The sequence below is a fragment of the Streptomyces ferrugineus genome (assembly GCF_015160855.1).
Taxonomy (GTDB): Bacteria; Actinomycetota; Actinomycetes; order Streptomycetales; family Streptomycetaceae; genus Streptomyces; species Streptomyces ferrugineus.
The window spans coordinates 2,899,040-3,012,174 of sequence record NZ_CP063373.1; the positions used below are offsets into that span (position 1 = coordinate 2,899,040).

Here is a 113,135-nt window from a genome sequence, read left to right on the forward strand (position 1 = left end):
CGGTCACGAAGGTCGACGGCAGAGACGGCGCATTCTCGCGCCCCGCGTTGGCGATCACCACGGCGATGTACGGCAGAAGCGCCCCGAGCACCAACGCCACGATCGCGACGTGCCGTTCGACGTTCCACAGCGAGAGCGCGAGGATCACCGACAGGGTACGGACCGACATCGAGATGACGTACCGTCGCTGCCGGCCGTGCACATCCTCCTGGAGACCCGCCCGGGCCCCGGTGATCCGGAACACCTCGGAGTGGCCGCTCGAGTGCAGCTTCCGCATCACATTCCACCATCCGCCCGCATCGGACTCTCCCCCTGCCCCTACCCGTCCGCCCCCGGTCGGGGACCCGGGCCAGGACACCCTCCACGTTACGCCTCGCCTCCGCCGTCTACGAGACCGGGGCCCCTGCCACCTGGGGGAACGCGATGGGCCGTAACGCGTACGGCGGCACCCGGCATGCGGCGTACCGGGGCCGCGCCAAGACTGGGCGTACTGCTCATCCCGAGCCGTACGAGGAGGCAGCCATGGGCTGGTTGTGGGCGATCATCGTGGGATTCGTGCTGGGCCTGCTCGCGAAGGCGCTCATCCCGGGCAAGCAGCACAGCCCTCTCTGGCTGACCACCATCTTCGGCATGCTCGGCGCCATCGTCGGCAACTCCGTCGCCCGCGCGTTCGGCGTCGATTCGACCCGCGGCATCGACTGGAGCAGGCACGCCTTTCAGATCGTGGCCGCGGTGATCATCGTGTACGTGGGGGACATGCTGTACATGGCGACGCTGGGCAGGCGAAAGCAACGAACGTGAGGGAACGCGCCCCAAGGGGCGCGGGGAACTGCGCGACCAGCCACGACGCAGCGGCTGTTCCGCAGATCACCGCACCCCTACGGCGAAACCCGAAAAACGCTACGCGCCGGTGACCTCAACAGCGGCCAGGTTCCTCTTCCCCCGCCGCAGCACCAGCCACCGCCCGTGCAGCAGGTCCTCCTTCGCCGGCACGGCGTCCTCCCCGGCGACCTTCACGTTGTTCACGTAGGCCCCGCCCTCCTTCACGGTGCGCCGCGCGGCGGACTTGCTGGCCACCAGGCCGACCTCGGCGAAGAGGTCGACGACCGGGCCGAGCTGCTCGACCCGGATGTGCGGCACCTCGGAGAGGGCCGCCGTCAACGTCCGGTCGTCCAGCTCCGCCAGCTCGCCCTGCCCGAAGAGGGCGCGGGACGCGGCGATCACCGCGGCGGTCTGGTCGGCGCCGTGCACCAGCGTCGTCAGCTCCTCGGCCAGCGCACGCTGCGCGGCACGCGCCTGAGGACGCTCCTCCGTCTGCTTCTCCAGCTCCTCCAGCTCCGCACGGGACTTGAAGGACAGGATCCGCATGTACGTCGAGATGTCCCGGTCGTCCGCGTTCAGCCAGAACTGGTAGAACGCGTACGGCGTCGTCATCTCCGGGTGCAGCCAGATGGCGCCACCCTCGGTCTTGCCGAACTTGGTGCCGTCCGCCTTGGTCATCAGCGGCGTCGCCAGGGCGTGCACCTGGGCGTGCGGCTCCAGCTTGTGGATCAGGTCGAGACCGGCCGTGAGGTTGCCCCACTGGTCGCTGCCGCCCTGCTGGAGCGTGCACCCGTGCCGCCGGTACAGCTCCAGGAAGTCCATGCCCTGCAGGAGCTGGTAGCTGAACTCCGTGTAGCTGATGCCCTCTTCGGACTGGAGCCGGCGGGCGACCGAGTCCTTGGTCAGCATCTTGTTGACGCGGAAGTGCTTGCCGATGTCCCGCAGGAACTCGATGGCCGACATGCCGGCCGTCCAGTCCAGGTTGTTGACCATCACCGCGGCGTTGCCGCCCTCGAAGGACAGGAACGGCTCGATCTGCGAACGCAGCCGCCGCACCCAGTCCGCGACCGTCTCCGGGTCGTTCAGCGTGCGCTCGGCCGTCGGGCGCGGGTCGCCGATCTGGCCCGTGGCACCGCCGACCAGCGCCAGCGGCCGCAGGCCCGCCTGCTGCAGGCGGCGCATGGTGAGGACCTGGACCAGGTGGCCGACGTGCAGGCTGGCCGCGGTCGGGTCGAAACCGCAATAGAACGTGACGGGACCGTCCGCGAGCGCCTTGCGCAATGCGTCCTCGTCAGTGGACAGGGCGATCACGCCACGCCACTTCAGCTCGTCGACGATGTCCGTCACGGTTCTCGTGTCTCCTTGATGATCTCGGGCAGTCGGGTGACAGCCGACTACGAGGTTATACGCCCTGACTGACAGAGCTCATGTTGAAATCGGGGACGCGCAGCGTCGGCATCGCCGCCCTGGTGAACCAGTCGCTCCACTCCCTGGGCAGCGTCTTCTCCGTGCGCCCCGCCTCGGTCGCACGCCCGAGCAGATCCACCGGTGACTCGTTGAACCGGAAGTTGTTGACCTCACCGGTCACCTCACCGTTCTCGACGAGGTAGACGCCGTCCCGGGTCAGGCCGGTCAGCAGCAGCGTCGCCGGGTCGACCTCGCGGATGTACCACAGGCAGGTCAGCAGCAGCCCGCGCTCGGTGCCGGCGACCATCTCCTCGATCGAGCGGTCCGCGCCGCCGTCCAGGATCAGGTTGTCGATGCTCGGTGCCACCGGCAGCCCGGTCAGCCCCGCGCTGTGCCGGCTGGTCATGAGGTGCCGCAGCTCGCCCTCGCGCACCCAGTCGGTGGCCGCGAGCGGCAGCCCGTTGTCGAACACGGACTGGTCGCCCCCGGAGGAGTGCGCGACCACGAACGGGGCCGACTCCAGGCCGGGCTCGTTCGGGTCGCTGCGCAGCGTCAGCGGCAGCTCGCTGAGCCGCTCGCCCACGCGCGTGTCGCCGCCGGGCTTGGAGAACACCGTGCGGCCCTCTGCCGCGTCCCGCCCCGACGCCGACCACATCTGGTAGATCAGCAGGTCGGCCACGGCGGTCGGCGGCAGCAGAGTCTCGTACCGGCCGGCCGGCAGCTCCAGACGTCGCTCGGCCCAGCCGAGGCGTACGGCCAGCTCGGCGTCCAGCGCCGTCGGGTCGACGTCCTTGAAGTCCCGCGTGGAGCGCCCGGCCCACGCCGAGCGGGTGCGGTCCGGAGACTTGGCGTTCAGCTCCAGCGTCCCGTTGGGCTGGTCGTGCCGCAGTCGCAGCCCGGTGGACGTGCCCACGTACGTCGACACCAGCTCGTGGTTGGCGAAGCCGTACAGCTCCCGTCCGCCCGCACGCGCGCGTGCGAACGCCTCGCCGAGCGCCGGGGCGAAGTCGGCGAACACGGCGGACGACGTCTCGGCCGGGGCGTCCGTGAAGTCCGGCGCCGCCGGTACGTCCGCCACCAGCGGCTGCGCGTCCTCGGCGGGCCCGGCGCCGCGCGCGGCGGCCTCGGCGGCCCGCACCAGCGGCTCCAGCTCGTCGGCGGTCACCGCGGACCGCGACACGACCCCGGAGGCCGTGCCCTCCTTGCCGTCCACGGTCGCCACGACGGTGAGCGCCCGCCCGCGCGTGACGCCGTTCGTGGTCAGCGCGTTGCCCGCCCAGCGCAGATTGGCGGTCGACTGCTCGTCGGCGATGACGACACAGCCGTCCGCCCGCGACAGCTCCAGGGCCCGCTCGACGATCTCGTGCGGCTTGCTCGTACGGGCGCTCATCGGCCGGCCTCCTGCGTGGTGTTCAGAATGTTGACTCCCTTGAAGAGGGCGGACGGGCACCCGTGCGAGACCGCCGCGACCTGCCCCGGCTGGGCCTTTCCGCAGTTGAAGGCGCCGCCCAGGACATAGGTCTGCGGGCCGCCCACGGCCGCCATCGAGCCCCAGAAGTCGGTGGTCGTCGCCTGGTACGCCACGTCCCGCAGCTGCCCGGTGATCCGGCCGTTCTCGATCTTGAAGAACCGCTGCCCGGTGAACTGGAAGTTGTAGCGCTGCATGTCGATCGACCAGGACCGGTCGCCGACGACGTAGATGCCGCGGTCCACGCTGCCGATCAGATCCTCCGTCGACATCCCGGCCGGATCCGGCTGCAGCGACACGTTGGCCATGCGCTGCACCGGCACATGCCCGGGGGAGTCGGCGAACGCACACCCGTTGGACCGCTCGAACCCGGTCAGCCTCGCGATCCGCCGGTCGAGCTGGTAGCCCACGAGGGTGCCGTTCCGCACCAGGTCCCAGGACTGGCCCTCGACGCCCTCGTCGTCGTACCCGATGGTCGCCAGGCCGTGCTCGGCGGTGCGGTCACCCGTGACGTTCATCAGGTCCGAGCCGTACCGGAGCTTGCCGAGTTGGTCGAAGGTGGCGAAGGAGGTGCCGGCGTAGGCGGCCTCGTAGCCGAGGGCCCGGTCCAGCTCGGTGGCGTGGCCGATGGACTCGTGGATGGTCAGCCACAGGTTGGAGGGGTCGACGACGAGGTCGTACGGCCCCGGCTCGACGCTCGGCGCCCGCATCTTCTCGGCGAGCAGCCCCGGGATCCGCTCCAGCTCGCCCTCCCAGTCCCAGCCGGTGCCCGTGAGGTACTCCCAGCCGCGTCCGACCGGCGGCGCGACGGTGCGCATGGAGTCGAACTCACCGCTCGACTCGTCGACCGACACGGCGGTGAGCTGCGGGTGCAGCCGCACCCGCTGCTGGGTGGTCACGGTCCCGGCGGTGTCGGCGTAGAACTTGTTCTCATGGACGGTCAGCAGCGAGGCGTCCACGTGATTGACGCCGTCGGCCGCCAGCAGCCGCGCGCTCCAGTCCGCCAGCAGCCCCGACTTCTCCTCGTCGGGCACGGTGAACGGATCGATCTCGTACGACGAGATCCACGTCTTCTCGGCGTGCACGGGCTCGTCGGCGAGCTCCACCCGCTCGTCCGCCCCGGCCGCCTTGATGACCTGGGCGGACAGCTTCGCCATCGCCACCGCCTGCGAGGCGACCTTGGCGGCGGCGTCCAGCGTCAGGTCCACGCCCGACGCGAATCCCCACGTACCGCCGTGCACGACCCGCACCGCATATCCGAGATCGGTGGTGTCCGACGACCCGGCGAGCCTGGCGTCCCTGAGCCGCCAGGACGCGCTGCGCACCCGTTCGAGACGGAAGTCCGCGTGCTCTGCGCCCAGCGCACGCGCGCGTGCCAGCGCGGCGTCGGCCAGGGCGCGTAGCGGAAGCGCCGTAAAGGCTTCATCGATCGTATGAGGCACGGAGGTCTCCCTGCTGTCGTGGCCTGTCGGTCCCGATCATCGCGCGCGGGCCGGGCGGTGGACCACACGTTTCCGGCTGGAGTCGGCCGCTTTCTGTAGAGACCCGACAGTGACTCCCGTAAGCCACTGTGGGCGCCCGAATGTCCGTCGCCGGGGCCGGACCGATAGGTTTTCGGGGAAGCCGCCTGTCATCCAGGTGTTCGGGCGGGTGTGTCAGACCCCTATCGAAAGGGTGATCCGTTGAGCCGCTCGGTTCTCGTCACCGGAGGCAACCGGGGCATCGGCCTCGCCATCGCCCGCGCTTTCGCCGACGCCGGCGACAAGGTCGCGATCACATACCGCTCGGGTGAGCCGCCGGCCGGCTTCCTCGCCGTCAAGTGCGACATCACCGACACCGAGCAGGTGGAGCAGGCCTACAAGGAGATCGAGGCCGAGCACGGCCCCGTCGAGGTTCTGATCGCCAACGCCGGCATCACCAAGGACCAGCTCCTGATGCGCATGTCCGAGGAGGACTTCACCTCGGTCGTCGACACCAACCTCACCGGCACCTTCCGCGTGGTCAAGCGCGCCAACCGCGGCATGCTGCGCGCCAAGAAGGGTCGCGTGGTGCTGATCTCGTCGGTCGTCGGGCTGTTCGGCGGCCCCGGCCAGGCGAACTACGCCGCCTCCAAGGCCGCCCTGGTCGGCTTCGCGCGCTCCCTCGCCCGTGAGCTGGGCTCGCGCAACATCACCTTCAACGTCGTCGCGCCCGGCTTCGTCGACACCGACATGACCAAGGTGCTCACCGACGAGCAGCGTGAGGGCATCGTGAAGCAGGTGCCGCTCGGTCGTTACGCGCAGCCGGAGGAGATCGCCGCGACGGTGCGGTTCCTCGCCTCGGACGACGCCTCGTACATCACTGGAGCCGTCATCCCCGTTGACGGCGGACTGGGAATGGGTCACTGACAACCATGAGCGGAATTCTCGAGGGCAAGCGCGTCCTGATCACCGGTGTGCTGATGGAGTCCTCCATCGCCTTCCACGCCGCCAAGCTGGCCCAGGAGCAGGGCGCCGAGATCATCCTGACCGCGTTCCCGCGGCCGACGCTGACCGAGCGCATCGCCAAGAAGCTCCCGAAGCCCACCAAGGTCATCGAGCTCGACGTCACCAACGACGAGCACCTCGGCCGGCTGGCCGACCTGGTCGGAGAGGAGCTCGGCGGCCTCGACGGCGTCGTGCACTCCATCGGCTTCGCGCCGCAGGACGCGCTCGGCGGCAACTTCCTCAACACGCCGTTCGAGTCCGTCGCCACCGCCATGCACGTCTCCGCGTACTCCCTGAAGTCGCTGACCATGGCCTGCCTGCCGCTGATGCAGAACGGCGGCTCGGTCGTCGGCCTCACCTTCGACGCGCAGTACGCCTGGCCGCAGTACGACTGGATGGGCCCGGCCAAGGCCGCCCTGGAGGCCACCAGCCGCTACATGGCGCGCGACCTGGGCAAGCAGAACATCCGTTGCAACCTGGTCTCGGCGGGCCCGATCGGCTCCATGGCCGCCAAGTCCATCCCGGGCTTCAGCGACCTGGCCTCCGTGTGGGACAGCCGCTCCCCGCTGGAGTGGGACCTCAAGGACCCGGAGCCGGCCGGCAAGGGCATCGTCGCGCTGCTGAGCGACTGGTTCCCGAAGACCACGGGCGAGATCATCCACGTGGACGGCGGCCTGCACGCCATCGGCGCCTGATCCGGTACGTCGCCGACGCCCCGTTCTCCCGCCGTGCGGGGGAGCGGGGCGTCACCCGTTCGGCCCATCAGGCGAGGCGGGCCAGGGCCGCGACGGCGCACCCTGGAGTACGCGTTCCATCACGTGAGCCCCTCCCCCGTACGGCCGAGGAGGTCCCGTTGTGCGCTTGTTCCGCCGCCTGGCCTCGACGACCGTCGCCGTCGCCCTGGTGCTGCCCCTGTCGTACGCCGCGAGAGCGGAGGACGGGCAGCCCCGGGAGCCGTTCGGCGCAGCGTGCCGCATCAGCGTCACCGGCTCACAGGTGACCGCCTACTGCCACAACCCCTATCCGGACACGGACCGCGTGAGCCTGCACGTGGAGTGCGCCCGCTGGTGGGACCTCGACAGCGACGGCTCCCCGGTCGACGCCGATCCGGCGCAGACCGTACGGCTGACCGCCCGCTGCTGGAAAGAGGTCGGCTCGGCGTGGGTCAGCCACCGTCGGGAGGGCTGAACCGCCCCGGACGGCACAGGAACGGATAGCTCGCCGCCTCACTCGCGGCGGCCGACGCGTCGCCCGCGCGGATCGCGTCGACCAGCCGCGCGTGGTCCATGTACGACTCCGGCGTCAGCTCCGTGCCGACATCCCCGCGCAGCCAGTCCCGCAGGACCTCGCTCAGGTCCGCGTACATCGCGATCATCACGTCGTTGTGGGAGGCCGCCACCACCGCCAGATGGAAGGTCGCGTCGGCCGCCACGAACGTCTCCGAGTCGCCCGACTCCCAGGCCTCCTCACGCCGCACCAGCAGCGCGTCCAGCTGTTTGAGGTCCTTCTCCGTGCGCCGCTCGGCGGCCAGCTTCGCGGCGCCCGACTCCAGCGTGGAGCGCAGCTCGGCGATGTGCCGGGGGTCGGCGTCGGCGAAGCGGCGGTGCATCACGCCGGCCAGCTCGCTGGTCGCCACCACATAGGTGCCGGAGCCCTGGCGGATGTCCAGCAGGCCGTTGTGCGCCAGCGCGCGGACCGCCTCGCGGACCGTGTTGCGGGCCACGCCGAGCTGCTCGACCAGCTCGGGCTCGGTCGGGATGCGGGATCCGACGGGCCACTCACCGGTGGTGATCTGGTTCCGCAAGGCCGCGATGACCTGCTCGGACAGCGCCGAGCGGCGGGGGTGGCTCAGGGGCATGGCACACCTTCGCACGTCGTGACCGGCGTGGGCCGGCCCGGGAGTGGACAACCAATCATCCCATGATTCTATGATGGCTGTCATGGCAAGCGAGGAAACCCGGACGGTGACGTCCATGCGCATACGCACTCCCGAGGCACGCACCACGGAGCCCGCCACGCGCGCGTGGCCCATGCGGCTGCTCGTACTCGGCATCGTGCTGACCGCGCTCAACCTCCGCCCCGCCATCACCAGCCTCGGCGCCCTCCTCGAAGAGGTCCGCGACGCACTCGGCATGAGCGGCAGCGTGGCCGGGCTGCTCACCTCCGTGCCCCCGCTGTGCTTCGCCGTCTTCGGCGTCGCCGCCCCGCGCCTGGCCCGCCGCTTCGGCCCGGGCGCCGTGGTGTGCGCGGGCATGGTCGCCGTCACCGCGGGCCTGCTCATCCGGCCGTACGCGGGAGGCACGGCCGGATTCCTGGCCGCCACCGCGCTCGCCCTCATGGGCATCGCGGTCAGCAACGTCCTGATGCCGGTCATCGTCAAGCGCTGGTTCCCGGACCGGGTCGGCTCCATGACCGGCCTGTACTCGATGGCCCTCGCCCTCGGCACCGCCTCCGCGGCGGCCGTGACGGTGCCCATGACCGAGATGCTGGGCGGCAGTTGGCAGACCGGGCTCGCCGTGTGGGGGGCGCTCGGGGTGGCGGCCGTACTGCCGTGGATCCCCTTCGTACGGGACCGGGGGACGGCGCCCGCCACGTCCGCCCCGGAGAACCACGCGCGCGTGCAGGCGCCCGCGCCGCGCGTCACCCGCAGCCGCACCGCCTGGTCCCTCGCGGTCTACTTCGGCCTCCAGGCCACCGGCGCCTACATCACGATGGGCTGGATGGCGCAGATCTTCCGGGACGCGGGAGTGCCCGCCGGCACCGCAGGACTGCTGCTCGCCGTGACCATGGTGATGGGCGTGCCGCTGGCCTTCGTCATCCCGCGCCTCGCCACCAGGCTGCCCCACCAGGGCCCGATCGTGCTCGCGCTGGGCGCCTGCGGCCTCGTCGGCTACGCCGGTCTGTACCTGGCCCCGGTCGCCGGAGCCTGGGCCTGGGCCCTGCTGCTCGGCGTGTCCAACTGCTCGTTCCCGCTGGCCCTGACCATGGTCGGCATGCGGGCCCGGACCAGCGCGGGCGTGGCCCAGCTGTCGGGCTTCGCACAGAGCACCGGCTATCTGATCTCCATCCCCGGCCCGCTCCTGGTCGGCGTGCTCTACCAGCACAGCGGCGGCTGGGGGCTGCCCATCGCCCTCATGGCCGGCCTGATGATCCCGCAGATGGCGGTGGGTGTCCTGGCGGGACGCAACCGCACGGTGGAGGACGAGGCGGCCCGCTGACCGCACCCCGGCGGACCGGCGGCGGGCGACGGGTGCGAGACTCTCCGTATGCCAGTGCTCGACCCGAACCCCCAGAACGGCCAGAAGAAGATGCTGCTCGTCTTCGGCGCGTTCTTCGCCATCTTCGTGATCATCGCCGTCGTCGCGACGATCGCCTCCCCCTGACGCACGGCCCCCGACGGACGCCTCCGGCACACCGCGGCAGGCCGATGGTGGGGCTAGCACCCCCATCCCCTAGGGGGTGAGTGTCAGGGTCAACTGGGTGGATCACCGGATGGGTTGAGGGCCGCCGAGTCCGTAACTTCGAAGTGTGCCCGCGAGAGGCGGCCACGGACATTCGAAGACCCACGGAGGCATCATGTCGGCCCGTACGCACACCCCGCCCCACCCGGCGTCCACGGGCCGTGCCGACACCCGGCTGCCCTGGTGGGCCCTCGCCCTGCCGACGCTCGCCTTCATCGCGCTGCTCACGCTGATCCTGAACCCGTCGGACGCGCACGCCGCGACCACCGAGCCCGCGGTCACCCAGCTCTTCGAGCGCATACTGCAGTTGATCACACGCTGAGCACCGCCGAAGCCGCCCGTCAACTCCCTGCGCCCCATGGCCTGTTTCATGCGAAGCTGGATCTCATGAGCGTCGCAGAACCCCGCAGGATTGTCCTCTTCCGGCATGCGAAAGCCGACTGGCCACAGGTGACCGACCACGAGCGGCCGCTCGCCGACCGGGGCCGAATGGACGCGGCAGAGGCCGGACGCAGGCTGGCCGACACCGCCATCCCCTTCGACCTGGCCCTGTGCTCCACCGCGACCCGGACCCGGGAGACCTGGAAGCTCGCCGTCCACGAGTTCGAGCATCGGCCGAAAACCGTCTACGAAGAGCGGGTCTACGAGGCCTCGCCCGGCGAGCTGATCGCCGTGCTCAACGAAACCCCCGATGACGCGCAGAACGTCCTGCTCATCGGCCACAACCCCGGCGTGCAGGGCCTCGCCGAGATCCTCTCCGGCTCCGCCGAGGAGGACGCGCGCGAGCGGATGAGCCGCCGGGGCTTCCCGGCCGCCGCCTTCGCCGTGCTCTCCTTCACCGGCAGCTGGAAGACGCTGGAACCCGGCGTGGGCACGCTGCTCGACTACTGGGCACCGTCCGAGTGACCGACCCGTGCGAGGGGCCCGGCACCACCGCGGTGCCGGGCCCCTCGCACACCCAGGTCGGGCGCGGGCCGGCGTCAGTCCTCGTCGTGCATGTCCGCGGCCTCGACCTCTTCACGGGTGACGCCGAGCAGATACAGGACCGTGTCCAGGAACGGCACGTTCACCGCCGTGTGCGCCGCCTCCCGCACCACCGGCTTGGCGTTGAAGGCGACACCGAGACCCGCCGCATTGAGCATGTCCAGGTCGTTGGCACCGTCACCGATCGCCACCGTCTGGGACAGCGGCACCCCCGCCTCCGCGGCGAACCGGCGCAGCAGCCGCGCCTTGCCCGCCCGGTCCACGATCTCGCCGGTGACCTTGCCCGTCAGCTTCCCGTCGACGATCTCCAGCGTGTTCGCCTGGGCGAAGTCCAGCCCGAGCCGCTCCTTCAGATCATCGGTGACCTGCGTGAACCCACCCGAGACGACCCCCACTTGATAGCCGAGCCGCTTCAGCGTACGGATCAGCGTGCGCGCGCCCGGCGTCAGCCGCACATCGCTGCGCACCTTCTCCACCACCGAGGCGTCCAGCCCCGCCAGCAGCGCCACGCGCGCGTGCAGCGACTGCTCGAAGTCCAGCTCACCGCGCATCGCGGCCGCCGTCACCTCGGCCACCTTGTCCTCGCACCCGGCGTGCGCCGCGAAGAGCTCGATCACCTCGTCCTGGATGAGCGTGGAGTCCACGTCCATGACGACGAGCCGCTGGGCGCGCCGGTGCAGTCCGGCGGCGACGACGGCGACGTCGACACCCAGTGCCGCCGCCTCGGTCACCAGAGCGGTGCGCAGCGGCTCCGTCGCCACGCCGGACACCGCGAACTCCACCGCGGTCACGGGGTACTTGGCGAGCCGGAAGATACGGTCGATGTTGGCGCCGGACTCGGTGATCCGGGCGGCGATGGCGGCCGTCGCCTCCGCGGTCAGCGGATGCCCGAGCACCGTCACCAGCGACCGTCCGAGGCCGCGCGGCCGGTTGTCGCCCCGGCCGGAGATGATCTCCGCCTGCATCTTCATCGACTCCGCCCAGCTGTGGACGGTCGCCCGCAGATCCCCCTCCATACCGGTCGGCGGCTGCGTCACGAGCGCGCACAGCGTGATCCGGCCACGGGTGACGACCTGCTCGATGTCGACCACGTCGACGGAGTAGGCGGCCAGCGTGTCGAAGAGACCGGCGGTGATGCCCGGCCTGTCCTTCCCGAAGATCTTGACGAGAAGAGTGGGGATATCAGCGGAGATATCTGAGGTCTGCGAAGCGCTCATGATGCCTCCACCGTATCCGGCACCCAGTGCCCACTGCCTCTGAGGTCCGTCTAGCGGACACGGAACACTGGGTGTCGGCCGGGTGGCGGGGACCTTACATTCCGGCCACCGCTGGCCCCGTGGCTGTGCACCGGCAGGGGGCCGCCCTCCGGACCGACGGTCAGGAGCGCCCCTTCGGCTTTCGCGGCGGTGGGGGAGGAGGGGGCGGAGGCGGCGGGGGCGGCGGCGGTGGCCCCTCGCCCGTGCCGGACGACGACCGGTTCCCGCGCCGTCGGGGAGGCCGGGGCGACCGAGGGGGCGGTTCGATCGGGCGGGCGACCGTGGGGGCGCCGTACACGTCGTCGCCGCGGGGCGGAGGGGGCTCGTCGGGTGGCGGGTCACCGGGCCGCCGCGCACCCTGGCGCCGCCGGGCCTCGCCGGCGGGCCGGCCGGCCCCGAACAGCCGCCCGCCCCCGGCGCCCTCGCCGTGTGCCACCCCCGGCGGTCGGGCGTCCTCCGGCTCGCCCAGCTCGTCCGGCATCCGCAGATACGGGTTGGTCGCGGGGTTCGGCGGCCGGTACGGCGTGCCAGGGGAGTACGGCCCGGACCGGCTCGCGTACGACGAAGCACCGGCACCCTCCGACGCCCCGCCCGCAGTGCCGGGCCCCGCACCCCGGGCCGGCGGAGCCGCCCGCGCGCCCGCGGCCCCGGTGGCCCGGGCCAGCAGCGCCCCCACGGCACCGGCCCCCGCGCCCCAGGCCGCCCCGAGGACCAGCGCCATGCCGAGGTTCCCCTGCAACCGCACCCCGGCACCGAACGCGTCGAACCCCAGCACCGACAGCGAGGCGTCCACGGACAACTCCGTCAGCCACACGAGCATCGGCAGCGTCAGCGCCGTGGCGACCCCGAGCCGCAGCGCACACCGCCCGGCGAAACGGAGGGCACCCGGATCCCGTACGCCCCGGGAATCCTCGGAGCCACCCACTGCCCCGGCATCCGGGACCACCGGCGTCCGCACCGCCGTGAGCACCCCCGCCAGCAGCATCATCACCGCCGCCGCGACGCCCAGCAGCCACACCCGACCGTCCAGCTCGGCCAGCCGCCCCAGCGTCACGGACTGGTCCGAGCCGCTGTTCAGGAGGTCGTCCAGGGGATCGGGCAGCAGGCCCACCAGCACGCCCGTCGCCCGGCCGTCGAAGGGCACGAAGAGGCCGACCGGGATGCCGAGCCACACGCCGTTGGGGGCGCCCAGCAGCGCCGCGCCCGCGATCCGCTTGGGGTGGTCGTCGCCGATCGCCGCGTACGCCGCCGCCGCGAGCCCGGCCATGACCGCCACCAGCAGCACGGTGACGAGGGCGGACGCGGCGGGCCGTACGACACGGTGCACGGCCTCCCAGCCGCGCGGCAGCGGAGTGCGGCGCGAGGCCAGCAGGGCGATCAGCAGGACGCCGGCGGACCAGCCCAGGCCGCCGAGCAGCGTCGGTGCCGTGTCCACCGTGAAGCCGACCGCCGCCTCGGCGTCGATCAGATCGCCGATCTGGTCGGGCAGCAGCCCGCCGATGTCCCCTATGTCGCCGACACCGGGGATCTCGAGACCGCCGCCGCCTCCGCCGCCTCCCGGCAGGTCGTCGAGTCCCAGCGAACTCCCGTCGATCGTGATGACGTCGTGCCCGGCCCAGGCCAGCCCGCCCAGCATCGCCACGAACAGCGCGACCACCGCGCCCGCGCGCGCGAGGAGTTCGGACGGCGCGATCACAACTCCCGCGCCCCGCAAGGACCGTAAGAAGAACCACGACAGCAGCACCGCGCCGACCAGGCTCACCCCGAGTGGCGCGATCTCGATGGCCGTGGCCGCCTCCGCGCCCGTCAGACCGAAAGCGGACACATCCCCGGACGGCGTGACCGAACCACCCGCCCCAAGGGCCACCACCGCCGCGGTCATCGGGCCCAGGGACCCCGCCGAGTCCGCCTCCAGCAGCCGCAGCCCGAGCGCCGCCGTACCCGCCATCCCGATCAACGCCCAGCTCACGGCGGCGATCGCGGAGAGCAGGATGTCCCCCCAAGGCAGCCTCGGGCCTTTCGAGGTCCCGACGTACGTGGACGCGCTCATGGCAGACCCCCCGATCCGCGTGCGGCCGATCGCCGCGCATGTCCCCCTCGCGTGGATTACCACTCTCCGGGCTGGTTTCAACCCCGTCAACGGAACCAGTCGAAGCGCACGGGCGTGGTCCACACAAGGCCCGGCTTTCGGTCAGAGGGCGGAGCCTGAAATAGTTCCCGACGATGTTCGACATCCCTAGACTCCCTGTGTTGGGGGTAACTCGGGGGACTACTCAGTGGGGCATGGAGTGCCGGAACTCGTACTGGAATTGAATGGACGGACCTGGACGCTCGATGTGTCCAGGCCCTACACCCTCGGACGCGATCCGCAGGGTGACATCGTGCTCGACGACGCCAGGGTGTCCTGGCGGCACGCCACGATCAGCTGGAGCGGCCGCAGTTGGGTCATCGAGGACCAGGGCAGCACCAACGGCACATTCGTGCAGGGCCAGCGGATCCATCACCTGGAGATCGGCCCGGGTACGGCCGTGCACCTGGGCAACGCGACCGACGGACCGTGTCTGAACCTCTCCGGCACCGCGGCCTCCGTCGCCTCGCCGCAGGTGCAGCCGCAGCAGCAGCCGTACGCCGCGCAGGGCGCGCAGGCGGGCTGGGCGCAGCAGGCACCCGCCCAGCAGCAGCCCCAGCAGCAGGCGCACTGGCAGCAGCCGCAGCAGGCCGCCCACATCCCGCAGCAGCAGGGCCCCGGTGGTGGCGCGGGGGCGCCGCCGGTCTACGGCGACCGCAGCCCGACCACGTTCCACCAGTTCTCGATCGGCCGCGTGATGCGCATCGGCCGTGCCCTGGAGAACGAGCTGGTCGTCTCCGACCTGCAGGTCTCCCGGCACCACGCCGAGTTCCACTCGACACCCGACGGCCGCATGGAGATCCGCGACCTCGGCTCCCACAACGGCACGTACGTCAACGGCCAGCCCATCGCCAAGGGCGGCTCGGCGATGCTCGGCCCCACCGACATCGTGGGCGTCGGCCACTCCACGTTCCGCATCGTCGGCGACCGGCTCGAGGAGTTCGTCGACACCGGTGAGGTCTCCTTCTCCGCCCGCCATCTGACGGTCACGGTCGACGGCGGCAAGCAGATCCTCAAGGACGTCTCCTTCGGAGTCCCGGAGAAGTCCCTCGTCGCGGTCATCGGCCCGTCAGGATCCGGCAAGTCGACCCTGCTCAAGGCGCTGACCGGCTACCGCCCGGCCAACCAGGGCGACGTCCTCTACGACAACCGCAACCTCTACAAGCAGTTCGCCGAGCTGCGCCAGCGCATCGGTCTGGTCCCGCAGGACGACATCCTGCACAAGGAGCTGACCGTCAAGAAGGCCCTCAAGTACGCGGCCAAGCTCCGCTTCCCGGCCGACACCACGGCCCGCGAGCGCGAGGAGCGCATCGACGAGGTGCTGCGCGAGCTGAAGCTCGACATCCACAAGGAGAAGAAGGTCACCTCCCTCTCCGGCGGTCAGCGCAAGCGCGTCTCGGTGGCTCTGGAGCTGCTCACCAAGCCGTCCCTGATCTTCCTCGACGAGCCGACCTCCGGTCTCGACCCGGGCATGGACCGCGATGTCATGCAGCTGCTGCGCGGCCTCGCCGACGACGGCCGTACGGTCCTCGTCGTCACCCACTCCGTGGCCGAGCTGGCGCTGTGCGACAAGCTCCTGGTGATGGCGCCGGGCGGCGCGGTCGCCTACTTCGGCCCGCCCGAGGAGGCGCTGAACTTCTTCGGCTACGACACCTGGGCCGACGTCTTCTCCGCCTTCGAGAACTACCGCGACTACGACTGGGCGGGACGCTGGAAGGGCTCGCAGCACTACCAGATGTACGCCGCGGACATCGACGCGATTGCTCCGCAGTCCGTACAGATGCCCCCGATGCAGGCGATGAAGCCGCCGAAGCCACAGGGCTGGGGCTCGCAGCTCATCACCCTTGTCCGGCGGTACGTCTCGGTCATCGCGTCCGACAAGGGCTTCATGGCTCTGATGCTGATCCTGCCCGCCGTACTCGGCGCGGTCAGTCTGCTCATCGACTCCGGCAACAACCTGCTGCCCAACGAGCCGCGCGCCAACGGGCTGCGGCAGCCCAACGGCACCGCCACCACCGTCCTTCTCATCCTCGCGGTCGGCGCCTGTTTCGCCGGCGCGGCCAACTCCGTCCGTGAGCTGATCAAGGAACGGGTGATCTACGAACGGGAACGCGCGACGGGTCTGTCCCGCTCGGCCTACCTGATGTCCAAGGTCATCGTGCTCGGCATGATCACCATGGTCCAGGGTCTGATCGTCGGCGGGATCGGATTCGGTGCGCGCGAGGTACCAGCGGAGGGTCTGATCCTCGGAGCCCAGACCAAGCTGGAGCTCTGCCTGCCGATCATGGCGCTCGGGTTCAGCTCGATGATGTTCGGCCTGGTGATCTCCGCGCTGGTCAAGACCGCCGAGAAGACCATGCCGCTGCTGGTGATGTTCGCGATCATCCAGGTCGTGTTCACGGGCTGCCTGTTCACCCTGAACGGCTCCATCGGCGTCAACGAGTTCTCGTACCTGATGCCGTCCCGCTGGGCGGTCGCCGCCGCGGGCGCCACCCTGGACTTCAACCTGGTCAACCCCAACAAGGACGACCCGACCGCGACCGACCCGCTGTGGGACCACACGGTGGGCGTCTGGGGCCTCGACATGGCCGCCCTCATCGCCCTCGGCGTGATCTGCGGCTTCTTCGTGGCCCGCTTCCTGCGCCGGCACGAGCCCGAGGTCATGCGCAAGTAGCCCCCTCGTCGTACGACGCCCGAAGGGCGGCACCCCGTCAGGAGGGTGCCGCCCTTCGGCGTACGGATCAGAGGCCCGCGGCTACCTCGCTCAGTACGCGCTGTTGACGTTGTCGATCGAGCCGTACCGGTCGGCCGCGTAGTTGGCGGCGGCGGTGAGGTTGGCGACCGGGTCGTACTGGCTCCAGGCCGTGCCGGGGACGTGGTAGGCGTCGAAGGTCGGCTTGATGACCTGCAGCAGACCGATCGACGGGACACCGTTCTGGGCGTTGATGTCCCAGTTGTTGATCGCGTTCGGGTTGCCCGAGGACTCCCGCATGATGTTCTTGTGCAGACCGTTGTAGGTGCCCGGGATGTCGTGCTTCTTCATGATGTCCAGGGCCTCACGGATCCAGCCGTCGAGGTTGTTGGCGTAGGCCTTCTTGGCGGCGACCGGCTTGACCGCGACGCGCTCGGCGGACCGGCTGGCGGCCTTGGCCTTGCGCGCGGCCTCGGCCTTCTTCTTGGCGGCGGCCTCGGCGGCCCGCTTCTTGGCCTGCGCAACGGCGGCCTTGTGCTTCGCGTGGGCGACGGCGGCCTCGTGCTTGGCGTGGGCCACGGCGGCCTTGTGCTTGGCCGCCATCTCCTGGGCCTTCACCTCGGCGGGCGCGAGCTGGTCGGTGACGTTGCCCTTGACGTCCTTGATCTGCTCGTTGCTGTAGGCCACCTTGCCCGCGGGGGCTTCGGCCGTGGTCGTCTGGGCGTTGCCGGGGACGGCGGAGAAGGCGAGGGCGGCGGCGCCGAGAGTGGCGACTCCGGCGATCGCGATCTTGTGCCGCTGGGTCAGCGCACGTATGGGACCGCGGTTCTTGGTGTTCTTGAGCATGGCAGATGGACCTCTTCGAATAGCGCGGAGGTCGCTCGCTGTCCGGCGGGGGACACGGGTGCTTCCGGCACAAACGCCGCGGGCGGAACCCGCGGCGCTGAGCGACGGCAGCCATTCTTAGCGGCCGCAAAATTGCGAGGCAAAGGTGTGACGTACGATCCCCGATAGTGGAGCCGGGAAGGGCAAAATAGGACAGACGGGACTGTCTGTGCCGCTCAAAAGGGACGCACTCACCTACTACGGACTTTCGTAAGTGATGTGGACCCTATGCGCGGGCTCACATCGGTCCTGCAACAGTCTCACCAGCAGTTGCTGGAGCAATGCTCTGAGTGAGGCTGGTCCGCCGGGAGGACGAGGTGCACGTCGCCGAACTCGTGCCACAGGTAGAGCCCGCGCAGCGCCGCCTCGTAACCGCGGTCGATCGCGGCCCGGCCCGCGACGGCCTCCAGCATCAGCAGATGCGAGGCCTCCGGCTCGTGCAGCCCGGTCAGCAGCCCGTCCACCACACGCACCCCGCGCTCCGGGGTCACGACGAGATCCGTCCACCCCTCACGCGCGCGTACGACCCCGTCGGCGTCCACCGCCGACTCCACGGCCCGCACGGCCGTCGTCCCGACGGCGACGACCCGGCCCGGCCCGGCCTTGACCGCGTTGATCAGCCGCGCCGACGCCTCCGGCACCGCGAACCGCTCCGGATACGGCGGCTCATGCGCCTCCACCGAGGCCACCCCGGTATGCAGCGTGACCGGCGCGAACTGCACCCCCCGGCTGACCAGCTCCGTGACCATCCCCACCGTGAAGGGCCGCGCCGCACTCGGCATCTCCGCGCTGCCCAGACCGTCGCCCGACGGCAACGCGAACACGGTCTGGTACACGGACAGCGGCTGATCCCGCTCTGTGTAGGAGTAGCGGATGGGCCGGCCGTACTCACGCATCAGGCCGAGGATCCGGGCTTGGTCGAGGGTGGGGATCCGGGCCTGGTTGGGGGTGGGGATCCGAGCTTGGTCGGGCGTGGTGCTCGGCGTTTGGTGGAGCCCCGGGCCGGGTGTTGCGTGCGGCTCCGTGCGTTGGGCTGTGTCGGGTTCCGCGCGTTGGGCTGTGTCGGGTCCTGTGCCCCGGGCTGTGTCGGGTCCCGTGCCTTGGGCTGTGTTGGGTTGCGTGCTTTGGGCTGCGTCGGATCCCGTGCCCCGGGCTCCGGCGGGTCCCAGGCTTCGCGCTCCGTCTGACTCCCGGCCTCGCGCCCTGTCAGACCCTGGGCCTCGGACCACCTTGGCATCTGTGACCTGGGCGTTCTTGGGTCCTGATACCCGTGGTCCCTCTGGTTCTGTGTCTTGCGCCTCTCGTGGTCCCGGGCTGTGTGTTCCTTGGGGTCCTGTGCCCTGTGTCCCCTCCGGTCCTGTGCCTTGCGCCTCTCCTGGTCCCGGGTTGCGTGTTCCCTGGGGCCCTGCGCCCTGTGCTTCCCGGGGCCCTGTGCTCTGTGTCCCCTCTGGTCCCGCGCCCCGCACCCCCTCCGACCCCCTGTCCCGAGCCCTCTCCAGCCCTGTGTCCCGAGCCCTCTCCAGCCCCGCGCCCCCAGCCCAGCTCCTCCCCGCCGCGACCCGCGCCCACCACAGCCGTCGGCTTGCCGCGCTCAGCGGCTCCTCCAGCACCAGCCGCAGCCCGCCCGGCAGCCACACCTCAGTCCCCGCGGGTCCGCCCGCACGCGCGCGCGTGGTGCCGTGTTCGTCGGGGTCCCGCAGCTCGACGGCCCATCGCCCGTCGTCCCCGAGCGTGGAGAAGTGCACCACCACGCGCGCGTGCCCGATCCGTCCGTCCACGGCGGCGGCCAGCGTCTGCGACGTGTTGACGACCAGCAGGTCCCCGGGCCGCAGCAGCCGCGGCAGGTCGGCGAACGCGTGGTGGGACACCTCGGTGCCCCGCGACACCAGCAGCCGTACGGCATCCCGGTCCAGCCCCGGCCCACGCTGCTCGGCGGGAACCCGCGCCGACAACTCCTCCGGCACCTTCCCCCACGCTCGGACCCCCGTCGCCAGCGTCATCGCCGCCCCTCCAGCAGCGCCGGCGCCCCGTAGCGACCGCTCCCCGGACGCTCGTCCAGCAGCCGCAGGAAGGCCGGCACCACACTGGCCGGCGCCGGCCGCGGATCGTCGTCGTCCGGTACGGCCGCCGCGTACAGGTCCGTGGCCATGTCCCCGGGGTCGACCGCCCACACCCGCAGCCCCGGCTCCTCCTCGCCGAGCACCGCCGCGAGATGGTCCAGCGCGGCCTTCGACGCCCCGTACCCGCCCCACGTCTCGTACGCCTCGGCGGCCGCGTCCGAGCTGACCGTGATCACCGTGCCCGCCCCGGACGCCCGCAACAGCGGCAGCGCCTCCTGGACCAGGGCCAGCGCGGCGACCACGTTCACCTCCAGCGCCCGCCGCAGCCCCTCCAGAGGCAGCGCGTCCAGCCGTACGAGCGGCTCGGCGCCCAACGCGCTGGCGTTGCTCACCAGCAGATCGACGCCGCCCAGCTGCCACGCGGCCGCCACCAGCTCGGCCCGGTGCCCGGCGGCCGTGACGTCCCCCGGCACGGCCGTCACGTGCGTGCCGTGCCGTCCCCGGAGTCCGGCCGCCGTCTCCCGCAGGACCTCCGGCGTCCGGGCGTCGAGCACCAGATCCCAGCCGCGCGCGGCCAGCGCCTCGGCGAGCGCCCGCCCCAGCCCTTTCGAGGCCCCCGTGATGATCGCTACCGGCATGACAACCGTCCCCTCGTCCCAGTCCGCCTCCCGCAGGCGGTGCCCCCAACGTAGGAACGGTGCCGCCCGCCCCGCCTCGGACGTGGGCCGCAAAGCCGCGGGGCCCTTCGTCCTAAGCCGAGCACCCGGGGCCGTTCGCCCTACGCCGCTGATCGGGGGACCGCAGGACTAGTACTCCAGTTGCAGTTCTCCATATGCCCTGGTCAGAGGGCTCGTTCGGAGTCTAGTTGGCTGACGTCCCGTCAGGATGGCGGTGGTTCGTGACTCACCCGATCGGGGTGCGTGCGGCGTTGGTAGTGGCAGTGGCGGGCGATGGCCTGGTGACGTCGGCGCCAGCTTGACCAGCGGAGACGGTGCCTGGGCGAGTGGCGTCGGACTGTGGGGGGATGGACAAGGTCCAGGAGCCTTCGGATTTCTGCCACGGTGAGGGGAGCGAGGCTGCTCGAACCGTTTCCTCGACCCCCTTTTCGAGGGCCTGGGCTGTCATCGCCGCCAGGAAAGCGTGCGCGAGCATGGCCAGGGTGATGTGGCGATACCAGCCGACGTAACGGCGGACTTCGTACTGGTCCAGGCCGCATTCGTTCTTCGCTGCCTGGAAGCATTCCTCGATGGCCCATCGGGAGCCAGCCACCTGGACCAGCTGGGAGACGGTGGCGTCCGCCGGGGCGAAAGCGAGGTAGTACGCGATCTCCTCGGGACGCGCCAGGCTGCGACGGGCCAGCACCCAGCGGTCGTGGGCGGGATCGGAACCGTCGACGGTGGGCAGCTTGGCCGCGGCCCAGTCATAGACCCGCGGCCCCTTCGCGCCATGGCCGCAGGAGATCCGCTCCCATGCCTCGGCCGGGGCACCGGTCAGGACATGGTCGATGCGCCAGCTGCCCGCTGGCGACTTGACCTGCTGCGACTTGGGCACCGCCAGGACGTAGCCCACACCGGCCTCCTCCAGCATCCGACGGAAGTGCCACTCCTGCCCGTAGGCCGCATCCGCGGTCACCCAGGCGATCGGCAAGGCGGAATCCAGCGCCCGCCGGACCATGGCGCGTGCAAGTTCCGGCTTGGTCGCGAAGGACCTGTCCTCCGGGACCCGGGCGGCGCGGCACCGGTCCGGATCCTCGGTCCAGGACTTGGGCAGGTAGAGCTCGCGGTCCACCAAGGCCCTTCCCTTGGCTGAGGCGTAGGCGGCGAACACCCCGATCTGGCAGTTCTCCGTGCGGCCGGCGGTGCCGGAATATTGCCGTTGCACCCCGGCGGAGACGGTGCCCTTCTTGATGAAGCCGGTGTCGTCGACGATCAGCACACCGCCATGCTGCCCGAGCCGCTCGGCTACGTAATCCTGCAGGTCGGCGCGGATCTCATCCGGATCCCACTGGCACCACGACAGCAGCCGCTGCAGCCCGTACGGGGTGTCATGGCCCGCATGCTCGGCCAGCTGCCAGCTGTTCTTCCGGCCCACCGGCGCCAACAGGCCACGCACGTAGTCCCGCATCCGCCGCCGCGGCTCGACGCGGCCGAACCGCTCACCCACCCGGAGCAGCAGCGACTCCAACTCGCCTTCCCACAGACCTACTTCGACACCGCTCTCCATCTCCATAACCGGTTCCAACGCACCCCGATCGGGTGAGTCACGAACCACCGCCATCCTGACGGGACGTCAGCCAACTAGACTCCGAACGAGCCCTCTGACCAGGGCATATGGAGAACTGCAACTGGAGTACTAGGACCGCCGCCCTAGCCGGCCGCCGCCACAGGTCCGATCCGGCTGTCACACCCCGCCGGTACCGTGAGGGCATGAGTCAAGGCCCCAGGTCCGGCCTCGCCGCGGTGAGTTCCGCGTTGCTGGCCATGAGCAGGCATCTGGAGGTGCGCGACGTCCTCAAGACGATCGTCGCCTCGGCCCGCGAACTGCTCGACGCGCAGTACGCCGCGCTCGGTGTCCCGGACGACCACGGCGGCTTCGCCCAGTTCGTCGTCGACGGCGTCAGCGACCAGCAGTGGAAGGCCATCGGCCCGCTGCCCCGCCAGCACGGCATCCTCGCCGCGATGCTCCAGGACGCCAAGGTCGAGCGCCTGGCCGACGTCCGCAAGGACCCCCGCTTCGAGGGCTGGCCGTCGGCGCACCCCGACATGTCCGACTTCCTGGGCCTGCCGATCCGCGACGGCGACGAGGTCATCGGCGCGTTGTTCCTCGCGAACAAGAATTGCCCCAAACCGCAGGGAAGCTGCGGCTTCACGGCCGAGGACGAGGAACTCCTCTCCATCCTCGCCCAGCACGCCGCGATCGCCCTCACCAACGCCCGCCTCTACGAGCGCAGCCGCGAACTGACGATCGCCGAGGAGCGCTCACGCCTGGCCCACGAGCTGCACGACGCGGTCAGCCAGAAGCTGTTCTCCCTGCGCCTGACGGCCCAGGCCGCCACCACCCTGATCGACCGCGACCCGTCCCGCGCCAAGGGCGAGCTGCACCAGGTGGCCGCACTCGCCGCCGAGGCCGCCGACGAACTGCGCGCCGCGGTCGTCGAGCTGCGCCCCGCGGCCCTCGACGAGGACGGCCTCGTGGCCACCCTGCGCACCCAGATCCAGGTCCTCGACCGCGCCCACACCGCCCGTGTGACCTTCGCCGGCCGCGGTGTGAAGGCACTGCCCTCCGCCCAGGAGGAGGCCGTGCTGCGCGTCGCCCAGGAGGCCCTGCACAACGCACTGCGGCACTCCGCCGCCGAACACGTCGACGTGACGCTGGACCGGCGCGGCGGCGGAGCCGTCCTGCGGGTCACCGACGACGGCAGCGGCTTCGACCCCAAGGCGATCCGACGCGCCGGACGCCACCTCGGCCTGGTCTCCATGCGGGACCGGGCGAGCGGGGTCGGCGGCGCGCTGACGGTGGAATCGGCGCCCGGCAAGGGCACCACGATCGAGATGGAGGTCCCCGGTGGGTGACGCAATCAAGGTGCTGCTCGTCGACGACCACCAGGTGGTCCGCAGGGGCCTGCGCACCTTCCTCGAAGTGCAGGACGACATCGAGGTCGTGGGCGAGGCGGCCGACGGCGCCGAGGGAGTGGCCCGCGCGGAGGAGCTGCGGCCCGACGTCGTGCTGATGGACGTCAAGATGCCGGGCATGGACGGCGTCGACGCCCTGCGCAAGCTCCGCGAACTCGACAACCCCGCGCGCGTGCTGATCGTCACCAGCTTCACCGAACAGCGCACGGTGATCCCGGCCCTGCGCGCGGGCGCCGCCGGCTACGTCTACAAGGACGTGGACCCCGACGCGCTCGCCGGAGCCATCCGCTCGGTCCACGCCGGCCACATCCTGCTCCAGCCCGAGGTCGCGGGCGCCCTGCTGTCCCAGGAGGAGGCCAACTCGGGACAGGGGAGAGCGGGCTCGCTCACGGAACGGGAGCGCGAGGTGCTCGGCCTGATCGCGGACGGCCGCTCGAACCGGGAGATAGCCAGAGCCCTCGTGCTCTCGGAGAAGACGGTCAAGACCCACGTGTCGAACATCCTCATGAAGCTCGACCTCGCGGACCGCACCCAGGCCGCACTGTGGGCCGTACGCCATGGCGTGACCGGCTGAAACGCTCTGCGCAGGGCATGACGCTCGGCAATTCGGAGGGTTCCGCTCCGGACTGAGATTCATACCGTCGTGGGAATGTCCCCCGGATGGCGCATCCTTCGTGGATCTCCGCCGTTCTCCAGTGCGTGCTGCGGCGACTGCCGCGGCAATCGCAAGGAGGGCTTAGAAGTGAAGAACCTGAAGAAGGCAGCGGCCGTGACGATGGTGGCGGGTGGCCTGCTGGCCGCCGGCGCCGGAATGGCCTCCGCCACCACCGGTGCGCACGCCGACGGCGAGGCCGTGGGCTCCCCGGGTATCGCCTCGGGCAACCTCGTCCAGGCCCCGATCCACATCCCGGTCAACGACTCGGGCAACAGTGTGAACGTCGTCGGCGTCCTGAACCCCGCCTTCGGCAACCTGGCCGTCAACAAGTGACGCCCACCCCAAGCGAGCAGTGACCTCCGGCCTCCCGGGCATCCCGGGAGGCCGGTCTGCGTCCGACGAAGGCCCGTCGCTCACCGCACGCCGCGCTCCCGCTCCTCCACATACGCGTTGTACGACGCCACCTGCGCCCGCCGAGCCACCCGCTCCACCGGCCGCAACGCCTCCACCCGCGCGCCCATCTCCGCGGAGCTCACCGCGCCCCCGTGCCCGTTCTCGTGCGCCAGCGACACCAGCAACCCGACGCGCCGCGCCAGCTCCAGCACCCGCACCGCCCGCGGCGGATACCCCGGCGCCAGCACCTCCCGCCCCCGCTCGGCCCGCGCCCGGTACGCGTCGATCGCCGCCTCGGCCACCGGCCCCGACCCGGCCACATCCAGCCGGGACAACAGCTCGGTCGCCTCCCGCAGCCCCTCCGCCAGCTCCCGCTCGGCCTCACCCAGCGACGGCACATCCGCGGGCGGCGCCTCCCGCACCGGCAGCACATGCCAGACCACCTCGACATGCACATCACCGGCGGGCCCGGCCTCGTACACCTCCGGCACCAGCCCGAGCGCGGCGCCGTGGCAGATCACCGCCTCCTCGGCGTCCATCGCCCGCGCATTGAACTCCGGCGGCCCGCTCAGCCCCAGCGGATGCCCCGGCGCGGGCAGCGCGACCCGCAGCCCGCTCACCCCCAGCGCCCGCAGCCGCCCCAGGGCCAGCGTGAGCCCCACGGGCGCCGACTCCCCGGGCAGCCCCTCCACCCGGTGCACGGCGTCGTCCCCGACGATCTCCAACGCAGCGTCATCCGGCGCGACAAGTCCGGCCAAAAGGGCATTTCCCCATGCGGCAAGGCGTCCTGAACGTGGTTCCGAGAGCATGCCCCCAGCCTAAGGACCGGACCGATGGAATGAAGTGCGGGACCGGTGGCGTAGATTTCCTTGAGGGCTGCGCCCACCGGCGCACGCGACCACCGAGACGCCGAGACCGGTCACACTGCAAGGGGAGACAACGCGCTCATGAGCGATGTTCTGGAGCTTCAGGACGTATCCGTGGTCCGCGAGGGCCGGGCTCTGGTGGACCAGGTCTCCTGGTCGGTCAAGGAGGGCGAGCGCTGGGTCATCCTCGGCCCGAACGGAGCCGGCAAGACGACCCTCCTGAACGTCGCCTCCAGCTACCTCTACCCCACCAAGGGCACCGCCACCATCCTCGGCGAGACCCTCGGCACGCCCGGCACCGACGTCTTCGAGCTGCGCCCGCGCATCGGCATGGCCGGCATCGCCATGACCGAGAAGCTCCCCAAGCGCCAGACCGTCCTGCAGACCGTGCTGACCGCCGCGTACGGCATGACCGCCACCTGGAACGAGGACTACGAGGAGATCGACGAGCAGCGCGCCCGCGCCTTCCTCGACCGCCTCGGCATGAGCGACTACCTCGACCGGAAGTTCGGCACCCTCTCCGAGGGCGAGCGCAAGCGCACCCTCATCGCCCGCGCCCTGATGGCCGACCCCGAGCTGCTCCTGCTCGACGAGCCCGCCGCCGGCCTCGACCTCGGCGGCCGCGAGGACCTGGTCCGCCGCCTCGGCCGTCTCGCCCGCGACCCGATCGCCCCCTCGATGCTCATGGTCACCCACCACGTCGAGGAGATCCCCCCGGGCTTCACCCACGTGCTGATGATCCGCCAGGGCAAGGTCCTCGCCGCCGGCCCGATGGAACTCGAACTCACCTCCCGCAACCTCTCCCTGTGCTTCGGCCTGCCCCTCGTCGTCGAGCAGGTCGGCGAGCGCTGGACGGCACAGGGTCTCCCGCTGTCCTGACCCGCTCCTTCACCACTCGCGGGGAATCCCTGGAAAACCGCGGTAAGAAGGACCCTTCGAACGATCGGCGCCCTGTCGGCGACAGGGCCCGCGGTCATACCATGACCATGTGGAAATCGACGCGTGGGTTTGGTGGTTGATCGGAGCGGCAGCGCTCGGCATCGGGCTCGTGATCACCGCGATGCCCGAACTCGGCATGCTGGCGGTGGGCGCCGTGGCGGCCGCCCTGGTCACCGGCATCTTCGGCGGTGGCGTCGTCATCCAGGTCGTGGTCTTCGTCGTCGTCTCGACCGCACTCATCGCCGTCGTACGGCCCATCGCGAACCGGCATCGCGCACAGCCCCAACACGCCACCGGCATCGAGGCCCTGAAGGGCAAACAGGCCGTCGTACTGGAGCGGGTCGACGCCTCCGGCGGCCGGATCAAGCTCGCCGGAGAGATCTGGTCGGCACGCGCCCTCGACACCGACCGCGCCTACGAAGTAGGCCAGGAAGTGGACGTCGTGGACATCGAGGGGGCCACGGCGATCGTCATGTGACCTCGCACGACGTAACTGGCGCGAACGCGCCACAGGCCACGCGACGGTCTGTCAGACTCGACCAGCAAGATCTTCAACAACCATAAGATCTGCCGAAGTTGCCGCAGCGGAGAAGGGGTACGGGGAAACGACGATGGAACCGGTCATCATCGTCCTGATCATTCTGGTGGTGTTGGTCTTCATCGCCCTGATCAAGACGATCCAGGTCATCCCACAGGCGAGCGCCGCCATCGTCGAGCGCTTCGGCCGCTACACGCGGACACTCAACGCGGGCCTCAACATCGTGGTCCCGTTCATCGACACCATCCGCAACCGCATCGACCTGCGGGAACAGGTCGTGCCGTTCCCGCCGCAGCCGGTGATCACCCAGGACAACCTGGTCGTGAACATCGACACCGTCATCTACTACCAGGTGACCGACGCCCGCGCCGCCACCTACGAGGTCGCCAGCTACATCCAGGCGATCGAGCAGCTCACGGTCACCACGCTCCGCAACATCATCGGCGGCATGGACCTGGAGCGCACCCTGACCTCCCGCGAGGAGATCAACGCGGCCCTGCGCGGCGTCCTCGACGAGGCGACCGGCAAGTGGGGCATCCGTGTCAACCGCGTCGAGCTCAAGGCCATCGAACCGCCCACCTCCATCCAGGACTCGATGGAGAAGCAGATGCGCGCCGACCGCGACAAGCGCGCCGCGATCCTCACCGCCGAAGGTACGCGCCAGGCCGCCATCCTCACCGCAGAGGGCGAGAAGCAGTCCCAGATCCTGCGCGCCGAAGGTGAGGCCAAGGCGGCCGCCCTGCGCGCGGAAGGCGAGGCCCAGGCGGTCCGCACGGTCTTCGAAGCCATCCACGCCGGCGACCCCGACCAGAAGCTCCTGTCCTACCAGTACCTCCAGATGCTCCCGAAGATCGCCGAGGGCGACGCCAACAAACTCTGGATCGTCCCCAGCGAAATCGGCGACGCCCTCAAGGGCCTCTCCGGCGCGATGGGCAACCTGGGCGGCCTGGGCGGAGGTTCGGGAGCAGCGGGCAACGGCGGCACGGGAGCGGAACGCCGAGAGAAGCCGGCAATCGACTGACATGAAGTCAGTTCCACGCGGTGCGTAGTGCTACGACAATGGGCCCGCCTTCCTCGGAAGGCGGGCCCAAGTGCCCTCGTCACGCGGCATCCAGTGCCAGCCAATCCGGCAGAGCCGCAAACTCGTCGGCCCCCAACCCCAGCAACATCGCATCAGCGGGCGTCGGCTCGAACGGCTCCCGAAGCAACGGCATACCCGCCTGCTCAGGCGTCCGGTCGGCCTTGCGGTGATTGTCCTCCGCACACGACGCCACCGTGTTCAGCCAGGTGTCCTGCCCACCCTGCGACCGCGGCACCACATGGTCCACCGTCGAGGCCCTGCGACCGCAGTACGCGCACCGGTGCCGGTCCCGCACCAGAACACCCCGCCTCGACCACGGCGCTTGTCTTCGGAACGGCACCCTCACATACCTGCACAGCCTGATCACCCGGGGCGCGGGTATGTCCACCGCGGCTCCCCGCATACGCAGTTCGGGGTGGGCCTGCTCGACGACGGCCTTGTCCTGAAGCACCAGAACGACCGCTCGATTCAACGTCACCGTCGACAGCGGCTCGAAGCTCGCGTTCAGTACCAGCGTGTCCCGCATTGCAGCCCACCTCCCGTGCGCACCTGCCCACCCCCTGGCGGGCTGGGATCAACTCTGGCCGGGCACGCCGAGATGGACAACGAAATAAAAAATGCCCGCCCCCGATCACTTCCATGACCAGGGGCGGGCAAACGTTCCATGAACGTCAGGCTTCGGCAGGCACCTCGTACTCGGCGATCACATGCGCACGCGCGATCGCGTGGAACCGCAGATTGAACCCGACGACGGCCGGGCTGGCATCCGAGCCCGGACCGAGATTCTCCTGGTCCACGGCGTACACCGTGAACACATAGCGGTGCGGCCCGTCCCCGGGCGGCGGCGCGGCACCACCGAAGTCCTTCGACCCGTAGTCGTTGCGCGCCTGTACGGCACCCTCCGGCAGCCCCTCGAACTTGCCGCTGCCCGCACCCGCCGGCAGCTCGGTCACCGAGGCCGGGATGTCGAAGACGACCCAGTGCCAGAACCCGCTGCCCGTAGGGGCGTCCGGGTCGTAGCAGGTCACGGCGAAGCTCTTGGTCTCAGCCGGGAAACCCTCCCAGCGCAGCTGCGGCGAGGTGTTGCCGGCCGCGTAGACCTGAGCGTCCTTGAGGGTTCCGCCATGCTCGACGTCCTCGCTCGCGACCGTGAAGGACGGAACGGACGGATGGAAGTCGTGCGGCAGCGGCCGCCTCTTCAGCTCGGTCACTTCGATACCTCCTGTGGGAACAGTGGAATCAGCAGTTCCGAGCCTAGAACCAGTTGCGCTTGCTGCCGACCTCGGACAGCCACTGGTTGAGATACGCCGCCCAGTCGGTCCCATGGAAGTCGTTCAGACCCACCTGGAACGACCGGAAGGTGTCACTGCCCTCGCTGAACAGCCCCGGCTTCTTGTCCATCTCGAGGACGACGTCCATCGCGTTCTGATCCGCGACGAAGCTCAGCTCGACCTGGTTGATCCCGCGGTACTGCTGCGGCGGGAAGAACTCGATCTCCTGGTAGAACGGCAGCTTCTGCCGCGTACCGCGGATGTGGCCGCGCTCCATGTCGGCGTTCTTGAAACGGAACCCCAGCTGGATGAAGGCGTCGAGGATCGCCTTCTGCGCGGGCAGCGGGTGCACGTTGATCGGGTCCAGGTCGGTGGAGTCCACGGCCCGCGCGATCGCCAGCTCCGTCGTCACACCGATGTTCATGCCGCGCAGCGCCTGACCGTCGATCATCGTGACCGGCGTCTCCCACGGGATCTCCAGCCCGAACGGCACCGCGTGCACCGCCCCGGACTGCAGCTCGAAGGCGCCACCGAGCTGCTGCTTCGTGAACTCGATGTCCTGCTTGTACTCCGAGTCCTGGCTCTCGACCTCGACGCGCGCCTGGAGCCCGACGGCCAGGCCCTCGATGTCCTGGTTCACGGACCCGCCCTGAATCCGCACCTCACCCTGGACGACACCGCCCGGGACGACGTTGACCTCCGTCAGCACCGTCTCGACCGAAGCACCGCCGGCCCCCAGGCTCGCGAGCAGCTTCTTGAACGCCATGACTCTCCTCTTCTCAGAGTGGATCCCTGATCCCTACAAACGCGATCCGGCCGTGGCCGGTTCCGCGCCCCCACCCTGGCAAGGTGCAGGCCCCCTGACCACCCCGTCGCGACCACCCGTCTGCACTACCCTCGGACGGCATGATCGCGACCCCCGACCGTACGCCCCTGCCCCGGGACTTCTTCGACCGCCCCGTCCTGGAGGTCGCCCCCGACCTCCTCGGCCGCCTCCTCGTACGCACCACCCCGGACGGTCCGATCACCCTCCGCCTGACAGAGGTCGAGGCCTACGACGGCCCGAACGACCCCGGCTCCCACGCGTATCGCGGCCGCACCCCCCGCAACGACGTGATGTTCGGTCCCCCCGGACGCGTCTACGTCTACTTCACCTACGGCATGTGGCACTGCATGAACCTGGTGTGCGGCCCCGACGGCCAGGCATGTGCGGTCCTGCTGCGCGCCGGCGAGATCGTCGAGGGCGCCGAGCTCGCCCGCAAACGTCGACTCTCGGCCCGCAACGACAAGGAACTGGCCAAAGGCCCGGCACGCCTGGCCACGGCCCTGGGCGTGGACCGCGCCCTGGACGGCACGGACGCGTGCACCTCCGCCGAGACCCCGCTGCGGATGCTCACTGGCACGCCCGTTCCCTCCGACCAGGTACTCAACGGCCCACGAACCGGCGTGGCAGGCGACGGCGGCAACGGCGACATCCACCCCTGGCGCTTCTGGATCGCCAACGACCCGACGGTCAGCCCCTATCGGGCCCATGTCCCCAAGCGCCGCCGAAGTTGACTCACGTATGCGAGGGGCGTAACGTAGCCCGAGCCGCTGAACCGGGTACTGCGTAAGTCAGCAGCCGGAGCGGCCAACCCACTACCTACGAGAACCCCTCAGCGGGGTCGATTCTGGTGTGCCCGCATGCCCGAATTCGAATCCGCGGAACCCGATTATGAATCGGGCGGGGGAATCGGCTAACGTAGTGAATGTCGAAAGGCCAACGGGCGAAAGCCCAGAGCCCAAGGCAACTCCCGCTGACTGGGAATCAGGCCCGAAAGGATCTGATAGAGTCGGAAACGCAAGACCGAAGGGAAGCCCGGAGGAAAGCCCGAGAGGGTGAGTACAAAGGAAGCGTCCGTTCCTTGAGAACTCAACAGCGTGCCAAAAGTCAACGCCAGATATGTTGATACCCCGACACTGGGATTGTTCCCGGTGGCGAGGTTCCTTTGAAACACACAGCGAGGACGCTGTGAACGGCCGGATCATTCCTCCGGCTGTTCCGCTCCCGTGAAAAGCATTCACGGAGAGTTTGATCCTGGCTCAGGACGAACGCTGGCGGCGTGCTTAACACATGCAAGTCGAACGATGAACCGGTTTCGGCCGGGGATTAGTGGCGAACGGGTGAGTAACACGTGGGCAATCTGCCCTGCACTCTGGGACAAGCCCTGGAAACGGGGTCTAATACCGGATATGAGCCTCCATCGCATGGTGGGGGCTGTAAAGCTCCGGCGGTGCAGGATGAGCCCGCGGCCTATCAGCTTGTTGGTGAGGTAACGGCTCACCAAGGCGACGACGGGTAGCCGGCCTGAGAGGGCGACCGGCCACACTGGGACTGAGACACGGCCCAGACTCCTACGGGAGGCAGCAGTGGGGAATATTGCACAATGGGCGAAAGCCTGATGCAGCGACGCCGCGTGAGGGATGACGGCCTTCGGGTTGTAAACCTCTTTCAGCAGGGAAGAAGCGCAAGTGACGGTACCTGCAGAAGAAGCGCCGGCTAACTACGTGCCAGCAGCCGCGGTAATACGTAGGGCGCAAGCGTTGTCCGGAATTATTGGGCGTAAAGAGCTCGTAGGCGGCTTGTCGCGTCGGTTGTGAAAGCCCGGGGCTTAACCCCGGGTCTGCAGTCGATACGGGCAGGCTAGAGTTCGGTAGGGGAGATCGGAATTCCTGGTGTAGCGGTGAAATGCGCAGATATCAGGAGGAACACCGGTGGCGAAGGCGGATCTCTGGGCCGATACTGACGCTGAGGAGCGAAAGCGTGGGGAGCGAACAGGATTAGATACCCTGGTAGTCCACGCCGTAAACGGTGGGCACTAGGTGTGGGCAACATTCCACGTTGTCCGTGCCGCAGCTAACGCATTAAGTGCCCCGCCTGGGGAGTACGGCCGCAAGGCTAAAACTCAAAGGAATTGACGGGGGCCCGCACAAGCGGCGGAGCATGTGGCTTAATTCGACGCAACGCGAAGAACCTTACCAAGGCTTGACATACACCGGAAACGGCCGGAGACGGTCGCCCCCTTGTGGTCGGTGTACAGGTGGTGCATGGCTGTCGTCAGCTCGTGTCGTGAGATGTTGGGTTAAGTCCCGCAACGAGCGCAACCCTTGTCCCGTGTTGCCAGCAGGCCCTTGTGGTGCTGGGGACTCACGGGAGACCGCCGGGGTCAACTCGGAGGAAGGTGGGGACGACGTCAAGTCATCATGCCCCTTATGTCTTGGGCTGCACACGTGCTACAATGGCCGGTACAATGAGCTGCGATACCGCGAGGTGGAGCGAATCTCAAAAAGCCGGTCTCAGTTCGGATTGGGGTCTGCAACTCGACCCCATGAAGTCGGAGTCGCTAGTAATCGCAGATCAGCATTGCTGCGGTGAATACGTTCCCGGGCCTTGTACACACCGCCCGTCACGTCACGAAAGTCGGTAACACCCGAAGCCGGTGGCCCAACCCCTCGTGGGAGGGAGCTGTCGAAGGTGGGACTGGCGATTGGGACGAAGTCGTAACAAGGTAGCCGTACCGGAAGGTGCGGCTGGATCACCTCCTTTCTAAGGAGCACCTGGCCGCCAAGCTTGCTTGGTGGTCCAGAGCCACTACGCAGGCGAATGTCCTGCGGTGGTCAGCTCATGGGTGGAACGTTGACTACTCGGCACACTTGACCTGCTCTGGTCGCTAGTACTGCTTCGGCGTGGAACGCGAGATGGAGAGGCGAGGGTGTCGGGCACGCTGTTGGGTGTCTGAGGGAATGAACCCTCGGGAGCCGGAGTCCGGGTAGTTGACGGGCGACTGGTTGTTGTTTGAGAACTGCACAGTGGACGCGAGCATCTGTGGCCAAGTTTTTAAGGGCGCACGGTGGATGCCTTGGCACCAGGAACCGATGAAGGACGTGGGAGGCCGCGATAGGCCCCGGGGAGTCGTCAACCAGGCTTTGATCCGGGGGTGTCCGAATGGGGAAACCCGGCAGTCGTCATGGGCTGTCACCCGCTGCTGAACTCATAGGCAGTGTGGAGGGAACGCGGGGAAGTGAAACATCTCAGTACCCGCAGGAAGAGAAAACAACCGTGATTCCGGGAGTAGTGGCGAGCGAAACCGGATGAGGCCAAACCTACGACGTGTGAGACCCGGCAGGGGTTGCGTCGTGGGGGTTGTGGGATCTCTCTTCTACGGTCTGCCGGCCGTAGGGCGAGTCAGAAACCGTTGATGTAGGCGAAGGACATGCGAAAGGTCCGGCGTAGAGGGTAAGACCCCCGTAGTCGAAACGTCAGCGGCTCGTTTGAGAGACACCCAAGTAGCACGGGGCCCGAGAAATCCCGTGTGAATCTGGCGGGACCACCCGCTAAGCCTAAATATTCCCTGGTGACCGATAGCGGATAGTACCGTGAGGGAATGGTGAAAAGTACCCCGGGAGGGGAGTGAAATAGTACCTGAAACCGTGTGCCTACAAGCCGTGGGAGCGTCGGAATGTGCTTGCACATTCTCGTGACTGCGTGCCTTTTGAAGAATGAGCCTGCGAGTTTGCGGTGTGTTGCGAGGTTAACCCGTGTGGGGAAGCCGTAGCGAAAGCGAGTCCGAACAGGGCGTTTTAGTAGCGCGCTCAAGACCCGAAGCGGAGTGATCTAGCCATGGGCAGGTTGAAGCGGAGGTAAGACTTCGTGGAGGACCGAACCCACCAGGGTTGAAAACCTGGGGGATGACCTGTGGTTAGGGGTGAAAGGCCAATCAAACTCCGTGATAGCTGGTTCTCCCCGAAATGCATTTAGGTGCAGCGTCGTGTGTTTCTTGCCGGAGGTAGAGCACTGGATAGGCGATGGGCCCTACCGGGTTACTGACCTTAGCCAAACTCCGAATGCCGGTAAGTGAGAGCGCGGCAGTGAGACTGTGGGGGATAAGCTCCATGGTCGAGAGGGAAACAGCCCAGAGCATCGACTAAGGCCCCTAAGCGTACGCTAAGTGGGAAAGGATGTGGAGTCGCAGAGACAACCAGGAGGTTGGCTTAGAAGCAGCCACCCTTGAAAGAGTGCGTAATAGCTCACTGGTCAAGTGATTCCGCGCCGACAATGTAGCGGGGCTCAAGCGTACCGCCGAAGTCGTGTCATTGCGATATCAACCCCCAACGGGGATCGTGATGGGTAGGGGAGCGTCGTCTGCCGGGTGAAGCAGCCGCGTAAGCGAGTTGTGGACGGTTGACGAGTGAGAATGCAGGCATGAGTAGCGATTCACACGTGAGAAACGTGTGCGCCGATTGACTAAGGGTTCCTGGGTCAAGCTGATCTGCCCAGGGTAAGTCGGGACCTAAGGCGAGGCCGACAGGCGTAGTCGATGGATAACCGGTTGATATTCCGGTACCCGCTGTGAAGCGTCAAACATCGAGCATCGTGATGCTAAGGCCGTGAAGCCGCCCTGATCTCTTCGGAGTTGAGGGGAGTGGTGGAGCCGCCGGACCAAGCGGTTAGTAGGTGAGTGATGGGGTGACGCAGGAAGGTAGTCCATCCCGGGCGGTGGTTGTCCCGGGGTAAGGGTGTAGGACGTCAGGTAGGTAAATCCGCCTGGCACGTAGTCTGAGACCTGATGCCGAGCCGATTGTGGTGAAGTGGATGATCCTATGCTGTCGAGAAAAGCCTCTAGCGAGTTTCATGGCGGCCCGTACCCTAAACCGACTCAGGTGGTCAGGTAGAGAATACCGAGGCGTTCGGGTGAACTATGGTTAAGGAACTCGGCAAAATGCCCCCGTAACTTCGGGAGAAGGGGGGCCACGCCTGGTGATCACTCTTGCAGTGTGAGCTGGGGGTGGCCGCAGAGACCAGCGAGAAGCGACTGTTTACTAAAAACACAGGTCCGTGCGAAGCCGTAAGGCGATGTATACGGACTGACGCCTGCCCGGTGCTGGAACGTTAAGGGGACCGGTTAGCTTGGATTCGTCCAGGCGAAGCTGAGAACTTAAGCGCCAGTAAACGGCGGTGGTAACTATAACCATCCTAAGGTAGCGAAATTCCTTGTCGGGTAAGTTCCGACCTGCACGAATGGCGTAACGACTTCTCGACTGTCTCAACCATAGGCCCGGTGAAATTGCACTACGAGTAAAGATGCTCGTTTCGCGCAGCAGGACGGAAAGACCCCGGGACCTTTACTACAGTTTGATATTGGTGTTCGGTTCGGCTTGTGTAGGATAGCTGGGAGACTTTGAAATGCGGACGCCAGTTCGTGTGGAGTCGTCGTTGAAATACCAGTCTGGTCGTGCTGGATGTCTAACCTGGGTCCGTGATCCGGATCAGGGACAGTGTCTGATGGGTAGTTTAACTGGGGCGGTTGCCTCCTAAAGGGTAACGGAGGCGCCCAAAGGTTCCCTCAGCCTGGTTGGCAATCAGGTGTTGAGTGTAAGTGCACAAGGGAGCTTGACTGTGAGACCGACGGGTCGAGCAGGGACGAAAGTCGGGACTAGTGATCCGGCGGTGGCTTGTGGAAGCGCCGTCGCTCAACGGATAAAAGGTACCCCGGGGATAACAGGCTGATCTTCCCCAAGAGTCCATATCGACGGGATGGTTTGGCACCTCGATGTCGGCTCGTCGCATCCTGGGGCTGGAGTCGGTCCCAAGGGTTGGGCTGTTCGCCCATTAAAGCGGTACGCGAGCTGGGTTTAGAACGTCGTGAGACAGTTCGGTCCCTATCCGCTGTGCGCGTAGGAGTCTTGAGAAGGGCTGTCCCTAGTACGAGAGGACCGGGACGGACGAACCTCTGGTGTGCCAGTTGTTCTGCCAAGGGCATGGCTGGTTGGCTACGTTCGGGAGGGATAACCGCTGAAAGCATCTAAGCGGGAAGCCTGCTTCGAGATGAGGACTCCCACCTCTATAAGAGGGTAAGGCTCCCAGTAGACGACTGGGTTGATAGGCCGGATCTGGAAGCACCGTGAGGTGTGGAGGTGACCGGTACTAATAGGCCGAGGGCTTGTCCATAGAGGCTCGCGTCCACTGTGTTGGTTCTGAGACAACGACCGTTGTCGGCTTTGAGTAGAACAGACAACAGAAGAGTGTGCTTGTTCGCTCGAAACCATTAGGGTTTCGGTGGTTATAGCGTGAGGGAAACGCCCGGTTACATTCCGAACCCGGAAGCTAAGCCTTACAGCGCCGATGGTACTGCAGGGGGGACCCTGTGGGAGAGTAGGACGCCGCCGAACAATCTTTGGGGGACCCCTGGTCACCAGCGTTCAGCTGGGGCCAGGGGTCCTTTTGTTTTTACAATGCTTGCGGTACCGAAGACAGGAGTCACCGATGTCCACCAACTCTCCCGACGACCGACCGGAGCGCGACCAGCGGCGACGGGACAGTGGTGACCGCGGCAACAGGGGTGACCGAGGCGGTTACCGAGGGGACCGCGGCGGCTTCCGGCGGGACAACGACCGGCGGGACAGCGACCGTGGCGGTGACCGTGGTCGTTTCCGGCGTGACGACAGCCGTGGCGGGTACGGCCGGCGCGATGATCGACGTGACGACCGACGTGATGACCGGCGTGATGACCGGCGTGACGACCGGCGTGACGACCGACGTGACGACCGACGTGACAGTGACCGTGGGCCCCGTCCCTCGTTCCGTCGGGACGACCGGCCGGGTGGGCCGCGTCGCGACGACCGGGATCGCGAGCGCGGCTTCCGGCGTGACGGCGACCGGCCGTCCTACCGGCGTGACGACCGCGGAGAGCGTCGGGACGACGACCGCGGCGGATACGGCCGGCGTGACGACCATCGCGGTGGCTACGGTCGGCGCGACGACCGTCGGGGCGATGACCGGGACCGTGGGTTCCGTAGGGACGACCGGCGCGATGACCGCCGCGATGACCGCCGTGACGATCGACGCGATGTCCGGCGCGACAGTGACCGTGGCGGCTTCCGTCGGGATGACCGTGACCGCGACCGGGACCGTGGCTTCCGTCGGGATGACCGCGGTGAGCGCGGTGACCGGGGCGACCGGGACCGCGGGTTCAGGCGGGACGACCGGCGCGATGATCGGCGCGATCACGACCGTGGTGGGTTCCGGCGTGACGACAGCCGTGGTGACCGCGGTGGGTTCCGTGGGCGGGACGACCGTGGCGGACGTGGGCCCCGTCGGGACGACCGCGGTGGGCGTCCCGGTGGGTTCCGTGGGCGCGACGACCGGCGTGATGACCGGCGCGGTGGTGGCCGGTTCCGTGATGAGCGGGATCGGGATCGGGACCGTGGGGACCGCGAGCCGATCAAGCGGCTGCCGATCCCCGAGGACGTCACGGGTGACGAGATCGACAAGGACGTACGGCAGGAGCTGCAGAGCCTGCCGAAGACGCTCGCGGAGGATGTCGCCAAGAACCTGGTGATGGTCGCGCGGCTCATCGACGAGGACCCCGAGGGTGCCTACGGCTACTCCAAGGTGGCGCTGCGACTGGCGTCGCGGGTCGCGGCCGTACGCGAGGCGGCGGGGTTCGCCGCTTACGCCAACCAGAAGTACGCGGAGGCGCTGGCCGAGTTCCGGGCGGCGCGGCGGATGACCGGTGGCGTGGAGCTGTGGCCGGTGATGGCCGACTGTGAGCGTGGGCTCGGGCGGCCGGAGAAGGCGCTGGACATGGCCGGGGCGCCCGAGGTGCACAAGCTCGACAAGGCCGGGCAGGTGGAGATGCGGCTCGTCGCGGCCGGCGCCCGGCGTGACATGGGGCAGCTCGACGCGGCCATCGTGACGCTGCAGAGCCCCGAGCTGGCCTCCAACGCCGTACAGCCGTGGACCGCGCGGCTGCGGTACGCGTACGCGGACGCGCTGCTGGCCGCCGGGCGGCAGGGTGAGGCGCGGGAGTGGTTCGCGAAGGCCGTCGAGGCCGACAAGGACGGCAGCACGGATGCCTCCGACCGGCTCGCGGAGCTGGACGGTGTCGAGTTCGTCGACGCTCTTGACGAGGACGAGAACGAGGACGGCGTGGACGCCGGCGAGCAGGCTCCGGCCGACGCCGAGGACGGCGACAAGGAGTGAGTGGCGCGTGATGTGAGGGGCGGGATCCCGGGCAGGGGTCCCGCCCCTTCGGCGTTCTAGAGGTCCAGTGCGCGCAGGACCAGGCCCGAGGCCGGCTTCGGGCCGAACGACGTCGACTTGCGGGGCATCGTGACGCCCTGGCGGGCCAGGTCGCGTACGACGTCCTCGCGGACGGGGTGCATCAGGACGGCCGTACCGCCGTCGCGTTCCGCCTTGGTGACGGTGGCGGCCGTGTCGTGGATGTAGGCGATGCGGGCCGGGTCGTCCTCGGGGATGTGCCAGACGTGGGCGAGGAGCGTGGCGTGCAGGACCGTGGCGTCCAGGGTGCGCCAGGCGGCCGGTCGGTCCGCGGGGACGGTGCGGGTGAGGAGGGCCTCGTCCGGCTGGTCGACGAGGTGGAAGGCGCCGTCGCCGGCGAGAAGGTAGGCGTTGCCGGAGCAGGTCGCGTCGGCGAGCGTCTCCAGGGCCTCGGCCAGCGGCACTTTGAGGCGTCGTACGCGGAAGAGGCCGTCGAGGGCGGCCAGGGCGTCCGGCACCGGCAGGTCGTGCAGGAGGCGGTGGATCGCGCGGACGCGCAGGGGATAGCGGGCCGTGTCGACCAGGAGGACCAGGCCGTAGTCCCAGGGGCTGGGTGAGCCGTGCTCCGCGCGCAGCCGGAGATAGGTCGCCCAGCGGTGGTGGCCGTCGGCGATCAGGGCCTGGTGGCGGGTCAGGTCGGACTGGACGCGGGCCAGCTCGGCGGGATCGTCGATCGACCACAGGCGGTGGCTGAATCCGTCCTCCGTGGTGGTCGAGAGGAGGGGTGGGCGTGCGACCGTGCGCTCGATCACGGCGGTCGTGTCGGCCGCCGAGCCGTTGCCGCGGTACGTCAGGAGCAGGGGCTCCAGGTTCGCGGAGGTGGCGCGCATCAGGGCCGCTCTGTCGGCGACCACATGCGGCATGACGTCCTCGTGCGGCAGGACCAGGCCCTCCGACGGCTCCGACAGGCGCAGGGCGCCGATGACGCCGCGCTGCAGCATGCCCTCGCCGTCGCGCTGCTCGTAGACGTACAGGCAGGGCTCGGGGTCGGCGGTCAGTACGCCGTCGGACAGCCAGCGGCCCAGGGTCTTCGCCGCCTGTTCGTTGCGGGCGTCGGGGGTGGCGGCCTGGGGGAGGATCAGGCGGACGATGTTGTGCGGGTCGGCCGACTCGAGATGGAGCAGGCCGTCGGGGCGGACCACTACGTCGTACGGCGGTGACGTCACGGCCGCCAGGCTGCCGACCCGGTCGGGGTCGTAACGAAGCCCTCTGAACGGGGTGAGTTCGAGGCCTCGGCGCGCCGTTGCTTCCGGGTGACCTGCTGAGTTCATCCCGGCATCGTACGGGTGTCGGTGGCATGGGGGATGATCGGGGGAAAGCCGTCGAACGAGGAGCGATGCGGAATGAGCCAGAGCGTCAGGACGAGGCCCGCGGGAAGCGGGCAGGCCCTGAGCGAGGCGTACGACACGGCGCTGCTCGACCTCGACGGTGTGGTGTACGCGGGTGGGTACGCGATCGGGCATGCCGTCGATTCGCTCGCGGCGGCGCGGGCGGGCGGGATGCATCTCGCCTATGTCACGAACAACGCGCTGCGGACGCCGGACGTGGTGGCCGCGCATCTGACGGCGCTGGGCATACCCACGGGCGCGGACGACGTGATCACGTCGGCGCAGGCGGTCGCGCGGCTGATCAGTGAGCGGATACCGGCCGGCTCCCGGGTACTGGTGATCGGGGGCGAGGGGCTGCGGGTCGCGCTGCGGGAGCGCGGGCTTGAGCCGGTGGAGTCGGCGGACGACGATCCGGCGGCGGTCGTGCAGGGGTACGGCGGGCCCGAGCTGCCGTGGGGGCGGTTCGCGGAGGCCTGTTACGCCATCGCGCGCGGGGTGCCCTGGTTCGCGTCCAACACCGACCTGACGATCCCCGGCGCGCGCGGGATCGGGCCGGGCAACGGCGCGGCGGTGGAGGTCGTGCGGATAGCGACCGGCGCGGAGCCGCAGGTGGCGGGCAAGCCATTGCCCCCCATGCACCGGGAGACGATCCTGCGGACCGGTGCCGAGCGGCCGCTGGTGGTCGGGGACCGGCTGGACACGGACATCGAGGGCGCGTTCAACGGGGACGTCGATTCGCTGCTGGTGCTGACCGGAGTGACCGACGGCGCCCAGCTGCTGGCCGCGCCGCCGCAGCACCGGCCGACGTATGTCGACGCGGATCTGCGGGGGCTGCTCACCGGGCAGCCGGAGGTCACCGTGGCCGGGGACGGCTTCCGGTGCGGTGGCTGGACGGCGACGGCGAAGGTGGAGCGGCTGGAACTCGACGGTGAGGGCGAGGCCTTGGACGGGCTGCGGGCGCTGTGCGCGGCGGCCTGGACGGCGGCCGGGGACGGCTCGTGCGGGCTGGACGCGGGAAAGGCGCTTGCGCGGCTGGGGTTGTGAGCCGTCGCACGGCGCCGGAGTGAGGGAGGGCACCCAGCGGAATCGTGGCCGAATGGGAGGGTAGGCTAACCTAACTGCGTGTTGGTCGACAGTCCTCCCGAACAGCGCGCGGAGTCCGAGTCCGCGCCCCCAACCCGACGGGCGACACGTGCCGTTGGGCTGCTCGTCTCTGTCCTGATTCTGCTGGTCGTCGTGTTGGCGAGCATCGCGATCGGGGCGAAACAGCTCTCGGTCGGCGAGGTCTGGCACGGGCTGTTCCAGAGTTCCGGGACCTACGGCGACGTCGTGGTCGACGACCGGATCTCGCGCACCGTCCTCGGCCTGCTCGCCGGCGCCGCCCTCGGTCTCGCCGGAGCCGTGCTCCAGGCGCTCACCCGCAATCCGCTCGCCGATCCCGGGCTGCTCGGCATCAACGCGGGCGCGTCCGCCGCGGTCGTCACCGCCATCACCTTCTTCGGCGTCACCAGCCTCAGCGGCTATGTCTGGTTCGCCTTCCTCGGCGCTGCCGCGGTCGGGGCGATGGTCTGGTTCCTCGGCGGCAGCCGCGGCGCCACTCCGGTCCGGCTCGCGCTGGCCGGTACGGCGATCAGCGCCGCGCTCTACGGCTATCTCCAGGCCGTGATGATCTCGAACGACGCGGCGCTGAACAGGATGCGCTTCTGGACGGTCGGCTCGCTGACCTCGGCGACGGACGCGACCATCAGGCAGGTGCTGCCGTTCCTGGTCGTCGGCATGGTCCTCGCCCTCGCCCTCGCCCGGCCGCTGAACGCCATGGAGATGGGCGACGACACCGCCAGGGCCCTCGGCGCCAACCTCAACCGCACCCGGGTGCTGTCGATGCTCGCCGCCACCGTGCTGTGCGGCGCCGCGACCGCCGCGTGCGGGCCGATCGTGTTCGTCGGCCTGATGGTGCCGCACGTCGTGCGCTCCTTCACCGGCCCCGACCTGCGCTGGATCCTGCCGTACGCGGCCGTTCTGTCGCCCGTGCTGCTGCTCGGCGCCGATGTGCTGGGCCGGCTCGTGGCCCGGCCCTCCGAGCTCCAGGTCGGCATCGTCACCGCGATCCTCGGCGGACCGGTCTTCATCTTTCTCGTACGACGGCGGAGGACGGCCCAGCTGTGAGGACCGCAGTGAAGAGCGAAGCGGACACCGCCGTGCGGAGCGCGGCGAAGACCCCCCGCGCACCCCGCGCCACCCGCGCCAACCGTGCCGTGCGCACGCCGGGCGGGCTCTCCGTCCGCCTGGACGTGCGGGCGCTGACCGTCGTCGTCCTGCTGGTGCTGGCCGCGCTCACCGCGAGCGTCGTACTGATCGGCACCGGCGACTTCCCGATGGGGGCCGGCGACGTACTGAAGACGCTGTTGGGGGACGGCAACGCCGGGCAGGAGTTCATCGTCAACGAACTGCGGCTGCCGCGGGTGCTGGTCGGGCTCCTGGTCGGGGCCTCGCTCGGCCTCGGCGGCGCGCTGTTCCAGGCGCTGTCCCGCAACCCGCTGGGCAGCCCGGACATCCTCGGTCTCGGACAGGGGGCCACGACCGGGGCGCTCGTGGTGATCGTGCTGTTCTCCGGGAACGCCGGACAGGTCACCGTCGGCGCGCTGCTCGGCGGACTCGGGACCGGTCTCGCCATCTATCTGCTCGCCTGGAAGCGGGGCGTGCACGGATATCGGCTGGTCCTGGTCGGTATCGGCATGTCCGCGATCATGACGGCGGTCAACGGCTATCTGCTGACCAAGGCCGATCTGGTCGACGCGGCCCGCGCGGTGGTGTGGATGACCGGCTCCCTCAGCGGCCGTGACTGGGCCCAGGTCTGGCCGCTGCTCGCAGTGTGCGCCGTCCTCGTACCGCTCGTCCTCGGCAATGCGCGAGCGCTGCGGATGATGGAGATGGGCGACGACGTCTCCTACGCCCTCGGAGTGCGTGTCGAACGCGTACGACTGCTGCTGATGCTGGCCGCCGTGCTGCTCACCGCGGCCGCCACCGCGGCCGCCGGCCCCGTCAGCTTCGTGGCGCTCACCGCCCCGCAGCTCGCCCGGCGCCTGACCCGCTCACCCGGGCCGAATCTGCTGCCCTCCCTGTGCATGGGCGCCGCCCTGCTGGTCACCGCCGACTGGACCTCCCAGCGGGTCTTCGGCGCCGACCAGATGCCCGTCGGCGTGGTCACGGGCGTGCTCGGCGGCGTGTACCTGCTCTGGCTGCTGGTCACCGAGCGCAAGGCGGGCCGGATATGAGCGCCGGCAGCACCGACAAGAACAGCAGTGGGCCGAACCACCGAAGGAGCACCGTGAACCGCCTGTCCGCCGACACCGTCACCCTCGCCTACGACCAGCGGGTCATCGCCGAGCAGTTGTCGGTGGAGATACCCGACAACTCCTTCACCGTGATCGTCGGCCCCAACGCGTGCGGCAAGTCCACGCTGCTGCGGGCGCTGTCCCGGATGCTCAAGCCCAGCCAGGGCCGGGTCCTGCTGGACGGGCAGGTCATCCAGTCGATGCCGGCGAAGAAGGTCGCGCGCACGCTGGGGCTGCTGCCGCAGTCGTCGATCGCGCCGGACGGGATCACCGTCGCCGACCTGGTGGGCCGCGGCCGGTATCCGCACCAGGGGATCCTGCGCCAGTGGTCGACCGAGGACGAGCGGGTCGTCCAGGAGTCGATGGAGCAGACCGGGGTCGCCGAACTCGCGGATCGCTATGTCGACGAACTGTCCGGCGGTCAGCGCCAGCGCGTGTGGATCGCGATGGCGCTCGCCCAGCAGACGCCGCTGCTGCTGCTCGACGAGCCGACGACCTACCTCGACATCCAGCACCAGATCGACGTCCTCGACCTGTGCGCCCAGTTGCACGAGGAGCAGGGGCGCACGCTGGTCGCCGTGCTGCACGACCTCAACCACGCCGCCCGCTACGCCACCCACCTCATCGCCCTGCGCGGCGGGGCGGTCATCGCCGAGGGCGCGCCCAACGACATCGTCACGGCCGAGCTGGTCGAGGAGGTCTTCGGGCTGCGGTGCCAGGTCATCGACGACCCGGAGACGGGGACGCCGCTGGTGGTGCCGGCCGCGCGCAAGGCGCGCGGAGAGGCCGAGAAGGTGGCGGCTACAGAAGCTTCCTGAGCAGCAGCAGGTCGCGCACGCCCGCGTGCAGCTTCACCCGGCCCGAGCCCCAGGCCTTGGCGAAGTGCAGCTCGCCGTCGACCAGGGCGACCAGGTCGTCGCCGGTCATGCTCAGTCTGATCTGAGCCTTCTCGCGGGGCGGGCCCTGGAGGGTGTCGTGGACCTGGATCCGGCCGCCCGCCATGCGGCCGGCGAACGTGACGTCCAGGTCGGTGATGTGGCAGCTCACCGAGCGGTCCAGGGCAGCGGCCGTGCGGACGTCCCCTTCGGCGTGCTGCATGCTGTCCGAGAGCTTTTCGAGTGCGGCGCGGCACTCCTCGATCGTGGCCATCGCGATCGACGGTACCCCAGCGGTTCGGGGTAGCGTCTGGGCATGAGCGACACGGTTCCGGAGACGGAGATCCCGGCGGTCCCGCAGGAGCAGGCGGAGGCACAGGCCGAAGCCGTGGTCGAACCCGAGTACGACCCGGCCGCCCCCGCCCCGCTGAACGTCCCCCGCACGCCCACCGGCAACGCCGAGGTCGACGCCCAGCTCGAGCGGCTCGGGGACACCGACCACCTCGCCACCGACGGGCACCTCGAGGTGTACGAGGATGTACACCGGGGGCTGCGCGACACGCTGACCGCGCTCGACGCCCGCCCGGGACCCCCGGCGCCCTCACCGTCGTACGGACAACACAGGAGCTGAACCGAACGTGGCAGGAGTCGCACGCCGCCGTCTCGACGCGGAGCTGGTCCGCCGGAAGCTCGCGCGCTCGCGTGAGCACGCCAGCCAGCTGATCGCCGCCGGGCGGGTCACCGTCGGCAAGACCGTCGCGACCAAACCCGCCACACAGGTGGAGACGGCGGCGGCGATCGTCGTCCAGGCCGACGACAGCGATCCTGAGTACGTCTCGCGGGGCGGGCACAAGCTCGCCGGCGCGCTGGAGGTGTTCGTGCCTCAGGGGCTCGCGGTGGAAGGGCGGCGGGCGCTGGACGCTGGCGCCTCCACCGGGGGTTTCACCGATGTGCTGCTGCGGTCGGGAGCCGCCCATGTCGTCGCCGTCGACGTCGGATACGGACAACTCGCCTGGAGTCTCCAAAGCGATGAACGCGTCACCGTCAAGGACCGTACGAACGTACGCGAGTTGACGCTCGAAGCGATCGATGGGGAACCAGTGGATCTTGTCGTGGGGGATCTGTCGTTCATCCCGCTCGGACTGGTGCTGCCCGCCCTGGTGCGGTGCGTGAAGCCGGACGCCGATCTGGTGATGATGGTCAAGCCGCAGTTCGAGGTGGGGAAGGAACGGCTGGGCAGTGGGGGAGTCGTACGGAGTCCGCAACTGCGGGCGGAGGCCGTGCGCGGTGTTGCCGAGAAGGCGTGGGAACTCGGGCTCGGAGTGAAGGGGGTCACGGCGAGTCCGTTGCCCGGACCCTCCGGGAATGTCGAGTACTTTCTGTGGCTGTGCGCCGGGGCGCCCGCCCTGGACCCGGCCGACGTTGACCGTGCAGTGGCGGAGGGGCCGCGTTGATGCAGAACCGAGCTCGTACTGTTTTTCTCCTCGCCCACACGGGGCGGCCGGCGGCGATTCGCAGCGCCGAGCTGGTGGTCAAGGGACTGCTGCGGTCGGGGATCGGCGTGCGGGTGCTGGAGGCGGAGGCCGAGGACCTGCCGCTGCCTGACGAGGTGAAACTCGTCAAGGAGGCGACGCCGCAGTGCCTCGACGGGTGCGAACTGCTCATCGTGCTGGGCGGCGACGGCACGCTGCTGAGGGGCGCCGAGTTCGCCCGGGCGTCCGGGGTGCCGATGCTGGGCGTGAACCTCGGGCGGGTCGGGTTCCTCGCGGAGGCCGAGCGGGACGATCTCGACAAGGTCGTCGACCGGGTCGTGACCAAGGCGTACGAGGTCGAGGAGCGGATGACCGTCGATGTCGTCGTGCATCAGAACGGCGACATCGTGCACACGGACTGGGCGCTGAACGAGGCGGCCGTGCAGAAGGCCGGGGCCGAGAAGCTCCTCGAGGTCGTGCTGGAGATCGACGGGCGCCCGGTGACCGGGTTCGGGTGCGACGGGATCGTGCTGTCCACCCCCACCGGGTCCACGGCCTACGCCTTCTCCGCGGGCGGGCCCGTGGTGTGGCCCGAGGTCGAGGCGCTGCTGATGGTGCCGATCAGCGCGCATGCGTTGTTCGCCAAGCCGTTGGTGACGTCGCCGGACTCCGTGCTGGCGGTGGAGGTGCTGCCGCACATCCCGCCGGGGGTGCTGTGGTGTGACGGGCGGCGGACCATCGAGCTGCCGCCGGGGGCGCGGGTCGAGGTGCGGCGGGGGGCCGTGCCGGTGCGACTGGCTCGGTTGCATCACGCCTCGTTCACGGACCGGCTGGTGGCGAAGTTCGCGCTGCCGGTCTCCGGATGGCGGGGCGCGCCTCATTAGGCGTTGCACTCGCGTGGGTGACAGGGTGCCTCGCACTCGGGTGGCTCCACCTCGTAAGGTCGTGTCCGTGTTGGAGGAGATGCGGATACGGTCGCTCGGAGTCATCGACGACGCGGTCGTCGAGCTGTCGCCCGGATTCACCGCGGTCACGGGTGAGACGGGCGCGGGCAAGACCATGGTGGTCACCAGCCTGGGGCTGTTGCTCGGCGGGCGCGCGGACGCCGCGCTCGTGCGGATCGGGGCCGAGAAGGCGGTCGTGGAGGGGCGGATCAGCGTCCCCCAGGGCACCTCGGCCGTCGTGCGCGCCGAGGAGGCCGGGGCCGAGCTCGACGACGGGGCGCTGCTGATCAGCCGTACCGTTTCCGCCGAAGGGCGGTCCCGGGCGCACCTCGGCGGGCGCAGCGTGCCCGTGGGGATGCTGGCCGAGCTCGCCGACGAACTGGTGGCCGTGCACGGGCAGACCGATCAGCAGGGCCTGCTGAAGCTGTCCCGGCAGCGGCAGGCGCTCGACCGGTACGCCGGGGACGCCGTCGCCGTGCCGCTCGCCAAGTACGGCGAGGCGTACCGGCGGTTGCGGGCGGTGTCGGTCGAGCTCGACGAGATCGTCACGCGTGCGCGTGAGCGGGCCCAGGAAGCCGACATGCTGCGGTTCGGACTCGACGAGATCGCCGGAGTCGAGCCGCGTGCCGGGGAGGACGTGGAACTCGCGGAGGAGGCCGAGCGGCTCGGGCACGCGGAGGCCCTGTCGTCCGCCGCCACGGCCGCCCACGCCGCCCTCGCCGGCAACCCGGAGGACCCCGAGGGCATCGACGCGGCCACGCTCGTCGCCGGTGCGCAGCGGGCGCTGGACGCCGTACGGTCGCACGACCCGGCGCTGGCCGCGCTCGGCGACCGGATCGGGGAGATCGGGATCCTGCTCGGCGATGTCGCCGGGGAGTTGGCGGGCTACGCCGACGACCTGGACGCCGATCCCCTGCGGCTCGCGGCCGTCGAGGAGCGGCGGGCCGCGCTGAACGGGCTCACACGCAAGTACGGCGAGAACATCGCCGCCGTGCTCGCCTGGGCCGAGGAGGGCGGCACCCGGCTGACCGAGCTGGACAGCGACGACGACCGGATCGGGGAGCTGACCGCCGAGCGGGACGCGCTGCGGACCGAGCTGGGCGGGCTTGCGCAGGCGCTGACCGATGCGCGCACCGAGGCCGCCGAGCGGTTCGCGGCGGCCGTGACCGCGGAGCTGGCGTCCCTGGCGATGCCGCACGCGCGCGTGTCCTTCGCCATCCGGCAGACCGAGGACCCGGACGGTGTGGAGGTCGGCGGTCGCCCCGTCGCCTACGGGCCGTCGGGCGTGGACGAGGTCGAGCTGCTGCTCGCCCCGCACCCGGGGGCGCCGCCCCGGCCGATCGCCAAGGGCGCGTCCGGCGGTGAGCTCTCGCGCGTGATGCTCGCCGTCGAGGTTGTGTTCGCCGGGACCGATCCCGTGCCGACGTATCTCTTCGACGAGGTCGACGCAGGCGTCGGCGGCAAGGCGGCCGTGGAGATCGGCCGGCGGCTCGCCCGGCTGGCCAAGTCCGCGCAGGTGGTCGTGGTGACCCACCTGCCGCAGGTGGCCGCCTTCGCCGACCGGCAGTTGCTCGTCGAGAAGACCAACGACGGGTCGGTCACCCGGTCCGGAGTGAAGGTCCTGGAGGGCGAGGAGCGGGTCCGGGAGCTTTCTCGGATGCTGGCGGGGCAGGAGGACTCCGAGACCGCCCGGGCGCATGCGGAGGAACTGCTGGAGACGGCTCGGGCGGACGTGTAGGCCCGAGTCCGGGGGCCGTAGGGTGTCCGGATGATCAAGCCAGCCGTCTCCTTCGGCCTCTCCGCCGCCCTCACCCGCGTCGCCGCCGGCGCCCTGCGCGCCAAGGCCCCAGGCGGCCGTGACCGCTGGGAGCGGAAGAACCACGCCGGGCGGAGCGTGGAGTTGTACGCCGGTCCCGCCTCGGCGCTGGCCGTAGCGGTCGGGGCCGGGCGGGTGTCGCCCGCCGCCGGGGTCGCGGTGGCCGTCGCGGGGATCTGCGGGGCGTACGACGACGTCGCCGGGGCCGGTGATCCGCGCAGCGGGTTCCGGGCGCATCTCGGTGCCCTGCGCGGCGGGGAAGTCACCAGCGGGGCCGTGAAGTTGTTCGGGATCTCGGCCGCCGGGCTGCTCGCGGGGGCGTTCCTGAAGGAGCGGCCCCTGGACAAGCTGCTCGCGGGCGTGGTCATCGCCGGGGCTGCCCACTTCGTCAATCTCGTCGACGTACGGCCGGGCAGGGCCGCCGCGACGGTGCTCGCCCTCGGCGCGCCGGGGCTGCTGCGCCGAGGGCCCGGCGCCGAGGTCGCCGCCACCGCCATGGGCGCCGCAGCGGCAGTGCTGCCCGACGACCTCGGGGAACGGGTGATGATCGGCGACACCGGGGCGCATGCGCTGGGCGCGGCCCTGGGCGCCGCCGTCGTCGCGGGGAACCGGCGTGCGGGGCTGGTCGCGCACGCCGCGGCCGTCGTGGCCGCGGCGGTGTACGGCGACCAAGTGAGCGAGGCCGCGCGCGGAGCGGGTCGGTGATGTGCGCCACGCGCGCGTGTTCGTGCACCATCGCCACCCGGGCTCACTCTTGCAGGTGACTCCGGCCGCCGAGTTGCCCGCCCTCCGCCCTCCCGGCGTTCCCGGAACGGCCGTGCGTCCTGGCATCCTTGGCGTACACACGTCGTACGCGTAGGGATCCGCGCGGTACACCCCCTCCGCCCGATCCTTCTGTACGTTCTTCGTGACCGTCCCACCCACGACCAGGAGCCCCGGCCACGTGACCCCCGTGAGCAGCCACTCACCGCACGGCCAGTCGTCGCTGCGCACCGTGCAGGTGCTGGGCGGCGGCAACGCCGGCAGTAGCGCGCATGTGCGATCGCTGGCCTCGGGGCTGGTGGCGCGGGGCGTGCGGGTCACGGTGTGCGCCCCCGTCGAGGCCGATCACCTCTACGACTTCACGGGTGCCGGCGCCGAACATGTGCATGTGCCGCGCAGCAGCGATCCCGCCTCCGTGGCCACGCTGCGGGCGGTGTGCGCGGACGCCGACCTCGTGCACGCGCACGGGCTGCACGCCTCCTTCCGCGCGGTGCTGGCACTGAGCGGGCGGCGCACCCCGCTCGTCGTCACCTGGCACGACCGGGCCCACGCCGAGGGCGCCCGCGCCCATCTCGTGCGGCTGTTGGAGCGGCGGGTCGTCAAGGCCGCCTCCGTCGTCCTCGGAACCACCTCGGCCCTGGTCGACCGGGCCCGCAGGACCGGTGCCCGGGACGCACGGCTCGCCGCCGTCGCGCTGCCCGGCCGGCGCCGCCCCGTCGAGCAGGACGACTCCGACCGGCTGCGGCCCAAGGTGCGCGCCGAACTCGGCTCCACCGGGCGGCCGTTGCTCATCGCCGTCGGCTCGCTGGAGCGGCATCGCGGATACGACGTGCTGCTCGACGCCTCGCGCGCGTGGCGCCGGCTCGATCCCGTGCCGCTGGTGGTGATCGCGGGGGAGGGGGCGCTACGGGCCGACCTTCAGCGCCGTATCGAGGACGAGGAGCTGCCCGTGCGGCTCATCGGGCGGCGCGACGACGTCAGCGAACTCCTCGCCGCCGCCGACATCGCGCTGCTGCCCAGCAGTTGGGAGTCGCGGTCCCTCCTCGCGCAGGAGGCCCTCCACGCGCGCGTGCCGCTCGTCGCCACCGACGTGGGAGGCCTGCCGGAACTCCTCGGCGACGCCGCCGAACTCGTCCCGTACGGCGACCCGGACGCCCTCGCCGACGCCGTCGTACGCCTGCTCGGCGACCCCGAGCGACAGGACTTCCTGCGGGAGCGGGGTGTGCGGCAGGCGGCGACCTGGCCGACCGAGGACGAGACCGTGGCCCAAGTGCTCAGTGTCTACGACGAGTTGACGCAGCCGCAGCCCATGATCTAGGCGGCCGCTAGGTGACATGCCTGCGTGCCCGCAGTGCCAGGCTCAACGCCAGCACCGTCTGCGGGTCGTCGAGGTCGGTGCCGAGCAACTCGCCGATGCGGGCGAGGCGGTTGTAGAGCGTCTGCCGGTTGAGGTGCAGCTCACGGGCCGTCTCCGCTTTGCGGCCCGCGTGCGCCAAGTACGTCTCCAGGGTGGGCAGCAGGGGCGGCCGGGACCGGTCGTCGTGGTCGCGCACCGGGCCGATCGCGCGGTCCACGAAGGCCGCGAGGTCGGGATGGTCGCGCAGCCGCCACAGCAGCAGGTCGATGTCCAGGCGGCGGGCGTCGTACCAGGGGCGGTCCGACAGGCCCTGCGCCGCCGTCGCCGTCTCGGCCGCGTGCCTGAGGCCCGCCGAGGCCGCCGCCCAGCCGCCCGCGACCCCGACGACCACGACCGGCGGCCGCGCCCCCGGCCGCTGGACCCCGGCCCGCTCCACGCCCGCCCGCAGCGCCGCCGCGACCCGGTCCGCGACCGCCTCTCGCTCCGCCTCCGCCCGCAGGCCCACCAGCAGCGGGACGCGCCCCTCGACAGGGCGCACGCCCAGCAGGACCGGAACTCCCACGGAGGCCAGCTCCTCGCCGACGGCACGCGCCAGCACCGCCCAACCCCCGTCCGGGGCCGGCGCGTCCCCGAGCCGCATCACGACCGGCAGCAGCGGGCTGTCACCCGGCTTGAAGCCCAGGACGCGCGCCTGCGCGGGGGCGTCCTCGGCGGCGATACGGCCTTCCGCGAGGTCGGTCAGGAAGTCGCCGCGGCCGCGTGCCGCCAGCTCCTCCTCCTGGCGCGCCTGCATCAGCACCACGGCGAGGATGCCGGCGGCCCGTTCGGCGGCGATCCGGTGCACGGGCGCGAGCGGACCCCGCACGGGCAGCAGGGCGAGCCGGGCCCGGACCGACCCCGCTCCCTGGCCGCCGCCCGGCACATCCACCAGCACCGAGCCCGCGGGCGGCGGCGCGTCCTTGTGCGGCCCCCGCAGCCCCTCCCACACCTGCAACGGGTCCGCGCCCTCGGGGCCGGCCCCGGCGGCGTACAGGAGCCGGCCGTCGGTCGCCTCCAGGAAGACCGGGTTGCCGCTGAAGTCCGCCAGGATGCCCAGCACTTGGGGCACTCCGCCGCCGCCGAGCAGGGCCTCGGTGCAGCGGCGGTGCACCTCCTCCGCCCGTTGCAGCAGCGCGTAGTGGCCGTTGACGATCTCGGTGTGGATCTCCTCGGTGACCGTCACGAAGGCGACCTGGCGATGTAGCTGGACGAGCGGGAGACCGGCCGTGCGCGCCGTGTCGACCAGGGCCGAGGGCAGCCGGGTGAAGCGCGTGCCGAGCTCGATGACCAGGGCCGCGATACCGCGCTCGGCCAGGGTGCGCACGAACGCGCGCTGGTCGGCGGGGCGGTTGCCGAGGCCGTAGCCCGTGGTCAGCATCAGCTCCCCGCCCTTGAGCAGGGAGGCGATGTTGGGCACCTCACCCGCGTGCACCCAGCGCACGGTCCGCTCCAGCCGGTCGGCACCCGCGAGTATCTCGGGCAGCCCGCTGCGCAGACCGGGCAGCTCCAGCGCCCGCCGTACCGTGATCCCGGCGCCGTGGGTGTCGAATCCGCTGTTCGTAGCGCTGTCCATGAGCCGGACGCTACCCGTGCGCGGGGTCGCCCGACATCTCCGAACGTGTTCATGGGGGCGGGGCCCGGGGTAGCGGCGTCGGCATGGACTACAGCGTGGTTGCGGTGGCACGGGAGGACGACAGCGCGGTGGAGGAGCCGTTGCGGGTGGCGGTGGTCGCCGACCGGCTCGGATATCGCGAGGTGTGGGCGGGGGAGGGGCCGACGTGGGACTCCTTCGTGCTCGCCACGGCGATCGGGCGGGCCACCGAGCGGGTCGCGCTGACGGCCGGCCCGGTGGCGGTGTCGGTGCGCGAGCCGTTCGGGATCGCGCGGGGTGCCGCGTCGGTCGCGGCCGTCACCGGGCGGCCGGTCGGGGTGGCGCTGGGGACGTCCAGCAAGCGGGTGGTGGAGGGCGTGCACGGGGTGCCGCGGGTGCGGCCCGCGGCGGCGATGGAGGTCTCGGCGGCGGCCGTACGCGGCTTCCTGCACGGCGAGCCCGGCGAACCGGTGGTCCCCGGCAGCAGCTTCCGGCGCCGTCTGGAGCCGCCCGGCGGTCCGCTCACCGTGGCGGCGTTCGGGGACCGCGCCATCGCCACGGCGGCCGCGCACGCCGACCGGATGCTGCTCGACCTCGTCTCGCCGGAACAGGTGCGCATGCTGCGGGCCAAGCTCGACGCGGCCGTCGAGCGCGCCGGCCGTTCGTCGCCGCCGACCCTGGCGGCCTGGCTGCCCGCCGCCGTCGATCCCGGCCCCGCCTCCCTCACACAGGTCCTGGGGAGCATCGCCGGGTATCTCACGGTGCCCGGCTACAGCGACATGTTCGAGGCGGCCGGGTTCGGGGAGGCGGTCGAGCTGGCCCGCACCGGAGCCGACGCCGCGACGTTGGCCCGGGCGCTGCCCGCCGAGGCGGCCGGCATGGTCGGGCTGGTGGGTGACCGGGACGCGGTACGCGCGCGTGCCGAGGAGTACGCCGCGGCCGGGCTCGACGAGATCGCCCTCGTCCCGGCGACGGCGGGCGACCCGGGCGGGGAGCGGACGCTGACCGCGCTCAGGCCGGCCTGATGTTGTGGTTGAACCGGAAGACGTTGTCCGGGTCGTAGCGGCGCTTGAGATCCGCGAGCCTTCGCGTGTTCTCGGCACCCAGACCGGCCACCACCCGCTCCGCGCCCTCGTCGCCGATGAAGTTCAGATAGACCGCGCCGCTGCTCCACGGCCGGACCTCGGCGCGCACGTCACGCACCCACCGCACGCACCGCTCGTCGTCCGCCGGGTCCTGCCACATGCCGTAGGGATGCACCGCCCAGGGCGCGTCCCGGTAGGGCACCGGGTACTCGTGCGGTCCCGCGGCGATGGCGCCGCCCTGCGGCAGCAGCACGTGCTGGGTGCCGGTCGGCACCGGCACGGACCGCCCGGCCGCGCAGTAGACGTCGACGAGGTCGTCCGGCGCGCCCGTCAGGTACTCCGCCGACCAGTAGTGCCGCATGCCGGGCGGGTCGTCGATCATGCACTGCACGTCGGCGTACGGCATGGCTCCGACGATCTCCGCCTCGTGCTCCAGCGCCAGCAGCGGTTCGGCGTACTTGCGCATGTCCTGCTCGGCACCGGCGTACGTCATCAGCACACCGCACACCCGCGCGCCGACCAGGGACGGCGGTACGAACTCCTCGGGCGGCCCGGTGAAGTACAGCACCCCGCCGCTCACCTCGTCGGGGCCGGACTCGATCACGTCGCGGAAGGTGCGCACGGCATCGGGTCCGGACTCCGGCCGGAACAGCAGCAGCGCGACGGCGAACTCGGGCAGCTCGTGCAGCTTCAGCGTGAGCGCGGTGGCGATGCCGAAGTTGCCGCCGCCCCCGTGCAGGGCCCAGAACAGGTCGGGGTTCTCGTCCGCGTTCGCGTGGACCCGGCTGCCGTCGGCGGTGACCAGCTCCACGCCGAGCAGATTGTCCACGGCGAGCCCGCACCAGCGGTCCAGCCAGCCCGTGCCGCCGCCGAGGACGAAGCCGCCGACTCCGGTGGTCGAGGCCCGGCCGCCGGTGGTGGCCAGGCCGTACGGCTGGGTGGCGCGGTCCAGGTCGCTCATCGTGGCGCCGCCCGCGATCCGTACCGCCTCGGCCGCGGGGTGGACGGTGACCGCGCGCATATGGCGCAGGTCGACGACCAGACCGTTGTCGTTCAGCGCCATGCCCGCCACGCTGTGCCCGCCGCCGCGGACCGCGATGTTGAGGTCCAGCTCGCGGCCGAAGCGCACGGCCCGTACGACGTCGTCCTCGTCCACGCACTGGGCGATCACCGCAGGACGACGGTCGATCATGGTGTTGAAGACCACCCGGGCGTCGTCGTAACCGACGTCCCCGGGGGCGAACACATCACCGGCGAGATCCTCGCGCAACGCGGCGAGGGCCGCGCCCGCCTTCGAGTGGGAAGCCATGGCAGCCCCCTTCCGACAAGGGGCGATCGCTTCCTTCCAGGCTAGGCAGGCGCGTCACGTCCGTCCTGTTCAGCCGCCGTATGCGCCGGACGCCGTCAGCCGCAGGGCCGTGTCGATCAGCGGGACGTGGCTGAAGGCCTGCGGGAAGTTGCCGACCTGGCGCTGCAGGCGCGGGTCCCACTCCTCGGCCAGCAGACCGAGGTCGTTGCGCAGCGACAGCAGCTTCTCGAACAGCTTGCGGGCCTCGTCGACGCGGCCGATCATCGCCAGGTCGTCCGCCATCCAGAACGAGCAGGCGAGGAAGGCGCCCTCGTCGCCGGGGAGGCCGTCGACGCCGGTGCTCTCGCCCTCCGTGGGGTAGCGCAGGATGAAGCCGTCCGAGGTGGACAGCTCGCGCTGGATCGCCTCGATGGTGCCGATGACGCGCTTGTCGTCCGGCGGCAGGAAGCCCATCTGCGGGATCAGCAGCAGCGAGGCGTCCAGTTCCTTGGAGCCGTACGACTGCGTGAAGGTGTTGCGCTCCTTGTCGTAGCCCTTCTCGCACACGTCCCGGTGGATCTCGTCGCGCAGTTCCTTCCAGCGCTCCAGCGGGCCGTCCGCGTCACCGGACTCGATCAGCTTGATGGTGCGGTCGACGGCGACCCAGGCCATCACCTTGGAGTGCACGAAGTGGCGGCGCGGGCCGCGCACCTCCCAGATGCCCTCGTCCGGCTCCTGCCAGTGGTCCTCCAGGTAGCGGATGAGCTTGAGCTGGAGCAGGGAGGCGTAGTCGTTGCGGGCCAGGCCCGTCATGTGCGCCAGGTGCAGGGCCTCGGTGACCTCGCCGTACACGTCGAGCTGGAGCTGGTGCGCGGCGCCGTTGCCGACCCGCACCGGCGCGGAGCTCTCGTAGCCGGGCAGCCAGTCCAGCTCGGCCTCGCCCAGCTCGCGCTCGCCGGCGATGCCGTACATGATCTGCAGGTTCTCCGGGTCGCCCGCGACCGCCCGCAGCAGCCACTCCCGCCAGGAGCGGGCCTCCTCGCGGTAGCCGGTGCGCAGCAGCGAGGACAGGGTGATCGCCGCGTCGCGCAGCCAGGTGTAGCGGTAGTCCCAGTTGCGCACGCCGCCGATCTCCTCCGGCAGCGAGGTGGTGGGCGCGGCGACGATGCCGCCCGTCGGGGCGTACGTCAGCGCCTTCAGCGTGATCAGCGAGCGGATCACCGCCTCGCGGTAGGGGCCGTGGTACGTGCAGTGCTCGACCCACTCCCGCCAGAAGTCCTCCGTCGCCTCCAGCGAGGTCTCCGGCTCCGGCAGCGGCGGCGGCTCCTTGTGCGAGGGCTGCCAGGAGATGGTGAACGCGTAGCGGTCGCCGGGCGCGACCGTGAAGTCGGAGTACGTGGTCAGCGACTTGCCGTACGTCTCGCGCTCGGTGTCGTACCAGACCGAGTCCGGGCCGGCGACGGCGACCGTGCGCCCGTCGTGCTTGTGCACCCACGGCACGACCCGGCCGTAGGAGAAACGCATCCTGAGGGCCGAGCGCATCGGCACCCGGCCCGAGACGCCCTCCACGATGCGGATCAGCTGGGGCGCGCCGTCACGCGGGGGCATGAAGTCGATCACCCGGACCGTGCCGCGTGGCGTGTCCCACTCGGACTCCAGGATCAGGGAGTCGCCGCGGTAGCTGCGCCGGGCCGCGGTGGGCGGTGGGGAGTCGGAGGCGTGTGCGGGGCCGAGCCGCCAGAAGCCGTGTTCCTCGGTGCCCAGCAGGCCGGCGAAGATGGCATGCGAGTCGAAGCGGGGCAGGCACAGCCAGTCCACCGTGCCGTCCCGGCAGACCAGTGCGGCGGTCTGCATGTCTCCGATGAGTGCGTAGTCTTCGATGCGCCCGGCCACGTGCAACTCCAGTCGAACGGCCACGTCACCCCCTTCTGACAACAAGGGGGCTCTCGCTAGTGCGGTCAAGGGGTGGTTGTAATACGTCGTTGAGCGATGAAGCAAAGCAGTCGTTTCCGCCGTGAGGCAAAACGCCAGTCTGTTCTCAACAATCTCTGCTCAACGAACTGACGAGCTCTCGTTGTTCCGGGTGCGACGGGCGGGGGTGGTGCCGTGTTGGCCGGCCGGGCTCGGCAGCGAATGTCCGAGCAGGATACGACGCACGTAGATGATCTGTGTGCCGCTCCGGGCAACCCGGGTCGGCCGAACGGGTGAGCAAAGGGTGACCGATGGGTGGGAAGCCCGCAGAGCGTGCGGATCCGTGCCCGCTCATGTGCGGAGCGTGGCCGGAAGCCATCGCCCTCGGTCGCTGATACCCTGGTAGCCCGTGGACCGGTGGGCGTGAAGACCCCCGAACCGCACTTCAAGATCGCGACCACGGGAGCCCCCCTTTGGCCATGCCGCCCGCTGCTTTTCGACGCAATGCAGCCACGACGACCAAGCACATCTTCGTCACCGGGGGTGTCGCCTCCTCGCTCGGCAAGGGCCTGACGGCCTCCAGCCTCGGCATGCTGCTCAAGGCACGGGGTCTGCGTGTGGTGATGCAGAAGCTGGACCCGTACCTCAATGTCGACCCTGGCACGATGAACCCCTTCCAGCACGGTGAGGTGTTCGTCACCAACGACGGCGCCGAGACCGATCTGGACATCGGCCACTACGAGCGGTTCCTCGACCGCGATCTGGACGGCTCGGCGAACGTCACCACCGGCCAGGTGTACTCGACCGTGATCGCCAAGGAGCGGCGCGGCGAGTACCTCGGCGACACCGTGCAGGTCATCCCGCACATCACCAACGAGATCAAGCACCGCATCCGCCGCATGGCGACCGACGAGGTCGACGTCGTGATCACGGAGGTCGGCGGCACGGTCGGCGACATCGAGTCGCTGCCGTTCCTGGAGACCGTCCGCCAGGTCCGGCACGAGGTCGGCCGGGACAACGTCTTTGTGGTCCATATCTCCCTCCTGCCCTACATCGGACCCTCGGGAGAGCTGAAGACGAAGCCGACCCAGCACTCGGTTGCGGCCCTGCGGAACATCGGTATTCAGCCAGACGCGATCGTGCTGCGCTGCGACCGTGAGGTGCCCACCGCGATCAAGCGCAAGATCTCCCTGATGTGCGACGTCGACGAGGCCGCCGTGGTCGCCTGCCCCGACGCCCGCTCCATCTACGACATCCCGAAGACAGTGCACGGCGAGGGCCTGGACGCCTATGTCGTCCGCAAGCTGGACCTGCCGTTCCGCGACGTGGACTGGACGACCTGGGACGACCTGCTCGACCGCGTCCACAACCCCGACCACGAGATCACCCTCGCGCTGGTCGGCAAGTACATCGACCTGCCCGACGCCTACCTCTCGGTCACCGAGGCGCTGCGCGCGGGCGGCTTCGCCAACAAGGCCCGCGTGAAGATCAAGTGGGTCACCTCCGACGACTGCAAGACCCCGGCCGGCGCCAAGCAGCAGCTCGCCGACGTGGACGGCATCTGCATCCCGGGCGGCTTCGGCGACCGCGGTGTGCTCGGCAAGGTCGGCGCGATCAAGTACGCCCGCGAGAACAGGATCCCGCTGCTCGGCCTGTGCCTGGGCCTGCAGTGCATCGTGATCGAGGCGGCCCGCCACCTCGCCGACATCTCCGACGCCAACTCCACCGAGTTCGACCCGGCCACCTCCCACCCGGTCATCTCCACCATGGCCGAGCAGCTCGACATCGTCGCCGGTGAGGGCGATATGGGCGGCACCATGCGGCTCGGCATGTACCCGGCCAAGCTGGCCGAGGGCTCCATCGTGCGCGAGGTGTACGACGGCAAGGAGTACGTCGAGGAGCGGCACCGTCACCGGTACGAGGTCAACAACGCCTACCGCGCGGAGCTGGAGAAGAAGGCGGGCATCCAGTTCTCCGGCACGTCGCCCGACGGCAAGCTCGTCGAGTACGTGGAGTACCCGCGCGAGGTCCACCCCTACCTGGTGGCCACGCAGGCCCACCCCGAGCTGCGCTCGCGCCCGACGCGCCCGCACCCGCTGTTCGCGGGCCTCGTGAAGGCCTCGGTCGAGCGCAAGAATTCGAAGTAACACACCAGTTGTACGGTGGCCGGGGTGCAAACCTTCAAAGGGTGGCGCCCCGGTTTTCCTGTGGCGGGCTCTTTTTGAAAGCGTGTGGAAGGGCAGGGCATGACGATCAAGGACACCCCCGAGGAGTGGGAGATCCGGGCGACGGACACCCCCTTCGTGGGCAACAAGACCTCCGTCCGCACGGACGACGTGGTCATGCCCGACGGTTCGGTCGTACGGCGCGACTACCAGGTCCACCCCGGCTCGGTGGCCGTCCTCGCCCTCGACGAGGAGGACCGGGTCCTGCTCATCCGGCAGTACCGCCACCCGGTGCGGCAGAAGCTGTGGGAGATCCCGGCCGGCCTGCTGGACGTCCCCGGCGAGAACCCGCTGCACGCCGCCCAGCGCGAGCTGTACGAGGAGGCGCACGTCAAGGCCGAGGACTGGCGGGTGCTGACCGACGTCTACACCACCCCCGGCGGCTGCGACGAGGCCGTACGGATCTTCCTCGCCCGCGATCTGTCCGAGGCCGACGGAGAGCGCTTCGAGGTGGAGGACGAGGAGGCCGACCTGGAGCACGCGCGCGTGCCGGTCGACGAGCTGGCCCGGGCCGTGCTCGCGGGCGAGCTGCACAACAACTGCCTTGTCGTCGGTGTGCTGTCGCTGGTCGCCGCGCGGGCCTCCGGCGGTCTTGGCGGGTTGCGGTCGGCGGAGGCGGCGTGGCCGGCGCGGCCGTTCGAGGCGTGAGCGCTCCGCTGGGAGGGGCGACGACCAAGGAAGTGCCGCGGCGGTCGTCGTGCGGCTGCGGCGTCGTCGTGGTCGGTCGCGCAGTTCCCCGCGCCCCTGAGGGCGTTGCCGTGACGCCCGATTGATGGTGCCGGTCCTACCATCTGCTGATCCGGTCGGGGGATGTGTCCGCCGTGCTGCGCCCGGATCGTCGCAGAGCGTGAACTAGGCTCTGGAATGGCCCTGGCCGGAGTCCCGGCGGGCTTGCGTGTGCGTGGGACGGGAGCGTGGCCCGTGACGGATCAGGTGGTGGACACAGACGGCGTGCAGGCGTCGGCACGGACCTTGGACGCGCACCAATTCCTCGGCCGCACCCGCGAATTGAAGGAGCTCCGCGCCGACATCGAGCGCGCGGGCCTGGACACCCTCTCCGGCCGCAAGGCGCCACGCGCGCGCGTGCTGCTCATCGCGGGCCGCCCCGGCTCGGGCCGCACCGCGCTCGCCGAGGAGCTGGCACGCCAGGTGGCGGACCGCTATGCGGACGGCGTGCTGCGCGCCCGGCTCACCGACCCCGACGGCACCCCCGTCCCCGTCGGGCGCACCGCCCGCGAACTGCTCGTCGCCCTGGACCGGCCGACCCCGCCCGGCGCCGCCGAGGACGACCTGACCGCGGCGCTGCGCGAGGCCCTCGCCGACCGCCGGGTCCTGCTGCTGCTCGACGACGCGGCCGAGGCCGGCCAGGTCGACGCCCTGCTGCCGGACAGCCCGGAGTGCCTGGCCGTCGCCGTCTCCGGCGGTCCGCTGACCGGGATCTCGGACGTCAGGCCCTGCACGCTCGGCGGCCTCGACACCAAGTCGGCCGTGGAGCTGCTGTCCCGGCACGCCGGCTCGGTCCGCATCACCGTCGACCCGAGGGCCGCCGAGGGCCTGGTCGAGGTGTGCCAGGGGCAGCCCGCCGCGCTGATGCTGGCCGGCGGCTGGCTCGCCGCCCGGCCCAAGGCCGCCGTCGCCGACCTCGCCAAGCACCTGCGCGCCGAGGGCGAGGAGGGCACCCCGCTCAGCCGGGTCTTCCGCCTCGCCTACGCCGGTCTGCCGACCCCAGCCGCCCGCATACTGCGGCTGCTCTCCCTCGCCCCCGGCGGCCTCGTCGACCCGCACACCGCCTCCGCGCTGGCCGGCTGCTCGGTGGACGGCGCCCACACCACCCTGGACGACTTCGTCGCCCTCGGCCTGCTGCACGCCGTCGACTCGCCGCTGCCCCAGTACGAGGTCCCGGCCTGTCTGCACCCGCTCCTGACGTCCCTCACCGAGACCCAGGACCGCCCCTCCGAGCTGCAGCTCGCCCGCGCCCGGATGCTGGAGCGGACCGTACGGCTGCTGCAGTCCTGCCGGACGATCACCGAGACCGACAGCCCCGAGACCCGGCAGAAACTCCTCGGCATGCCGCGCGCCCTGCGCTTCCCCAACCCCCGGGCCGCCGCGGACTGGCTCGACATCCGCAGGCCCGCCCTGCTGGCCTCGGCCCGTGCGGCGGTCGCCGACGGGGAGCTGGACACCCTCGCCAGACGCCTGATGTCCCAGCTGGTCAGGGCCCTGGTCACGCATTTCGGCACCCAGGCCGCGGCCCCCGAGCTGTACGACGTCCACAGCCTGGTCCTCGATGTGGCCGAGCGCCGGAACCTGCCCCGAGAGAAGGCCGCGGCCCTGCTGAACCTCGGCGACCTCGACGCCCGGACCGGGCGCACCCGGGAGGCACTGGCGCGTTTTCGGGCCGCGCTGGACGCCGGACGGGACGGAAACGACCCGTACGCGGCCGGCCGTGCGATGGAATCCGTAGGCGGCGCCCACCTAGAGCTCGGTGACTACGACCGGGCGGCCGACTGGTTCGGGCGCGCGCTCGCCCAGCGGCTGGCCCGGGCCGAGCGGGCGGACGCCGCCCGGCTGTACGGCCGGATCGCCGAGGCGCACACCTACGCGGGCCGCTACGGCGAGGCGCAGCGGAACTGGCGGGCCGCGGTCTCCGGGCACCGCAAGAACGGCGATGTCGCGGGCCACGCGCGGGCGTTGAGCGAGCTGGCCCGGGTCCAGGAGTACGCCGGGCGGCCCGAGGAGTCGCTGCGCACCTGCCAGGAGGCGGTGGACTGGGCGCGGCGCGCCGAGGACCCACGGCTGCAGGGCGCCCTGTATCTGCGGCTCGCCGACACCCTGGACCGCCTCGGCGATCCCGCGGCGGCGCAGCTGCACCGGGGCGCGGCCCAGCGGATGCTGGGGGAGGAGCCCGAGGGCCCCGATGAGACCGAGTCTGGGCCCCAGCAAGAGGTTTTCGAGCCGGAACCGGAGCCTAGTGCCTGCGAAATCCGTAGTGCATCCATCGAAGATTGATGCAATGAAAGGCTAGACAGCGGGAACACCTTCATTAGACTGGCTCTGCCGCACCTTCTCCTGCGGTGTCTCCCGGTGTGCCCGCGCATGCCTGGGTATGTCTTGTAATGCCCCACACCCTCTGAGCCAAGGACCGTGATCGACGTGAAGGTCGGCATCCCCCGCGAGGTCAAGAACAACGAGTTCCGGGTGGCCATCACCCCTGCCGGCGTGCACGAGCTGGTGCGCCACGGCCACCAGGTAGTCATCGAGCAGGGCGCCGGTGTCGGCTCGTCGATTCCGGACGAGGAGTACGTCGCCGCGGGCGCCCGGATCCTCGGCACCGCCGACGAGGTGTGGGCCACCGCCGACCTGCTGCTGAAGGTCAAGGAGCCCATCGCCGAGGAGTACCACCGCCTCCGCAAGGACCAGACGCTCTTCACCTATCTGCACCTGGCCGCCTCCAGGGAGTGCACGGACGCCCTCGTCGAGTCCGGCACCACGGCCATCGCCTACGAGACCGTCGAGCTGCCCTCCCGGGCCCTGCCGCTGCTCGCCCCGATGTCCGAGGTCGCCGGACGCCTGGCCCCGCAGGTCGGCGCCTACCACCTGATGGCCGCCAACGGCGGGCGCGGTGTGCTGCCCGGCGGTGTCCCGGGTGTGGTGGCCGGCCGGGCCGTCGTCATCGGCGGTGGCGTCTCCGGCTGGAACGCCGCGCAGATCGCCATCGGCATGGGCTTCCACGTCACCCTGCTCGACAAGGACATCAACAAGCTCAAGGAGGCGGACAAGATCTTCGGCACGAAGATCCAGACCGTCGTCTCCAACGCCTTCGAGCTGGAGAAGGCCTGCCTCGAGGCCGACCTCGTCATCGGCGCCGTCCTGATCCCGGGCGCCAAGGCCCCGAAGCTGGTCACCAACGAGCTGGTCTCCCGGATGAAGCCGGGAAGTGTCCTTGTCGACATCGCGATCGACCAGGGCGGCTGCTTCGAGGACTCCCGCCCGACGACCCACGCCGAGCCGACCTTCCCGGTCCACAACTCGGTCTTCTACTGCGTCGCCAACATGCCCGGCGCGGTGCCCAACACCTCCACCTACGCGCTCACCAACGCCACGCTGCCCTACATCGTCGAGCTCGCGAACAAGGGCTGGGTCGAGGCGCTGCGCCGTGACCCGGCGCTGGCCAGGGGCCTCAACACGCATGACGGCAAGGTGGTTTACCGGGAGGTCGCGGAGGCGCACGGACTGGAGCACGTGGAGCTCGAATCACTGCTCGGCTGAGCCGTTCGGCTAAGTCACTTTCTGGTAAAGGCGATACGTCAACACGAGTCGTCAACCGTACACACCCGGCCGGACCTTGCCCGAAAAGGTCCGGCCGGATGTGTGTATGGTCACTTTGCGACTCTCGGTCAACTCGCCTCGAACGCAACCCTTCGGGCGATTCGCACACCGGTGAAACCTGCTGTGCGACGGCCGTACGCCCTTGACAGCGCGATGTTTCATTGTCGACACATCTGCCCGGTCCGGCGGATTGTGTTGCTGCGGACCGCCGACACGCCATAGAGTCGCCAACCGTCGGCATGGTGCCACGCTGACCTGTCTAGAAGTTTCCTGGTCACCAAGGAGGTAAGACGACTTGTGAATGAGTCGACATTTTCTCCCGGGGGTGGTCAACCAGGAATGCCGGTACGGGGCCAGGGCCCCACGGGGTTCGAGGCTGTCGGCTCCGTCGCGGTGCGCACCTTCGCAGCCCACCAGAGTCACCCGACCCCCCAAGCGGTGACCCAGCCAGCACACATGAGCATGGATGGCCATCACGTGAACGCCATGGCCGGCGACGGAAGTGGCGCGCCCCACAACCACTTCGCCGACTACGACGAACTGCCCGAAGGGCACTTCTACGACCCCGACGCGGAGTACGAGCCCGACCCCGAGTACGCGGCCACGCTCGCGCCCGACGCTGCCCGCCAGCGCCGCGAGCGCATCGGCCCGACCGGGCGCCCGCTGCCGTACTTCCCGATTCCGGGCCCGCTGACGGACCACGGCCCCGCGAAGATCATCGCGATGTGCAACCAGAAGGGCGGCGTCGGCAAGACGACGTCGACCATCAACCTGGGTGCTGCGCTCGCGGAATACGGACGCCGGGTCCTGCTCGTCGACTTCGACCCCCAGGGCGCGCTCTCGGTCGGTCTCGGCGTCAACCCGATGGAGCTCGACCTCACCGTCTACAACCTGCTCATGGAGCGGGGCATGTCGGCGGACGAGGTGCTCCTGAAGACGGCGGTGCCCAACATGGACCTGCTGCCGAGCAACATCGACCTGTCGGCCGCCGAGGTCCAGCTGGTCAGCGAGGTCGCGCGCGAGTCGACGCTGCAGCGCGCCCTGAAGCCGCTGCTGCCCGACTACGACTTCATCGTGATCGACTGCCAGCCCTCGCTCGGCCTGCTCACGGTGAACGCGCTGACGGCCGCCCACAAGGTGATCGTGCCGCTGGAGTGCGAGTTCTTCGCGCTGCGTGGTGTGGCGCTGCTGACCGAGACCATCGAGAAGGTCCAGGAGCGGCTCAACCCGGAGCTGGAGCTCGACGGCATCCTCGCCACGATGTACGACTCGCGCACCGTGCACAGCCGTGAGGTGCTCGCGCGTGTCGTCGAGGCGTTCGACGACCACGTCTACCACACGGTCATCGGGCGCACGGTCCGCTTCCCGGAGACCACGGTCGCCGGCGAGCCGATCACCACCTACGCCTCCAACTCCGTCGGTGCCGCCGCCTACCGCCAGCTCGCCAGGGAGGTGCTCGCCCGGTGTCACGCCGAGTGAGTCTGCCGGGGGCCGACGAACTGTTCCGCACGACAGGGGGTATGGCGCTCCAGCCGTCCACTCCCCGGCGCCCGGCCAACGGCGAGGCCCGGGTGCCGGCTCCCGCGGGGGAGAGCGACGCCGCCGCTGCCGCCGAGGACGCGCCGCAGTCGGTGCCCGTGCAGGGCGGTGACGGCGACGGCGCGGAACATGCGGCGGCCGACGCGGAGTCGGCCGACGCCGGTGAGTCGCGCAGCCGGTCGGCTGCGGCGGAGCGTTCCGGGCGACGTCAGGGGGCGCAGGAAGGTTCTGCCGCGAATGCCTCCGGCGGTGCCGCGGCGTCCGGGCCCGCCGCCTCTGCCGCGTCCGGCGCCGCGCCGCGCAAGCGGGGGCGGGGCGGGACGCGTCGGCCCAGTGGGCGCGAACGGCACGACGAGAAGATCACCGTGTACGTCTCCGCCGAGGAGCTCATGGATCTGGAGCACGCCCGTCTGGTGCTGCGTGGCGAGCATGGCCTGGCCGTCGACCGCGGGCGGATTGTCCGGGAAGCGGTGGCCGTGGTGCTCGCGGATCTGGAGACCCGAGGAGACGCCAGCATCCTCGTACGACGGCTTCGCGGGCGGTAGCGGTAGCCTGCGGGGGCCATGACCTCGAACGACGTTCCCGCCTCGGCCTCCGGCGCAGCAGCCGGTCGGCGGCGTGCTCTGGGCCGAGGGCCGGGGGCGGCGCCTGTGGCTTCGTCGGTTGAGCCGGTTTCCTCGCCTCCTGCGGAGAGCCCGTCGGTGGCTGAGGTCGAGTCCCCGGCTGAGCCCGGTGGGCCGTTGTGCTCACCCGTTCCTCCCCCAGTGCCTGAAGGGCCTGGGGGGACCCCCAGCGGAACGCCTGCCCACAACGGCGGCGGCGACGATGCGGAGCCGCCCGCTGCGGAACCGGAAGAGCCGACGGCCGACCAGCCGGAGGGCGACGACTCCCGAAAGCCTGACGGCCTCCAAGAGCCCGACGTCCGCCGAGAGCCCGACGTCCCCCGAGAGCCCGACGTCCCCCGAGAGCCCGACGGCCTCCAGGAGCCCGACGCCCCCCAAGAGCCCGACGACGGTGTCTTCAAGGTTCGGCTGTCCAACTTCGAGGGGCCCTTCGATCTCCTCCTCCAGTTGATCTCCAAGCACAAGCTCGACGTCACCGAAGTCGCGTTGTCCAAGGTGACCGACGAGTTCATGGCGTACATCAGGGCGATGGGGCCGGACTGGGACCTGGACGAGACGACCGAGTTCCTCGTCGTCGCGGCGACCCTGCTCGATCTCAAGGCGGCCCGGCTGCTGCCGTCCGCCGAGGTGGAGGACGAGGCCGACCTGGCCCTCCTCGAAGCCCGGGACCTGTTGTTCGCGCGGCTGCTGCAGTACCGGGCGTACAAGCAGATCGCCGACATCTTCAGCCGGCGGCTGGACGACGAGGCCCGGCGCTATCCGCGGACCGTCGGGCTCGAACCGCATCATGCCGAGCTGTTGCCCGAGGTCGTCATCAGCATCGGGGCGGAAGGATTCGCCAAGCTCGCGGTGAAGGCGATGCAGCCCAAGCCGAAGCCGCAGGTCTACGTCGATCACATCCACGCGCCGCTGGTGAGCGTGCAGGAGCAGGCGGGAATCGTCGTCGCCAGGTTGAAGGAGCTGGGGGAGGCCAGTTTCCAGGACCTCGTCCGGGACACCGACGACACCCTCACCGTCGTAGCGCGATTTCTGGCGCTGCTGGAGCTGTACCGCGAGAAGGCCGTCGCTCTCGACCAGGAGACCGCGCTCGGTGAGCTTCTCGTGCGCTGGACCGGTGGGGACGGGGATGACGCGCCCCTGGTGACCGACGAGTTCGACCGGCCGCCCGAGCAGCCCAAGGAGGAGAAGAAGGCGTGAGTGAGGAGACCACCGAGCTTCCGGCCGGGCTGCGCGGCGTCGCGGACCTCGACCTCAAGCCCGCCCTGGAGGCGATGCTGATGGTCGTGGACGAGCCCGCGACCGAGGAGCATCTCGCGAAGCTGCTGGAGCGGCCCAAGCGGCAGATCGCCAAGGCCCTCAGGGAGCTCGCCGACGACTACCTCGCGCAGGGCCGCGGCTTCGAGCTGCGGTTCGTCGCGGGCGGCTGGCGCTTCTACACCCGCCCCGAGTACGCCGCGGCCGTGGAGCGCCTCGTGCTGGAGGGGCAGACCGCCCGGCTCACCCAGGCCGCCCTGGAGACGCTGGCCGTGGTCGCGTACCGGCAGCCGGTCAGCCGCAGCAGGGTCTCGGCCGTGCGCGGAGTGAACTGCGACGGTGTCATGCGCACCCTCCTGCAGCGCGGGCTGATCGAGGAGGAGGGCACGGAACCCGAAACAGGTGCGATCCTGTACAGGACGACGAACTACTTCCTGGAGCGGATGGGCCTGCGCGGTCTGGACGAGCTCCCGGAGCTCGCGCCCTTCCTCCCGGAGGCGGAGGCGATCGAGGCCGAGACCCAGGAGGGGGTGCCGTCGTTCGACCCGGACGCTCCCGATGACGGTCCGGACACCCCGGTCGGCCGGGGTACCGACGACGTAGACGACCAGACGGAACTTTGATGCGAAGCAGCGGCAGCGGCAAGAGCGGCGGACGCGGTAACTACCGCGGTGCCGGCAACAACAGGGACCAGAAGCAGGGCGGCCAGGGTGGCCGTCCCCGCAAGCCCCGTCCCGAGGAGCGCCGCTACGACGTGGGCCCCGGGGCGACCAAGGACGGCCCGAAGTCGGGACGCGGCGCCTCCGCGCGCGGCGGCGCCAAGGGCGGGCCCAAGCAGTCCCAGCAGCAGGGCGGCGGACGCGGGCGTACGGCGCCCTCGCGCTCCCGTGAGTACGAGGCGCGGGCCGAGGAGCGCAACCGCGAGCGCTACGCCGGCAAGAAGGACGTCAAGCCGCCCAAGACCTCCCCGGGCGCCGAGCAGGAGGGCGAGCGGCTGCAGAAGGTGCTCGCGCGGGCCGGTTACGGCTCCCGGCGCGCCTGCGAGGAGCTGATCGACGAGGCCCGGGTCGAGGTCAACGGCGAGATCGTCGTCGAGCAGGGCCTGCGCGTCGACCCCGAGAAGGACGAGATCAAGGTCGACGGGCTGACCGTCGCCACGCAGTCGTACCAGTTCTTCTCGCTCAACAAGCCCGCCGGTGTCGTCTCGACCATGGAGGACCCCGAGGGCCGGCAGTGCCTCGGGGACTACGTCACCAACCGCGAGACCCGGCTCTTCCACGTCGGCCGGCTGGACACCGAGACCGAGGGCGTCATCCTGCTCACCAACCACGGCGAGCTGGCCCACCGGCTGACCCACCCCAAGTACGGCGTGAAGAAGACCTACCTCGCGCACATCGTGGGCCCGATCCCGCGCGACCTGGGCAAGAGGCTCAAGGACGGCATCCAGCTCGAGGACGGCTACGCGCGCGCGGACCACTTCCGGGTCGTCGAGCAGACCGGCAAGAACTACCTGGTCGAGGTCACCCTGCACGAGGGCCGCAAGCACATCGTGCGCCGCATGCTCGCGGAGGCCGGCTTCCCCGTCGACAAGCTGGTGCGCGTCGCCTTCGGGCCGATCACCCTGGGCGACCAGAAGTCGGGCTGGCTGCGGCGGCTGTCGAACACCGAGGTCGGGATGCTGATGCAGGAGGTCGACCTCTAGGAAGCCCGAAGCCCGAAGCCCGGTGCGTCGGCCGGGCCCGGAATCCCTCCGGGCCCGGCCGATTCGTTTTCGCCGCTCCGCCGGTCTGTATGGGTGACGGAGGGAGCGGGGATGAGTACGACCACTGCGGACCGCGACGAGTTCGTACGGCTGACGGATCCGTACCGGCGGGAGCTGCTCGCGCACTGCTACCGCATGCTGGGCTCGGTCGACGAGGCCGAGGATCTGGTGCAGGAGACGTATCTGCGGGCCTGGCGGTCCTACGGCGGCTACGAGGGCCGGGCCTCCCTGCGGACCTGGCTGCACCGGATCGCCACCAACACGTGTCTGACGGCGCTGGGGGGCCGCGCGCGACGCCCGCTGCCCTCGGGGGCTGGGCGGGCCCTCCCAGGCGCCTGAGGAGCCGCTGAGGGCCTCTGCGGCGGACGTTCCGTGGCTCCAGCCGCTGCCCGACGCGCTGCTCGACCCGGCGAGCGTCGTCGCGGCGCGCGGGAGCCTGCGCCTGGCACTGGTCGCGGCGCTGCAGCACCTGCCCGCGCGGCAGCGGGCCGTGCTGATCCTGCGGGACGTGCTGGCCTGGCGGGCGCCCGAGGTGGCCGCGCTGCTCGGCACCTCCACGGCGGCCGTGAAGAGCAGCCTCCAACGCGCGCGTGCCCGCCTCGACGAGGTGGCGCCGGACGAGGATCTCGTCGAGGAGCCCGAGGGCGCAGCCGACCGCGAGGTGCTCGACCGGTACGTGGCCGCCTTCGAGAACGCCGACGTCGACACGCTGATCGGCCTCCTCCAGGACGGCGTCGAGCTGGAGATGCCGCCCTACCTGGAGTGGTACAGCGGCAGGAAGGACGTGCTGCGGTTCCTGCGCGCGCGGGTGCACGAGAAGGGCACCCTGCGGATGCTGCGCACGCGCGCGAACGGGCAGCCGGCCGCGGCGATGTACGTACGCGACGCGGACGGGGTCTTCCGCGGCCACTCCGTGCAGGTGCTGACCGTGGCGGCGGGCTCGGTGGCCCGGATCACCGCCTTCCTCGATCCGGAGGTACTGGTCCGGTTCGGGCTGCCGAAGGAGATGCCGTGAACTCCGGGGAACTGCTGGAACGTTCGCTGGCCTATGCGCTGGGCAGCGTCGCCGAGGTCGGGCCCGCGGGCCTCGGGCGGGACACGCCCTGCGCCGAGTGGGACCTGGGGGAGCTGCTCGATCACCTCGACGACTCGCTGGAGGCGCTGTACGAGGGGCTGACGGGCGGCCGGATCGAGCTGTTCCCGCGTGCCGACCGCGCCTGTGGCTTCCGTACGCGCGCGTGCGCGGTGCTCGGCGCCTGGGCCGCCGGGCCGCCCCCCTCGACGCTGGTGGGGGAGCGGCCGCTGGACGTGCGGGTGATGGGGGCCGTGGGGGCCGTGGAGATCGCCGTGCACGGGTGGGACGTCGCCCAGGCCTGCGGCCGGCCCCGGCCCATCCCGGTCGCGCTCGCGGCCGAGCTGCTGAGCGTCGCCCGGTGCGTGGTCGCGGAGGAGGACCGCGGGGTGCGCTTCGCCGCGCCGGTCGTGGTGCCGCCACGCGCGCGTGCCGACGTGCGGCTGCTGGGCTTCCTGGGCCGCCGCGATTCCTTTCCGCGGTGAGCCTGGTCTGCCTTCCGTGAGTGACCCCTGGTGATCTCACGGAAGGCATCGTCATGACCGAGACCCTCAAGGCCCCACCTCTGCGCACCCCGCCCGCCGGACCGACGCCGGCACACCGGGTGTGGACCGTCGCCCTCGCCGGGCTCGGCGCGCTGCTGTGCTCCCTCGACGTCGTGGTCGTCGCGACCGCGCTGCCCGCCCTGCGGGCCGACTTCGGGGCGAGCCTGTCCGAGCTGGAGTGGACGATCAACGCCTACAACCTGGTCTTCGCCTGCCTCACCCTGACCGGCGCCGCCCTCGGCGACCGGTTCGGCCGACGCCGGATGTACGTCGTGGGCCTCGCCGTCTTCACCCTCGCCTCGGCCGCGGCGGCCCTCGCCCAGGGCCCCGGCCAGCTCATCGGCGCGCGCGTGCTGCAGGGCGCCGGGGCCGCCGTACTGCTGCCGCTCACGCTGACGCTCATCAGCGAGGCGTTCCCGGCGGAGAAGCGGGGCGTCGCCATCGGGATGTGGGGTGGCGTGACCGGGCTCGGCGTGGCCGCCGGGCCGGTGCTGGGCGGGGCCGTCACCGAAGGGCTGTCCTGGCAGTGGATCTTCTGGCTGAACGTGCCCCTCGGGCTCGCCATGCTGCCCCTGGCCGCCACCAGGCTGCGCGAGAGCTACGGCACCCGCCCCCAACTCGACCTGGTCGGGCTGGCGTTGGCGGCCGTGGGCCTGACGGGCCTGGCCTGGGCGCCGGTGCGCGCGCCCGAGGCCGGGTGGGGGAGCGCCGAGGTGCTGACCGCGCTGGCCGTCGGAGTCGTGTTCGTCGCGGCCTTCCTGGGCTGGGAGCGAAGCGGCGCCCGCTATCCGATGCTGCCGCTGTCCCACTTCCGGCGGCGCGGCTTCTCCACCGCCAACGCCTCCGGCTTCCTCCTGTTCGCCTCGCTGCTGGGCGCCCTGTTCATGATCACGCAGCTCTTCCAGATCGGCCTGGGCCACTCCCCGCTGGAGGCGGGCGTGCGGATCCTGGTCTGGAACGCCACGCCCCTGCTGATCGCGCCGATCGCCGGGGCGCTCGCCGACCGGTTCGGGAACCGGCCGTTCATGCTGGGCGGCCTGGCGCTCCAGGCGACCGGTCTCGCCCTGCTGGCCTGGCAGCTGGAACCCGGCGTCGGATACGGCCGCCTCGTCGCCCCGCTGATCGTCGCGGGCGTCGGCATCTCCATGGTGTTCCCGAGCGTGGCCAACGCCGTGACCTCGTCCGTCCCGCTGGGCGACGCGGGTGTCGCGGCCGGCGTCAACAACGCGCTGCGCGAGCTGGGCGGCGTCTTCGGGGTCGCCGTCGCCGCGGCCGTGTTCACCACGTACGGCGGCTACGGCTCGCCGGAGAGCTTCATCGACGGCGCCGGCGCCGCGCTGTGGGTGAGCGCGGGCGCGGCGGCCGTGGGGGCAGGGGTGGCGGCGTTCGCGCCGCGCCGGCCCTAGGGGTTGTGGCAGGGGACCCACCCCTTTTATAGTCGTACTGACTATTAAGGGGGTGGGTTCGCATGGACGACGAAAAGACCGGCTACGAAAAGACCGGCTACGACAAGTACGCGCATGAACCCTTCGCCGTCACCGCCGACCTCGCCGTCCTCACGATCCTCGACGGCGTCCTGCACGTCCTGCTCGTCGAGCGCGGACAGGAGCCGTTCAAGGGGCGCTGGGCGCTGCCCGGCGGCTTCGTGCAGCCCGACGAGTCGGCGGAGACGGCCGCCCGGCGCGAACTCGCCGAGGAGACCGGCCTGTCGGATGTGTCGGGGCTGCATCTGGAGCAGCTGCGCACCTACAGCGAGCCCGAGCGCGACCCCCGGATGCGGGTCGTGACCGTCGCCTTCACCGCACTGCTGCCCCATCCGCCCGAACCGCACGGCGGCAGCGACGCGGCGCAGGCGCGCTGGGTGCCGTACGACGAGGCGGGGCCGCTCGCCTTCGACCACGACCGGATCCTGGCCGACGCCCATGGACGGGTCGGCGCCAAGCTGGAGTACTCCAGTCTCGCCACCGCCTTCTGCCCGGACCGGTTCACGCTCGGCGAGCTGCAGCACGTCTACGAGGTGGTGTGGGGCACCGCCCTCGACCGGCCCAACTTCCGCCGCAAGGTGCTCGCCACGCCGGGCTTCGTCGAACCCGTGCCCGGCGCCGCCCGGCTCACCGGCGGCCGCGGCAAACCGGCCGCGCTGTACCGCGCCGGCACCGCCACCACCCTCCACCCGCCCCTGCTGCGGCCCACCCCGGAAGGACGCCCCGCATGACCACGACCACCGTCCGCAAGCGCGCCGCCACCGGCTCCCTGCTCGGCCTCGCCCTCGGGGACGCCCTCGGTTTCCCGACCGAGTTCAACGACGTGCCGTCGATCCTCGCCAAGTGCGGGCCATGGCGCGAGATGGAACTGCCGACGCCGGCGATCGTCACCGACGACACGCAGATGACGCTGGCGCTGGGCAAGGGGCTGCGGACGGCGATGGACCTGGGGGTGCTCGGGCCCGGCGCGATGGTGGAGCCGGTGCGGGCGGAGTTCATCGCCTGGAACCGCTCACCCGAGAACAACCGGGCCCCGGGCAACACCTGCCTCAGGGCCTGCGATCTGTTGGAGCGCACCGACCTGCCCTGGCAGGACGCAAGCCAGATCGGCTCCAAGGGCTGCGGCGCCAACATGCGCGTCGCGCCCATCGGCCTGGTCCCCGGCCTGAGCGACGAACAGCGCGCGGGCGCCGCCCAGTTGCAGTCCGCCCTCACCCACGGGCACCCGACGGCGCTCGCCGCCTCCGACCTGACCGCGCACGCCGTACGCCTCCTCGCACAGGGCGCCGAGCCGACCGGACTGGTCGGGCTGCTGCGGTCGTACGCCTACGAGAACCGCAGCCACTACCACGAGCGCTGGCTCGGCGACCTGTGGACGCGCGGCCAGGACCCGACGCCCGAGCACTTCATCGCGCGCGGCTGGGACGAGTGCCTGGCGATCCTGGACCGGCTCCAGCAGGCCGTGCGCACCGCCTCGCCCGAGACCGACCCGTGCCGGGCGACGGGCGAGGGCTGGATCGCGGAGGAGGCCATGGCCACGGGTCTGCTGTGCTTCCTGTGGTTCGTCGACGAGCCGCTGACGGCCCTGCGCCGGGCCGCCTGCACCTCCGGCGACTCGGACTCGATCGCATGCCTGGCCGGCGCGTTCGCGGGCGCCTACCTGGGGGCCGACGCCTGGCCCACCGAGTGGGCGGACCGGATCGAGTACCGGGGGGACCTGCTGACCCTCGGCGCGCTCTGGGACGCTTGACGGATGATCGACGCCCTGGACATCGACTTCGGACCCGTCGTCGCGCGACTCGAGACACGGTCGTGGATTTGGGACCGGGACGGCGTCGAGATGGACCTGGTCACCCACGACCCGCGCAGGTTCGTACGGCTGATGCTGCGCCGTAACGGCTATGTGCTGGAGCAGTTGCTGTCGCCGCTCGTCGTGCACACCACCGACGCCCACCGGGAGCTCGCTGAGCTCGCGCCCGGTGGGCTCACCAGCCACCACGCCCACCACTACCGGGCCCCGCGGAGCGGCTGATGGCAACGCGCCACCATGCAGTGGAGGCTGTTCGAGAAGACCGGCGAGCAGGCACATCTGCCCACATTGCTCGGCGAAGTCGCCGCACCCGGCTATCTGCCTGAGCTGATCGCGGCGAAGGCGGAGCGCGAGTGCGGGGCCGCCGGCATCGTCCACGCGCGTGTGGCGGCCGACGTGGAGCGGCTGCACGGCGCGCTGGACGAGGCGCAGGCGGCCTCAGCCCTGCCCGACGCCCCCAGTGCCTACGACGCCCTGCACGCCTTCGTCGTACGGACCCGGCTGGAGGGCTGAGGCGCGGCGCACCCGGACGAGGAAGTCCTCCACGCGGCGCCGGTCCGGCTCGGCCGGGAGCGGGCTGGCGTGGCCGGCCTCCTCGGCCTCGCCCGCGAGGCGGGTCATCCGGGACTGCACCTCCGGCCAGGGCACCTCGCCGCGCTTGACCGCCAGCAGGGGCTCGCGCTCCTCGCCCACGTCGAGCGTCAGGCGGCCGGTGCGCAGCAGGTCGCGGGCGCTCGCCAGGAGGCGCAGGAGGTGCATCGCGTGCTTCCAGCGCGGGGCGCCATGGGCGCGGAGATCGGCCTCCAGCTTCCTGCGCTGGCCCAGCGCATAGCGCGTGAACGTCTCGTGGGCCCGGCGGGACAGGAACGCCCCGCGCAGGTCGAGCAGCTCGCGGCCCGTGTCGTCGACGTACTCCACGAGCGGGGAGTGCAGGCACTCCAGGATGTTCGGATTGGCGCGCAGGGCCAGCTCGCAGAAGCGCTCCAGCTCCCAGCTGAACTGCTCGGCCAGCGGGCCGTCGATGTGCGTCGGCGGCTTCTCGAAGCGCCAGAAGAGGGGCGTGGGGGCGAGGAACACGCCCCGGCGGTCGGTGTCGCTGTCGTCCGTCGCCAGACCGAAGGCGCGCGAGCCCATCACACAGGCGTAGATCGTGTGGTCGCGTACCAGGGTCTCGCGGTGCATGCCCGGGAGCGTACGCGGCGGATCACGCCAGGCGGATCGAATTTCCGTCCACGGTGATCTTCTTCTCCGGCAGCGGCCTCGTCGCCGGCGGGTTGGCGACCGAACCGTCCGCGATGTCGAACTTGCTGCCGTGGCAGGCGCAGTTGATCGTGCCGTCCGCGACAGTGGCGACCGTGCACTGCTGATGTGTGCAGATGGCCGAGAACGCCTTGAACTCGCCGGACTTCGGCTGGGTCACGACCACCTTCTCGGCCTTGAGGATCGTGCCGCCGCCCACCGGGACGTCGGCCGTGGTGGTCAGTTCCTGGCCGGGGGAGGCGCTCGAGGCCGTGTCGCCCCCGTCGCCGGAGTCGCCGCAGCCCGCGACGAGCGCGGCCGCACCCGTTGCGCCGGTCGCGATGAGAAGGGTGCGCCGGGTCGGACGGTAGGTCATGTCGTCACTCCGAAAGTGCGGAAGAAGCGAGAGCGCGGAAGAAGCGAGAGTGCGCAGGTGAGCCGGACAGCATCCTCGCACCGAAAGCACCGAAGAAGAAGCAACCGGGATGGAGTGCCAGAAAACGCGCGAATCGCATCGGCCCGGAGCCGGCCGTCCCGAGCGTGGGGTGTCTCAGCGGGCGGGCGAGCCGCGTCCGCCGGAGCCGGGCTGACTAGGCTGGACAGTCGTAGAACCGATCCGTACATCAGCAAGGAGCAGCGCCGTGGCGGTACGAGCGGTCCGGGGGGCCGTCCAACTGGAGCGGGACGAGTCCGGCCACATGGACGAGCAGGTCGGGGCCCTCCTCACCGCGATCCTGGAGCGGAACGGCCTGGCCGCGGACGACCTGATCAGCATCTGGTTCACGGCCACCCCCGATCTGCACAGCGACTTCCCGGCGGCCGCCGCCCGCAAGCTCGGCATCGTCGACGTCCCGCTGATCTGCGCCCAGGAACTGGACATCGAGGGCGCCATGCCCCGGGTCGTCCGTGTCCTCGCGCACATCGAGTCCGACCGGCCCCGCGCCGACATCGCGCATGTCTACCTCGGTGCCGCCGCCGCTCTGCGCAAGGACATCGCCCAGTGAGAACCGCACTCGTCATCGGCACCGGCCTCATCGGCACGTCCGCCGCACTGGCGCTCGCCGCGCGCGGTGTCGTCGTCCACCTCGCCGACCACGACCCGGAGCAGGCCCGTACGGCGGCCGCGCTCGGCGCCGGGACGGACGAGGCCCCCGACGGGCCCGTCGACCTCGCGATCATCGCCGCCCCGCCCGCGCACGTGGCCGGGGTGCTCGCCGACGCCATGCGCCGGGACGTGGCCCGCGGCTACCTCGACGTGGCCAGCGTCAAGGGCGGGCCGCGGCGGGAGCTGGAGGCGCTCGGTCTCGATCTGTCGTCGTACATCGGCACGCACCCCATGTCCGGCCGGGAGAAGTCCGGCCCGCTGGCCGCCAGCGCCGACCTCTTCGAGGGCCGGCCCTGGGTGCTCACCCCCACCCGTGACACCGACACCGAGGTGCTGAACCTCGCCCTGGAACTGGTCTCGCACTGCCGTGCCGTGCCCGTGGTGATGGAGGCCGACGCCCACGACCGCGCGGTCGCCCTCGTCTCCCACATGCCCCATCTGGTGTCCAGCATGGTCGCCGCGCGGCTGGAGAGCGCCGAGGAGGCGGCCGTACGGCTGTGCGGCCAGGGCATTCGGGACGTGACCCGGATCGCCGCCTCCGACCCCCGGATGTGGATCGACATCCTCTCCGCGAACCCCGGGCCCGTCGCCGACCTGCTCACCGACGTCGCCGGCGATCTGGAGGAGACGGTGCGGGCGCTGCGGGCGCTGCAGTCGTCCGACGAGGCCAAGCGGGTCGAGGGCACGGCCGGGATCGAGGACGTGCTGCGGCGCGGCAACGCCGGACAGGTGCGGGTGCCCGGCAAGCACGGGGCCGCTCCACGGGTCTACGAGGTCGTCGCCGTGCTCATCGACGACCAGCCGGGACAGCTCGCGCGGATCTTCGCGGACGCCGGGCGGGCCGGGGTCAACATCGAGGACGTGCGCATCGAGCATGCGACGGGCCAGCAGGCCGGTCTGGTGCAGCTGATGGTGGAGCCGAAGACGGCGCCGGTGCTCAGCGCCGCGCTGCGGGAGCGGGGCTGGTCGATCCGGCAGTAGCCGGGGCGACCCGGCCCGGCCGGACGAGTGACACGAACCCAGTAACCTTGTGCGGGGCACCCTCGCGTCCCCACACTCCCGCCACACCGCACCAGGAAGGTGTCCACCCGTGGAAAACGGTGCCGCCAAGCCCGTGATTGTCGCCATCGACGGCCCCTCCGGCACGGGCAAGTCGAGCACGTCGAAGGCCGTCGCCGCGCAGCTCGGGCTGAGCTATCTCGACACCGGCGCCCAGTACCGGGCGATCACCTGGTGGATGGTGAGCAACGGCATCGACATCGAGGACCCCTCCGCGATCGCCGCCGTGGCCGGCAAGCCCGAGATCGTCTCCGGCACCGACCCGGCCAACCCGACGATCACCGTCGACGGCACCGATGTCGCCGGCCCGATCCGCACCCAGGAGGTCACCTCCCAGGTCAGCGCGGTGAGCGCGGTGCCGGAGGTGCGTGCGCGGATCACCGAGCTGCAGCGCTCGCTGGCCACCTCCGCCGAGTACGGCATCGTCGTCGAGGGCCGTGACATCGGTACGACCGTGCTGCCCGACGCCGACCTGAAGATCTTCCTCACCGCGTCGCCGGAGGCGCGGGCCGCCCGCCGCAGCGGTGAGCTCAAGGGCGCCGACGTCCACAGCACCCGTGAGGCCCTGATCAAGCGCGACGCGGCCGACTCCAGCCGCAAGACCTCGCCGCTCGCCAAGGCGGACGACGCGGTCGAGGTGGACACCACCGAGCTCACGCTGCCGCAGGTCATCGAGTGCGTCGTCACGCTCGTCGAGGAGAAGCGAGCCGCGAAGTGAGTGTTCCTTCCGAGCGGGGTGCCGACGTCGGGCGGCGCATCGGCGTCGGCCTGATGTACGGGCTGTGGCGGCCCCGTGTCCTGGGCTCCTGGAAGGTGCCCGCGACCGGGCCGGTGATCCTCGCGGTCAACCACAGCCACAACATCGACGGTCCGATGGTGATGGGCGTGGCACCCCGGCCGGTGCACTTCCTGATCAAGAGGGAAGCGTTCGTCGGCCCGCTCGACCCCTTCCTGACCGGCATCGGCCAGCTGAAGGTGGACCGTCACTCCGCCGACCGCACGGCCATCACACAGGCGCTGGACGTGCTGTCGAACGGCGGCGTCCTGGGGATATTTCCCGAGGGCACCCGCGGCGAGGGCGACTTCGCCTCGCTGCGGGCCGGCCTCGCCTACTTCGCGGTGCGCAGCGGCGCCCCGATCGTCCCGGTCGCGGTGCTGGGAAGTTCCGAGAAGCGGGGACGGTTGCTCAAGGGGCTGCCTCCGCTGCGGCACCGCGTCGACGTCGTCTTCGGCGACCCGTTCGACGCGGGCGACGGCAGCGGGCGGCGCACGCGCACGGCGCTGGACGAGGCGACCGAGCGCATCCAGAAGCAGCTCACCGAGCACCTGGAAAACGCCAGGCGGCTGACCGGCCGCTAGGCGACACTGAGTAGTGGATCAGCCGGGAGAAACCCGGGCGTTCCACCGATCACCACGATGAACTACGAGGTACGGACTTCATGAACGACCACATCCACTCCGAGGGCTCGGGCGGAGAGCACGACCACGGAGAGCTTGGCGACGCCGAGTACGCGGAGTTCATGGAGCTCGCCGCGGAAGAGGGCTTCGACCTCGAGGACGTCGAGGGTGCCATCGAGGCGGCCGGTCACGGTCCGCTGCCGGTGCTCGCCGTCGTCGGGCGGCCGAATGTCGGCAAGTCGACTCTCGTGAACCGGATCATCGGGCGCCGCGAGGCCGTCGTCGAGGACAAGCCCGGTGTCACCCGCGACCGCGTGACCTACGAGGCCGAGTGGGCGGGCCGCCGCTTCAAGGTCGTCGACACCGGCGGCTGGGAGCAGGACGTCTTCGGGATCGACGCCTCCGTGGCCGCGCAGGCCGAGTTCGCGATCGAGGCCGCCGACGCCGTCGTGTTCGTCGTCGACGCCAAGGTGGGCGCCACCGACACCGACGAGGCGGTCGTACGACTGCTGCGCAAGGCCGGCAAGCCCGTGGTGCTGTGCGCCAACAAGGTCGACGGCCCCAGCGGCGAGGCGGACGCCGCGTACCTGTGGTCCCTCGGCCTCGGTGAGCCGCACCCCGTCTCGGCCCTGCACGGCCGCGGCACCGGTGACATGCTGGACGCCGTCCTGGAGGCACTGCCGGACGCGCCGCGCGAGTCGTTCGGCGGGGGCGGCATCGGCGGCCCGCGCCGTATCGCCCTGATCGGCCGCCCGAACGTCGGCAAGTCCTCGCTGCTGAACAAGGTGGCGGGCGAGGAGCGTGTCGTCGTCAACGAACTGGCCGGCACCACCCGCGACCCGGTCGACGAGCTCATCGAACTGGGCGGCGTGACCTGGAAGTTCGTCGACACCGCGGGTATCCGCAAGCGCGTCCACCTCCAGCAGGGCGCCGACTACTACGCCTCGCTGCGCACCGCGGCCGCGGTCGAGAAGGCCGAGGTGGCGGTCATCCTGATCGACGCCTCCGAGTCCATCTCGGTCCAGGACCAGCGCATCGTCACCATGGCCGTCGAGGCGGGCCGCGCGATGGTCATCGCCTACAACAAGTGGGACACCCTCGACGAGGAGCGCCGCTACTACCTGGAGCGCGAGATCGAGACCGAGTTCGGCCAGGTCGCCTGGGCGCCCCGGGTCAATGTCTCGGCGTCCACCGGACGGCACATGGAGAAGCTGGTCCCGGCGATCGAGACGGCCCTCGCGGGCTGGGAGACCCGGGTCCCGACCGGCCGGCTGAACGCCTTCCTCGGTGAGCTGGTCGCCGCCCACCCTCACCCGATCCGCGGCGGCAAGCAGCCCCGCATCCTGTTCGGCACCCAGGCCGGCACCAAGCCCCCGCGGTTCGTGCTCTTCGCCTCCGGCTTCATCGAGGCGGGCTACCGCCGCTTCATCGAACGCCGGCTGCGCGAGGAGTTCGGCTTCGAGGGCACGCCGATCCATATCTCGGTGCGGGTGCGCGAGAAGCGCGGCAGGAAGAAGTAGCGGCAGGAAGAAAGTAAACGGACACGACGAAGGGCGGCCCCGCTGAAGGGCCGCCCTTACGTCTGCTCAGCCTCTGCGCGCCGGTGGCAGCGCGGCCGGGACATGGTGCATCCCCGAACCCTGCTGTCCGATGTGCCCGACGCGCTGCCACTGCGGCTGCTGACCGCCGTTGCCGTGCCGGGCGCTGTGCGCACCCGCGCTGTAGGCGCTGTACGAGCTGCTGAACGACCCCGGACGATGGCCGCCGTACGTGCCCGTACCGCGCTGGATGTTCCCGAACGCGACGAACCCCAGGTCCTCCTCCCCACTGCGATCACCCGGCAGCGAACGGAAGGACTTGACGTACTCGGCGTACAGCGCGTCGTAGATCGGCGTGGGCGATGGACCGCCCTGGAGGCGGGGAACGTCGTATGCATGCACGTATGTCCAAACGACCCGGCACCGGAAGGGATGCGGCTGGGCGGCGCCCTAAAGGGGCGCGGGGCTGCGTCGATGTGTGGAACGGGCGCGCTCTCACGTGCCGGCGAGCGGCAGCGCCGCCCCGACCAGCTTCCCGTTCGCCGCGGCCTTGTCCAGGGCGTCCCGCAGCAGGTCCTCCCTGGGCTGGCGCCCGATGGAGCCCACCGGCGCCGCGAACATCAGCACCTGCTGATGCTTGTTCGCGGCGGCCCGCCACCCGTCGGTCACCAGCAGCGGCTGGTGCGCCTGCCACCAGGCGACCGGCTGCCCCCCGTTGGTCCCCGGCTGCAGCACCGCGTGCAGCTGCCCCATCGCCAGCAGCACCGACCACCCGTGCAGCACCGGCGGCACATCGGCCAGCTCCGGCACCGGCATGAACCCCTGTTCGATGAGCAGCGGCAGGAAGTCGTCACCGGCGCCGGTCGCACCGGGGCGCACGATGGGCCCGGTCGGCTCGACGACGAGCGCGGGGTGCAACTCCCCGGCGATCAGCACCAGTCCGCTGGTCACGCCGAGCACGGCCTGCTCCGGCACGATCTTGTCGGGCTCCAGGTCGACCGTGTCACCGGTGATGGACTTCACGGCGCCCTGCAACTGCTCCTCGGTGACCTGGACGACCTGCGACGGCAGACAGGTGGCGTGGGCGAAGGCGAGGACGGCGGTCTCGTCCCCGATGAACAGGACGGTGCTGGTGCGCTCCTGTTCGGAATCGCCCGGGGTGCGGCAGGACGTGCAGTCGTAACTGCCGGGGGCGTTGTCTCCGGCGAGCAGCCGGTCGGCTTCCTCGTCGCCGATCTCGGCACGTACCTCGTCGCTGACGTCGAGCATGCGTGGCACGGGTGGCTCCTCGGGATGTGGTGCGTGGTGGGGCCGGGTGGCTCCCGGCCCGTGAACCGGGCGGGTCCCGGGCTCATGAAGAAGACAACGGACGATCTGTGGCGGGAGTCACGCACCACGGCGAACGGAATCGAACCATCCAGCGCGCAGGGTCACCTTGCGTGCGGAATTGCCCACTCACCGTCAAGTCCTTGGAAATCCAAGGAAGTTGGTTACGTGGGCTGTGTCACAGATCGTCAGGTTCGCTGGTCGACAAATCCGGAAATCAGCGAATGAAGTGGGTGGCCGGAAATCGCCGATACCGGGGGTAACGGCGAACTGGCCTGGAATGACAAGGAGTTGGTTGATACCGGCCGACCCATGTCCCTACATTCCTCGGCCGTGTGCAACGAGCACCGCTCGGGTACGTCCGCCGACCGCACCAGCCAGCTTGCAGCACGACCTTGCGGCGGACGGGGCGAGCGCCGCCGACGCGCCCCATGGCGTGGTCGGTGGCGTTCCGCCTTGGGGGACCCCGAGTCCTTCGAGAGGGAACTACATGTCCGAATGTGCCGATAACACTCACGACAACGCTCGGAAGACGTCGAAGGCTTCGAACGGAAGCCGGACTCGTACGACAGCGGTCCTCGCCGGGGCGGCGCTGCTCGCCCCGCTCGGACTGCTGGCCGCCACCGGCAACGCCGCAGCGGCGGACAGCGGAGTGTGGGACCGCATCGCCCAGTGCGAGAGCGGCGGCAACTGGCACATCAACACCGGCAACGGCTATTACGGCGGGCTCCAGTTCTCCGCCTCCACCTGGCGCGGATTCGGCGGTACGGCCTACGCGCCGACGGCGGACCGGGCGAGCAAGGCCCAGCAGATCGCCGTGGCCACCAAGGTCCAGCGCGCCCAGGGATGGGGCGCCTGGCCCACCTGTTCGGCCCGGGCCGGAGCCTACGGGAGCGCACCCGGTGCTCCCACGGCCGGCTCGGAGTCCTCCGCCAAGGCGGCTCCATCGACCGCGAAGGCGGCCCCGTCGACTCCGTCGCAGACGCCGGAGCGTTCGTCGGGACACACGACCCGCGATTCGTCCCGCGGTGACTACACCGTCCGCGAGGGCGACACGCTGAGCGGCATCGCCGCCCGGCACGGAACCACCTGGCAGCGGCTCCACGCCGCCAACAAGTCCGTCATCGGCGGCGATCCCGACGTCATCGTGCCCGGGCAGCGCCTCGAACTCTGAGCACGGCCCACGGGGCCCCGCCCGGTCCGCCGACCGGGTGGGGCCCTTGCGGCCATCGGACGCGCCGCACCGGTTGGCGGCAATAAGCTGCCTAGCGTGCTGATATGAAATACGCACCGCTCACGATCGCCCTGGCCGCCTCCCTGTTGACCGCAGTCACCCCAGGGACCTCGCACGCCACGCACGCGCCCCAGATGGCGCCTCCACTACCGGCCTCCGGCCCCCCTCCCAAACCCGCGTCACTGGCCTGCGCCCAGAGCCATTGGCCCTGGGGCTGTGTCGCCAAGTGCGAGAGCGGCGGCAATTGGCACATCAACACCGGCAACGGCCACTACGGCGGACTCCAGTTCTCGCAGCGGACCTGGGAGGGCTTCGGCGGGCTGAAGTACGCCCCGCGCGCGGATCTCGCCAGTCGCCAGGAGCAGATCACCATCGCCCGGAAGGTGGTGGCCGTGCAGGGCTGGGGGGCCTGGCCGCACTGCTCCCGGCGGTACGGGCTCAAGGGCCGTATGAAGTGGGAAGTACCCAGCGCCGCCGAGCACCGGTTGAACCGCGGCGCGATGCTGCTCAGGCCGAAGAGCTCGAACCGGTGGGGCGTCGCGCTGCCCGGCGCGCGAATTCACACGCCTCTCCGCTGAACACGACCGCGCCGCGCCGCAGTTCGTGGACGACTGCCGCCCGCGCCCGCAGCACGGGCGGCAGTCGTTGCTCGGCGACGACCACACACGCGTCGAGTCCGCCCAGCAACTCGTACGTCCGGGCCGCGACCGTGGGCGACATGCCCTGCGCGGGCTCGTCGACGAGCACGACACGCGCGTGTGCCAGCAGAGCGCGGGACAGCGCGAGCATGCGCTGCTCGCCGCCGGACAGGGTGCCGGCGCGGCGGACGAGGAGGGTCTTCAGCCGGGGATAGGCGTCGAGGGCGATGTCGTACGGCACACCCGCGAGTTCGAGGTTCTCGCGCACGGTGAGGGAGCCGAACACCGCCCGCCGTTCGGGGACCAGGCACAGTCCGCGGCGGGCCCGCTCGTGCGCGGGCACCCGGGTCACGTCGACGCCGTCCCACACCACCGCGCCGCCCGACAGCCGCACCGTTCCCGCCAGGGCGCGCAGGGCCGTCGTACGGCCGGACCCGTTCCGGCCCAGCAGGACGGTGAGGCCGGGGCCGGGAGCGACGACGGTGACGCCGTGGAGGGCCTCCAGGGGGCCGTAGCGCACGCGCGCGTGGCGCAGGGAGATGGCGGTCGTCATGCGGGGGCCTCCTGGGTGCCTGCCGCGTCGAGTACGCGGTCGGGTGGGCCGGAGGCGACGATGCGGCCGGCCGTCATGACGTGCACGGTGTCGGCGAGGTCGGCGACCAGGTCGAGGTCGTGCTCGACGACCAGGAGGGCCGTGCCGTCCGCGGCGAGGGCTTTCAGAACCCGGGTGAGTGCGGTGACTTCCGCCGTGTCCAGGCCGGCGGCGGGTTCGTCCAGCAGCAGCACGCGCGGGCTGCCGGCGAGGGCTCGGGCGAGTTCGACACGCCGGAGGGTGCCGGTGGGGAGATCGGCGGCGGGCAGGGAGCGTACGGGGCCGTCCAGGCCCAGGAGCCGGAGGGCTCGCTCCACGGCCGACGGGTCCTTCAGACGGCCCTGTTCGGCGCCCACACGGACGTTCTCGGCCACCGTGAGGGAGGGGAACACGGCCAGTTGCTGGAAGGTGCGGGCGACGCCTAGGCGGGTGCGGGCGTGGGCGGGCAGGTGGGTGATGTCGCGGGTGCCGAACCGGACTTGGCCGTGGGTGGGGCGGTGGGTGCCGGCCAGACAGTGGAACAGGGTGGTCTTGCCCGCGCCGTTGGGGCCGATGATCGCGGTGACCTTGCCCGGGGGGACCGTGAGGGTGACGTCGTCGAGGGCGGTGAAGGTGTCGTAGCGCGCCTGGAGGTGGTGGGCGGTGAGGACGCGGCCTTCGGCCGCGTTTGGGTTCCCACCCGTACCGCCCGTGCGGCTTTCGTCGTCGGGCGCGGGTGGCCCCTGTGGGGGGCGAGCGCCGTCGGCGGCTGCGGCGGGCCGGTCGGTTAGGTGTGTCGCTGCCGAGCCCGACGCGGTCACGCCGGTCAGAGCCCGACGGGGGGCTCGTTCCCGCCCGGGTGGGTGCAGCCGCCCGCGTACCTGCGCACCCAGCGTCGTGAGCCGCGCCCCGCGCCGCTGGCGCAGCCTCCCCGACGCCGCTCGCAGCGCCTCGTACGGTCCCCCCGGGAACCGTCCCACCAGCACCGCCAGCACCCCGATCAGCGCCGCCGCCACCCCGCCCCGGGCGCCCGCGTCGAGGCCGACCAGGAGGGCCGCCGCGATCAGGGCGCCCAGGGTGCTGTCGGCGCCGAGGACCACCACCGCGGCGAACCAGAGCAGACCGCGGACCGGGTCGTAGGCGGCGGGGTCGAAGGCGCGCAGGCCCATGCCGAGCATCCCGCCGCCGAGGGCGGCCAGGGCGGCGCCCGAGACGAAGGCCAGGAGCTTGAGCGAGGGCACCTGGACGCCCGCCGCCGACGCGCCGGACTCGTGGTCCCGCATCGCCGCCAGGGCCCGTCCCGTGCGGCCCCGGCGCAGCAGCCAGGCCGCCAGCAGGGCGGCGGCCAGGAGGCAGAGCTCCAGGACGTAGTACGCGCGGTCGCCCTCGAAGCCAGCCGGGCGGCCCAGGGACAGGCCCGCGACGGCGTACGGCTGGGCGAAGACGAAGCGGCTCACGCCGACGCCCACCGCGAACGTGGCCAGCGCCAGGGCCAGGCCCCGGCGGCTGATCGCCGGCCAGCCCGTGAGCAGGCCCAGGGGGGCCACCAGGACCACCGCCAGCGCCAGTGCCGCCAGCTCCGGCAGCCGGGGCAGGCCCGGGAAGCGCCCCGCCGCCAGCAGGGCCGTGAACAGGGCGCCCAGGCCCGCGTACGCCGCCTGGCCGAGGGAGATCTGGCCGCCGCGGCCGGTGACGACCACGAGGGACAGCAGCACCACGGCCAGCGCCGGGACCTGTACCGACGTATGCAGGTCCGAGCCCGCGAAGCCCAGGGGGAGCAGGAACAGCACGGCCGCCACGATCCAGGCGCCCGGCGGGGTCGGCACGCGCGCGGTGGCCGTGCGGGGCAGGGCGTCGCGGGTGCCGACGCCGGGCAGGGCCAGGGCCGCGATCAGCAGGGCCACCACGAAGAGGTTGGTGCCGACCGCCTGGAGCAGCGGGGCACCCCAGCCCGACGGGTGCAGACGGGTCAGCTGGCTCTGGGCCACGCCGATGGCCAGCGCCGTCACCACCGCGACCGGCAGGCTGCGCATCCGCGCGGCCACCGCGACCGCGACCACCTCCATGACCAGCAGCGGCATGCCGTACGGGTCCAGACGCAGGTACGGCGCGAGCAGTACGCCCGTCAGGCCCGCCGTGAACGAGCCGAACGCCCAGCCCGCCGCAGCCACCCGGTCCGCGTCGATACCCCCGAGGACGGCCAGCTGCCGGTCGTCCACCACGGCACGCAGCTCCCGGCCGAAGCGCGTCCAGCGGATCACCGCGCCGACCCCGGCCGCCAGCAGCAGGGCCACCGCGAGCTGACCCCACGGATCCGCCGACACCAGCTCAGGGGCGTCGTCCCGGGCCCCCTGGCCCCACAGCAGCGCCGCGCCGCCCACCAGCAGCACGAACACACCGATGGAGGCCACCAGGGTCTGCGCCGGGTCGCCGCCCAGGACCGACAGCGGACGGAAGACGAACCGTTCCAGCGCCATCCCGATCGCGGGCGCCAGGACCAGCAGTGTCACCGTCGCGCCCGCCCACAGCGGCCAGCCCCACTCCACGACGCACTGGCGCAGCACATACGCGCACAGCATCGCGATCGCCCCGTGCGCGAAGTTCAGCACGCCCGTCGCACGGTAGGTGACCACCAGGCCGATGCCGGTGAGCGCGGCGGCGCTGCCGACCGACAGACCGGCCAGGGTGAGGTCGTACGTCAGGGAGGACATCAGCCATCCGCTTCGGCGGGCTCACAGATCGGGCACGGGCCCAGTTCGCCGCTCCTCACCAGCTTCGCATCGACGGGGACGGCCTCCACCTTCCCGGCGACCAGCGGACAGTCCGCCCGGTGCCAGAGCGTGCCGCCGGGCACCATCAGCAACTCCCCGCTGACCGCGAGCGGCGCCGCGGCCGACTGCCCGGACTCCTCGGCGTCGGCCGGCTCGGCGTCCACCAGAAGGCCGTACAGCTCCTCCACGCGCGTGGCGGCGAGCGCGCCCCGGCCATGGGTCAGCAGCACCGCCCCGGCGATGATCAGCGCGGCCCCCGGCACCGTGCAGGACGCCAGGTACGGCAGCTGCCGCTCGGCGAACCGCTCGCCGGAGACGCCGTACCAGCCGATGACGCACAGCACCGCGCCGGCCGCGAGCGCGGCCCAGCCGGCCCAGAGGACGGGGTGCACGGTCCGCAGTCGGGCTGTCCGCATCGCTGGCTCCCACATGTCGGGTTCTCGTGTGCCTGCACATCGGATTTCCCGCATGTGCCCGGCCGTCTTCCAAGTCCGCCGATGGACTTGCACTATGCCTCGTGCAAGCTGACCCTGAAAGCACCGGGCGCAGCCCGCCCGAATCGACACCCGGTGGTGAGCCAGATGGTTCTCGGGAGCGACCTCAGGCGGAGCGGCGCGCGCAGGGGACGGGGGACGGCGCTGGCGGCCGCCCTGCTCCTCATCCTCGCCCCGGCCCTCGCGGCGTGCAGCGACGACGAGGGCGGCGGCGGCAACGAGACCCCGCCGACACCGACCGTCGAGCGGACCTCACCGGCCGCTTCGGCGCCCGCCGACGCGGCGGCGGCCGAGACGGAGATCAAGCAGAACTGGCAGAAGTTCTTCGACCCGAAGACCTCCCTGGAGGACAAGCGCACCGTCCTGGAGAACGGCGAGCAGATGGCGCCGGTCCTCCAGGCGTTCAGCGGCGACGAGCGCGGCGGGCAGGTCCAGGCGAAGGTCTCCAAGGTCGAGTTCACCTCGCCGACCGAGGCGGACGTGACGTACGACCTGACGCTGAAGGGCGCCACCGCCCTGCCGAACGCCGCCGGGACCGCCGTCGAGCAGGACGGCACCTGGAAGGTCTCCGCGAAGACCCTGTGCGCGCTGGTCCAGATGAGCGGCAATGGGTCGCCGATCCCGGGGTGCTGAGGCGGCGATAGCCGTGCTGGTGCTGGCTCTGAGTACGGCGTGCGGAAGCCGGCTGCCGGAGAGCGACTTCGAGCACCGCGGCCGGGGCACTCCCGCGGAGCCGGCGGACCGCGGCCCGATCCGCGTCGGCGTCATCACCAGCGCCACCAGCCCGGTCGGCGGCAACGCCTTCACCGGCCCGCGCGACGGCGCCAAGGCGTACTTCGACCGGCTCAACGCGCGCGGCGGCATCGACGGCCGCCGCGTCGAGGTGCGCCTGTGCGACGACGGCGGCAGCGGCGTCGGCAACAACGAGTGCGTGCACGAGCTGATCGACGAGGACAAGGTCGTCGCCCTGGTCGCCACCACCGCCCTGGACTACGCGGGCGCCTCGCGCGTCTCACGCGCGCGCGTGCCCGACATCGGAGGCCAGCCCATCGGGGCCGCCTACGACACCTACCCGCACCTGTACAGCATCTACGGCAGCCTCGCGCCCCGCGACGGCACCACCGGCTGGGACGGCGAGCAGTACGGCGGCACCGAGGTCTACCGCTACTTCAAGCGCGAGCACGGCGCCCGCACGGCCGCCGTCGTCTCCTACAACCAGCCCGCGTCCGCCGCCTACGCCCGGCTCGTCGAGCGGGGCCTGAAGGCCGAGGGCTACAAGGTGGTCACCGAGCAGGTCGACTTCGCGCTGCCCAACTTCCGCGCGGTCGCCGCCGATCTCAAGGAGCAGGGCGCCGACCTCGTCTTCGACGCCATCGACAGCCACGGCAACGCCCGGCTGTGCGAGGCGATGGACGACGTCGGCGCCGAGGTCACCGCCAAGGTCACGAACGTACAGAACTGGACGTCCACCGTCGCCGAGGACTACAAGGACGCCCCGCGCTGCCGCAACGCCCTGTGGGCGACCGGATCGTCCCGCAACTTCGAGGACACGGACCACGACGCCGTACGGGAGTTCCGGGACGCCACCAAAGGGCTGCGGACGCACTCCCAGTGGCAGCTCGAGGGCTGGGCGGCGGCCATGTGGTTCACGGACGCGGCCAGGTCGTGCGCGGAGTCGGACACCGGCGTCACGCGCGCGTGCGTCGACGACCACATGAACCGCAGCCAGGGATACACCGCCGACGGCCTGCTGATCCCGGTCCGGTTCGAGCGGCTGCCCGAGCCGCCCAGGAGCCGCCGGACCTGTCTGTCGGCGGCCCGCTGGGAGGACGGCCGGGGCTGGATCTCCCAGGGCGACATGAACACCACCTGCTTCGAGGTGCCGCAGCTCTCGTACGAGCCGTGACGGGCAACCAAAAGGCCGCATCGCCGGTCCAACCGACAGAGCACACAGCGCGGAGGGAGGAACCGCAGCGCATGACGCCCGTGCCGCAGGCCGCACCACTGCGCGCCGACTGCATCGCGGATTCGGCCGGCGGGCTGACCTTCGACGTCACGGCGGCGGCCGGGGCGAGCGGGCCCGCCCATCTCGTACTGCGCCACCGCGAGGGCCACGAGGAGGTCACCCTGCCTCTGACCCCGGCCACCACCGGCCGCCTGCGCGCCGCCCTGCCGAGCAGCGTGGCGCTGCCGGAGGGCCACTGGGACGCGTTCGCGCGCGTGACGGAGGGTGAGCCGCACCGTCTGATGCCGGGTGCCATGAAGGTGCACTCCCTGGCTTCTCGGGTCCCGTACGAAACCCGCCAGGGAAACCTGAGCGTCGAATGCCGGTTAGCGGCAACACCCTTAGGGGCGCGGGGAACTGCGCGACCAGCCACAATGGACCCGCAGCCGCCCGCAATCCCCGTACCCCCGAGCCATTAGGCGCCCATGCTGGACACATCCGCCAGACTCCTGAAACTGCTCTCCCTCCTCCAAGCCCACCGAGAATGGTCCGGCGCCGACCTCGCCGAACGCCTCGGAGTCACGCCCCGCACAGTGCGCCGCGATGTCGACCGCCTGCGCGAGCTGGGTTACCCGGTCAACGCCAGCCCCGGAACCGGCGGCGGCTACCAGCTCGGCGCCGGCGCCGAGCTGCCGCCCCTCCTCCTGGACGACGACGAGGCCGTCGCCGTCGCCGTCGGTCTGCGCACCGCCGCCGGCCAGGGCATCGAGGGCATCGGCGAGACCTCCGTACGGGCCCTCGCCAAGCTGGAGCAGGTCCTGCCGAACCGGCTGCGCCGCCGTGTCGGCGCGCTGAACGCCTTCACCGTGCCGATGCTGCGCGGCCCCCAGCCCTCCGGCGTCGACCCGGCCGTCCTGACCGAGCTGGCCCACCTCTGCCGGGACGCCGAGCGCCTGCGCTTCGAGTACCGCGACCACGAGGGCGCCCCCACCCGCCGGACCGTCGAACCGCACCGTCTGGTGTGCAGCGAGCGCCGCTGGTACCTGGTGGCCTGGGACCTCGACCGCGAGGACTGGCGTACGTTCCGCGTCGACCGCATCACCCCCAGGCCGCCGCACGGCCCGCGCTTCACCCCGCGCACCCCGCCCGCCGAGGACCTCGCCGCCTATGTCTCGCAGGGCGTCTCCACGCGCGCGTACGCCTCGCACGCCGTGATCCGGCTGCTGGTGCCCGTGCACGAGGCCGCCGAGCGCATCTCGCCGTCCGCGGGCACGCTGGAGGCCGACGGGGACGCCGCCTGCATCCTGCGCACCGGGGCCGCGAGCCTCGATGTGATGGTGCTGCACATCATGATGATCGGCTTCGAGTTCGAAGTGCTGGAGCCCGTCGAGTTCATCGAGGCGATCAGGGGCGCTCGGGATCTGCTGTCCCGGTCGCTGGAGCGAGGGACCGGCCGATCTCCGCGTGCGCGGGATGGTGCAGATCGAACGCCGGGGACTCCGAGCGGATCCGCGGCAGCGTCGTGAAGTTGTGCCGCGGGGGCGGGCAGGAGGTCGCCCACTCCAGGGAGCGGCCGTAGCCCCACGGGTCGTCGACCTCGACCTTCTCGCCGTACCTGGCGGTCTTCCAGACGTTGTAGAGGAACGGCAGCGTCGACAGGCCGAGCAGGAACGCGCCGATCGTCGAGACCGTGTTCAGCGCCGTGAAGCCGTCGGCCGCCAGGTAGTCGGCGTACCGGCGGGGCATGCCCTCCGCGCCCAGCCAGTGCTGCACCAGGAACGTGGTGTGGAAGCCGACGAACAGCGTCCAGAAGTGGATCTTGCCGAGCCGTTCGTCGAGCATCTTCCCGGTGAACTTGGGCCACCAGAAGTGGAATCCGGCGAAGATCGCGAAGACGACCGTGCCGAAGACGACGTAGTGGAAGTGGGCGACGACGAAGTAGGTGTCGGACACGTGGAAGTCCATCGGCGGCGACGCCAGGATCACCCCGGTCAGACCGCCGAACAGGAACGTCACCAGGAAGCCCGTCGACCACAGCATGGGCGTCTCGAAGGACAGTGAGCCCTTGAGCATGGTCCCGGTCCAGTTGAAGAACTTCACGCCCGTGGGGACGGCGATCAGGAAGCTCATGAAGGAGAAGAACGGCAGCAGCACCGCGCCGGTGACGAACATGTGGTGCGCCCACACCACGATCGACAGACCGGTGATCGCCATCGTCGCCGCGACCAGCGTGAGGTAGCCGAACATCGGCTTGCGCGCGAAGACCGGGATGATCTCGCTGATGATGCCGAAGAACGGCAGCGCGATGATGTACACCTCGGGATGCCCGAAGAACCAGAACAGGTGCTGCCACAGCAGCGCCCCGCCGTTGCCCGCGTCGAACACCATCGAGCCGAACCGGCGGTCCGCCTCCAGCACCAGCAGGGCCGCGGCCAGCACGGGGAACGCCATCAGGATCAGGATCGACGTGAACAGCGTGTTCCAGGTGAAGATCGGCATCCGGAACATCGTCATGCCGGGGGCGCGCATCCCGATGATGGTGGTGATGAAGTTGACCGCGCCGAGGATCGTGCCGAAGCCGGCCAGCGCCAGGCCCATGATCCACAGATCGGGGCCGATGCCGGGGGAGCGCTCCAGGCTGTTGAGCGGCGCGTAGGCGAACCAGCCGAAGGCGGCCGGTCCGTCCGGCACGATCAGTGAGCCCATCACGATCAGGCCGCCGAACAGGAACAGCCAGTACGAGAACATGTTCAGCCGGGGGAACGCGACATCCGGGGCGCCGATCTGCAGCGGCATCAGCTCGTTGGCGAAGCCCGCGAAGGTGGGGGTCGCGAACAGCAGCAGCATGATCGTGCCGTGCATGGTGAACAGCTGGTTGAACTGCTCGTTGCTCAGCAACTGCATCCCGGGCCGGGCCAGTTCGGCCCGCATCAGCATGGCCATGACGCCGCCGGCCAGGAAGAACACGAACGACGTGATCAGGTAGAGATGGCCGATCTTCTTGTGATCGGTGGTGGTCAGCCAGTCGACGACCACCCGGCCGCCGGGCTGCCTGCTTCGCACGGGTGCCGTCGCCCGTACGGTCTGCGTCCCCATCGCTCGCTCGCCCCTTCGCTCGTCGCGTCCCGGGCCCGCTGAAGCCCGCGTCGCACGCGCCGACGCGAGCTCACGCCATGATGCTCGCGCAGACCGCGCTCCGACAGGGGGCGTACGGAGGTTCTGTGGTGGAACCATGTACTTTCTGTGCCGTACCGGCTCCCGTGGCCCGCGCGGAATCGGGGATAAAGGCGTCCAAGGGCGGTTCCTCGGGCACTTTTGCGCCGGGCTGTCGAGCGGGTCTCCACGACACGCGGGAATTGCGATCGAATGCCTGCGGAAGGCTCAGAAAATCCCTCGTCCGTGTGACGGCCGGGTGATGTCCAATCGGTCGAAACGCGTGTCGTGATTCTGTGACAAAAGCGTGACCCGAGAGGTACGTGTGCCCTAGCGTGGGGCGCATGGCACCCATTCCGAAACCCCCCGCAGAACCCGAGGACAACCCGGACGGGTATGTCGGTCTCGACGCCGACCGGGCCGAGCGGCTCGCCCGTGACCGTGGGTGGTCGACGGTGCGTTCGCTGCCGCCGGGGGCGATCATCACCATGGAATACCGCAGCGGCCGGCTGAACTTCGAGGTGAAGGACGGCCAGGTGGCGCGGGCCTGGAAGGGCTGACCCACGGCGACGGCCCCGGTTCCCGCGCGGGAACCGGGGGCCGTCGCCGTGGGCGGGTGGTTGTGCGTACCGAACCCGCCGTCGGGGTGGTCAGCCGCCCGTGAGGGGGCGGGCCGTCGGGCTCCCGCCGCGGGTCATACGGTCCGTGTGCGGCGGGCGGCGGCTGCCGGCCGGGGTGACCGGGGTGCGCTCCGCGCGGGCCGTGTGCGGGCCGGGCGCCATGTAGGCGGGTGCTCCCCGGGCGGAGCGGGCCGCGGCGGACGTGTCGCGCGCCGCGGTGGACGTGTCGCGCGCCGCGGCCTCGTTGTCGGCCGGGGTGGGACGCGGCTTGAGCAGCACCGGGGCCTCGACCGGGGCGGCCGGTACGGCGACGGTGCCGGCCCGGCGCTCGCGCCAGCGGTCGCGCAGATCGAAGATCCAGGCCTCGGAGCGGGCGATCAGCGGCTCGAACCACGGCAGCGCGAGCAGGATCAGCAGACCGGCGGCCCAGCCGAGGAGCACATCGCTCAGCCAGTGCGTACCGAGGTAGACGGTGGACAGACCCACGCCCAGCGAGGTCACCGCCGACAGGGCCGACAGCCAGCGGCGCGCTCTCGGGGTCGAGGCCAGATAGGCCAGGATTCCCCAGGTCACCACGGCGTTGGCGGTGTGGCCGCTGGGAAATATATCGCCGCCCAGCCACATCTCGTTCGAGCCGATGCTGGTCGCGTAGTGCGGTCCGAGGCGGCCCATGCCGAGCTTGGCGGCACCCACGGTGACGTTCAGCAGCAGCAGCGAGACGCCGAGCGCGAGCAGCGGCCGCAGCGTGTGCTGCCGCCAGGAACGCCAGCCCAGCCAGGCCGCGACCATCACGGCGGTCGGGCCGCGCTGGCCGAGCACCACGTAGTAGTCGACGAAGGCGTGGATCTCCGCCCACTGCTGGTACGGCCGGAAGAACATGACCTGCCAGTCGAGCCGGACCAGCCACGAGGTGATGACGACGGCCCACACGATGGCCACGTAGAAGGCCAGGGTCGAGGCGAAGAGCACGATCCTGTGCCGGGTCATCCGCGGCACATCGATGTGGGCCGGACGTTCCGGTTCCCGGTCCAGTCTGGCGAAGACCCGGTCCAGACGGGTCAGCTTTCGTTCGGTACGCACTCAATCGACGTTACAGCGAGTGAGCGCAGTTCAACGGCGATTCCACGGCTTTGTGATGACGATGTGATGTGGGATTCCTCTCAGTGGGGGGTTTATTTCCAAGGAATCCGTAATCATCGGGGGCGGCATCCTTCAATTCCTTTGATCATTCTGTTCGTTCGTTTTTCACTGCTTATGAATTCGTTCACCGAATCATGGTGCGGATTTCTCCTGCCGCTCACTGGCCGGAGCCAGGTGATGTGGCGCACGCCACACGCGATCGTGTGGACTCTGAGAGGTCCGCCACTCGGCCCCGACGCGGACTCGCGTACCCTGACGAGTCACTCGCCCTTGTCTGCGCGGGCCGGAGACCACCGCTCCTCTCCGGCCGAGTCGCGGGGAGTCCCCACCCCGCGTGCCCGCCGAGAGCGAGGGAACATCTGGGAGGTACGTACATGTCCGGGACGACCACGGCCGCCGCTGCGCTGCGCCGTCGGGCGGCCGGGGCCGGTGCCAACCGCTGGGTCGTCCTCGTCGTCCTCTGCGTCAGCCTGCTGCTCGTCGCCGTCGACGCGACCGTGCTGCACGTGGCGGTGCCCGCCGTCACCGAGGACCTCCGCCCCGGCGCGATAGAACTGCTCTGGATCGTCGACATCTATCCGCTCGTCTGCGCCTCGCTGCTGATCCTGTTCGGCACGCTCGGTGACCGGGTGGGCCGCAGACGCGTCCTGCTCCTCGGATACGGCCTCTTCGGCCTCGCCTCCGGCCTGGCGGCCCTCGCACACGACCCACAGGTGCTGATCCTGGCCCGCGCCCTGCTCGGCGTCGGCGGCGCGATGATCATGCCCGCGACGCTGTCGATCCTGCGCCAGGTCTTCCCCGACCGGCGCGAGCGGGCCCTCGCCATCGGCATCTGGAGCGCGGTGGCCGCCGTGGGCGCGGCGGTCGGGCCACTGCTCGGCGGCTTCCTCCTCGAGCACTTCTGGTGGGGCTCGGTCTTCCTCGTCAACATCCCGCTGATGCTGGTCAGCCTCCCGGTGGGACGGCTGCTGCTGCCCGAGTCCAAGGGCGATGGCAAGGGTCCCTGGGACGTCATCGGCGCGCTGCTGGCGGCGGCCGGCCTCTTCGGCGTCGTCCTGGGCGTGAAGCGGCTCGGCGGCGGGGAGCCGGCGGCCAGCCTGCTCACCCTGGTGCCCCTGGTGGTCGGCGCCACGCTGCTGGTCCTCTTCGTGCGACGGCAGAAGCGGCGGGCGTATCCGCTGGTGGACCTCAAGATGTTCGCGCGACCGGCGTTCAGTACGTCCGTCGGATGCATTGTGCTGGCCATGCTCGCGCTGGTCGGACTCGAACTGATCGCGGCGCAGTATCTCCAGCTCGTGCTCGGGCTGTCGCCGCTGGAGACGGGGCTGCGGCTGCTGCCGCTGACGTTCGCGGCCATGGCGGCCGGGCTCGCGGGCGCGCGGATGCTGCGGCGGTTCGGGCCGCGGAGCATGGTGTGCTTCGGGTTCTGCCTGACGGCCGCCGCGGTGGTCCTGCTGACGCTGATGGGGCGGACGGACAACTGCGGGCTCATGGTGTCCGGATTCGTACTGCTCGGATTCGGACTCGAGACCACGCTCTTCGGGGCGTACGAGTCGATGCTGAGCGAGGCCCCGCAGGAGCAGGCCGGCGGGGCGGCGGCGATCGGGGAGACGTCGTACCAGCTGGGTGCGGGGATCGGCATCGCGTTGCTGGGCAGCGTGATGAACGCGGCGTACGCGCCCGGGCTGGCGACCGTGTCCGGGGTGCCGGCGCACGCCTCCACGGCGGCTTCGCACTCGCTGGGGGAGGCGTACGAGGTCGCCGCGCAGCTCGGCGGGCCGGCCGGGGCCGCCCTGCGGCACGCGGCTCGGGATTCGTTCGTGCACGGGCTGCATGTGACGTTGCTGGTGAGCGCGGGGTTGTTGTTGCTGGGGGCCGTGATGGCGCTGCGGCTGCCGCGGGCGATGCAGTGCGAGGCGCCTGCCGTGGAGTTGCCCAAGCCCCGGGAAGTCGCCGAGTCCCGCGTCTCCGCTTGACCAGGCCTTCTCCCACCCACGCACGACCCGTTTCCAGTTCGTTGAGGGGTGGACCTCTCCTGTGGGGGTTCCTCGCCGTCGGCGGCTTGCGGTGTGTGGGTGCGTACTGGACGTGCGGGACACTGAGTCGTAGCGTCTGGCCCAGAGTCGTAACTAGCGGCGCTAGTTTAATTCGTTGCCGGAGGGTCCCTCATGTCCGCGTCCTCGAAGTTGCCCCCGTTCGACCCCGCCGACCCCCTCGGCATCGACGATCTCCTCGACCCCGAGGACCTGGCGATTCGCGGCACCGTACGGGACTGGGCCGCGGACCGGGTGGTGCCGTATGTCGCCGAGTGGTACGAGAACGGCGAGCTGCCGGGCATCAGGGAGCTCGCCCGGGAGCTCGGGGAGATCGGTGCCCTCGGGATGTCGCTCAGCGGGTACGGGTGTGCCGGGGCCTCCGCCGTGCAGTACGGGCTCGCCTGTCTGGAGCTGGAGGCCGCCGACTCCGGGATCCGGTCCCTGGTGTCCGTGCAGGGATCCCTCGCCATGTACGCCATTCACCGGTTCGGCAGCGAGGAGCAGAAGCAGGCGTGGCTGCCCCGGATGGCCTCCGGCGAGGTCATCGGGTGCTTCGGGCTGACCGAGCCCGACCACGGGTCCGACCCCGGCTCCATGCGGACGTACGCCAAGCGGGACGGCTCGGACTGGGTGCTGGGCGGGCGCAAGATGTGGATCACCAACGGGTCGGTCGCCGGGGTCGCCGTCGTGTGGGCCCAGACCGAGGAGGGGATCCGCGGGTTCGTCGTGCCGGCCGACAGCGCCGGGTTCTCCGCGCCCGAGATCAAGCACAAGCTGTCGCTGCGCGCCTCCGTCACCAGTGAACTCGTCCTCGACGACGTACGGCTGCCCGCCGATGCCGTACTGCCCGAGGTCGTCGGGCTCAAGGGGCCGCTGAGCTGTCTCTCGCACGCCCGGTACGGGATCGTGTGGGGCGCGATGGGGGCGGCGCGGTCGTGCTTCGAGGCCGCCGTCGACTACGCGAAGACGCGGGAGCAGTTCGGCCGGCCGATCGGGGGCTTCCAGCTCACCCAGGCCAAGCTCGCCGACATGGCGCTCGAACTGCACAAGGGGATTCTGCTCGCCCACCATCTGGGGCGGCGGATGGACGCCGGTCGGCTGCGTCCGGAACAGGTCAGCTTCGGGAAGCTGAACAACGTCCGCGAGGCCATCGACATCTGCCGTACGGCGCGGACGATTCTCGGTGCCAACGGGATCTCGCTCGAATACCCCGTGATGCGGCACGCGACCAACCTCGAATCGGTGCTCACCTACGAGGGCACCGTCGAGATGCACCAGCTCGTGCTGGGCAAGGCGCTCACCGGGCTCGACGCCTTCCGCTGAACCCACCAGGGGGCAGGGCCGGCGAGCGGCCCTGCCTCAGCTCTGGTTGTAGAAGCCGTCCTCGCGGTGCGGCGCACGCTCGCCGCTGACGATCTCCGTGTCGGCCGGGCTCAGCAGGAACACCCGGTTGGACACGCGGTCGATCGAACCGCGCAGACCGAAGATGAGCCCCGCCGCGAAGTCCACCACGCGCTTGGCGTCGGCGGGCTCCATGGCCGTGAGGTTCATGATGACCGGGACCCCGTCCCGGAACAGCTCACCGATGGCGCGGGCGTCCCGGAAGCTGTCCGGAGTGACCGTGCCGATACGACGGCCCTTCTCCTCGGCGACATCCGTGGCCACCTTGACCCTGGGGTCGGTGACCCAGGCATCCCCGGGCTCGGTCCCTTCGGAGTAGTCGTCGTCGTAGTAACGCTCGTCATCGTTGTCGTCGACGAGGCCCAGCCAGGCGCTCGCCTTGCGTACCGATCCCATGGACGCCTCCTCTCACAGCGGTCTCTTCTGCCTTCCGCATCCCTATGGTCATCCATGATGCGGACGTCACGCCAAGTGGATAGACGCCGCGCGGGGGGTTTGTGACGGTACTGGTGCACAGCGAATACGTCGAGAGCCCGTGTCCCCCAAGGGGCATGCCACGTACGGCTGCTGACTGTGAGTGAAATATGATTCTTCACGGCGTATGGGTGATGTGGAGTGCGTACGGGTGAACGAGGCGGCCGTGGCGATCGGGGCCGCGATCGGTACGATGCGGCAGCTCAGCGCTACGGGAACGTCGTAAGAACCACGGGGGAACGTCGTGTTCGGAATCGTCAGGCCCTGTCGTCATCGCCTCGGGGAGAGCCTCGCAGGGCAATGGTTGGCGCATTTGTGCGGACTGTGCCTCTCGTTGCGCGGGGACCACGGCCAGTTCGCGCGGATCGTGACGAACTACGACGGGCTCCTCATCTCCGTTCTGACCGAGGCTCAGGCGGAGAAGGACAACGGACTTCGGCGTACGGCCGGACCGTGCCCGTTGCGCGGGATGCGCACCGCGTCCGTCGCTCAGGGGGAGGGCGCCCGGCTCGCCGCCGCCGTCTCGCTGGTGCTCGCCTCGGCCAAGGTGCGTGACCATGTCGCCGACGGCGACGGGCTGCTGGCCCGCAGGCCGGTGGCGCTCGCCGCGCGCCGGGTGGCCGCCGGCTGGGGTGCGGCCGGTGCCCGGAGCGGCTCGGCCGTCGGGTTCGACACCGCCGTACTCGTCGACGCCGTGGACCGGCAGGCCGGCGTCGAGGCGCTCGCCGGGATCGGGACGCCGATCCTCGCCGTGACCGAACCGACCGAGACGGCGACCGCCGCCGCCTTCGCACACACCGCGATCCTGGCCGGGAGGCCGCACAACGCCGAGCCGCTCGCCGAGGCCGGGCGGTTGTTCGGACGGCTGGCGCACCTCCTGGACGCGGTGGAGGACCGGGCGGCCGACGCGCGGGCCGGCGCGTGGAATCCGCTCACCGCGACCGGGACCTCGCTCGCGGAGGCGCGCCGGCTCGCCGAGGACGCGGTGCAGGGGGTGCGGTTGGCGTTGCGCGAGGTGGAGTTCAGCGACGCCAGGCTGGCGCATTTGTTGCTGGTGCACGAGCTGCGGCGCTCGGTGGACCGGGCGTTCGGCACGGTGCCGACCTGTTCGTCCCATGCGTCCCAGCAGTCCGGGTCCTACGGGCAGCCGCCGCAGAATCCGTATGCCGGAGGGAATCCGTACGCGGGCCAGAACCCGTACACCGGCCAGAACCCGTACGCCGGTGGCGGGGGAGCGCCCGGCGGCGGTGCCGGTGGTGGCGGCGGTGGCGGTGGTGACTTCGGCGGGTTCGGCGGTGGGCCGGCGCCGCAGCCGCCGAAGGGGCGGCGTGGGTTCTGGGCCGGCTGCGGGATGTTCTGGCTGCTGTGCTGCACCTGCAAGCTGTGCTGTGCGAAGGAGTACGAGGGCCCCTGGTCGCGCAAGAAGCGTGAGGGCTGCTGCCGGGATTGCGACTGTGACGGCTGCGACTGCTGCTGCCCCTGCGACGGCTGCTGAGCGCTCCGCCGGGCCGCCGCCGAACCGCGAGGAGCGTCAATTCTCGCCGATGGTTCAAAGGTTGACGGCCGAAAGGCGCCCTTGTGCCGACCGGTCGTTCGACCGAATACTCCCCTCAGCGCTTGTCAGGGGCACGGCGTGTTCGGAATCCGGACTTCTGCCCCTCTGACTGCGCCTCACGGGCCCCGACCCCACGCGGGCCCCCGACTTCCCTTGGAGGGAACGAAAAGTGAGGATCAAGCGCACTACCCCCCGCAGCGGCATTACGAGACGGACCCGGCTGATCGCCGTATCCACCGGACTCGTGGCCGCGGCCGCGATCGCGATCCCCAACGCGACCGCCGCGGAGACTCCCGCAACCTTCAGCTCCGCCCAGCTCAAGAGCGCCAGCGGCTCCGTGCTGAAGGCCGACATCCCGGGCACCGCCTGGGCCGTCGACAGCAAGACCAACCGCGTCATGGTGACCGTCGACTCCACGGTCTCCCAGGCGGAGATAGCGAAGATCAAGGAACAGGCCGGGGCCAACGCCGACGCGCTCACGATCAAGAGCGTCCCCGGCAAGTTCAGCAAGCTGATCCAGGGTGGCGACGCCATCTATGCGAGTAGCTGGCGCTGCTCCCTCGGCTTCAACGTCCGCAGCAGCAGCGGAGCCGAGTACTTCCTGACCGCCGGCCACTGCACCGACGGCGCGGGCACCTGGTACTCCAACTCCGGCCGCACCCAGGTCATCGGCTCCACCGCCGGCTCCAGCTTCCCGGGCAACGACTACGGCATCGTGCGCTACTCCGGTTCCGTCAGCCGGCCCGGCACCGCGAACGGCGTGGACATCACCCGTGCGGCCACGCCGAGCGTGGGCACCACCGTCATCCGTGACGGCTCCACCACCGGTACGCACAGCGGCCGGGTCACCGCCCTCAACGTGAGCGTCAACTACGGCGGCGGCGACGTCGTCGGCGGTCTGATCCAGACCACCGTCTGCGCCGAGCCCGGCGACTCCGGCGGTTCGCTCTACGGCAGCAACGGCACCGCGTACGGTCTGACCTCCGGCGGCAGCGGCAACTGCAGCTCCGGTGGCACGACCTTCTTCCAGCCGGTCACCGAGGCCCTCAGCGCGTACGGCGTCAGCGTCTACTGACATCGCTGTTCGGCCTGGCCGGCGGCCAACAGCCGGCAGCATTGTGAGCCCCCGCACGCAACTGGCGTGCGGGGGCTCGCCCTTGGTATGCGCCGGGGCTACCGTCGACGTACGGGCAGTACTCCCCTGTGATGCGCCCATGTCCGTGATGCGCCCACGTCGGACCCCGGGGGGTCGGTGATGGTCGAGGAACTGGTGGCGGCGGGAGTGACGCTCGCGTCCGCCGGAGTGGTCTATGTGACGGCGGCCGCGCGGGTCGTCAAGCAGTACGAACGGGGCGTGGTCTTCCGTCTCGGCAAGCTCCGCTCACAGGTGCGCGGGCCCGGGTTCACGATGATCGTTCCGGGCGTCGACAAGCTGCGCAAGGTGAACATGCAGATCGTGACGATGCCCGTGCCGGCGCAGGAGGGCATCACGCGCGACAACGTCACCGTGCGGGTGGACGCCGTCGTCTACTTCAAGGTGACCTCGCCCGCCGACATGGTCGTGCGCGTGGAGGACTACCGGTTCGCGGTCTCGCAGATGGCGCAGACCTCGCTGCGGTCCATCATCGGCAAGAGCGAGCTGGACGATCTGCTGTCCAACCGCGAAAGGCTCAACCAGGGGCTGGAGTTGATGATCGACAGCCCGGCCGTCGAGTGGGGCGTGACGATCGACCGGGTGGAGATCAAGGATGTCTCCCTGCCCGAGACCATGAAGCGGTCGATGGCCCGGCAGGCCGAGGCCGACCGGGAGCGGCGGGCGCGGCTGATCAACGCCGACGCGGAGTTCCAGGCCTCGAAGAAGCTGGCGGAGGCCGCGCATCAGATGGCCGATACGCCTGCGGCCCTTCAGCTGCGCCTGCTGCAGACGGTGATGGCGGTGGCGGCCGAGAAGAACTCCACGCTGGTGCTGCCGATTCCGGTGGAATTGTTGCGGTTTCTTGAGGAAGGGGCGCAGGTCGTGGGCTCCGGACAGCAGCCGGAGGGCGGCGGCGGGCAGGAACTGCCGCCTCTGGAGCCGCGCTTGGATTCGGGCCCCGAAGGGGCGAATTCAAGACAGGAGTAGACCTCACGCGCTGCTTATGATTCGCTTGCTCGCGGTGTTTGCTGTGCGAAGAGGCCGGGCGTGACTGTGCACGGTCAAGTCATGGGGGGTGTGCAACCGTGTTCTACGCGCGTCCTGAAGTCGACCTTGTGCGCCCCCTGCGTCTCTAGGAATAGTGAACCTTGTTCAACCGGCGCGGGTGCGGCTTTTGTTGTGCACCGTCCCCGCGGCCGTACGCCTTCCGGTCCGGCGAGGTCCCCACAACCTCTCGGGCCGACCCCCCACAGGAGGACGTGAGTTGAAGCACCGACGCATACCCAAGCGGCGTGCAGCCGTGGCAGGTGCGGGTATCGCCGCGCTGGTAGCCGCGGGCGTTACCTTGCAGACTGCGAACGCCAGTGAGACGCCGGAGGCGTCCGCGCCGAAGACGCTGTCGATCAGCGCGGCCGGAAAGCTCGCCTCGACGCTGGCGAAGGACCTCGGCGGGGACGCCGCGGGTACGTACTACGACGCGAAGACCAAGAGCCTGGTGGTGAACGTCCTCGACGACGCCGCCGCCGATGCGGTCGAGGCCGCCGGCGCCAAGGCGCGGGTCGTCGAGAACTCGCTCGCCGAGCTGAAGAGCGCGCGTACGACGCTCAAGAAGGACGCGACCATTCCCGGCACCGCCTGGGTGACCGACCCGGCGACGAACAAGGTCGTCGTGACCGCGGACCGTACGGTGTCCGACGCCGAGTGGACCAAGCTCGGCAAGGTGGTCGACGGGCTGGGCGCCACGGCGGAACTGAAGCGGACGAAGGGGGAGTTCAAGCCCTTCATCGCGGGCGGTGACGCCATCACCGGCGGCAGCGGGCGCTGCTCGCTCGGCTTCAACGTCGTCAAGGGCGGGGAGCCGTTCTTCCTGACCGCCGGGCACTGCACCGAGGGCATCACGGACTGGTCGGACGCGGACGGCAACGAGATCGGCACCAACGAGACGTCCAGCTTCCCGGACGACGACTACGGGCTGGTCAAGTACACGGCGGACGTCGAGCACCCGAGCGAGGTGAACCTCTACAACGGTTCCTCGCAGGCCATCAGCGGGGCCGCGGAGGCGACCGTCGGCATGGAGGTCACCCGTAGCGGGTCGACCACCCAGGTGCACGACGGCAAGGTGACCGGCCTGGACGCCACCGTGAACTACGGCAACGGTGACATCGTCAACGGGCTGATCCAGACCGACGTCTGCGCCGAGCCGGGTGACAGTGGTGGGTCGCTGTTCTCCGGTGACAAGGCGATCGGTCTCACCTCCGGTGGCAGCGGTGACTGCACCTCCGGTGGGGAGACGTTCTTCCAGCCGGTGACTGAGGCGCTGTCGGCCACGGGTACCGAGATCGGCTGACGCAGTCGTAGCTTTGCGGAGCCCCGTCCCTCTGTGTGTTGAGGGGCGGGGCTTTCGCGTTGGGTGCGGGATGCCTGCGGCGCCTGTGCGGGTGGAGTGGGGGTGCGCGTAGCGCCTGCGGTGCGTTGTGGGGTCGGGGCCGTGCCGGGGGTGTCCGTCCTCGGTCGGGCGGCTCGGTGTCTTAGAGGGGCGGCCTGCGTTGACGCCCGCCGCTGCGGGCGGACACCCCCGGCACGTCCCCTTGCCGCCGTGGGCGAGTGCGGGCCCGTCGTCACTTCTGCGGTGTTGTGGGCTCCCTTCCCCTCAGTGTCGCCGCCAGGAGGGTGATCGCGATTCCCGCGGCTGCCCAGGCCGAGAGGACCAGGAGGGAGTCGGTTACGTCGTTGCCCTTGAAGTAGGCGATCGAGCGGGTTGCCCAGGTGCCGGCGCCCGGGGGCAGGGCCGGGCCGATGTCCCGCCAGAACGGGGGGAGCAGTGGGGGTGGGAGGGCGCCGCCCGCGCTGGGGTTGCCCAGGATGACGACGATCAGGATCATCAAGCCGATTCCGGCCAGGCCGAAGATGGCCTGGAAGGCGAGGGTGGCCGCGCCCACCGCGAAGATGATCAGGGCGCCCGTGCCCCAGAGCGCGGCGATGCCGCCGGGTAGTGCGCCCAGGATCGGGCCGACGATCAGGGCGCCGCCGAGGCCGCCGACGATGGCCACCAGGGCCATGGCGATGAGGCGGATCACCGAGCGTCTCGGGGTGGGGCGGCGGGCGCCCGAACTGATCGTCATGATCGATGCGCAGAGGTAGCCGCCCACGCACCAGCCCACGGTCACGTAGAAGGACGTGAGCCCGTTGGCGTCGTGCGGGTCGGCGGGGGCCACGTCGACGGTGCGCAGGGTGCGGGCCTCGGACTTCTCCAGGGTGGTGAGGAGGTTCTCCAGGACGGCGGCCAGTGCTCTTCCGCCTCCGGTGGTGATCAGGAGGGTGTCGGTGGTGGCTGTCGGGTCGATCAGCAGGGCGCCGTCGATTTCGCGGTTCAGGATTTGGGCGCGGGCTGTTGCCGCGTCGGGCAGGGCGCGTGGGCTCAGGGGGTCGCCGGGCAGGTTCTGCAGTCGGGTGACCGTCTGCTGGGCGGCTGCCTGAGGGGCCACGACTCCGAAGGGCACGTCCTTGGGCTTGGGGTCATGGAGTGCGCCCACATAGGACGCGATGAAGAGCAGGTGGAGGACCACCACGCCGGTCACGAGCAGGGTGGCTCGTGGAGTGACGGCGTCCTTCACTTCGGCGAGGAAGGGGCTGCTCTGTGTCATGTCCCCACGGTCGAGGGGCGGGGGCGTTTGCGCAGGTGGGAGGCGTCCGAACGGATGTCGTACTAGTGTTCGAGAACGGTCGGGAAATGGTCTATGGTGGGGGTGGGAGAGTTGGGAACTGATGTTCGAGGAGCGGTCGGTCTCGGGCTCACTAGTGCGGGAGGTGCGTGTGTCGGGCTTCGCGCATCTGCACACCGTCTCCGGGTTCTCCCTGCGGTACGGCGCCTCGCATCCGGAGCGGCTGGCCGAGCGCGCCTCCGAGCGGGGCATGGACGCGCTGGCGCTGACCGATCGTGATTCGCTCGGGGGTGCGGTCCGGTTCGCCAAGGCCTGTGCGGGGGTCGGGGTGCGGCCGCTGTTCGGGGTGGAGCTGGCCGTGGAGGGGTTTGGGCTTTCGGGGGTGGGCGGATCCTCGGGGCGGCGGCGGGTTCCGGTGCGCGGGGGTGCCTTTGTCGATGAGTCGGCGCCTCGGGTCACCTTTCTCGGGCGGGACGGGGCCCGGGGGTGGGGTGACCTGTGCCGAATCGTTTCGGCTGCGCATGGCGGGGAGGGGCCGCCGATGCTGCCCCGGGGGGACAACCGGGGTGACGGCCTGATCGTGCTGCTCGGGCCCGGCTCCGACGTCGGGCGGGCGCTCGCCGCCGGTCGTCCCGATCGGGCGGCCCGGCTGCTGGTGCCCTGGCGGGAGGTCTACGGTGACTCGCTGCGCCTGGAGGCCGTCTGGCACGGGCGCAAGGGCACCGGTCCGGGCTCGCTGCGGCTGGCCGCCCGCACCGTCGGCTTCGCCGCCGAGCAGCGGGTGCGGCCCGTGCTGAGCAACGCCGTCCGGTACGCCGACCCGGGGCTGGGGCCGGTCGCCGATGTGCTGGACGCCGCGCGGCGACTCGTGCCCATCGACTCCACCGGGGAACTGGACTCCGGGGAAGCCTGGCTCAAGGGCGCGGGCGAGATGGCGCGGATCGCCGAGCGGGTCGTCGAGGCCGCGGGCTTCCGGCGTGACACCGCCTACCGGCTGCTGGAGCAGACCGGGGCGACGGCCGCCGAGTGCCTCGTCGATCCCGAGGACGACCTCGGGATCGGCAGCGTCCACTTTCCCGAGCCGTACCTCGTCGGCGCCGGGCGGCGCACCGCCCAGCGGGCGCTCGCCTCACGGGCGGTGGCGGGCATGGTGCTGCGCGGCTACGACGGGCGGCGGGCGTACTGGGAGCGGATGCACCAGGAGCTGGACATCATCGCCCATCACGGGTTCGCCTCCTACTTCCTGACGGTCGCTCAGGTGGTGGATGACGTAAGGGGGATGGGGATCCGGGTGGCCGCGCGGGGTTCCGGTGCCGGGTCGCTCGTCAACCATCTGCTCGGCATCGCGCACGCCGATCCCGTGGCGCACGGGCTGCTGATGGAGCGCTTCCTGTCCAAGCGCCGGCTGGTGCTGCCCGACATCGACATCGACGTGGAGTCCGCGCGGCGGCTGGAGGTCTATCGCGCGATCATCGAACGGTTCGGGACCGAGCGGGTCGCCACCGTCTCGATGCCGGAGACCTACCGGGTGCGGCACGCCGTCCGGGACGTGGGCGCGGCCCTGTCCATGGACCCCGCCGACATCGACCGGATCGCCAAGTCCTTCCCGCACATCCGCGCCCGGGACGCCCGGGCGGCGCTGGAGGAACTGCCCGAGCTGCGGCAGCTGGCCGGAGAGCGGGAGCGGTACGGCAGGCTGTGGGAACTGGTCGAGGCGCTGGACGCGCTGCCGCGTGGCATCGCCATGCACCCGTGCGGGGTGCTCCTGTCCGACGCCTCCCTGCTGTCCCGTACGCCGGTCATGCCGACCAGCGGCGAGGGCTTTCCCATGTCGCAGTTCGACAAGGACGACGTCGAGGACCTCGGGCTGCTCAAGCTCGACGTGCTGGGGGTGCGGATGCAGTCGGCGATGGCGCACGCGGTCGCGGAGGTGGCGCGGGTCACGGGGGAGCGGGTCGATCTGGACGCGCTGGAGGACGGGGATCCGGCGACCTATCGACTGATCCGGTCCACCGAGACGCTGGGGTGCTTCCAGATCGAGTCGCCCGGGCAGCGGGACCTGGTCGGTCGCCTTCAGCCGGCCACCTTCCACGATCTCGTCGTCGACATCTCGCTCTTCCGGCCGGGACCCGTCGCCGCCGACATGGTGCGGCCGTTCATCGAGGCGCGGCACGGGCGGGCGCCGGTGCGGTATCCGCACCGGGATCTGGAGGAGCCGCTGCGGGAGACGTACGGGGTCGTCGTCTTCCACGAGCAGATCATCGACATCGTGCACATCATGACCGGCTGCGGGCGGGACGAGGCCGATCGGGTGCGGCGCGGGCTGTCCGACCCGGAGTCGCAGGGGCGGATCCGGGTGTGGTTCGCACAGCACGCCGCGGAGAAGGGGTACGACGCGGAGACCATCCGGCGGACCTGGGAGATCGTCGAGGCCTTCGGGTCGTACGGCTTCTGCAAGGCGCACGCGGTCGCCTTCGCCGTGCCGACCTATCAGTCGGCCTGGCTGAAGGCCCATCATCCGGCCGCCTTCTACGCGGGGCTGCTCACCCATGATCCCGGGATGTATCCGAAGCGGCTGCTGCTGGCGGACGCGCGGCGGCGCGGGGTGCCGATCCTGCCGTTGGACGTGAACGCGTCGGGAGTCGCACACCGTATCGAACTGGTGTCTGAATCGGGGGGTTCGAAGGAGACTTGGGGGCTGCGGCTCGCCCTCTCCGACGTGCACGGCATCAGTGAGGCCGAGGCGGCTCGGATCGCGGACGGGCAGCCGTACGCCTCGCTGCTCGACTTCTGGGAGCGGGGGAGGCCGAGTCGGCCGCTCGCGGGGCGGCTCGCGCAGGTCGGTGCGTTGGACGCCTTCGGGGCCAACCGGCGTGATCTGCAACTGCATCTGACCGAACTGCACCGGGGCGCCCGGGGCGGTGGCGGGGGCCAACTCCCGCTGGCGGGTGGGCGAAAGACGGCCGCGGCCGGGCTGCCCGACCTCACCTCGGCGGAGCGGCTCAGTGCCGAGCTGGGGGTGCTGTCCATGGATGCCTCGCGCAATCTGATGGACGACCACCGGGCGTTCCTCGACGAGCTGGGCGTCGTCCCGGCGCGGCGGCTGCGCGATGCCCGGCACGGCGAGAGCGTGCTGGTCGCGGGGGCCAAGGCGGCCACCCAGACGCCGCCGATCCGGTCCGGCAAGCGGGTCATCTTCAGCACGCTGGACGACGGGACGGGCCTGGTCGACCTCGCCTTCTTCGACGACTCGCACGACGCCTGTGCCCACACTGTCTTCCACTCCTGGCTGCTGCTGGTGCGGGGAGTCGTGCAGCGGCGCGGGCCGCGCAGCCTCAGTGTGGTGGGCTCCGCCGCCTGGAACCTCGCCGAGCTGATCGAGCTGCGCGCCGAGGGCGGACTCGACGTGGTGGCGGCGCGGCTGGCGGAGCCGGTGCCGGAAGCGGCGGGGGACGGCGCGGATCCGGCGCGCGGCCGGCGAATCCAAATGCCCACCGGATACGAACTGAACCCGTGGGCCGATCTGCGACCTGCGGGTCAAGAGCCTTCACAGGTACGGAAGTTGTGGCACCAGAGTCCGGGGAGTGCGGGATGACCATCCTCTGCGTACGTTTCCAGCCGCCGCCGACGGGCGAGGCGGCCCTGCCGGGGCTGCTCGGACTGCTGGAGGACTTCACGCCGGTGGTCCAGGCGCTGCCACCGGACGGGGCGCTGGCCGATCTGCGGGGCGCCGAGCGGTACTTCGGGCGGGACGCGGTCGAGCTGGCGTCGGTGATCCGGGTGCGTGCCCTCGCCCATCACGGGGTCGACTGCGTGATCGGCGCCGGGCCGGGGCCGATGCTGGCCCGCGTGGCGCTGGGGGACGCGCGGCCCGGGGTGACCTGTGCCGTGCCGGAGGAGCCGGACGCCATCGCGGACTTCCTCGCCGACAAGCCGGTGGCCGCGCTGCCCGGCGTCGGCGCCGCGACCGCCCGCACCCTGTGCGAGTACGGCCTCGACACCCTCGGCCTGGTCGCCGCCGCACCGCTGTCCACGCTCCAGCGGCTGATCGGCGCGAAGGCCGGCCGTGAGCTGCGCGAGAAGGCGAGCGGAATCGACCGGGGCCGGGTCGTCCCGAACGGCGTGTCGCGCTCGCTGGCCACCGAACGGCCCTTCACGCGCGACGAGTTGGACTCGGACCGGCATCGCCGCGCCCTGCTCTCGGCCGCCGAGGAACTGGGCGCCCGACTGCGCGCCCTGGACAAGGTCTGCCGCACCCTGACCCTCACCGTCCGCTACGCCGACCGCTCCTCGACGACCCGCAGCCGCACCCTGAAGGAGCCGACGGCCCACTCGGCGGCGCTGACCAGGGCGGCGTACGGCATGTACGAGGCCCTCGGCCTCCAGCGCGCCCGCGTGCGCGCCCTGGCCCTGCGCGCCGAGGGACTCGACCCCGCCGAACAGGCCTCCTACCAGCTCACCTTCGACCCGCTCGACGAGAAGGCCCGCCGTATCGAGGAGGTCGCGGACCGCGCGCGAGCGAAGTTCGGGCCGCATGCGGTGATGCCGGGGTCGCTGGCTCGCCGTTTAGGGCTCAGTTCGCCCACGGCGGCGTGATGAGCGTGCCGTCGGCCAGCTCCGCGGTGAGGCCGATGGACGTGGTGACCCAGGTGGTCGCGGTCCGCTCGGTCGGGTTCTCGACGGCCAGGGTCGCTCCGGGGTTGATGATCAGGGTGTCGTCGGCCGTGATCCGGTCGGTGCGGCCGTCGAGGGTGATCAGCAGCTCACCGTCGAGGAGGTGGAGGATCTCCTCCCGGCTGACGGTGTGCGCGGGCGCCTTGGTCCCGGCCGGGACCTCGCCGCGCCAGGCGCAGAGTTCTTTGCTGCCGGTGAGCGGGGTGGCGTACGAGATGAAACGCGCGCCGTGGATCTCGTGCGTCACGGCGTCGGACGAGCGGATGACGGGCATGGGTGGCCTCCGGTGTGGTCAAGCTTCTTGACTATATGGTCAAGCTGCTTGACCATTTCGTCAAGGGTGTTTCAATGCAGGCGTGCAGAACTCCGAGGCCCTGGCCCTGACCGCCGCCCTGCTCGCCGCCGCGGGCGATCTGACCAGGCGCATCAACGACGGTGTCGTCGCCCGTGGATTCGAAGGGCGGCCGGCGTACGGGTTCGCCTTCACCCGGCTCGCGCCGGACGGCGCGACGGTGACCGACCTCGCGGCTCACCTGGGAGTCACCAAGCAAGCTGCAAGTCAGCTGGTGGACGAGCTCGTACGCAAGGGATACGTCGAGCGGCGGTCGCATCCGCGTGACGCGCGCGCCCGGCTGGTCGTGCTGACCGAGCGTGGGTGGGCCTGTACGAAGGCCGCGGAAGAGGCGGCCGCGGACGTCGTGCGCGAGTGGAGTGCGCTGATGGGGGAGGGTGAAGTCCGCGCTCTGGGCCGCCAGTTGCTGCGTCTGGCGCCCAATGGCCCGCTGCGCCCCTCCTGGTGACCAACTATCACTGGAAGTTTTTACTGACGCGTAACTTCACACGTCTACTACTCGCCCGTAACTTGACGAGTGAACAGCATCCTCGTGATCCGGATCACAGGGCGTAAGGCCGTCGCACCTCCCTTGAGCCGCAAGGAGATCACCCGATGCTGCCCTGGAAACGAGTGCTCAGACCGCTGGCCGCGCTGCTGCTGACCGCATCGGTCGCCGTCGTCCCCGCCGCCACCACCGCCCAGGCGGCCGAGGCGACCGCGACGTCGAGCAGTGGCTGGAACGACTACTCCTGCAAGCCGTCCGCCGCCCACCCCCGTCCCGTCGTCCTCGTGCACGGCACCTTCGCGAACTCCGTCGACAACTGGCTGGGACTCGCGCCCTACTTGAAGAACCGCGGCTACTGCGTCTTCTCCCTCGACTACGGCCAGCTGCCGGGCGTGCCGTTCTTCCACGCCCTCGGCCCCATCGACAAGTCGGCCGAGCAACTGTCCGCCTACGTCGACAAGGTGCTCACCGCGACCGACGCCGCCGAGGCCGACCTCGTCGGCCACTCGCAGGGCGGCATGATGCCCCGCTACTACGTCAAGTTCCTCGGCGGTGCCGCCAAGGTGAACGCCCTCGTCGGCATCGCGCCCAACAACCACGGCACCACCCTGGCGGGGCTCACCAACCTGCTGCCGTACTTCCCCGGCGCCGAGGACCTGCTCAGCACCGCCACCCCCGCCCTCGCCCAGCAGGTCGCCGGATCCGACTTCATAACCAGGCTCAACGCGGGCGGCGACACCGTCCCCGGCGTCCGCTACACGGTCATCGCCACCCGGTACGACGAGGTGGTCACGCCGTACCGCAGCCAGTTCCTGAACGGGCCCGACGTCAAGAACGTCCTGATCCAGGACCTGTGCGCGGTCGACATATCCGAGCACGCGTTCCTGGGCCTGACCGACCGGATCGCCTTCCACGAGGTGGCCAACGCGCTCGACCCGGCCCGCGCCACCCCCACCACCTGTGCGTCCGTGATCGGTTGAGCGGGTGATCGCGGAACACGCCACCGGGGCCTGACCGGCCTGAGCCGCCGTTCAGGCCCCGGAGTCCTCTCGTCAGCGACCGTGGCGAGCACCGCCGGCCGCGCGCCTGCGCACCGACGCGAACAGGACCGCCGAACCCAGCGCCAGGGTCGCCGCACCGCCCATCGCGAGATACGCCGTGCTGCCGTCCCCGCCGGTCTCGGCGAGGTTCTCACCGGCCCCCGCCGCCTTCGGCCGGTTGGCGGCCGGGGCGGCGGACCGGTCCTCCCCGGCCGCGGCGGCCGGCTCCGCCGACGTGCTTGCGTCCTGGTCACCATGGCCGTGGTGCTCGATCGTGGACTTGCCGGCGCCGTCCTCGATCTGCTCCTCGGAGGGCGCCGAGGCGCTCGGGGCGGGCGCCGCCCCGCCGCCGGAGCCGTCCGTGCCGGTGCCGCCACCGCTGCCGCCGCCGAATGTGACGTCCGAGCACGAGTAGAACGCCTCCGGACTGTCCGAGCGCTGCCAGACCGCGTACAGCAGCTGCTTGCCGGAGCGCTCGGGCAGAGTGCCGGAGAACGTGTAGAAGCCGCCCGAGGCCGCCGGGTCCGTGGCCGTCGCCACCGGGTTCGCCAGGTCCAGGTCGTCCCAGGCCAGCGGCTTGGCGGGATCGTAACCCGGCTTGGTGAGGTAGACCTTGAAGGTGCCCTTGTGCGGGGCCGTCACGCGGTACTTGAAGGTGTACGACCCGCTGCTCACGCTCGTCGCCGGCCAGTCGGCTCGGGCCAGGTCGAGGCCCTTGAACGCCTCGCTGTTCGCGCTGCACAGCCTGCCGTCCGGGATCAGCTCCTGGTGGCGGCCGGCCGCGTCGCCGATGCGCACGCCGTTCCAGTCGTAGAGGGCCTGGGTGCCGCCCGCCGCGACCGCCGCCTCGCACGCGTCGGACTTCGGGCTCTCCGGGCCCTCCGCGTAGCACTGCGAGACCCGGCTGACCGGGTCGCCCATCGAACCGTGCGCCGACGCGGGCGCGGTGGCGAGGGCGGTCAGGGCGAGCGGGGCCAGGCCGAGGGCGGCGACGGTGGCGGCCTTGCGGCGTGCGGGCATGCGGGATCTCCTCGGAACCGATACTGATGAGTGCCGGATCCAAGAAACCGTGAAAACGCCCGTCGCAGGGGGTTCGAGGCGATCTTTAGGGTCGCCTTAAGGGAGTGCTCAGACTGAGATCAGGTAGGTAGCGTGCCCACCATGACGAGCGAGGAGATCCGGCCCGCCACGGCCGCCGACGCACCGGCCGTCAAGCACGTGACCGACGCGGCCTACACGCCCTACATCGGGCGCATCGGACGGGTGCCCGTGCCAGCGCAGGGGTGGACGTAATTCCATGTCACCCTCCGGCGTGTCCCGCCGCGACGCGTTCGGCCCGCAGGAGGGCGTCTCAGCCGTCCGGCCACCAGGTTCGAGCGATGTCCTTGCGGACCTCCGGTCGTCCCGAGGGACGCTCGTCGGCCTCCTCCCGGACCCGGCGGGCGTTCGACTGCCTCTTCAGGGGCTTCTGCACGGTTGCACGGCGCATGGCTGCCTCCTTCAGGGTCCACCGAGTTCCGCGTCGTCACCGGGGTAGACCCGTTCGGGGAGAGTTCCTCATCGGTGCAGGCCCTGTCAGTGGCCGCTGTCACGATTCGGACTGTCAGTGGCGGGTGTCACTCTTGGCCCCATGACGAACGGTGAACACGCCATCACGGGGGCCGACCTGGACTGGGACGCGGCCGCCCCCACCTTCGACGACGAGCCCGACCACGGCCTGCGCGACCCCGAGGTGCGCCGGGCATGGGCCTCCCGGCTGCGCTCGTGGCTGCCCGAGCGCCCGAGCGACGTCCTCGACGTGGGCTGCGGCACCGGCAGCCTGTCGCTTCTCGCGGCCGAGCAGGGACACCGGGTCACCGGGGTGGACCGGTCCCCGGCGATGGTGGCCCTCGCCCGCGCCAAGCTCGCCGGACGCGACGCGGTGTTCCTGGCCGGTGACGCGGTGGCGCCGCCGGTCGGGGAGGAGCGGTTCGACGTCGTCCTCGTACGGCATGTGCTGTGGGCGCTGCCCGACCCGGGCCGGGTCCTGCGGCACTGGCGCGCGCTGCTGCGCCCGGACGGCCGACTGGTGCTGATCGAGGGTGTGTGGGGCACCGCCGGCCAAGTCGGCATCCCGGCGGACCGGCTCACCGGCCTCCTCGCCCCGATCGCCGGACAGGTACGCCTGGAGCGGCTGTCGGACGACGAGCTGCTGTGGGGTAAGGCCGTGGACGACGAGCGGTACGCCGTGGTGGCCTGGGTCCAGGGCCCCTAGGGGGCTTCTGATGGATCCCCGCGGCCGTCTAGACCAGCAAGGACTCCAGGCCGCCCTCGGCGGTGGCGAGCGCCTCCAGTTCGTCCAGGGCCGCCAGCGCCGCCGCGGCCGCCTCGGGGTCCGACTCCGCCAGGCCGCTCTCGGCGAACTCGTCCTCGTCCAGCCGTCGTACGTCCGTGCCGTCGGCCGAGCGCCACAGGTCCAGGTCGAGGTCCTCGACGACCAGCTCGGCGCCGGACAGCGTGGCCGGGCGGGTGATGTCGCAGTACCAGCCCTTGAGGGCGCCCGCGGCGTCGCGGACCTCCTTCACGGCGTACCAGCGATCGCGCCAGTAGTGCTCGGTGAAGACATCGCCCGGCTCGAAGCGGACGAAGCCGAAGTCGCGGACGCCGGCACCGGACCAGGGGGCGCGCACGGCGATGCGGGTGCCGTCGTCGGTGAGCAGTTCGGCCTCGTAACGGATCTTCGTACGTTCGGCCTTGACGAGGACCACGTCCAGCAGGGGCCTTCGGCCGGCCTCAGCCGAGTTCGCGGACATGGCGGACCTCCGTCGCGCAGATCTCGTACCCGAACCAGCGGTTGATCGCCAGCATCGGTTCGTTGTCGGTGTCGTTGCCGGTGAACGCCTCCTTGTAGCCGGCGGCGCGGGCGCGGTGCAGGGAGTCGTTCTTGGCGAGCTTGGCCAGGCCGCGGCCGCGGTGGGCGCGGGCGGTGCCGGTCATCGCCGTGGCGTAGCGGGTGGCGCGGTCCGTGTAGGCGGCGGTGAAGGCGGCGGGGCGGCCGTCGACGACGGCGACCGAGGTCAGGTCGAGGTCGAGGAGCGGGTGCTGCCAGGTCTCCTCGATCCAGGTGTCGTAGTCGGTGAGCTCGGCGTCGATGTCGCTCGGTTCGTCCGACGTCGTCTCCGCGTCCAGCTCGAACATCGGACGCGGGTCGTCCGCGAAGTCCGCGGCCCTGCGCAGCTCGACGCCCGGCGGGAGGTCCTGGAGGGGCGGGAGCCCGCCGTTGGCCAGGTCCAGGCGGAGGAAGTGGGCGGAGCGGCTCGCGCGATAGCCGTGCCGCTCGGCGAACGCCCGGTTGTCCGGCTCGTCGAGGACCCACGCGAACAGCTTGGTCGCACCGCACGCGGCCAGGTGTTCCTCGGCGGCGCGGACCAGGAGACGCCCGGCGCCGCGGTGCGTCCGGTCCGGCCGTACATAGATGTTGAGGTCGCCCTGACCGGGCTCCGGGCTGTCGTATGCGAGGCGGACCTGAGCGGTTCCGATGGTCTCGCCGTCCTCCTCCG

At 70.7% G+C, this 113,135-nt stretch carries 102 protein-coding genes, 3 rRNA genes and 4 pseudogenes (2 of these 109 running past the window's edge); 72 read left to right on the forward strand and 37 right to left on the reverse strand.

All coding sequences use genetic code 11. The features are described 5' to 3' along the window. Positions 1-277: the 5' portion of a DUF3099 domain-containing protein gene (locus IM697_RS13235; protein ID WP_194049694.1), read on the reverse strand. Its footprint begins 122 nt before the window's first position; the window shows 277 of its 399 coding nt (coding positions 1-277); it begins with the start codon at positions 275-277; the stop codon falls past the left edge of the window. 245 nt (positions 278-522) lie between these two features. Between IM697_RS13235 and IM697_RS13240 the strand changes: the two genes are divergently transcribed. Beyond that, positions 523-801: a GlsB/YeaQ/YmgE family stress response membrane protein gene (locus IM697_RS13240; protein ID WP_194049695.1), complete on the forward strand. Its 279-nt coding sequence runs from the start codon at positions 523-525 to the stop codon at positions 799-801. A gap of 99 nt (positions 802-900) precedes the next feature. Here IM697_RS13240 and tyrS read toward each other — a convergent pair whose 3' ends face one another. From tyrS to IM697_RS13255, 3 genes are read right to left on the reverse strand one after another with little or no spacing between them, the layout of a single operon-like run. Continuing rightward, positions 901-2,169 (reverse strand): tyrosine--tRNA ligase, encoded by a 1,269-nt coding sequence (gene tyrS, locus IM697_RS13245; protein ID WP_194047827.1) that lies wholly within the window; start codon positions 2,167-2,169, stop codon positions 901-903. A 55-nt stretch (positions 2,170-2,224) separates the two neighbouring features. Continuing rightward, the gene (locus IM697_RS13250; RefSeq protein WP_194047829.1) at positions 2,225-3,619 is read right to left on the reverse strand and encodes a metallopeptidase TldD-related protein; all 1,395 of its coding nucleotides are present in this window, start codon (positions 3,617-3,619) and stop codon (positions 2,225-2,227) included. Further along, a complete protein-coding gene (locus tag IM697_RS13255) occupies positions 3,616-5,139 on the reverse strand; it encodes a TldD/PmbA family protein (protein ID WP_194047831.1) in 1,524 nt (507 codons plus the stop codon). The genes IM697_RS13250 and IM697_RS13255 overlap by 4 nt, the downstream gene beginning before the upstream one ends. Before the next feature lie 240 nt (positions 5,140-5,379). Between IM697_RS13255 and fabG the strand changes: the two genes are divergently transcribed. The 3 genes from fabG to IM697_RS13270 all read left to right on the forward strand — a co-directional run bounded on the left by fabG (position 5,380) and on the right by IM697_RS13270 (position 7,350). Then, the gene (fabG, locus tag IM697_RS13260; RefSeq protein WP_194047832.1) at positions 5,380-6,084 is read left to right on the forward strand and encodes a 3-oxoacyl-[acyl-carrier-protein] reductase; all 705 of its coding nucleotides are present in this window, start codon (positions 5,380-5,382) and stop codon (positions 6,082-6,084) included. Positions 6,085-6,089: 5 nt separating this feature from the next. Beyond that, positions 6,090-6,857 (forward strand): enoyl-ACP reductase FabI, encoded by a 768-nt coding sequence (gene fabI / locus IM697_RS13265; protein ID WP_194047834.1) that lies wholly within the window; start codon positions 6,090-6,092, stop codon positions 6,855-6,857. 160 nt (positions 6,858-7,017) lie between these two features. Next, positions 7,018-7,350 (forward strand): hypothetical protein, encoded by a 333-nt coding sequence (locus IM697_RS13270; RefSeq protein ID WP_194047836.1) that lies wholly within the window; start codon positions 7,018-7,020, stop codon positions 7,348-7,350. On the opposite strand, the gene IM697_RS13275 is transcribed toward IM697_RS13270, so the two are convergent. Next, positions 7,328-8,020 (reverse strand): FadR/GntR family transcriptional regulator, encoded by a 693-nt coding sequence (locus IM697_RS13275; RefSeq protein WP_194047839.1) that lies wholly within the window; start codon positions 8,018-8,020, stop codon positions 7,328-7,330. The genes IM697_RS13270 and IM697_RS13275 overlap by 23 nt on opposite strands. A 70-nt stretch (positions 8,021-8,090) precedes the next feature. Between IM697_RS13275 and IM697_RS13280 the strand changes: the two genes are divergently transcribed. From IM697_RS13280 to IM697_RS13290, 4 genes are all read left to right on the forward strand, one after another. Further along, positions 8,091-9,380, forward strand: coding sequence for a CynX/NimT family MFS transporter (locus tag IM697_RS13280; protein ID WP_194047841.1), 1,290 nt, complete (start codon positions 8,091-8,093; stop codon positions 9,378-9,380). Between the two features lie 48 nt (positions 9,381-9,428). Further along, positions 9,429-9,545: an SGM_5486 family transporter-associated protein gene (locus IM697_RS45420; protein WP_265582718.1), complete on the forward strand. Its 117-nt coding sequence runs from the start codon at positions 9,429-9,431 to the stop codon at positions 9,543-9,545. 193 nt (positions 9,546-9,738) lie between these two features. Beyond that, positions 9,739-9,945: a hypothetical protein gene (locus tag IM697_RS13285; protein WP_194047843.1), complete on the forward strand. Its 207-nt coding sequence runs from the start codon at positions 9,739-9,741 to the stop codon at positions 9,943-9,945. Between the two features lie 65 nt (positions 9,946-10,010). After that, entirely contained in the window at positions 10,011-10,529 is a 519-nt protein-coding gene (locus IM697_RS13290; protein ID WP_194047844.1) for a SixA phosphatase family protein, read from the forward strand. Between the two features lie 74 nt (positions 10,530-10,603). Here IM697_RS13290 and serB read toward each other — a convergent pair whose 3' ends face one another. Both serB and IM697_RS13300 read right to left on the reverse strand, forming a co-directional pair. Then, the gene (serB, locus tag IM697_RS13295; RefSeq protein ID WP_194047846.1) at positions 10,604-11,824 is read right to left on the reverse strand and encodes a phosphoserine phosphatase SerB; all 1,221 of its coding nucleotides are present in this window, start codon (positions 11,822-11,824) and stop codon (positions 10,604-10,606) included. 160 nt (positions 11,825-11,984) lie between these two features. Next, the gene (locus tag IM697_RS13300; RefSeq protein ID WP_194047848.1) at positions 11,985-13,913 is read right to left on the reverse strand and encodes a streptophobe family protein; all 1,929 of its coding nucleotides are present in this window, start codon (positions 13,911-13,913) and stop codon (positions 11,985-11,987) included. A 238-nt stretch (positions 13,914-14,151) separates the two neighbouring features. Here IM697_RS13300 and IM697_RS13305 point away from each other — a divergent pair, with 238 nt between their 5' ends. Beyond that, entirely contained in the window at positions 14,152-16,665 is a 2,514-nt protein-coding gene (locus IM697_RS13305) for an ABC transporter ATP-binding protein/permease (protein WP_194047850.1), read from the forward strand. Between the two features lie 90 nt (positions 16,666-16,755). On the opposite strand, the gene IM697_RS13310 is transcribed toward IM697_RS13305, so the two are convergent. The 5 genes and pseudogenes from IM697_RS13310 to IM697_RS13330 all read right to left on the reverse strand — a co-directional run. Then, positions 16,756-17,529 carry a transglycosylase SLT domain-containing protein gene (locus tag IM697_RS13310; protein ID WP_194047852.1) on the reverse strand — a complete coding sequence of 258 codons (774 nt, stop codon included), beginning with the start codon at positions 17,527-17,529 and terminating at the stop codon, positions 16,756-16,758. A gap of 299 nt (positions 17,530-17,828) precedes the next feature. After that, positions 17,829-18,797 carry an S-adenosylmethionine:tRNA ribosyltransferase-isomerase gene (locus IM697_RS13315; protein WP_407699652.1) on the reverse strand — a complete coding sequence of 323 codons (969 nt, stop codon included), beginning with the start codon at positions 18,795-18,797 and terminating at the stop codon, positions 17,829-17,831. Between the two features lie 324 nt (positions 18,798-19,121). Next, a pseudogene (locus IM697_RS13320) lies at positions 19,122-19,568 on the reverse strand (S-adenosylmethionine:tRNA ribosyltransferase-isomerase); the annotation flags it as partial. Next, positions 19,565-20,266 carry an SDR family NAD(P)-dependent oxidoreductase gene (locus IM697_RS13325; protein ID WP_194047854.1) on the reverse strand — a complete coding sequence of 234 codons (702 nt, stop codon included), beginning with the start codon at positions 20,264-20,266 and terminating at the stop codon, positions 19,565-19,567. The gene IM697_RS13325 and the pseudogene IM697_RS13320, both read right to left, overlap by 4 nt. Before the next feature lie 448 nt (positions 20,267-20,714). Continuing rightward, positions 20,715-21,851, reverse strand: a pseudogene (locus IM697_RS13330) (IS701 family transposase); the annotation flags it as partial. Between the two features lie 203 nt (positions 21,852-22,054). On the opposite strand from IM697_RS13330, the gene IM697_RS13335 reads away from it, so the two are divergent. The 3 genes from IM697_RS13335 (at position 22,055) to chpE (ending at position 24,248) form a co-directional block, all read left to right on the forward strand. After that, a complete protein-coding gene (locus IM697_RS13335) occupies positions 22,055-23,200 on the forward strand; it encodes a GAF domain-containing sensor histidine kinase (protein ID WP_194047856.1) in 1,146 nt (381 codons plus the stop codon). Next, entirely contained in the window at positions 23,193-23,834 is a 642-nt protein-coding gene (locus IM697_RS13340) for a response regulator (RefSeq protein ID WP_194047858.1), read from the forward strand. The genes IM697_RS13335 and IM697_RS13340 overlap by 8 nt, the downstream gene beginning before the upstream one ends. Positions 23,835-24,002: 168 nt before the next feature. Then, positions 24,003-24,248 carry a chaplin ChpE gene (chpE, locus tag IM697_RS13345; RefSeq protein ID WP_194047860.1) on the forward strand — a complete coding sequence of 82 codons (246 nt, stop codon included), beginning with the start codon at positions 24,003-24,005 and terminating at the stop codon, positions 24,246-24,248. Between the two features lie 80 nt (positions 24,249-24,328). Here the strand turns inward: chpE and IM697_RS13350 are convergent, their stop codons facing one another. Beyond that, the gene (locus tag IM697_RS13350) at positions 24,329-25,117 is read right to left on the reverse strand and encodes a hypothetical protein (protein WP_194047862.1); all 789 of its coding nucleotides are present in this window, start codon (positions 25,115-25,117) and stop codon (positions 24,329-24,331) included. A gap of 138 nt (positions 25,118-25,255) precedes the next feature. On the opposite strand from IM697_RS13350, the gene IM697_RS13355 reads away from it, so the two are divergent. The 3 genes from IM697_RS13355 (at position 25,256) to IM697_RS13365 (ending at position 27,672) form a co-directional block, all read left to right on the forward strand. Continuing rightward, positions 25,256-26,053, forward strand: coding sequence for an ABC transporter ATP-binding protein (locus tag IM697_RS13355; protein WP_194047864.1), 798 nt, complete (start codon positions 25,256-25,258; stop codon positions 26,051-26,053). 109 nt (positions 26,054-26,162) lie between these two features. Continuing rightward, positions 26,163-26,591 carry an NfeD family protein gene (locus IM697_RS13360; protein WP_194047866.1) on the forward strand — a complete coding sequence of 143 codons (429 nt, stop codon included), beginning with the start codon at positions 26,163-26,165 and terminating at the stop codon, positions 26,589-26,591. A 133-nt stretch (positions 26,592-26,724) separates the two neighbouring features. Then, positions 26,725-27,672: an SPFH domain-containing protein gene (locus tag IM697_RS13365; RefSeq protein ID WP_194047868.1), complete on the forward strand. Its 948-nt coding sequence runs from the start codon at positions 26,725-26,727 to the stop codon at positions 27,670-27,672. A gap of 79 nt (positions 27,673-27,751) precedes the next feature. Here IM697_RS13365 and IM697_RS13370 read toward each other — a convergent pair whose 3' ends face one another. From IM697_RS13370 to IM697_RS13380, 3 genes are all read right to left on the reverse strand, one after another. Continuing rightward, positions 27,752-28,258 (reverse strand): HNH endonuclease, encoded by a 507-nt coding sequence (locus tag IM697_RS13370; protein ID WP_194047870.1) that lies wholly within the window; start codon positions 28,256-28,258, stop codon positions 27,752-27,754. A gap of 145 nt (positions 28,259-28,403) precedes the next feature. Then, positions 28,404-28,943, reverse strand: a complete 540-nt coding sequence (locus IM697_RS13375) for a YbhB/YbcL family Raf kinase inhibitor-like protein (protein WP_194047873.1) — start codon at positions 28,941-28,943, stop codon at positions 28,404-28,406. Positions 28,944-28,986: 43 nt separating this feature from the next. Further along, on the reverse strand, positions 28,987-29,769 hold the full coding sequence (locus IM697_RS13380; RefSeq protein WP_194047875.1) for a sporulation protein: 783 nt from the start codon (positions 29,767-29,769) through the stop codon (positions 28,987-28,989). Between the two features lie 140 nt (positions 29,770-29,909). Between IM697_RS13380 and IM697_RS13385 the strand changes: the two genes are divergently transcribed. From IM697_RS13385 to IM697_RS13410, 6 genes are all read left to right on the forward strand, one after another. Further along, the gene (locus IM697_RS13385; RefSeq protein ID WP_194047877.1) at positions 29,910-30,560 is read left to right on the forward strand and encodes a DNA-3-methyladenine glycosylase; all 651 of its coding nucleotides are present in this window, start codon (positions 29,910-29,912) and stop codon (positions 30,558-30,560) included. A 502-nt stretch (positions 30,561-31,062) separates the two neighbouring features. After that, a 16S ribosomal RNA gene (locus IM697_RS13390) occupies positions 31,063-32,589 on the forward strand. A gap of 281 nt (positions 32,590-32,870) precedes the next feature. Further along, positions 32,871-35,991, forward strand: a 23S ribosomal RNA gene (locus IM697_RS13395). A gap of 104 nt (positions 35,992-36,095) precedes the next feature. Beyond that, positions 36,096-36,212 (forward strand): 5S ribosomal RNA (rrf, locus tag IM697_RS13400). The 16S, 23S and 5S rRNA genes sit together here, the layout of an rRNA operon. Before the next feature lie 149 nt (positions 36,213-36,361). After that, positions 36,362-37,381 (forward strand): hypothetical protein, encoded by a 1,020-nt coding sequence (locus IM697_RS13405; RefSeq protein WP_228044939.1) that lies wholly within the window; start codon positions 36,362-36,364, stop codon positions 37,379-37,381. Continuing rightward, complete coding sequence (locus IM697_RS13410; RefSeq protein ID WP_194049696.1) at positions 37,273-38,025, forward strand: hypothetical protein; 753 nt, start codon at positions 37,273-37,275, stop codon at positions 38,023-38,025. Before IM697_RS13405 ends, IM697_RS13410 begins: the two co-directional genes overlap by 109 nt. A 56-nt stretch (positions 38,026-38,081) precedes the next feature. Here the strand turns inward: IM697_RS13410 and IM697_RS13415 are convergent, their stop codons facing one another. Next, entirely contained in the window at positions 38,082-39,374 is a 1,293-nt protein-coding gene (locus IM697_RS13415; protein ID WP_194047879.1) for a DUF1015 domain-containing protein, read from the reverse strand. A gap of 72 nt (positions 39,375-39,446) precedes the next feature. On the opposite strand from IM697_RS13415, the gene IM697_RS13420 reads away from it, so the two are divergent. From IM697_RS13420 to IM697_RS13435, 4 genes are all read left to right on the forward strand, one after another. Continuing rightward, positions 39,447-40,475 carry an HAD hydrolase-like protein gene (locus IM697_RS13420; RefSeq protein WP_194047881.1) on the forward strand — a complete coding sequence of 343 codons (1,029 nt, stop codon included), beginning with the start codon at positions 39,447-39,449 and terminating at the stop codon, positions 40,473-40,475. A 78-nt stretch (positions 40,476-40,553) separates the two neighbouring features. Continuing rightward, positions 40,554-41,597 (forward strand): FecCD family ABC transporter permease, encoded by a 1,044-nt coding sequence (locus IM697_RS13425; protein ID WP_194047883.1) that lies wholly within the window; start codon positions 40,554-40,556, stop codon positions 41,595-41,597. 32 nt (positions 41,598-41,629) lie between these two features. Then, positions 41,630-42,706 carry a FecCD family ABC transporter permease gene (locus IM697_RS13430; protein WP_194049698.1) on the forward strand — a complete coding sequence of 359 codons (1,077 nt, stop codon included), beginning with the start codon at positions 41,630-41,632 and terminating at the stop codon, positions 42,704-42,706. Further along, positions 42,703-43,584 (forward strand): ABC transporter ATP-binding protein, encoded by an 882-nt coding sequence (locus IM697_RS13435; protein WP_194047885.1) that lies wholly within the window; start codon positions 42,703-42,705, stop codon positions 43,582-43,584. The genes IM697_RS13430 and IM697_RS13435 overlap by 4 nt, the downstream gene beginning before the upstream one ends. On the opposite strand, the gene IM697_RS13440 is transcribed toward IM697_RS13435, so the two are convergent. After that, entirely contained in the window at positions 43,568-43,915 is a 348-nt protein-coding gene (locus IM697_RS13440) for an SCP2 sterol-binding domain-containing protein (protein WP_194047887.1), read from the reverse strand. The genes IM697_RS13435 and IM697_RS13440 overlap by 17 nt on opposite strands. Before the next feature lie 42 nt (positions 43,916-43,957). Between IM697_RS13440 and IM697_RS13445 the strand changes: the two genes are divergently transcribed. The 6 genes from IM697_RS13445 to IM697_RS13470 all read left to right on the forward strand — a co-directional run bounded on the left by IM697_RS13445 (position 43,958) and on the right by IM697_RS13470 (position 49,953). Then, positions 43,958-44,272 (forward strand): hypothetical protein, encoded by a 315-nt coding sequence (locus tag IM697_RS13445; protein ID WP_194047889.1) that lies wholly within the window; start codon positions 43,958-43,960, stop codon positions 44,270-44,272. 7 nt (positions 44,273-44,279) lie between these two features. Beyond that, complete coding sequence (locus tag IM697_RS13450; RefSeq protein ID WP_194047891.1) at positions 44,280-45,095, forward strand: TlyA family RNA methyltransferase; 816 nt, start codon at positions 44,280-44,282, stop codon at positions 45,093-45,095. Next, on the forward strand, positions 45,092-45,997 hold the full coding sequence (locus tag IM697_RS13455; protein WP_194047893.1) for an NAD kinase: 906 nt from the start codon (positions 45,092-45,094) through the stop codon (positions 45,995-45,997). The genes IM697_RS13450 and IM697_RS13455 overlap by 4 nt, the downstream gene beginning before the upstream one ends. Before the next feature lie 79 nt (positions 45,998-46,076). Then, a complete protein-coding gene (recN, locus tag IM697_RS13460; protein ID WP_194049699.1) occupies positions 46,077-47,795 on the forward strand; it encodes a DNA repair protein RecN in 1,719 nt (572 codons plus the stop codon). Positions 47,796-47,825: 30 nt separating this feature from the next. Next, the gene (locus tag IM697_RS13465; protein WP_194047895.1) at positions 47,826-48,578 is read left to right on the forward strand and encodes a hypothetical protein; all 753 of its coding nucleotides are present in this window, start codon (positions 47,826-47,828) and stop codon (positions 48,576-48,578) included. 238 nt (positions 48,579-48,816) lie between these two features. After that, positions 48,817-49,953 (forward strand): glycosyltransferase family 4 protein, encoded by a 1,137-nt coding sequence (locus IM697_RS13470; RefSeq protein ID WP_194047897.1) that lies wholly within the window; start codon positions 48,817-48,819, stop codon positions 49,951-49,953. 7 nt (positions 49,954-49,960) lie between these two features. Here the strand turns inward: IM697_RS13470 and IM697_RS13475 are convergent, their stop codons facing one another. Further along, on the reverse strand, positions 49,961-51,604 hold the full coding sequence (locus tag IM697_RS13475; RefSeq protein ID WP_194047899.1) for a PucR family transcriptional regulator: 1,644 nt from the start codon (positions 51,602-51,604) through the stop codon (positions 49,961-49,963). A gap of 83 nt (positions 51,605-51,687) precedes the next feature. On the opposite strand from IM697_RS13475, the gene IM697_RS13480 reads away from it, so the two are divergent. Continuing rightward, positions 51,688-52,647, forward strand: a complete 960-nt coding sequence (locus IM697_RS13480) for an LLM class F420-dependent oxidoreductase (protein WP_194047901.1) — start codon at positions 51,688-51,690, stop codon at positions 52,645-52,647. Here the strand turns inward: IM697_RS13480 and IM697_RS13485 are convergent. Together IM697_RS13485 and IM697_RS13490 are read right to left on the reverse strand one after the other, a co-directional pair. Beyond that, positions 52,634-54,016, reverse strand: coding sequence for an FAD-binding oxidoreductase (locus IM697_RS13485; RefSeq protein WP_194047903.1), 1,383 nt, complete (start codon positions 54,014-54,016; stop codon positions 52,634-52,636). The two genes, IM697_RS13480 and IM697_RS13485, sit on opposite strands and share 14 nt — an antisense overlap. A gap of 69 nt (positions 54,017-54,085) precedes the next feature. Beyond that, entirely contained in the window at positions 54,086-55,888 is a 1,803-nt protein-coding gene (locus tag IM697_RS13490) for a glycoside hydrolase family 15 protein (RefSeq protein ID WP_194049700.1), read from the reverse strand. A gap of 497 nt (positions 55,889-56,385) precedes the next feature. Here IM697_RS13490 and IM697_RS13495 point away from each other — a divergent pair, with 497 nt between their 5' ends. The 16 genes and pseudogenes from IM697_RS13495 to IM697_RS13565 all read left to right on the forward strand — a co-directional run bounded on the left by IM697_RS13495 (position 56,386) and on the right by IM697_RS13565 (position 73,062). Beyond that, positions 56,386-58,053, forward strand: coding sequence for a CTP synthase (locus IM697_RS13495; RefSeq protein WP_194047905.1), 1,668 nt, complete (start codon positions 56,386-56,388; stop codon positions 58,051-58,053). 99 nt (positions 58,054-58,152) lie between these two features. Then, positions 58,153-58,779 (forward strand): NUDIX domain-containing protein, encoded by a 627-nt coding sequence (locus tag IM697_RS13500; protein ID WP_194047907.1) that lies wholly within the window; start codon positions 58,153-58,155, stop codon positions 58,777-58,779. A gap of 273 nt (positions 58,780-59,052) precedes the next feature. Next, positions 59,053-61,140: a tetratricopeptide repeat protein gene (locus IM697_RS13505; RefSeq protein ID WP_194047909.1), complete on the forward strand. Its 2,088-nt coding sequence runs from the start codon at positions 59,053-59,055 to the stop codon at positions 61,138-61,140. Between the two features lie 135 nt (positions 61,141-61,275). Beyond that, positions 61,276-62,400, forward strand: coding sequence for an alanine dehydrogenase (ald, locus tag IM697_RS13510; protein ID WP_194047911.1), 1,125 nt, complete (start codon positions 61,276-61,278; stop codon positions 62,398-62,400). 399 nt (positions 62,401-62,799) lie between these two features. Beyond that, positions 62,800-63,939, forward strand: coding sequence for a ParA family protein (locus IM697_RS13515; RefSeq protein ID WP_194047913.1), 1,140 nt, complete (start codon positions 62,800-62,802; stop codon positions 63,937-63,939). After that, positions 63,924-64,544, forward strand: a complete 621-nt coding sequence (locus IM697_RS13520) for a hypothetical protein (RefSeq protein ID WP_194047915.1) — start codon at positions 63,924-63,926, stop codon at positions 64,542-64,544. Before IM697_RS13515 ends, IM697_RS13520 begins: the two co-directional genes overlap by 16 nt. Before the next feature lie 18 nt (positions 64,545-64,562). After that, a complete protein-coding gene (locus IM697_RS13525) occupies positions 64,563-65,819 on the forward strand; it encodes a segregation and condensation protein A (RefSeq protein WP_194047917.1) in 1,257 nt (418 codons plus the stop codon). Beyond that, positions 65,816-66,499 (forward strand): SMC-Scp complex subunit ScpB, encoded by a 684-nt coding sequence (gene scpB / locus IM697_RS13530; protein WP_194047919.1) that lies wholly within the window; start codon positions 65,816-65,818, stop codon positions 66,497-66,499. Before IM697_RS13525 ends, scpB begins: the two co-directional genes overlap by 4 nt. Beyond that, positions 66,499-67,578: a pseudouridine synthase gene (locus tag IM697_RS13535; RefSeq protein ID WP_194047921.1), complete on the forward strand. Its 1,080-nt coding sequence runs from the start codon at positions 66,499-66,501 to the stop codon at positions 67,576-67,578. Before scpB ends, IM697_RS13535 begins: the two co-directional genes overlap by 1 nt. Before the next feature lie 111 nt (positions 67,579-67,689). Further along, positions 67,690-67,977 carry a sigma factor gene (locus IM697_RS45685; RefSeq protein ID WP_322734554.1) on the forward strand — a complete coding sequence of 96 codons (288 nt, stop codon included), beginning with the start codon at positions 67,690-67,692 and terminating at the stop codon, positions 67,975-67,977. 7 nt (positions 67,978-67,984) lie between these two features. Beyond that, the gene (locus IM697_RS13540) at positions 67,985-68,653 is read left to right on the forward strand and encodes an RNA polymerase subunit sigma-70 (protein WP_322734575.1); all 669 of its coding nucleotides are present in this window, start codon (positions 67,985-67,987) and stop codon (positions 68,651-68,653) included. Beyond that, the gene (locus tag IM697_RS13545) at positions 68,650-69,195 is read left to right on the forward strand and encodes a TIGR03086 family metal-binding protein (protein ID WP_194047923.1); all 546 of its coding nucleotides are present in this window, start codon (positions 68,650-68,652) and stop codon (positions 69,193-69,195) included. The genes IM697_RS13540 and IM697_RS13545 overlap by 4 nt, the downstream gene beginning before the upstream one ends. 53 nt (positions 69,196-69,248) lie before the next feature. Further along, positions 69,249-70,661, forward strand: coding sequence for an MFS transporter (locus tag IM697_RS13550; protein ID WP_194047925.1), 1,413 nt, complete (start codon positions 69,249-69,251; stop codon positions 70,659-70,661). 62 nt (positions 70,662-70,723) lie between these two features. Next, the gene (locus IM697_RS13555; RefSeq protein WP_194047927.1) at positions 70,724-71,470 is read left to right on the forward strand and encodes an NUDIX hydrolase; all 747 of its coding nucleotides are present in this window, start codon (positions 70,724-70,726) and stop codon (positions 71,468-71,470) included. Then, a complete protein-coding gene (locus tag IM697_RS13560) occupies positions 71,467-72,489 on the forward strand; it encodes an ADP-ribosylglycohydrolase family protein (protein WP_194047929.1) in 1,023 nt (340 codons plus the stop codon). The genes IM697_RS13555 and IM697_RS13560 overlap by 4 nt, the downstream gene beginning before the upstream one ends. A gap of 3 nt (positions 72,490-72,492) precedes the next feature. Beyond that, positions 72,493-73,062, forward strand: a pseudogene (locus IM697_RS13565) (DNA polymerase beta superfamily protein). On the opposite strand, the gene IM697_RS13570 reads toward IM697_RS13565, so the two are convergent. Both IM697_RS13570 and IM697_RS13575 read right to left on the reverse strand, forming a co-directional pair. Beyond that, the gene (locus tag IM697_RS13570; RefSeq protein ID WP_194047930.1) at positions 72,988-73,731 is read right to left on the reverse strand and encodes a nucleotidyltransferase domain-containing protein; all 744 of its coding nucleotides are present in this window, start codon (positions 73,729-73,731) and stop codon (positions 72,988-72,990) included. The pseudogene IM697_RS13565 and the gene IM697_RS13570 sit on opposite strands and share 75 nt — an antisense overlap. Before the next feature lie 22 nt (positions 73,732-73,753). Then, a complete protein-coding gene (locus IM697_RS13575) occupies positions 73,754-74,164 on the reverse strand; it encodes a Rieske (2Fe-2S) protein (protein WP_194047931.1) in 411 nt (136 codons plus the stop codon). A 265-nt stretch (positions 74,165-74,429) separates the two neighbouring features. On the opposite strand from IM697_RS13575, the gene aroH reads away from it, so the two are divergent. From aroH to der, 5 genes are all read left to right on the forward strand, one after another. Next, a complete protein-coding gene (aroH, locus tag IM697_RS13580) occupies positions 74,430-74,792 on the forward strand; it encodes a chorismate mutase (RefSeq protein WP_194047932.1) in 363 nt (120 codons plus the stop codon). Beyond that, positions 74,789-75,874, forward strand: a complete 1,086-nt coding sequence (locus tag IM697_RS13585) for a prephenate dehydrogenase (RefSeq protein ID WP_194047933.1) — start codon at positions 74,789-74,791, stop codon at positions 75,872-75,874. The genes aroH and IM697_RS13585 overlap by 4 nt, the downstream gene beginning before the upstream one ends. Before the next feature lie 109 nt (positions 75,875-75,983). After that, positions 75,984-76,670, forward strand: coding sequence for a (d)CMP kinase (gene cmk / locus IM697_RS13590; RefSeq protein ID WP_194047934.1), 687 nt, complete (start codon positions 75,984-75,986; stop codon positions 76,668-76,670). Between the two features lie 53 nt (positions 76,671-76,723). Then, positions 76,724-77,311 (forward strand): lysophospholipid acyltransferase family protein, encoded by a 588-nt coding sequence (locus IM697_RS13595; RefSeq protein ID WP_228044942.1) that lies wholly within the window; start codon positions 76,724-76,726, stop codon positions 77,309-77,311. Between the two features lie 80 nt (positions 77,312-77,391). After that, positions 77,392-78,870, forward strand: a complete 1,479-nt coding sequence (gene der, locus IM697_RS13600; protein WP_194047936.1) for a ribosome biogenesis GTPase Der — start codon at positions 77,392-77,394, stop codon at positions 78,868-78,870. 66 nt (positions 78,871-78,936) lie between these two features. Here der and IM697_RS13605 read toward each other — a convergent pair whose 3' ends face one another. Further along, positions 78,937-79,290, reverse strand: coding sequence for a hypothetical protein (locus IM697_RS13605; protein ID WP_194047937.1), 354 nt, complete (start codon positions 79,288-79,290; stop codon positions 78,937-78,939). A 93-nt stretch (positions 79,291-79,383) separates the two neighbouring features. Continuing rightward, positions 79,384-80,166 carry a hypothetical protein gene (locus IM697_RS13610; RefSeq protein ID WP_194047938.1) on the reverse strand — a complete coding sequence of 261 codons (783 nt, stop codon included), beginning with the start codon at positions 80,164-80,166 and terminating at the stop codon, positions 79,384-79,386. 538 nt (positions 80,167-80,704) lie between these two features. On the opposite strand from IM697_RS13610, the gene IM697_RS13615 reads away from it, so the two are divergent. Both IM697_RS13615 and IM697_RS13620 read left to right on the forward strand, forming a co-directional pair. Continuing rightward, positions 80,705-81,388 carry a LysM peptidoglycan-binding domain-containing protein gene (locus IM697_RS13615; RefSeq protein ID WP_194047939.1) on the forward strand — a complete coding sequence of 228 codons (684 nt, stop codon included), beginning with the start codon at positions 80,705-80,707 and terminating at the stop codon, positions 81,386-81,388. Positions 81,389-81,492: 104 nt separating this feature from the next. Then, complete coding sequence (locus tag IM697_RS13620; protein ID WP_194047940.1) at positions 81,493-82,026, forward strand: transglycosylase family protein; 534 nt, start codon at positions 81,493-81,495, stop codon at positions 82,024-82,026. Here the strand turns inward: IM697_RS13620 and IM697_RS13625 are convergent. From IM697_RS13625 to IM697_RS13635, 3 genes are read right to left on the reverse strand one after another with little or no spacing between them, the layout of a single operon-like run. Next, positions 81,956-82,639: an ATP-binding cassette domain-containing protein gene (locus IM697_RS13625; RefSeq protein ID WP_194047941.1), complete on the reverse strand. Its 684-nt coding sequence runs from the start codon at positions 82,637-82,639 to the stop codon at positions 81,956-81,958. The genes IM697_RS13620 and IM697_RS13625 overlap by 71 nt on opposite strands. Beyond that, positions 82,636-85,368, reverse strand: coding sequence for an ABC transporter permease subunit (locus IM697_RS13630; protein WP_194047942.1), 2,733 nt, complete (start codon positions 85,366-85,368; stop codon positions 82,636-82,638). Before IM697_RS13630 ends, IM697_RS13625 begins: the two co-directional genes overlap by 4 nt. Continuing rightward, positions 85,368-85,844: a hypothetical protein gene (locus IM697_RS13635; protein ID WP_194047943.1), complete on the reverse strand. Its 477-nt coding sequence runs from the start codon at positions 85,842-85,844 to the stop codon at positions 85,368-85,370. The genes IM697_RS13630 and IM697_RS13635 overlap by 1 nt, the downstream gene beginning before the upstream one ends. Positions 85,845-86,009: 165 nt before the next feature. Between IM697_RS13635 and IM697_RS13640 the strand changes: the two genes are divergently transcribed. The 4 genes from IM697_RS13640 to IM697_RS13655 all read left to right on the forward strand — a co-directional run bounded on the left by IM697_RS13640 (position 86,010) and on the right by IM697_RS13655 (position 89,393). Beyond that, a complete protein-coding gene (locus tag IM697_RS13640; protein ID WP_194047944.1) occupies positions 86,010-86,555 on the forward strand; it encodes an MTB12 C-terminal domain-containing protein in 546 nt (181 codons plus the stop codon). After that, complete coding sequence (locus IM697_RS13645; RefSeq protein ID WP_194047945.1) at positions 86,530-87,828, forward strand: ABC transporter substrate-binding protein; 1,299 nt, start codon at positions 86,530-86,532, stop codon at positions 87,826-87,828. Before IM697_RS13640 ends, IM697_RS13645 begins: the two co-directional genes overlap by 26 nt. Positions 87,829-87,899: 71 nt before the next feature. Further along, positions 87,900-88,346, forward strand: coding sequence for a hypothetical protein (locus tag IM697_RS13650; RefSeq protein WP_194047946.1), 447 nt, complete (start codon positions 87,900-87,902; stop codon positions 88,344-88,346). A gap of 6 nt (positions 88,347-88,352) precedes the next feature. Then, complete coding sequence (locus IM697_RS13655; RefSeq protein ID WP_194047947.1) at positions 88,353-89,393, forward strand: helix-turn-helix transcriptional regulator; 1,041 nt, start codon at positions 88,353-88,355, stop codon at positions 89,391-89,393. On the opposite strand, the pseudogene ctaD reads toward IM697_RS13655, so the two are convergent. Further along, positions 89,281-90,963 (reverse strand): annotated as a pseudogene (ctaD, locus tag IM697_RS13660) (aa3-type cytochrome oxidase subunit I); the annotation flags it as partial. The gene IM697_RS13655 and the pseudogene ctaD sit on opposite strands and share 113 nt — an antisense overlap. A gap of 401 nt (positions 90,964-91,364) precedes the next feature. Between ctaD and IM697_RS13665 the strand changes: the two are divergent. After that, complete coding sequence (locus tag IM697_RS13665) at positions 91,365-91,580, forward strand: I78 family peptidase inhibitor (protein WP_194047948.1); 216 nt, start codon at positions 91,365-91,367, stop codon at positions 91,578-91,580. A 90-nt stretch (positions 91,581-91,670) separates the two neighbouring features. Here IM697_RS13665 and IM697_RS13670 read toward each other — a convergent pair whose 3' ends face one another. Further along, a complete protein-coding gene (locus IM697_RS13670; RefSeq protein ID WP_194047949.1) occupies positions 91,671-92,720 on the reverse strand; it encodes a phosphatase PAP2 family protein in 1,050 nt (349 codons plus the stop codon). A 434-nt stretch (positions 92,721-93,154) separates the two neighbouring features. Here IM697_RS13670 and IM697_RS13675 point away from each other — a divergent pair, with 434 nt between their 5' ends. Together IM697_RS13675 and IM697_RS13680 are read left to right on the forward strand one after the other, a co-directional pair. After that, the gene (locus tag IM697_RS13675; protein ID WP_194047950.1) at positions 93,155-94,756 is read left to right on the forward strand and encodes an MFS transporter; all 1,602 of its coding nucleotides are present in this window, start codon (positions 93,155-93,157) and stop codon (positions 94,754-94,756) included. Positions 94,757-94,948: 192 nt separating this feature from the next. Further along, positions 94,949-96,139 (forward strand): acyl-CoA dehydrogenase family protein, encoded by a 1,191-nt coding sequence (locus tag IM697_RS13680; protein WP_194047951.1) that lies wholly within the window; start codon positions 94,949-94,951, stop codon positions 96,137-96,139. A gap of 36 nt (positions 96,140-96,175) precedes the next feature. Here IM697_RS13680 and IM697_RS13685 read toward each other — a convergent pair whose 3' ends face one another. Next, positions 96,176-96,613 carry a cell division protein SepF gene (locus IM697_RS13685; RefSeq protein ID WP_194047952.1) on the reverse strand — a complete coding sequence of 146 codons (438 nt, stop codon included), beginning with the start codon at positions 96,611-96,613 and terminating at the stop codon, positions 96,176-96,178. A 322-nt stretch (positions 96,614-96,935) separates the two neighbouring features. Here IM697_RS13685 and IM697_RS13690 point away from each other — a divergent pair, with 322 nt between their 5' ends. From IM697_RS13690 to IM697_RS13705, 4 genes are all read left to right on the forward strand, one after another. After that, positions 96,936-98,186: a DUF5685 family protein gene (locus IM697_RS13690; RefSeq protein WP_194047953.1), complete on the forward strand. Its 1,251-nt coding sequence runs from the start codon at positions 96,936-96,938 to the stop codon at positions 98,184-98,186. 229 nt (positions 98,187-98,415) lie between these two features. Continuing rightward, positions 98,416-99,321, forward strand: coding sequence for a S1 family peptidase (locus tag IM697_RS13695; protein WP_194047954.1), 906 nt, complete (start codon positions 98,416-98,418; stop codon positions 99,319-99,321). A 180-nt stretch (positions 99,322-99,501) separates the two neighbouring features. Further along, positions 99,502-100,368: a slipin family protein gene (locus tag IM697_RS13700; protein WP_194047955.1), complete on the forward strand. Its 867-nt coding sequence runs from the start codon at positions 99,502-99,504 to the stop codon at positions 100,366-100,368. Positions 100,369-100,645: 277 nt separating this feature from the next. Continuing rightward, positions 100,646-101,728, forward strand: a complete 1,083-nt coding sequence (locus IM697_RS13705; protein ID WP_194047956.1) for a S1 family peptidase — start codon at positions 100,646-100,648, stop codon at positions 101,726-101,728. 271 nt (positions 101,729-101,999) lie between these two features. Here IM697_RS13705 and IM697_RS13710 read toward each other — a convergent pair whose 3' ends face one another. After that, on the reverse strand, positions 102,000-103,025 hold the full coding sequence (locus tag IM697_RS13710; RefSeq protein ID WP_194047957.1) for an ABC transporter permease: 1,026 nt from the start codon (positions 103,023-103,025) through the stop codon (positions 102,000-102,002). A 169-nt stretch (positions 103,026-103,194) separates the two neighbouring features. On the opposite strand from IM697_RS13710, the gene IM697_RS13715 reads away from it, so the two are divergent. Then, on the forward strand, positions 103,195-106,638 hold the full coding sequence (locus IM697_RS13715; RefSeq protein WP_194047958.1) for a DNA polymerase III subunit alpha: 3,444 nt from the start codon (positions 103,195-103,197) through the stop codon (positions 106,636-106,638). Then, positions 106,635-107,639, forward strand: a complete 1,005-nt coding sequence (locus tag IM697_RS13720) for a DNA polymerase Y family protein (protein ID WP_194047959.1) — start codon at positions 106,635-106,637, stop codon at positions 107,637-107,639. The genes IM697_RS13715 and IM697_RS13720 overlap by 4 nt, the downstream gene beginning before the upstream one ends. Here IM697_RS13720 and IM697_RS13725 read toward each other — a convergent pair. Then, complete coding sequence (locus IM697_RS13725; RefSeq protein ID WP_194047960.1) at positions 107,617-107,991, reverse strand: cupin domain-containing protein; 375 nt, start codon at positions 107,989-107,991, stop codon at positions 107,617-107,619. The two genes, IM697_RS13720 and IM697_RS13725, sit on opposite strands and share 23 nt — an antisense overlap. Before the next feature lie 82 nt (positions 107,992-108,073). Here IM697_RS13725 and IM697_RS13730 point away from each other — a divergent pair, with 82 nt between their 5' ends. Both IM697_RS13730 and IM697_RS13735 read left to right on the forward strand, forming a co-directional pair. Continuing rightward, the gene (locus IM697_RS13730; RefSeq protein WP_194047961.1) at positions 108,074-108,517 is read left to right on the forward strand and encodes a MarR family winged helix-turn-helix transcriptional regulator; all 444 of its coding nucleotides are present in this window, start codon (positions 108,074-108,076) and stop codon (positions 108,515-108,517) included. Positions 108,518-108,663: 146 nt separating this feature from the next. Continuing rightward, positions 108,664-109,536, forward strand: a complete 873-nt coding sequence (locus IM697_RS13735) for an esterase/lipase family protein (protein ID WP_194047962.1) — start codon at positions 108,664-108,666, stop codon at positions 109,534-109,536. A gap of 72 nt (positions 109,537-109,608) precedes the next feature. Here IM697_RS13735 and IM697_RS13740 read toward each other — a convergent pair whose 3' ends face one another. Then, positions 109,609-110,616: a lytic polysaccharide monooxygenase gene (locus tag IM697_RS13740; protein ID WP_194047963.1), complete on the reverse strand. Its 1,008-nt coding sequence runs from the start codon at positions 110,614-110,616 to the stop codon at positions 109,609-109,611. A gap of 141 nt (positions 110,617-110,757) precedes the next feature. Here IM697_RS13740 and IM697_RS13745 point away from each other — a divergent pair, with 141 nt between their 5' ends. After that, positions 110,758-110,889, forward strand: a complete 132-nt coding sequence (locus IM697_RS13745; protein WP_407699627.1) for a hypothetical protein — start codon at positions 110,758-110,760, stop codon at positions 110,887-110,889. 58 nt (positions 110,890-110,947) lie between these two features. Here IM697_RS13745 and IM697_RS13750 read toward each other — a convergent pair whose 3' ends face one another. Continuing rightward, positions 110,948-111,085 (reverse strand): hypothetical protein, encoded by a 138-nt coding sequence (locus IM697_RS13750; RefSeq protein ID WP_194047964.1) that lies wholly within the window; start codon positions 111,083-111,085, stop codon positions 110,948-110,950. A 141-nt stretch (positions 111,086-111,226) separates the two neighbouring features. Here IM697_RS13750 and IM697_RS13755 point away from each other — a divergent pair, with 141 nt between their 5' ends. Beyond that, on the forward strand, positions 111,227-111,850 hold the full coding sequence (locus IM697_RS13755) for a class I SAM-dependent methyltransferase (RefSeq protein ID WP_194047965.1): 624 nt from the start codon (positions 111,227-111,229) through the stop codon (positions 111,848-111,850). A 28-nt stretch (positions 111,851-111,878) separates the two neighbouring features. Here IM697_RS13755 and IM697_RS13760 read toward each other — a convergent pair whose 3' ends face one another. Then, positions 111,879-112,388: a ribonuclease FAU-1 family protein gene (locus IM697_RS13760; protein ID WP_194047966.1), complete on the reverse strand. Its 510-nt coding sequence runs from the start codon at positions 112,386-112,388 to the stop codon at positions 111,879-111,881. Then, on the reverse strand, positions 112,369-113,135 hold the 3' portion of the coding sequence (locus IM697_RS13765) for a GNAT family N-acetyltransferase (RefSeq protein WP_194047967.1). It continues 163 nt past the right edge of the window; 767 of the gene's 930 nt are visible here — the last part of the coding sequence; its start codon lies off the right edge, out of view — the gene reads right to left on this strand; its stop codon occupies positions 112,369-112,371. Before IM697_RS13765 ends, IM697_RS13760 begins: the two co-directional genes overlap by 20 nt.

What these genes read in the sequence shown, in the direction of transcription:
- IM697_RS13710 (WP_194047957.1), bottom strand. Translation starts at nt 103,025, where the DNA reads ATGACACAGAGCAGCCCCTTCCTCGCCGAAGTGAAGGACGCCGTCACT.
- IM697_RS13310 (WP_194047852.1), bottom strand. Translation starts at nt 17,529, where the DNA reads ATGCTCAAGAACACCAAGAACCGCGGTCCCATACGTGCGCTGACCCAG.
- IM697_RS13280 (WP_194047841.1), top strand. Translation starts at nt 8,091, where the DNA reads ATGATGGCTGTCATGGCAAGCGAGGAAACCCGGACGGTGACGTCCATG.
- IM697_RS13635 (WP_194047943.1), bottom strand. Translation starts at nt 85,844, where the DNA reads ATGCGGACAGCCCGACTGCGGACCGTGCACCCCGTCCTCTGGGCCGGC.
- IM697_RS13465 (WP_194047895.1), top strand. Translation starts at nt 47,826, where the DNA reads ATGATCAAGCCAGCCGTCTCCTTCGGCCTCTCCGCCGCCCTCACCCGC.
- IM697_RS13420 (WP_194047881.1), top strand. Translation starts at nt 39,447, where the DNA reads ATGAGCCAGAGCGTCAGGACGAGGCCCGCGGGAAGCGGGCAGGCCCTG.
- IM697_RS13525 (WP_194047917.1), top strand. Translation starts at nt 64,563, where the DNA reads ATGACCTCGAACGACGTTCCCGCCTCGGCCTCCGGCGCAGCAGCCGGT.
- IM697_RS13625 (WP_194047941.1), bottom strand. Translation starts at nt 82,639, where the DNA reads ATGACGACCGCCATCTCCCTGCGCCACGCGCGCGTGCGCTACGGCCCC.
- IM697_RS13385 (WP_194047877.1), top strand. Translation starts at nt 29,910, where the DNA reads ATGATCGCGACCCCCGACCGTACGCCCCTGCCCCGGGACTTCTTCGAC.
- IM697_RS13325 (WP_194047854.1), bottom strand. Translation starts at nt 20,266, where the DNA reads ATGCCGGTAGCGATCATCACGGGGGCCTCGAAAGGGCTGGGGCGGGCG.
- IM697_RS13665 (WP_194047948.1), top strand. Translation starts at nt 91,365, where the DNA reads ATGGCACCCATTCCGAAACCCCCCGCAGAACCCGAGGACAACCCGGAC.
- IM697_RS13620 (WP_194047940.1), top strand. Translation starts at nt 81,493, where the DNA reads ATGAAATACGCACCGCTCACGATCGCCCTGGCCGCCTCCCTGTTGACC.
- IM697_RS13675 (WP_194047950.1), top strand. Translation starts at nt 93,155, where the DNA reads ATGTCCGGGACGACCACGGCCGCCGCTGCGCTGCGCCGTCGGGCGGCC.
- IM697_RS13560 (WP_194047929.1), top strand. Translation starts at nt 71,467, where the DNA reads ATGACCACGACCACCGTCCGCAAGCGCGCCGCCACCGGCTCCCTGCTC.
- IM697_RS13755 (WP_194047965.1), top strand. Translation starts at nt 111,227, where the DNA reads ATGACGAACGGTGAACACGCCATCACGGGGGCCGACCTGGACTGGGAC.
- IM697_RS13275 (WP_194047839.1), bottom strand. Translation starts at nt 8,020, where the DNA reads ATGCCCCTGAGCCACCCCCGCCGCTCGGCGCTGTCCGAGCAGGTCATC.
- IM697_RS13650 (WP_194047946.1), top strand. Translation starts at nt 87,900, where the DNA reads ATGACGCCCGTGCCGCAGGCCGCACCACTGCGCGCCGACTGCATCGCG.
- IM697_RS13615 (WP_194047939.1), top strand. Translation starts at nt 80,705, where the DNA reads ATGTCCGAATGTGCCGATAACACTCACGACAACGCTCGGAAGACGTCG.
- IM697_RS13365 (WP_194047868.1), top strand. Translation starts at nt 26,725, where the DNA reads ATGGAACCGGTCATCATCGTCCTGATCATTCTGGTGGTGTTGGTCTTC.
- IM697_RS13350 (WP_194047862.1), bottom strand. Translation starts at nt 25,117, where the DNA reads ATGCTCTCGGAACCACGTTCAGGACGCCTTGCCGCATGGGGAAATGCC.
- recN (WP_194049699.1), top strand. Translation starts at nt 46,077, where the DNA reads ATGCGGATACGGTCGCTCGGAGTCATCGACGACGCGGTCGTCGAGCTG.
- IM697_RS13445 (WP_194047889.1), top strand. Translation starts at nt 43,958, where the DNA reads ATGAGCGACACGGTTCCGGAGACGGAGATCCCGGCGGTCCCGCAGGAG.
- IM697_RS13370 (WP_194047870.1), bottom strand. Translation starts at nt 28,258, where the DNA reads ATGCGGGACACGCTGGTACTGAACGCGAGCTTCGAGCCGCTGTCGACG.
- IM697_RS13685 (WP_194047952.1), bottom strand. Translation starts at nt 96,613, where the DNA reads ATGGGATCGGTACGCAAGGCGAGCGCCTGGCTGGGCCTCGTCGACGAC.
- IM697_RS13735 (WP_194047962.1), top strand. Translation starts at nt 108,664, where the DNA reads ATGCTGCCCTGGAAACGAGTGCTCAGACCGCTGGCCGCGCTGCTGCTG.
- IM697_RS13700 (WP_194047955.1), top strand. Translation starts at nt 99,502, where the DNA reads ATGGTCGAGGAACTGGTGGCGGCGGGAGTGACGCTCGCGTCCGCCGGA.
- IM697_RS13740 (WP_194047963.1), bottom strand. Translation starts at nt 110,616, where the DNA reads ATGCCCGCACGCCGCAAGGCCGCCACCGTCGCCGCCCTCGGCCTGGCC.
- IM697_RS13655 (WP_194047947.1), top strand. Translation starts at nt 88,353, where the DNA reads ATGCTGGACACATCCGCCAGACTCCTGAAACTGCTCTCCCTCCTCCAA.
- IM697_RS13485 (WP_194047903.1), bottom strand. Translation starts at nt 54,016, where the DNA reads ATGGCTTCCCACTCGAAGGCGGGCGCGGCCCTCGCCGCGTTGCGCGAG.
- fabI (WP_194047834.1), top strand. Translation starts at nt 6,090, where the DNA reads ATGAGCGGAATTCTCGAGGGCAAGCGCGTCCTGATCACCGGTGTGCTG.
- IM697_RS13415 (WP_194047879.1), bottom strand. Translation starts at nt 39,374, where the DNA reads ATGAACTCAGCAGGTCACCCGGAAGCAACGGCGCGCCGAGGCCTCGAA.
- IM697_RS13680 (WP_194047951.1), top strand. Translation starts at nt 94,949, where the DNA reads ATGTCCGCGTCCTCGAAGTTGCCCCCGTTCGACCCCGCCGACCCCCTC.
- IM697_RS13290 (WP_194047844.1), top strand. Translation starts at nt 10,011, where the DNA reads ATGAGCGTCGCAGAACCCCGCAGGATTGTCCTCTTCCGGCATGCGAAA.
- IM697_RS13595 (WP_228044942.1), top strand. Translation starts at nt 76,724, where the DNA reads ATGTACGGGCTGTGGCGGCCCCGTGTCCTGGGCTCCTGGAAGGTGCCC.
- IM697_RS45685 (WP_322734554.1), top strand. Translation starts at nt 67,690, where the DNA reads ATGAGTACGACCACTGCGGACCGCGACGAGTTCGTACGGCTGACGGAT.
- der (WP_194047936.1), top strand. Translation starts at nt 77,392, where the DNA reads ATGAACGACCACATCCACTCCGAGGGCTCGGGCGGAGAGCACGACCAC.
- IM697_RS45420 (WP_265582718.1), top strand. Translation starts at nt 9,429, where the DNA reads ATGCCAGTGCTCGACCCGAACCCCCAGAACGGCCAGAAGAAGATGCTG.
- IM697_RS13300 (WP_194047848.1), bottom strand. Translation starts at nt 13,913, where the DNA reads ATGAGCGCGTCCACGTACGTCGGGACCTCGAAAGGCCCGAGGCTGCCT.
- IM697_RS13495 (WP_194047905.1), top strand. Translation starts at nt 56,386, where the DNA reads ATGCCGCCCGCTGCTTTTCGACGCAATGCAGCCACGACGACCAAGCAC.
- IM697_RS13575 (WP_194047931.1), bottom strand. Translation starts at nt 74,164, where the DNA reads ATGACCTACCGTCCGACCCGGCGCACCCTTCTCATCGCGACCGGCGCA.
- IM697_RS13515 (WP_194047913.1), top strand. Translation starts at nt 62,800, where the DNA reads ATGCCGGTACGGGGCCAGGGCCCCACGGGGTTCGAGGCTGTCGGCTCC.
- IM697_RS13720 (WP_194047959.1), top strand. Translation starts at nt 106,635, where the DNA reads ATGACCATCCTCTGCGTACGTTTCCAGCCGCCGCCGACGGGCGAGGCG.
- IM697_RS13640 (WP_194047944.1), top strand. Translation starts at nt 86,010, where the DNA reads ATGGTTCTCGGGAGCGACCTCAGGCGGAGCGGCGCGCGCAGGGGACGG.
- IM697_RS13380 (WP_194047875.1), bottom strand. Translation starts at nt 29,769, where the DNA reads ATGGCGTTCAAGAAGCTGCTCGCGAGCCTGGGGGCCGGCGGTGCTTCG.
- IM697_RS13645 (WP_194047945.1), top strand. Translation starts at nt 86,530, where the DNA reads ATGGGTCGCCGATCCCGGGGTGCTGAGGCGGCGATAGCCGTGCTGGTG.
- IM697_RS13760 (WP_194047966.1), bottom strand. Translation starts at nt 112,388, where the DNA reads ATGTCCGCGAACTCGGCTGAGGCCGGCCGAAGGCCCCTGCTGGACGTG.
- IM697_RS13555 (WP_194047927.1), top strand. Translation starts at nt 70,724, where the DNA reads ATGGACGACGAAAAGACCGGCTACGAAAAGACCGGCTACGACAAGTAC.
- IM697_RS13750 (WP_194047964.1), bottom strand. Translation starts at nt 111,085, where the DNA reads ATGCGCCGTGCAACCGTGCAGAAGCCCCTGAAGAGGCAGTCGAACGCC.
- IM697_RS13745 (WP_407699627.1), top strand. Translation starts at nt 110,758, where the DNA reads ATGACGAGCGAGGAGATCCGGCCCGCCACGGCCGCCGACGCACCGGCC.
- IM697_RS13440 (WP_194047887.1), bottom strand. Translation starts at nt 43,915, where the DNA reads ATGGCCACGATCGAGGAGTGCCGCGCCGCACTCGAAAAGCTCTCGGAC.
- IM697_RS13725 (WP_194047960.1), bottom strand. Translation starts at nt 107,991, where the DNA reads ATGCCCGTCATCCGCTCGTCCGACGCCGTGACGCACGAGATCCACGGC.
- IM697_RS13240 (WP_194049695.1), top strand. Translation starts at nt 523, where the DNA reads ATGGGCTGGTTGTGGGCGATCATCGTGGGATTCGTGCTGGGCCTGCTC.
- IM697_RS13250 (WP_194047829.1), bottom strand. Translation starts at nt 3,619, where the DNA reads ATGAGCGCCCGTACGAGCAAGCCGCACGAGATCGTCGAGCGGGCCCTG.
- IM697_RS13475 (WP_194047899.1), bottom strand. Translation starts at nt 51,604, where the DNA reads ATGGACAGCGCTACGAACAGCGGATTCGACACCCACGGCGCCGGGATC.
- IM697_RS13550 (WP_194047925.1), top strand. Translation starts at nt 69,249, where the DNA reads ATGACCGAGACCCTCAAGGCCCCACCTCTGCGCACCCCGCCCGCCGGA.
- IM697_RS13335 (WP_194047856.1), top strand. Translation starts at nt 22,055, where the DNA reads ATGAGTCAAGGCCCCAGGTCCGGCCTCGCCGCGGTGAGTTCCGCGTTG.
- IM697_RS13500 (WP_194047907.1), top strand. Translation starts at nt 58,153, where the DNA reads ATGACGATCAAGGACACCCCCGAGGAGTGGGAGATCCGGGCGACGGAC.
- IM697_RS13285 (WP_194047843.1), top strand. Translation starts at nt 9,739, where the DNA reads ATGTCGGCCCGTACGCACACCCCGCCCCACCCGGCGTCCACGGGCCGT.
- IM697_RS13570 (WP_194047930.1), bottom strand. Translation starts at nt 73,731, where the DNA reads ATGCACCGCGAGACCCTGGTACGCGACCACACGATCTACGCCTGTGTG.
- IM697_RS13535 (WP_194047921.1), top strand. Translation starts at nt 66,499, where the DNA reads ATGCGAAGCAGCGGCAGCGGCAAGAGCGGCGGACGCGGTAACTACCGC.
- serB (WP_194047846.1), bottom strand. Translation starts at nt 11,824, where the DNA reads ATGAGCGCTTCGCAGACCTCAGATATCTCCGCTGATATCCCCACTCTT.
- IM697_RS13630 (WP_194047942.1), bottom strand. Translation starts at nt 85,368, where the DNA reads ATGTCCTCCCTGACGTACGACCTCACCCTGGCCGGTCTGTCGGTCGGC.
- IM697_RS13355 (WP_194047864.1), top strand. Translation starts at nt 25,256, where the DNA reads ATGAGCGATGTTCTGGAGCTTCAGGACGTATCCGTGGTCCGCGAGGGC.
- IM697_RS13480 (WP_194047901.1), top strand. Translation starts at nt 51,688, where the DNA reads ATGGACTACAGCGTGGTTGCGGTGGCACGGGAGGACGACAGCGCGGTG.
- IM697_RS13435 (WP_194047885.1), top strand. Translation starts at nt 42,703, where the DNA reads ATGAGCGCCGGCAGCACCGACAAGAACAGCAGTGGGCCGAACCACCGA.